Source organism: Janibacter cremeus (genome assembly GCF_029395675.1).
Classification (GTDB): Bacteria; Actinomycetota; Actinomycetes; order Actinomycetales; family Dermatophilaceae; genus Janibacter; species Janibacter cremeus_A.
Genome location: NZ_CP115184.1, coordinates 1,026,852 through 1,140,242 on the forward strand (window position 1 = coordinate 1,026,852; position 113,391 = coordinate 1,140,242).

108 protein-coding genes, 1 tRNA gene and 1 pseudogene (2 of these 110 running past the window's edge) are annotated in these 113,391 nt (G+C 71.3%); 37 read left to right on the forward strand and 73 right to left on the reverse strand.

Annotated features, from left to right (window positions below):
* The 3 genes in view from O9K63_RS04730 to O9K63_RS04740 are tightly spaced (each overlapping or abutting the next) and all read right to left on the reverse strand, a layout consistent with a single transcriptional unit that may run on beyond the window.
* On the reverse strand, window positions 1-56 hold the start of the coding sequence (locus O9K63_RS04730) for a polyprenol monophosphomannose synthase (protein ID WP_277241024.1). Its footprint begins 745 nt before the window's first position; the window shows 56 of its 801 coding nt (coding positions 1-56); the start codon lies at window positions 54-56; its stop codon lies beyond the left edge, outside the window.
* Window positions 37-1,614 carry an apolipoprotein N-acyltransferase gene (gene lnt / locus O9K63_RS04735; RefSeq protein WP_277241026.1) on the reverse strand — a complete coding sequence of 526 codons (1,578 nt, stop codon included), beginning with the start codon at window positions 1,612-1,614 and terminating at the stop codon, window positions 37-39. Before lnt ends, O9K63_RS04730 begins: the two co-directional genes overlap by 20 nt.
* Window positions 1,605-2,027, reverse strand: a complete 423-nt coding sequence (locus O9K63_RS04740; protein ID WP_277241028.1) for an Lrp/AsnC family transcriptional regulator — start codon at window positions 2,025-2,027, stop codon at window positions 1,605-1,607. Before O9K63_RS04740 ends, lnt begins: the two co-directional genes overlap by 10 nt.
* 35 nt (window positions 2,028-2,062) lie before the next feature.
* On the opposite strand from O9K63_RS04740, the gene O9K63_RS04745 reads away from it, so the two are divergent.
* On the forward strand, window positions 2,063-3,001 hold the full coding sequence (locus O9K63_RS04745; protein WP_277241030.1) for a 5'-3' exonuclease: 939 nt from the start codon (window positions 2,063-2,065) through the stop codon (window positions 2,999-3,001).
* Between the two features lie 13 nt (window positions 3,002-3,014).
* Here O9K63_RS04745 and O9K63_RS04750 read toward each other — a convergent pair whose 3' ends face one another.
* The 12 genes from O9K63_RS04750 to dop all read right to left on the reverse strand — a co-directional run bounded on the left by O9K63_RS04750 (window position 3,015) and on the right by dop (window position 15,289).
* Entirely contained in the window at window positions 3,015-5,819 is a 2,805-nt protein-coding gene (locus O9K63_RS04750; protein WP_277241032.1) for a DEAD/DEAH box helicase, read from the reverse strand.
* 9 nt (window positions 5,820-5,828) lie between these two features.
* Window positions 5,829-6,671: a twin-arginine translocase subunit TatC gene (tatC, locus tag O9K63_RS04755; protein ID WP_277241034.1), complete on the reverse strand. Its 843-nt coding sequence runs from the start codon at window positions 6,669-6,671 to the stop codon at window positions 5,829-5,831.
* Between the two features lie 43 nt (window positions 6,672-6,714).
* Complete coding sequence (gene tatA, locus O9K63_RS04760; protein WP_277241036.1) at window positions 6,715-6,987, reverse strand: Sec-independent protein translocase subunit TatA; 273 nt, start codon at window positions 6,985-6,987, stop codon at window positions 6,715-6,717.
* A 71-nt stretch (window positions 6,988-7,058) separates the two neighbouring features.
* Window positions 7,059-8,018, reverse strand: coding sequence for a helix-turn-helix transcriptional regulator (locus tag O9K63_RS04765; RefSeq protein WP_277241038.1), 960 nt, complete (start codon window positions 8,016-8,018; stop codon window positions 7,059-7,061).
* Complete coding sequence (locus tag O9K63_RS04770) at window positions 8,015-9,007, reverse strand: helix-turn-helix transcriptional regulator (RefSeq protein ID WP_277241040.1); 993 nt, start codon at window positions 9,005-9,007, stop codon at window positions 8,015-8,017. Before O9K63_RS04770 ends, O9K63_RS04765 begins: the two co-directional genes overlap by 4 nt.
* Window positions 9,008-9,082: 75 nt before the next feature.
* Entirely contained in the window at window positions 9,083-9,469 is a 387-nt protein-coding gene (locus tag O9K63_RS04775) for an FKBP-type peptidyl-prolyl cis-trans isomerase (RefSeq protein ID WP_277241041.1), read from the reverse strand.
* Between the two features lie 37 nt (window positions 9,470-9,506).
* Complete coding sequence (locus tag O9K63_RS04780) at window positions 9,507-10,556, reverse strand: FKBP-type peptidyl-prolyl cis-trans isomerase (RefSeq protein ID WP_277242259.1); 1,050 nt, start codon at window positions 10,554-10,556, stop codon at window positions 9,507-9,509.
* 92 nt (window positions 10,557-10,648) lie between these two features.
* Entirely contained in the window at window positions 10,649-12,019 is a 1,371-nt protein-coding gene (gene pafA / locus O9K63_RS04785) for a Pup--protein ligase (RefSeq protein WP_277241043.1), read from the reverse strand.
* 9 nt (window positions 12,020-12,028) lie between these two features.
* On the reverse strand, window positions 12,029-12,685 hold the full coding sequence (prcA, locus tag O9K63_RS04790) for a proteasome subunit alpha (RefSeq protein ID WP_431190386.1): 657 nt from the start codon (window positions 12,683-12,685) through the stop codon (window positions 12,029-12,031).
* Between the two features lie 35 nt (window positions 12,686-12,720).
* Window positions 12,721-13,548, reverse strand: a complete 828-nt coding sequence (prcB, locus tag O9K63_RS04795; protein ID WP_431190354.1) for a proteasome subunit beta — start codon at window positions 13,546-13,548, stop codon at window positions 12,721-12,723.
* The gene (locus O9K63_RS04800; protein WP_277241047.1) at window positions 13,545-13,739 is read right to left on the reverse strand and encodes a ubiquitin-like protein Pup; all 195 of its coding nucleotides are present in this window, start codon (window positions 13,737-13,739) and stop codon (window positions 13,545-13,547) included. Before O9K63_RS04800 ends, prcB begins: the two co-directional genes overlap by 4 nt.
* A 53-nt stretch (window positions 13,740-13,792) precedes the next feature.
* Window positions 13,793-15,289 carry a depupylase/deamidase Dop gene (dop, locus tag O9K63_RS04805; protein ID WP_277241049.1) on the reverse strand — a complete coding sequence of 499 codons (1,497 nt, stop codon included), beginning with the start codon at window positions 15,287-15,289 and terminating at the stop codon, window positions 13,793-13,795.
* 58 nt (window positions 15,290-15,347) lie between these two features.
* Here dop and O9K63_RS04810 point away from each other — a divergent pair, with 58 nt between their 5' ends.
* Genes O9K63_RS04810 through O9K63_RS04820 form a run of 3 tightly spaced genes read left to right on the forward strand, consistent with a single transcriptional unit; the run spans window position 15,348 to window position 17,694 of the window.
* Complete coding sequence (locus O9K63_RS04810; protein ID WP_277241051.1) at window positions 15,348-16,319, forward strand: alpha/beta hydrolase; 972 nt, start codon at window positions 15,348-15,350, stop codon at window positions 16,317-16,319.
* Complete coding sequence (locus O9K63_RS04815; RefSeq protein ID WP_277241053.1) at window positions 16,316-17,308, forward strand: alpha/beta hydrolase; 993 nt, start codon at window positions 16,316-16,318, stop codon at window positions 17,306-17,308. The genes O9K63_RS04810 and O9K63_RS04815 overlap by 4 nt, the downstream gene beginning before the upstream one ends.
* Before the next feature lie 2 nt (window positions 17,309-17,310).
* The gene (locus O9K63_RS04820) at window positions 17,311-17,694 is read left to right on the forward strand and encodes a DUF3054 domain-containing protein (RefSeq protein ID WP_277241055.1); all 384 of its coding nucleotides are present in this window, start codon (window positions 17,311-17,313) and stop codon (window positions 17,692-17,694) included.
* Window positions 17,695-17,696: 2 nt separating this feature from the next.
* On the opposite strand, the gene arc is transcribed toward O9K63_RS04820, so the two are convergent.
* From arc to O9K63_RS04835, 3 genes are read right to left on the reverse strand one after another with little or no spacing between them, the layout of a single operon-like run.
* A complete protein-coding gene (gene arc, locus O9K63_RS04825) occupies window positions 17,697-19,367 on the reverse strand; it encodes a proteasome ATPase (protein ID WP_277241057.1) in 1,671 nt (556 codons plus the stop codon).
* A gap of 57 nt (window positions 19,368-19,424) precedes the next feature.
* A complete protein-coding gene (locus tag O9K63_RS04830) occupies window positions 19,425-20,453 on the reverse strand; it encodes a tRNA (adenine-N1)-methyltransferase (protein WP_277241059.1) in 1,029 nt (342 codons plus the stop codon).
* A gap of 11 nt (window positions 20,454-20,464) precedes the next feature.
* Window positions 20,465-21,571 (reverse strand): site-2 protease family protein, encoded by a 1,107-nt coding sequence (locus tag O9K63_RS04835; protein ID WP_277241061.1) that lies wholly within the window; start codon window positions 21,569-21,571, stop codon window positions 20,465-20,467.
* 27 nt (window positions 21,572-21,598) lie between these two features.
* On the opposite strand from O9K63_RS04835, the gene metH reads away from it, so the two are divergent.
* Together metH and O9K63_RS04845 are read left to right on the forward strand one after the other, a co-directional pair.
* Window positions 21,599-25,369, forward strand: a complete 3,771-nt coding sequence (metH, locus tag O9K63_RS04840; protein ID WP_431190355.1) for a methionine synthase — start codon at window positions 21,599-21,601, stop codon at window positions 25,367-25,369.
* A complete protein-coding gene (locus O9K63_RS04845) occupies window positions 25,366-26,166 on the forward strand; it encodes a RecB family exonuclease (protein WP_277241065.1) in 801 nt (266 codons plus the stop codon). Before metH ends, O9K63_RS04845 begins: the two co-directional genes overlap by 4 nt.
* Before the next feature lie 58 nt (window positions 26,167-26,224).
* Here the strand turns inward: O9K63_RS04845 and O9K63_RS04850 are convergent, their stop codons facing one another.
* Window positions 26,225-26,908 carry an HAD family hydrolase gene (locus tag O9K63_RS04850; RefSeq protein ID WP_431190356.1) on the reverse strand — a complete coding sequence of 228 codons (684 nt, stop codon included), beginning with the start codon at window positions 26,906-26,908 and terminating at the stop codon, window positions 26,225-26,227.
* A gap of 34 nt (window positions 26,909-26,942) precedes the next feature.
* On the opposite strand from O9K63_RS04850, the gene O9K63_RS04855 reads away from it, so the two are divergent.
* A complete protein-coding gene (locus O9K63_RS04855) occupies window positions 26,943-27,800 on the forward strand; it encodes a PAC2 family protein (RefSeq protein WP_277241067.1) in 858 nt (285 codons plus the stop codon).
* A 19-nt stretch (window positions 27,801-27,819) separates the two neighbouring features.
* Here the strand turns inward: O9K63_RS04855 and mshC are convergent, their stop codons facing one another.
* From mshC to O9K63_RS04875, 4 genes are read right to left on the reverse strand one after another with little or no spacing between them, the layout of a single operon-like run.
* Window positions 27,820-29,061, reverse strand: a complete 1,242-nt coding sequence (gene mshC / locus O9K63_RS04860; RefSeq protein ID WP_277241069.1) for a cysteine--1-D-myo-inosityl 2-amino-2-deoxy-alpha-D-glucopyranoside ligase — start codon at window positions 29,059-29,061, stop codon at window positions 27,820-27,822.
* A gap of 23 nt (window positions 29,062-29,084) precedes the next feature.
* Window positions 29,085-29,858, reverse strand: coding sequence for an SCO1664 family protein (locus O9K63_RS04865; RefSeq protein WP_277241071.1), 774 nt, complete (start codon window positions 29,856-29,858; stop codon window positions 29,085-29,087).
* 20 nt (window positions 29,859-29,878) lie between these two features.
* Complete coding sequence (locus O9K63_RS04870) at window positions 29,879-30,397, reverse strand: DUF3090 domain-containing protein (RefSeq protein ID WP_277241072.1); 519 nt, start codon at window positions 30,395-30,397, stop codon at window positions 29,879-29,881.
* Entirely contained in the window at window positions 30,394-31,107 is a 714-nt protein-coding gene (locus O9K63_RS04875; RefSeq protein ID WP_277241074.1) for an MSMEG_4193 family putative phosphomutase, read from the reverse strand. Before O9K63_RS04875 ends, O9K63_RS04870 begins: the two co-directional genes overlap by 4 nt.
* Before the next feature lie 39 nt (window positions 31,108-31,146).
* On the opposite strand from O9K63_RS04875, the gene O9K63_RS04880 reads away from it, so the two are divergent.
* The gene (locus O9K63_RS04880) at window positions 31,147-32,148 is read left to right on the forward strand and encodes a magnesium and cobalt transport protein CorA (RefSeq protein WP_277241076.1); all 1,002 of its coding nucleotides are present in this window, start codon (window positions 31,147-31,149) and stop codon (window positions 32,146-32,148) included.
* A 15-nt stretch (window positions 32,149-32,163) separates the two neighbouring features.
* On the opposite strand, the gene O9K63_RS04885 is transcribed toward O9K63_RS04880, so the two are convergent.
* The gene (locus tag O9K63_RS04885) at window positions 32,164-32,475 is read right to left on the reverse strand and encodes a primosomal protein (protein ID WP_277241078.1); all 312 of its coding nucleotides are present in this window, start codon (window positions 32,473-32,475) and stop codon (window positions 32,164-32,166) included.
* Between the two features lie 38 nt (window positions 32,476-32,513).
* On the opposite strand from O9K63_RS04885, the gene O9K63_RS04890 reads away from it, so the two are divergent.
* A complete protein-coding gene (locus O9K63_RS04890; RefSeq protein ID WP_346771041.1) occupies window positions 32,514-32,720 on the forward strand; it encodes a DUF5703 family protein in 207 nt (68 codons plus the stop codon).
* 6 nt (window positions 32,721-32,726) lie between these two features.
* Here O9K63_RS04890 and O9K63_RS04895 read toward each other — a convergent pair whose 3' ends face one another.
* The gene (locus O9K63_RS04895) at window positions 32,727-34,052 is read right to left on the reverse strand and encodes a M20/M25/M40 family metallo-hydrolase (RefSeq protein WP_277241082.1); all 1,326 of its coding nucleotides are present in this window, start codon (window positions 34,050-34,052) and stop codon (window positions 32,727-32,729) included.
* A gap of 43 nt (window positions 34,053-34,095) precedes the next feature.
* Window positions 34,096-34,878 carry an alpha/beta hydrolase family protein gene (locus tag O9K63_RS04900; protein ID WP_277241084.1) on the reverse strand — a complete coding sequence of 261 codons (783 nt, stop codon included), beginning with the start codon at window positions 34,876-34,878 and terminating at the stop codon, window positions 34,096-34,098.
* 90 nt (window positions 34,879-34,968) lie between these two features.
* Here O9K63_RS04900 and O9K63_RS04905 point away from each other — a divergent pair, with 90 nt between their 5' ends.
* From O9K63_RS04905 to O9K63_RS04915, 3 genes are all read left to right on the forward strand, one after another.
* Window positions 34,969-35,454, forward strand: coding sequence for a hypothetical protein (locus O9K63_RS04905; protein WP_277241086.1), 486 nt, complete (start codon window positions 34,969-34,971; stop codon window positions 35,452-35,454).
* Between the two features lie 29 nt (window positions 35,455-35,483).
* Window positions 35,484-35,624, forward strand: a complete 141-nt coding sequence (locus tag O9K63_RS04910) for a hypothetical protein (protein ID WP_277241088.1) — start codon at window positions 35,484-35,486, stop codon at window positions 35,622-35,624.
* A gap of 142 nt (window positions 35,625-35,766) precedes the next feature.
* Window positions 35,767-37,206, forward strand: a complete 1,440-nt coding sequence (locus tag O9K63_RS04915; protein WP_277241090.1) for a right-handed parallel beta-helix repeat-containing protein — start codon at window positions 35,767-35,769, stop codon at window positions 37,204-37,206.
* 966 nt (window positions 37,207-38,172) lie between these two features.
* Here the strand turns inward: O9K63_RS04915 and O9K63_RS04920 are convergent.
* Together O9K63_RS04920 and O9K63_RS04925 are read right to left on the reverse strand one after the other, a co-directional pair.
* A complete protein-coding gene (locus O9K63_RS04920; RefSeq protein ID WP_277241092.1) occupies window positions 38,173-38,541 on the reverse strand; it encodes a hypothetical protein in 369 nt (122 codons plus the stop codon).
* Between the two features lie 815 nt (window positions 38,542-39,356).
* Window positions 39,357-39,442: transfer RNA gene (locus O9K63_RS04925), tRNA-Leu, on the reverse strand.
* 102 nt (window positions 39,443-39,544) lie between these two features.
* Between O9K63_RS04925 and O9K63_RS04930 the strand changes: the two are divergent.
* Window positions 39,545-40,010: pseudogene (locus O9K63_RS04930) on the forward strand (HipA family kinase); the annotation flags it as partial.
* A 23-nt stretch (window positions 40,011-40,033) separates the two neighbouring features.
* On the opposite strand, the gene O9K63_RS04935 reads toward O9K63_RS04930, so the two are convergent.
* The gene (locus O9K63_RS04935; RefSeq protein WP_277241094.1) at window positions 40,034-41,635 is read right to left on the reverse strand and encodes an HNH endonuclease signature motif containing protein; all 1,602 of its coding nucleotides are present in this window, start codon (window positions 41,633-41,635) and stop codon (window positions 40,034-40,036) included.
* A 112-nt stretch (window positions 41,636-41,747) separates the two neighbouring features.
* Here O9K63_RS04935 and O9K63_RS04940 point away from each other — a divergent pair, with 112 nt between their 5' ends.
* Complete coding sequence (locus tag O9K63_RS04940; RefSeq protein ID WP_277241096.1) at window positions 41,748-42,284, forward strand: YbhB/YbcL family Raf kinase inhibitor-like protein; 537 nt, start codon at window positions 41,748-41,750, stop codon at window positions 42,282-42,284.
* Between the two features lie 45 nt (window positions 42,285-42,329).
* On the opposite strand, the gene O9K63_RS04945 is transcribed toward O9K63_RS04940, so the two are convergent.
* Genes O9K63_RS04945 through O9K63_RS04960 form a run of 4 tightly spaced genes read right to left on the reverse strand, consistent with a single transcriptional unit; the run spans window position 42,330 to window position 45,479 of the window.
* Entirely contained in the window at window positions 42,330-43,139 is an 810-nt protein-coding gene (locus tag O9K63_RS04945) for a TrmH family RNA methyltransferase (protein ID WP_277241098.1), read from the reverse strand.
* Between the two features lie 9 nt (window positions 43,140-43,148).
* Window positions 43,149-43,874, reverse strand: coding sequence for a sulfite exporter TauE/SafE family protein (locus O9K63_RS04950; RefSeq protein WP_277241099.1), 726 nt, complete (start codon window positions 43,872-43,874; stop codon window positions 43,149-43,151).
* Window positions 43,871-44,644: a sulfite exporter TauE/SafE family protein gene (locus O9K63_RS04955; protein ID WP_277241101.1), complete on the reverse strand. Its 774-nt coding sequence runs from the start codon at window positions 44,642-44,644 to the stop codon at window positions 43,871-43,873. Before O9K63_RS04955 ends, O9K63_RS04950 begins: the two co-directional genes overlap by 4 nt.
* A gap of 49 nt (window positions 44,645-44,693) precedes the next feature.
* Entirely contained in the window at window positions 44,694-45,479 is a 786-nt protein-coding gene (locus O9K63_RS04960; RefSeq protein WP_277241103.1) for an ABC transporter ATP-binding protein, read from the reverse strand.
* A gap of 37 nt (window positions 45,480-45,516) precedes the next feature.
* Here O9K63_RS04960 and O9K63_RS04965 point away from each other — a divergent pair, with 37 nt between their 5' ends.
* Both O9K63_RS04965 and O9K63_RS04970 read left to right on the forward strand, forming a co-directional pair.
* Window positions 45,517-46,272 (forward strand): hypothetical protein, encoded by a 756-nt coding sequence (locus O9K63_RS04965; RefSeq protein WP_277241105.1) that lies wholly within the window; start codon window positions 45,517-45,519, stop codon window positions 46,270-46,272.
* Window positions 46,269-46,796 carry a GNAT family N-acetyltransferase gene (locus O9K63_RS04970; RefSeq protein ID WP_277241107.1) on the forward strand — a complete coding sequence of 176 codons (528 nt, stop codon included), beginning with the start codon at window positions 46,269-46,271 and terminating at the stop codon, window positions 46,794-46,796. The genes O9K63_RS04965 and O9K63_RS04970 overlap by 4 nt, the downstream gene beginning before the upstream one ends.
* On the opposite strand, the gene glgA is transcribed toward O9K63_RS04970, so the two are convergent.
* Complete coding sequence (gene glgA / locus O9K63_RS04975; RefSeq protein ID WP_277241110.1) at window positions 46,769-47,965, reverse strand: glycogen synthase; 1,197 nt, start codon at window positions 47,963-47,965, stop codon at window positions 46,769-46,771. The genes O9K63_RS04970 and glgA overlap by 28 nt on opposite strands.
* A 58-nt stretch (window positions 47,966-48,023) precedes the next feature.
* Here glgA and glgC point away from each other — a divergent pair, with 58 nt between their 5' ends.
* Entirely contained in the window at window positions 48,024-49,271 is a 1,248-nt protein-coding gene (gene glgC / locus O9K63_RS04980; protein WP_277241112.1) for a glucose-1-phosphate adenylyltransferase, read from the forward strand.
* A 10-nt stretch (window positions 49,272-49,281) separates the two neighbouring features.
* A complete protein-coding gene (gene serB / locus O9K63_RS04985) occupies window positions 49,282-49,977 on the forward strand; it encodes a phosphoserine phosphatase SerB (protein WP_277241114.1) in 696 nt (231 codons plus the stop codon).
* Window positions 49,978-49,987: 10 nt separating this feature from the next.
* Here the strand turns inward: serB and fabI are convergent, their stop codons facing one another.
* Window positions 49,988-50,743, reverse strand: coding sequence for an enoyl-ACP reductase FabI (gene fabI, locus O9K63_RS04990; protein WP_277241116.1), 756 nt, complete (start codon window positions 50,741-50,743; stop codon window positions 49,988-49,990).
* Window positions 50,744-50,784: 41 nt separating this feature from the next.
* Window positions 50,785-51,495 carry a 3-oxoacyl-ACP reductase FabG gene (gene fabG, locus O9K63_RS04995; RefSeq protein ID WP_277241118.1) on the reverse strand — a complete coding sequence of 237 codons (711 nt, stop codon included), beginning with the start codon at window positions 51,493-51,495 and terminating at the stop codon, window positions 50,785-50,787.
* A gap of 132 nt (window positions 51,496-51,627) precedes the next feature.
* On the opposite strand from fabG, the gene O9K63_RS05000 reads away from it, so the two are divergent.
* Genes O9K63_RS05000 through O9K63_RS05010 form a run of 3 tightly spaced genes read left to right on the forward strand, consistent with a single transcriptional unit; the run spans window position 51,628 to window position 52,888 of the window.
* On the forward strand, window positions 51,628-51,909 hold the full coding sequence (locus tag O9K63_RS05000) for a DUF3099 domain-containing protein (RefSeq protein ID WP_277241120.1): 282 nt from the start codon (window positions 51,628-51,630) through the stop codon (window positions 51,907-51,909).
* Window positions 51,906-52,118, forward strand: a complete 213-nt coding sequence (locus O9K63_RS05005; RefSeq protein WP_277241122.1) for a hypothetical protein — start codon at window positions 51,906-51,908, stop codon at window positions 52,116-52,118. Before O9K63_RS05000 ends, O9K63_RS05005 begins: the two co-directional genes overlap by 4 nt.
* Window positions 52,118-52,888 (forward strand): SURF1 family cytochrome oxidase biogenesis protein, encoded by a 771-nt coding sequence (locus O9K63_RS05010; RefSeq protein ID WP_277241124.1) that lies wholly within the window; start codon window positions 52,118-52,120, stop codon window positions 52,886-52,888. The genes O9K63_RS05005 and O9K63_RS05010 overlap by 1 nt, the downstream gene beginning before the upstream one ends.
* 4 nt (window positions 52,889-52,892) lie before the next feature.
* Here the strand turns inward: O9K63_RS05010 and O9K63_RS05015 are convergent, their stop codons facing one another.
* The 5 genes from O9K63_RS05015 to O9K63_RS05035 form a co-directional block, all read right to left on the reverse strand.
* Window positions 52,893-54,794, reverse strand: coding sequence for an ABC transporter ATP-binding protein (locus O9K63_RS05015; protein ID WP_277241126.1), 1,902 nt, complete (start codon window positions 54,792-54,794; stop codon window positions 52,893-52,895).
* An 81-nt stretch (window positions 54,795-54,875) separates the two neighbouring features.
* Window positions 54,876-55,523, reverse strand: a complete 648-nt coding sequence (locus tag O9K63_RS05020; RefSeq protein ID WP_277241128.1) for a sirohydrochlorin chelatase — start codon at window positions 55,521-55,523, stop codon at window positions 54,876-54,878.
* A gap of 10 nt (window positions 55,524-55,533) precedes the next feature.
* Entirely contained in the window at window positions 55,534-56,271 is a 738-nt protein-coding gene (locus O9K63_RS05025) for a phosphoadenylyl-sulfate reductase (protein ID WP_277241130.1), read from the reverse strand.
* Window positions 56,268-57,935 carry a nitrite/sulfite reductase gene (locus O9K63_RS05030; protein ID WP_277241132.1) on the reverse strand — a complete coding sequence of 556 codons (1,668 nt, stop codon included), beginning with the start codon at window positions 57,933-57,935 and terminating at the stop codon, window positions 56,268-56,270. Before O9K63_RS05030 ends, O9K63_RS05025 begins: the two co-directional genes overlap by 4 nt.
* Window positions 57,936-58,006: 71 nt before the next feature.
* On the reverse strand, window positions 58,007-59,605 hold the full coding sequence (locus O9K63_RS05035; RefSeq protein WP_277241134.1) for an ABC-F family ATP-binding cassette domain-containing protein: 1,599 nt from the start codon (window positions 59,603-59,605) through the stop codon (window positions 58,007-58,009).
* 113 nt (window positions 59,606-59,718) lie between these two features.
* On the opposite strand from O9K63_RS05035, the gene O9K63_RS05040 reads away from it, so the two are divergent.
* Window positions 59,719-60,639, forward strand: a complete 921-nt coding sequence (locus O9K63_RS05040) for a neutral zinc metallopeptidase (protein WP_277241136.1) — start codon at window positions 59,719-59,721, stop codon at window positions 60,637-60,639.
* Window positions 60,640-60,653: 14 nt separating this feature from the next.
* On the opposite strand, the gene O9K63_RS05045 is transcribed toward O9K63_RS05040, so the two are convergent.
* The 9 genes from O9K63_RS05045 to O9K63_RS05085 are packed head-to-tail and all read right to left on the reverse strand — an operon-like array spanning window position 60,654 to window position 67,799.
* Window positions 60,654-61,214, reverse strand: coding sequence for an acVLRF1 family peptidyl-tRNA hydrolase (locus O9K63_RS05045; RefSeq protein ID WP_277241138.1), 561 nt, complete (start codon window positions 61,212-61,214; stop codon window positions 60,654-60,656).
* Window positions 61,215-61,217: 3 nt separating this feature from the next.
* Entirely contained in the window at window positions 61,218-61,547 is a 330-nt protein-coding gene (locus O9K63_RS05050; protein WP_068258296.1) for a metal-sulfur cluster assembly factor, read from the reverse strand.
* A complete protein-coding gene (gene sufU, locus O9K63_RS05055) occupies window positions 61,544-62,014 on the reverse strand; it encodes a Fe-S cluster assembly sulfur transfer protein SufU (protein WP_277241139.1) in 471 nt (156 codons plus the stop codon). Before sufU ends, O9K63_RS05050 begins: the two co-directional genes overlap by 4 nt.
* On the reverse strand, window positions 62,014-63,294 hold the full coding sequence (locus tag O9K63_RS05060; protein WP_277242262.1) for a SufS family cysteine desulfurase: 1,281 nt from the start codon (window positions 63,292-63,294) through the stop codon (window positions 62,014-62,016). The genes sufU and O9K63_RS05060 overlap by 1 nt, the downstream gene beginning before the upstream one ends.
* A gap of 2 nt (window positions 63,295-63,296) precedes the next feature.
* Window positions 63,297-64,076, reverse strand: a complete 780-nt coding sequence (gene sufC / locus O9K63_RS05065; protein WP_277241141.1) for a Fe-S cluster assembly ATPase SufC — start codon at window positions 64,074-64,076, stop codon at window positions 63,297-63,299.
* 48 nt (window positions 64,077-64,124) lie between these two features.
* Entirely contained in the window at window positions 64,125-64,475 is a 351-nt protein-coding gene (locus O9K63_RS05070) for a non-heme iron oxygenase ferredoxin subunit (RefSeq protein ID WP_277241142.1), read from the reverse strand.
* A complete protein-coding gene (sufD, locus tag O9K63_RS05075; RefSeq protein WP_277241144.1) occupies window positions 64,472-65,656 on the reverse strand; it encodes a Fe-S cluster assembly protein SufD in 1,185 nt (394 codons plus the stop codon). Before sufD ends, O9K63_RS05070 begins: the two co-directional genes overlap by 4 nt.
* The gene (gene sufB, locus O9K63_RS05080) at window positions 65,656-67,077 is read right to left on the reverse strand and encodes a Fe-S cluster assembly protein SufB (RefSeq protein WP_277241146.1); all 1,422 of its coding nucleotides are present in this window, start codon (window positions 67,075-67,077) and stop codon (window positions 65,656-65,658) included. The genes sufD and sufB overlap by 1 nt, the downstream gene beginning before the upstream one ends.
* Complete coding sequence (locus tag O9K63_RS05085) at window positions 67,074-67,799, reverse strand: helix-turn-helix transcriptional regulator (RefSeq protein ID WP_277241148.1); 726 nt, start codon at window positions 67,797-67,799, stop codon at window positions 67,074-67,076. The genes sufB and O9K63_RS05085 overlap by 4 nt, the downstream gene beginning before the upstream one ends.
* 87 nt (window positions 67,800-67,886) lie before the next feature.
* Here O9K63_RS05085 and O9K63_RS05090 point away from each other — a divergent pair, with 87 nt between their 5' ends.
* Genes O9K63_RS05090 through O9K63_RS05100 form a run of 3 tightly spaced genes read left to right on the forward strand, consistent with a single transcriptional unit; the run spans window position 67,887 to window position 70,307 of the window.
* A complete protein-coding gene (locus O9K63_RS05090; protein WP_277241150.1) occupies window positions 67,887-68,597 on the forward strand; it encodes an ABC transporter ATP-binding protein in 711 nt (236 codons plus the stop codon).
* Window positions 68,587-69,354, forward strand: a complete 768-nt coding sequence (locus O9K63_RS05095) for an ABC transporter permease (protein ID WP_277241152.1) — start codon at window positions 68,587-68,589, stop codon at window positions 69,352-69,354. The genes O9K63_RS05090 and O9K63_RS05095 overlap by 11 nt, the downstream gene beginning before the upstream one ends.
* 47 nt (window positions 69,355-69,401) lie before the next feature.
* Window positions 69,402-70,307: a COX15/CtaA family protein gene (locus O9K63_RS05100; RefSeq protein ID WP_277241154.1), complete on the forward strand. Its 906-nt coding sequence runs from the start codon at window positions 69,402-69,404 to the stop codon at window positions 70,305-70,307.
* 166 nt (window positions 70,308-70,473) lie between these two features.
* Here O9K63_RS05100 and O9K63_RS05105 read toward each other — a convergent pair whose 3' ends face one another.
* Window positions 70,474-71,424, reverse strand: a complete 951-nt coding sequence (locus O9K63_RS05105; protein WP_277241156.1) for a heme o synthase — start codon at window positions 71,422-71,424, stop codon at window positions 70,474-70,476.
* Between the two features lie 172 nt (window positions 71,425-71,596).
* Between O9K63_RS05105 and tkt the strand changes: the two genes are divergently transcribed.
* From tkt to pgl, 6 genes are read left to right on the forward strand one after another with little or no spacing between them, the layout of a single operon-like run.
* Window positions 71,597-73,837 (forward strand): transketolase, encoded by a 2,241-nt coding sequence (tkt, locus tag O9K63_RS05110; RefSeq protein WP_431190357.1) that lies wholly within the window; start codon window positions 71,597-71,599, stop codon window positions 73,835-73,837.
* Window positions 73,838-73,843: 6 nt separating this feature from the next.
* On the forward strand, window positions 73,844-74,977 hold the full coding sequence (tal, locus tag O9K63_RS05115; RefSeq protein ID WP_277241158.1) for a transaldolase: 1,134 nt from the start codon (window positions 73,844-73,846) through the stop codon (window positions 74,975-74,977).
* On the forward strand, window positions 74,974-76,596 hold the full coding sequence (locus tag O9K63_RS05120; protein WP_277241160.1) for a glucose-6-phosphate isomerase: 1,623 nt from the start codon (window positions 74,974-74,976) through the stop codon (window positions 76,594-76,596). Before tal ends, O9K63_RS05120 begins: the two co-directional genes overlap by 4 nt.
* Complete coding sequence (gene zwf, locus O9K63_RS05125; RefSeq protein ID WP_277241162.1) at window positions 76,593-78,134, forward strand: glucose-6-phosphate dehydrogenase; 1,542 nt, start codon at window positions 76,593-76,595, stop codon at window positions 78,132-78,134. Before O9K63_RS05120 ends, zwf begins: the two co-directional genes overlap by 4 nt.
* Window positions 78,131-79,252: a glucose-6-phosphate dehydrogenase assembly protein OpcA gene (gene opcA / locus O9K63_RS05130; RefSeq protein WP_277241164.1), complete on the forward strand. Its 1,122-nt coding sequence runs from the start codon at window positions 78,131-78,133 to the stop codon at window positions 79,250-79,252. The genes zwf and opcA overlap by 4 nt, the downstream gene beginning before the upstream one ends.
* 2 nt (window positions 79,253-79,254) lie before the next feature.
* Window positions 79,255-79,998, forward strand: a complete 744-nt coding sequence (pgl, locus tag O9K63_RS05135) for a 6-phosphogluconolactonase (protein ID WP_277241166.1) — start codon at window positions 79,255-79,257, stop codon at window positions 79,996-79,998.
* Here pgl and O9K63_RS05140 read toward each other — a convergent pair.
* The 11 genes from O9K63_RS05140 to uvrA form a co-directional block, all read right to left on the reverse strand.
* Entirely contained in the window at window positions 79,988-80,338 is a 351-nt protein-coding gene (locus O9K63_RS05140; protein ID WP_277241168.1) for an RNA polymerase-binding protein RbpA, read from the reverse strand. The genes pgl and O9K63_RS05140 overlap by 11 nt on opposite strands.
* A 23-nt stretch (window positions 80,339-80,361) precedes the next feature.
* Window positions 80,362-80,607, reverse strand: coding sequence for a preprotein translocase subunit SecG (gene secG, locus O9K63_RS05145; RefSeq protein WP_277241170.1), 246 nt, complete (start codon window positions 80,605-80,607; stop codon window positions 80,362-80,364).
* 101 nt (window positions 80,608-80,708) lie between these two features.
* Window positions 80,709-81,500: a triose-phosphate isomerase gene (tpiA, locus tag O9K63_RS05150; RefSeq protein WP_277241172.1), complete on the reverse strand. Its 792-nt coding sequence runs from the start codon at window positions 81,498-81,500 to the stop codon at window positions 80,709-80,711.
* A gap of 2 nt (window positions 81,501-81,502) precedes the next feature.
* On the reverse strand, window positions 81,503-82,711 hold the full coding sequence (locus O9K63_RS05155; protein ID WP_277241174.1) for a phosphoglycerate kinase: 1,209 nt from the start codon (window positions 82,709-82,711) through the stop codon (window positions 81,503-81,505).
* Window positions 82,712-82,749: 38 nt separating this feature from the next.
* Complete coding sequence (gene gap, locus O9K63_RS05160; RefSeq protein ID WP_277241176.1) at window positions 82,750-83,757, reverse strand: type I glyceraldehyde-3-phosphate dehydrogenase; 1,008 nt, start codon at window positions 83,755-83,757, stop codon at window positions 82,750-82,752.
* A 114-nt stretch (window positions 83,758-83,871) separates the two neighbouring features.
* Entirely contained in the window at window positions 83,872-84,852 is a 981-nt protein-coding gene (gene whiA, locus O9K63_RS05165; RefSeq protein WP_277241177.1) for a DNA-binding protein WhiA, read from the reverse strand.
* A gap of 34 nt (window positions 84,853-84,886) precedes the next feature.
* On the reverse strand, window positions 84,887-85,837 hold the full coding sequence (locus O9K63_RS05170; protein WP_277241178.1) for a gluconeogenesis factor YvcK family protein: 951 nt from the start codon (window positions 85,835-85,837) through the stop codon (window positions 84,887-84,889).
* Between the two features lie 2 nt (window positions 85,838-85,839).
* Window positions 85,840-86,757 (reverse strand): RNase adapter RapZ, encoded by a 918-nt coding sequence (gene rapZ, locus O9K63_RS05175; RefSeq protein ID WP_277241179.1) that lies wholly within the window; start codon window positions 86,755-86,757, stop codon window positions 85,840-85,842.
* Window positions 86,754-88,697, reverse strand: a complete 1,944-nt coding sequence (uvrC, locus tag O9K63_RS05180) for an excinuclease ABC subunit UvrC (RefSeq protein ID WP_277241180.1) — start codon at window positions 88,695-88,697, stop codon at window positions 86,754-86,756. The genes rapZ and uvrC overlap by 4 nt, the downstream gene beginning before the upstream one ends.
* A gap of 3 nt (window positions 88,698-88,700) precedes the next feature.
* On the reverse strand, window positions 88,701-89,090 hold the full coding sequence (locus O9K63_RS05185) for a Rieske (2Fe-2S) protein (RefSeq protein ID WP_277241182.1): 390 nt from the start codon (window positions 89,088-89,090) through the stop codon (window positions 88,701-88,703).
* 61 nt (window positions 89,091-89,151) lie between these two features.
* Window positions 89,152-92,229 (reverse strand): excinuclease ABC subunit UvrA, encoded by a 3,078-nt coding sequence (gene uvrA / locus O9K63_RS05190; RefSeq protein ID WP_277241184.1) that lies wholly within the window; start codon window positions 92,227-92,229, stop codon window positions 89,152-89,154.
* A gap of 74 nt (window positions 92,230-92,303) precedes the next feature.
* Between uvrA and O9K63_RS05195 the strand changes: the two genes are divergently transcribed.
* The 3 genes from O9K63_RS05195 to O9K63_RS05205 are packed head-to-tail and all read left to right on the forward strand — an operon-like array spanning window position 92,304 to window position 95,705.
* Window positions 92,304-94,154, forward strand: a complete 1,851-nt coding sequence (locus O9K63_RS05195) for a glycoside hydrolase family 15 protein (protein ID WP_277241186.1) — start codon at window positions 92,304-92,306, stop codon at window positions 94,152-94,154.
* 1 nt (window position 94,155) lies between these two features.
* Window positions 94,156-94,824: an MBL fold metallo-hydrolase gene (locus O9K63_RS05200; protein WP_277241188.1), complete on the forward strand. Its 669-nt coding sequence runs from the start codon at window positions 94,156-94,158 to the stop codon at window positions 94,822-94,824.
* Window positions 94,818-95,705 carry an EamA family transporter gene (locus O9K63_RS05205; RefSeq protein WP_277241190.1) on the forward strand — a complete coding sequence of 296 codons (888 nt, stop codon included), beginning with the start codon at window positions 94,818-94,820 and terminating at the stop codon, window positions 95,703-95,705. Before O9K63_RS05200 ends, O9K63_RS05205 begins: the two co-directional genes overlap by 7 nt.
* 58 nt (window positions 95,706-95,763) lie before the next feature.
* Here the strand turns inward: O9K63_RS05205 and O9K63_RS05210 are convergent, their stop codons facing one another.
* The 4 genes from O9K63_RS05210 to coaE form a co-directional block, all read right to left on the reverse strand.
* Window positions 95,764-96,750, reverse strand: a complete 987-nt coding sequence (locus tag O9K63_RS05210; RefSeq protein WP_277242264.1) for a TerC family protein — start codon at window positions 96,748-96,750, stop codon at window positions 95,764-95,766.
* 220 nt (window positions 96,751-96,970) lie between these two features.
* Window positions 96,971-99,058, reverse strand: a complete 2,088-nt coding sequence (gene uvrB, locus O9K63_RS05215; RefSeq protein ID WP_277241192.1) for an excinuclease ABC subunit UvrB — start codon at window positions 99,056-99,058, stop codon at window positions 96,971-96,973.
* Between the two features lie 80 nt (window positions 99,059-99,138).
* Window positions 99,139-99,486 (reverse strand): hypothetical protein, encoded by a 348-nt coding sequence (locus O9K63_RS05220; protein ID WP_277241194.1) that lies wholly within the window; start codon window positions 99,484-99,486, stop codon window positions 99,139-99,141.
* Window positions 99,459-100,658: a dephospho-CoA kinase gene (gene coaE, locus O9K63_RS05225; protein WP_277241196.1), complete on the reverse strand. Its 1,200-nt coding sequence runs from the start codon at window positions 100,656-100,658 to the stop codon at window positions 99,459-99,461. The genes O9K63_RS05220 and coaE overlap by 28 nt, the downstream gene beginning before the upstream one ends.
* A gap of 63 nt (window positions 100,659-100,721) precedes the next feature.
* On the opposite strand from coaE, the gene O9K63_RS05230 reads away from it, so the two are divergent.
* Window positions 100,722-102,011, forward strand: a complete 1,290-nt coding sequence (locus O9K63_RS05230) for a hemolysin family protein (protein ID WP_277241198.1) — start codon at window positions 100,722-100,724, stop codon at window positions 102,009-102,011.
* 72 nt (window positions 102,012-102,083) lie between these two features.
* Here O9K63_RS05230 and rpsA read toward each other — a convergent pair whose 3' ends face one another.
* Entirely contained in the window at window positions 102,084-103,607 is a 1,524-nt protein-coding gene (rpsA, locus tag O9K63_RS05235; protein WP_277241200.1) for a 30S ribosomal protein S1, read from the reverse strand.
* Between the two features lie 122 nt (window positions 103,608-103,729).
* Between rpsA and O9K63_RS05240 the strand changes: the two genes are divergently transcribed.
* Window positions 103,730-104,560 carry a class I SAM-dependent methyltransferase gene (locus O9K63_RS05240; RefSeq protein WP_277241202.1) on the forward strand — a complete coding sequence of 277 codons (831 nt, stop codon included), beginning with the start codon at window positions 103,730-103,732 and terminating at the stop codon, window positions 104,558-104,560.
* A gap of 30 nt (window positions 104,561-104,590) precedes the next feature.
* On the opposite strand, the gene O9K63_RS05245 is transcribed toward O9K63_RS05240, so the two are convergent.
* From O9K63_RS05245 to O9K63_RS05260, 4 genes are all read right to left on the reverse strand, one after another.
* Window positions 104,591-105,613, reverse strand: coding sequence for a DUF3068 domain-containing protein (locus O9K63_RS05245; protein ID WP_277241203.1), 1,023 nt, complete (start codon window positions 105,611-105,613; stop codon window positions 104,591-104,593).
* Window positions 105,614-105,689: 76 nt separating this feature from the next.
* Window positions 105,690-106,259: a D-glycero-alpha-D-manno-heptose-1,7-bisphosphate 7-phosphatase gene (locus O9K63_RS05250; protein WP_277241205.1), complete on the reverse strand. Its 570-nt coding sequence runs from the start codon at window positions 106,257-106,259 to the stop codon at window positions 105,690-105,692.
* 29 nt (window positions 106,260-106,288) lie between these two features.
* Window positions 106,289-106,900, reverse strand: a complete 612-nt coding sequence (locus tag O9K63_RS05255; protein WP_277241207.1) for a D-sedoheptulose-7-phosphate isomerase — start codon at window positions 106,898-106,900, stop codon at window positions 106,289-106,291.
* Window positions 106,897-107,940: a GHMP kinase gene (locus O9K63_RS05260; RefSeq protein WP_277241209.1), complete on the reverse strand. Its 1,044-nt coding sequence runs from the start codon at window positions 107,938-107,940 to the stop codon at window positions 106,897-106,899. The genes O9K63_RS05255 and O9K63_RS05260 overlap by 4 nt, the downstream gene beginning before the upstream one ends.
* Before the next feature lie 132 nt (window positions 107,941-108,072).
* Between O9K63_RS05260 and O9K63_RS05265 the strand changes: the two genes are divergently transcribed.
* Window positions 108,073-109,197, forward strand: coding sequence for an acyltransferase family protein (locus O9K63_RS05265; protein ID WP_277242266.1), 1,125 nt, complete (start codon window positions 108,073-108,075; stop codon window positions 109,195-109,197).
* On the opposite strand, the gene O9K63_RS05270 is transcribed toward O9K63_RS05265, so the two are convergent.
* Entirely contained in the window at window positions 109,088-113,140 is a 4,053-nt protein-coding gene (locus tag O9K63_RS05270) for an alpha-(1->3)-arabinofuranosyltransferase domain-containing protein (RefSeq protein ID WP_277241211.1), read from the reverse strand. The two genes, O9K63_RS05265 and O9K63_RS05270, sit on opposite strands and share 110 nt — an antisense overlap.
* A protein-coding gene (locus O9K63_RS05275) for a class I SAM-dependent methyltransferase (RefSeq protein ID WP_277241213.1) crosses the window boundary here: on the reverse strand, window positions 113,137-113,391 show its 3' end. 1,341 nt of this gene lie beyond the right edge of the window; 255 of the gene's 1,596 nt are visible here — the last part of the coding sequence; the start codon falls outside the window, past its right edge; its stop codon occupies window positions 113,137-113,139. The genes O9K63_RS05270 and O9K63_RS05275 overlap by 4 nt, the downstream gene beginning before the upstream one ends.

Genomic DNA, 113,391 nt, shown 5'->3' on the forward strand with positions numbered 1-113,391 from the left:
ATCCGCTCGATCGGCGGGCGTGGCTCGGGGGGACGATCAGGCACCTGTGGTGACATCCTCGGTCTGCGGGGTGGAGGGGCGACGGTCTCCGAGCCTACCCGCGAGTCGCTTGCGCAGGCGAAGTGCACCGACCCCGACGACCAGGAGGCCGCTCGCCCACTCGACCCACGGTCCCAGGCGGTCGGAGACGGTCAGACCGCTGCGCAGCACGACGTCGTCGACCGGCTGGGCCGCGGTGAACAGCTCGGTCGTCGGCGTGGAGCTCCCGTCGGGGTTGACGAAGCCGGAGACGCCGACCGTGGACACGTGGGCCACGCTGCGGCCGTGCTCGATGGCCCGGATGCGGGAGATGGCGTACTGCTGCGTCGACTCCGCGGTGTGGCCGAAGGTCGCGTTGTTGGTCTGGACGACGAGCAGGCTCGGGTACCCCTGGTCCTCCCCGTGCCGCACGGCGTCCCGCATCAGCCCGTCGTAGGCGACCTCGAAGCAGATCGTGGGGATCGCGGAGAAGGTACCGCCCTCGCCCTCGATGCGGAAGGCGACGTCCTCCTCCCCCTTCGCGAAGCCGGCCCGGACGAGGTCGACCTTGTCGCTGAAGAGACGGTAGAACTCGCGGTGCGGCACGTACTCGGCGAAGGGCACCGGGTGCTGCTTGATGTACCGCTCCGGCTCACCACCGTCCGGCCGGTACAGCAGGGAGGCGTTGGACACCGCCGGCGACGGCTCGTCGAGGATCGCGCCGACGATCACCGGCGTGTCCACGGCGTCGACCGCGCGGTCGATCTGCGCCTTCGCGTCGGGATTGCGAAGGGGGTCGATGTCCGAGGCGTTCTCCGGCCAGATCACCAGGTCGAGGTCCTCGTGGGCCGCTGCCAGCTCCTCGGTCCCGGCCACGTGGTTGTCCAGGACCTGTCGACGCTCGGCGTTGAAGTCGAGGCCGGGGCGCGGGACATTGCCCTGCACGAGTCCCACGCGGGCGGTGCTGTCGCCGCTCGTGGGGACCGGGACGGCCCACGAGCCGAGCCCGACCACCAGGGCGAGGGCCAGGGCCACCACGGGCAGGCGGCGGGTGACGACGAGCAGCACCAGCGGCACCGCCACCAGCGCCACGACGAAGGTGATCAGCGGCGCGCCACCGATCGCGGCCCACCGCGCCAGCGGGGAGTCCGCCTGGCTGAAGGCGAGCCGGGCCCACGGGAAGCCGCCGTAGGGGACGGTCCCCCGCACCAGCTCCTGCAGCACCCACAGCACCGGGATGAGCAGCGCGGCGGGAAGCGCCCGGCCCGATCGGATCAGCGGACGCTGCAGCCACACGAGGACCGCACCCATGAGCGCCACGTACAGCGACTGGAAGGTCGCCAGGGCGAACCACGGGAAGGCCCCGACGTAGATCCCCGACCAGCTGAGGGTGGGGACGAAGCAGGCGAAGCCGGCCACGAAGCCCAGGAGGGCGCCGAGTCGGGCGCGCACGTCCCACATGGCCACGCCGAGGAGGACCACGCCGCCGATGGCCGCCACCGCGATGTCGTGATCCGGGAAGGACAGCCACAGCAGGAGTCCGGCGGCGAGAGCGAGGAGAAGGCGTGCGGGCAGGAGCAGGACGATCACTCCCACGGGGTCGTCAGCACGATGGTCGTGCGCGTGGAGACCCCTCCTGCCGTCCGCACCCTGGCCAGCAGCTCCTCGAGGTCCTGCGGCGTGCCGACCCGCACGCGCAGCATGTAGTTGGCGTCCCCGGCCACGGAGTAGCAGGCGTCGATCTGCTCGATGCCGCGCAAGCGGTCGGGGATGTCGTCGGGGTCGCGGGGGTCGAGCGGCGTCACGGAGACGAAGGCCGTCAGGGGCGTCCCGAGCGCGGTCGGGTCGACCACCGCGGCGTACCCGGAGATCACCCCACGCTCCTCGAGTCGCCGGACGCGCTGGTGCACCGCCGACGTGGACAGGCCGACGGCCTTGCCGAGGTCGGTGAAGCTCATCCGACCGTCCTGGCGCAGGAGATCGACGATGTGGCGGTCAGCGGCTTCCATGAACAAACCATATGCGACCCACGTATCGTCGAGACATGTCCGTCCCGGCGACTGAACGTCTGCTCCTGCTCGACTCAGCATCCCTGTACTTCCGCGCCTTCTACGGCGTCCCGGCCCGCAGCGGTGGTCCCTCGGGGATCCCCACCAATGCGGTCGCGGGCTTCCTCGACATGATCGCCACCCTCGTCACCCGCTACCGGCCCACGCACCTGGTGGCCTGCTGGGACGACGACTGGCGGCCGCAGTGGCGGGTCGACGCGATCCCGACCTACAAGGCCCACCGCGTCGCCGAGGACGCCGCCGACGGGGAGGACGTCCCCGACGAGCTCGAGCCGCAGGTCCCGGTCATCGCCGCGGCACTGGCGGCGATCGGCGTCCCCCGCATCGGGGCGGCGGACTACGAGGCCGACGACGTCATCGGCACCCTGGCGATGCGCTACCGCGGTCGCATGCCCGTCGACGTCGTGACCGGCGACCGGGACCTCTTCCAGCTGGTCGACGACGCGTCGGGCACCCGGGTGCTCTACACCGCGCGTGGTGGGGTCCGGCAGCCCGATGTCATCACCGAGGCCTTCCTCGAGGAGAAGTACGGGGTGTCCACGGGTGACGCCTACCTCGACATGGCGGCCCTGCGCGGGGACACCAGCGACGGGCTCCCCGGGGTCAAGGGCATCGGGGAGAAGACCGCGGCCGCCCTCATCCGCGAGTTCGGCTCGCTCGCCGGCGTGCGCGAGGCGCTCGCGGCCGGCGACCCGCGGATCAAGGGCGCCCGAAGGTCGAACCTCGAGGCGGCCTCCGACTACCTCGATGTCGCACCGCTCGTCGTGCGCGTCGCCCACGACTTCCCGGTCGGTGACCTCGACCTGCACCTGCCCGAGGACATCGCCGACCCCGTGGCGATGAGCCGGCTCGCCCTCGACCACGCCCTCACCGGCCCGTTCGACCGGGTGGGCACCGCCCTTCGCTCCGGCTGACCGGCGAAGGGGGTCAGTCCAGCCGGTCGGCCGCGACCACTCCTCGACGCACCTTGTCGACCGCCGTGCGCGCCACGGTCCTCAGGTGCGGCTCGGGCGCCGCGTCGCCGACCTGCCCGAGGAGGTCGACGACCTGCTTGCACCGGCGCACGAAGTCCCCGGCCGTCAGGTCGGACCCGCTGAGCACCTCGTCGAGCCGGCGACCGCTCGCCCACCGGTGCACGGCCCAGGCGATGCCGCCGTCGGGCTCCCCGGTCGCGGGCAGCGCGTGCTCGCTCTCGAGGTCCTCCAGCTCGCTCCACCGCTGCAGCATGTCCAGCCACGCATCGGACACCCCGTCGGTCGGCAGTCGCGGGAAGGGGTCGTGCTCCTCCCGCCGGGGCTCGTGGACGAGCATCGAGACGACGGCGGCCAGCTCGGCCGGGTCGAGCCGCGACCATGCTCCCCCGCGCAGACACTCCGCGGCGAGGAGGTCCTTCTCGGTGTAGAGACGCCGCAACCGGCCGCCGAGGTCGGTCACGCTCTCGCCGTCCGCGTCGAGGTAACCCAGCCGGGTGAGGACGACGCAGATGCGTTCGAAGGTCTGGGCGACGGAGTTCGTGCGGTGCTCGACCTTGCGCTGCAGCGACGAGGTCTCGCGCTTGAGCTTCCACCACCGTTGCGCCCACCTCGCGTGGACCTCACGCTCCGGGCACTGGTGGCAGGGGTGGTCCTTCAGCTGCCGGCGCAGCTGCTCGAGGTGCTCGTCCTCCCCCTTCGCCGCCTCCGTGGCCCGGGATCGCACGCTCGGAGCCTGCTCGTCGGGCGCCTTGATCCGCAGCGTGGTCGCGAGGTCGGTGCGCTGCTTGGTGGACTTGGGGTTGAAGCCGCGCGGGACCGCCAGCTTCCCGAAGGCACTGACGGGCCCGTCCAGGTCGGCCGGCACGAGGCGACGCACCTGCTTGTGCTCGGTCAGCACCGTAGGGGCCGACTCCTCCCCCTTGTACGAGCGCGGCGGCGCGATGACGAGCGCCAGGCCCGAGCGACGTCCGCCGATGCGGATGATGTCACCGACCCGCAGCGCCTCGAGCGAGACGGCGATCTCGGCCCGTCGGTTGGCTCCGCGGCGACGCTTGCCCTCCTTCTCGACATCGGTGATCCGGCGTCGCAGGGCCGCGTACTCACGGAAGTCACCGAGGTGGCAGTGCATCGCCTCGGCGTAGGCGTCGAGGGACTCCTGCTGCTCGCGCACCTTCGTCGCCAGACCGACGACCGCCCGGTCGGCCTGGAACTGGGCGAAGGAGGTCTCCAGGACCTCCTTGGCCGTCTGCCGCCCCACCTGGGCGACGAGGTTGACCGCCATGTTGTACGTCGGCTTGAAGCTGGAGCGAAGGGGGTAGGTCCGGGTCGAGGCGAGACCGGCCACCGCCATCGGGTCCAGTCCGCGCGACCACACGACGAGGGCGTGACCCTCGACGTCGATCCCCCGCCTGCCGGCGCGGCCGGTGAGCTGGGTGTACTCCGCGGGCGTGATCTCGACGTGCGACTCGCCGTTGAACTTCACGAGCTTCTCGAGGACGACCGTGCGGGCCGGCATGTTGATGCCCAGGGCGAGCGTCTCGGTGGCGAAGACGGCCCGGATGCGGCCGGCGGTGAACAGCTCCTCGACGATCTCGCGGAAGAGCGGCAGCATCCCCGCGTGGTGCGCGGCGAAGCCGGCCGAGATGCCGGCGACGAACTGGTGGTAGCCGAGCACGTCGAGGTCCTCCCCCTCGAGGACGGCCGCGCGCTCCTCGACGATGCGGCGGTTGCGCTCGCCCTCGCGCTCGGAGACGAGGCGCACGTCGCTCGCGAGCAGCTGCCCGACGGCGCCGTCGCAGCCGGCACGGCTGAAGATGAAGGTGATCGCCGGCAGCAGGCCGTCGCGGTCGAGCTCACGGATGACCTCCGTGCGGGAGGCCGCACCACCGAACCGGCCGCCTCCTGCGCGGGGCCGCCCGCCGGGACCCTGGCCGCGGCGTCGGTCGCGACCACCTCGGCGGTCACGTCCGCCGCGACCACCACCCCGGTGCATCCGCGGGTCGTCCTCCGTGCCGCGCACCCTGTCACGGATGGCGTCGAGCAGCTCGGGGTTGACCTTGGCCGGCGACCCGGCCGCGGCGTCCTCCTCGTCGACGAACAGGTCGTACACGTCACGGCCGACCTGCATGTGCTGCCACAGCGGGACGGGCCGCTCCTCCGAGACGACGACCTCGGTACCGCCCCGGACCTCCGCGAGCCAGTCGCCGAACTCCTCGGCATTGCTCACGGTCGCCGACAGGGAGATGACCTGCACCGAGCGGGGCAGGTGGATGATGACCTCCTCCCACACGGCACCCCGGAAGCGGTCGGCCAGGTAGTGGACCTCGTCCATGACGACGAAAGCGAGGGTGTCGAGGGTGGTCGACCCCCCGTAGATCATGTTGCGCAGCACCTCCGTGGTCATGACGACCACCGGGGCCTCGCCGTTGACCGAGACGTCCCCGGTGAGCAGGCCGACGTTGTCCTGGCCGTGCGTGGCGACGAGCTCGTGGTACTTCTGGTTGCTCAGCGCCTTGATCGGGGTGGTGTAGAAGGCCTTCTGGCCCCGCGCGAGGGCAAGGTGGACGGCGAACTCACCGACGACCGTCTTGCCGGCACCGGTCGGGGCGGCGACGAGCACGCCCTTCCCGGCCTCGACGGCCTCGCACCCCTCCAGCTGGAAGGGGTCCAGGTCGAAGTCGTAGGTCGCGGTGAAGGCGGCCAGCTCCCCGCGGCCCCTGCGGCGGGACGCGGCATAGCGTTCGGCGGGCGAGGACATGCCCCCACGCTATGTCAGCGGTGAGGCCTCGTCGTCGGACAGGTGCGACCAGTCGGGTTCCTCGCCCCGCGCGACCCGTCGCCGGTCGATCAGCAGCGCGACCGCGAGGGCGATGAAGTAGAGCACGCACAGCGGACCGGCGAGCAGGAACATCGTGAACGGGTCCGGTGTCGGGGTGATGATCGCCGACGCGATGAAGATCAGCAGGATGGCCACCCGCCACGACTTCAGCAGGGTCCGTCCCGAGAGGACCCCGATCGCGACCAGGCCGACGAGGAAGACCGGGAGCAGCCAGGCGAGGCCGAAGGCGAGGATGAACCGGGTGACGAAGGCGAAGTAGTCGCTCGCCTGCTGGATGTTGCTCGACTTGCCGTCCTCCGGAGTGAAGCCGAAGAGGATGATCAGGGCCTTCGGGAGGGTGATGTAGGCGAAGAAGCACCCGGTGAGGAAGAGGGGGATCGCCGTGAAGAAGACGCCGAGGGACATCCGCTTCTCCCGGCGGGTCAGCCCCGGGAGGATGAACGCCCAGATCTGCCACACCCAGATGGGGCTGGAGATGAGGACACCGGTGAAGATGGAGATCCCCAGCTGCGTCGTGAACGCCGAGGTGGCGTTGCCGTAGTTGAGCAGCGCGGCGGCGCTCTCCGTGTTGGAGGACTTGTACTCGTCGAAGGGCAGCGTCAGTTGCTCGTAGACCCCGGCGTACGTGAAGTCACCGATCGTGACCCCGTCGTAGAGCACCCACCCGACGATCGCCCCGACGATGATCGCGGTGGCCGCGACCATCAAACGGTTGCGGAACTCGAGGAGGTGCTCCTTGAGCGGCATCCGCCCCTCGGGGTCCTTGGGCATGCGTTCGCTTCGGGCCATGCGGTGCGTGGACGAGGGGGGTGAGTCAGGCAACCGGGCCGGACTCGTTGTCCGTGCGCGGCTTGGCGTCGTCGGCGGGCCTGCGCTCGCTCGTGGTCGACTCGACCGTGCCGGACTCGCGGGCGGACTTCTCCGCCTCGCGCTGGCGGTCCTCCTCCTTCATCTCGCTGACCTCGGCCTTGAAGACGCGGGCCGACTTGCCGATGCTGCGCGCGGCGTCGGGCAGCTTCTTGAAACCGAAGAGGAGGAGGATGACCACCAGGATGAGGATGATCTCCATGGGACCCAGGCTGGGCATGACGGCACCTTTCACGTTGGTACGTTCGCTCACCAGTGTACGGCTCGGGGGCTCTCCCACCCCCGAGCGGCTCAGGACCGGTACGCCTCCAGCGCGGACCGGGCGCGCTCGGCCACCGAGGCCCTCAGCGAGTCGGGTTCGACGACCCGGACATCGCCCCCCAGACGCAGCACGAGGCGCTGGATGAATCCCTCGTCGCTCGAGGGCAGGGTGACCAGGAGGTCCGCGCCGTCCGGAGTGCGGTCGGTGACCGGGTAGTACTCGGCCACCCAGTGCGCGCCGGGTGCCAGGCGCAGGCGGACGGGCACGTCCTCGGCGCCCCCCTGGTAGGCGCCGGCGCTGAGGTCACGACCGGTCACCCCCTCGGGCGGCCGGGCGGGCTCGTCGAGCACCCGGACGGCCTCGACGCGGTCGGCCCGGAAGAGCCGCACGTCCTGCGCGCGATGGCACCAACCCTCGAGGTACCAGTGCCCCTCGACCCGGGCCAAGCGCATCGGATCGACGTCGCGCTCGGTGTGCTCGTCCCGGCTGGGCACGTGGTACCCGAGGTGCACCCGACGCCCGGCCGTGAGGGCGTCACGCAGGTCGGCCAGCACGTGACCGGTCTCGGTGTCGTCCTCGACGACGACGACGCGCTCGACGCCCGGGATGGCTCCGGCCGCCCCCTCGAGCTTGGTCAGGGCACGCTCGACCGCGCTGGACTCCCCCGCACCGGACGCGGCCAGCGACCGCAGGCCCACGATGAGGGAGATGGCCTCGTCCACGGTCAGGCGAAGGGGGCGCGAGATCGCGTCCGCGTTGGTGACGAAGACGCGACCGCCCTCGTAGCTGGCCTCGATGAGCTCGTCGGGCATCGGGCCGTACCCACACATGAAGAGCAGGTCGAGGTCGGCGCGCAGCTGCTTCTCGGTGATGCCGAGCCCGGCTGCCGCGCGCTCGATCTCGATCCCCTGGCGGCTGGCGAGCCACGGGACCATCGTCAGCAGGCGCTCGACGCGGCTGGTGGCCGACTCCACGGGCTGGCGGGTCATGCCGGGGCCTCCTCGTGCGCACCGACGACGGCCCGGAGGCGGTCGACGACGTCCTGGCGCAGCTGCGCGGGCTCGTCGACCACGACGTCCGGGCCGTGGCTGGCGATCTCGGCGGCAACGGAGGCCGTGTCGCCGTGGTCGAGGTCGACGCGGTCCCACTGCTCGTCGAGGGAGGTCATGGTCCGGGCGCGCCGGCGCAGCACGTGCCCGGTCCCGACCCGGACCCGCAGGACGGCGGGACCGGCAGCCTGCGGCTCCCCGCCGTCGGTCGCCGCGATCATCGAGACGGGGTCGAGGTCCTCGGGGACCGGCTGCGTGGCGCCCTCCCCCGTGGTGGTCACCGCGGAGACCACGCGGGAGAGGCGGAAGACCCGGGGCGCGGACCGGTCGAGGTCGTGGCCGACGAGGTACCAACGGCCGTGCCACGCGGTGAGGTACCAGGGCTCGACGTGGCGGGGACGCGGCTCCCCCTCCCCCGGCCGCGCGTAGTCGAAGCGGACGGTGGCCGACGTGAGGACGGCGTCCTTGAGTGGTTCGAAGGCGGGCTCGCCGCCCCCGACGTGGGGCTCGAGACCGACGAAGGGGTCCTCGCTCACCTCGTCCCCGGCGGCGACCTTGCGCCACGCGGTCGCCGCGGTCCCCGCCATCGCCGCGTGCGCCCAGGCCCGGCTGGCGAGTCCGACGACGGCCAGCTCCTGTGCCGTGAGCTCGATCGGGGGCAGGTCGTAGTCCCGGCGATCGATCCGGTAACCCTGCTCGTCCTCGAAGACACCGATGTCCTCGGTGACCAGTGGCACGCCCATGGCCCGCAGGTCGTCCTTGTCGCGCTCGAACATCCGGTCGAAGGCCTCGTCCGACTCGACGCTCCGGTACGCCTCGACCAGGTGCCGGATCCGCTGCTTGGGCAGCGGGATCCGCGACGACAGCAGACTCATCGTCAGGTTCAGCAGGCGCTCGGCCTTGGCCTTGGGTGTGTTGGGTGCCGCCACATCCGCTCCCTTCGTCACCGCGAGGCTAACCTGCCCGCGCGACCCGCCGGTGCAGCGGCAACGGTCGGCGTGGTGTCAGCCGACCTGCACCAGGTCGACGACGAAGATCAGGGTCTCGCCGCCCTTGATGACATTGCCGGCGCCCTGGTCGCCGTAGCCGAGGTGGGGCGGGATGGTGATCTTGCGCCGGCCCCCCTCCTTCATGCCGATCAGCCCCTGGTCCCAGCCCTGGATGACCTGGCCGACACCGGCGGTGAAGGCCAGCGGTGCGCCGCGGTTCCACGAGGCGTCGAACTCCTCACCGGTCGAGTGGGCGACCCCGACGTAGTGCGCCTGAATCGGCGAACCGGGGGTCACCTCGGCGCCGTCACCGACGGTGACGTCCTCGACGACGAGCTCGCTGGGCGGGGTGTCACCGGGGAAGTCGATCTCCGGCTTGGTGGTGTTCGGGTCGAACGGCATGTGCTGCTCCTTGGTGTCGTGGTGGTCGTGGTTGTCCTCAGGGGGCGCCGAGGACGTCGACGGTGAAGACGAGCGTCGACCCGCCCTTGATCGACCCGTCCGGGGTCCCCTCCTTGCCGTAGCCCTCCTCCGGCGGGACCACGACGAGCAGACGGTCGCCGACCTTCGCGCCCTCCACGGCCTTGTCCCAGCCGGGGATGACGGCGTTCTGGCCGACGGGGAAGGCGAAGGGGCCGCGCCCGTCCTTCATGGACGAGTCGAAGACCTTGCCGTCCTTCCAGTTCACGCCGGTGTAGGAGACGTAGACGTAGTCGTCCTTCGTGATCGTCTCGCCGTCACCCTTGATGAGCTTCTCGACGACGAGGTCCTCGGGCGGCTCCTCACCCTCGGGGATGGTGATGTCGGCGGGGGCGTCGGCCTTCCAGTCGACCTTGGGCAGGCCGTCCTTCGGCTCGACCTTCTTGCCCTGCGCCTTGGGCGGCAGCTCGCCGCGCACGTCGTAGACGAGCACGAGGTTGTCCTTGCCGCTGATGCCCAGCTGCGGCGCGCCCTGCTCGCCGAAGAGGTCCTCGGGCGGGAGCACGGCCACTCCGCTGGTCCCGACGGGCTGGCCCTTGATGGCCTTGACGAGCCCGGGCAGGGACTGCTTGTTGCCCAGGTCGAGGACGATGGGCGAGCTGGTGTACGTCTCCGAGCCCTCGACGGGCTTGCCGTCCTTGGCGGAGAACATCGCCAGATCGACCGTGGCATAGGCGTCGTCGGCCAGGTCCTTGCCGTCGCCCTCCTCGAGGGTCGTCCGGGTGGTCTGGGAGACCTCGAGCGGCTTCTCGGGCAGCTCCACGGAGGGGCCCTTCTTGCCCTCGGCCGCCGTGACCTCGATGGCCTCGACCTTCTCGAGGTCCTCCTCCTTCGGCTCCGCGAGCGTCGGGGTCGACTCGTTCGCATCGTCGGCGGCCGACGCCGCCGACTCGCTGGACCCCTCGCCCGACGAGTCGCTCTCGGAGTCACTGCCGCAGGCGGTCAGCAGCATCAGCGATGCGAGCGACGCCGCAACGGCAGTGGTCAGGCGGGGACGGGCCTTCGGCACGATCAACCTCATCGATGGTGTGGGGTAACGGGTCCGGGACACCCTAACCACGAATGCTGGATGTCCGCTGACCTGCAGGTGGGTATCACCCGTCAGGGGCCGCTCATCATGTCGATGAGGCGCTCGACCCGCTCGTCGACGGACCGGAAGGGGTCCTTGCACAGCACCGTCCGCTGCGCCTCGTCGTTGACCTTCAGGTGCACCCAGTCGACCGTCACGTCGCGCGAGTGCTCCCGCGCGGTGCGCACGAAGTCGCCGCGCAGCTTGGCACGCGTCGTCTGCGGCGGGGTGTCGACCGCCGTGGCGATCTCCTCGTCGGTGACGACCCGCGCGATGCGGCCGGCCCGCTGGAGCACGTGGTGCACCCCCCGGGAGGGGTCGATGTCGTGGTAGGCGAGGTCGAGCTGCGCCAGCCGCGGGTCGTCCGGGTCGAGACCGTGTCGCGCGGCGTACGCGTCCAGGAGGCGGTACTTGATCACCCAGTCGATCTCGGTGTCGACGAGCGACAGGTCGTCGGTCTCCACGGCCCGCAGGGTCCGCTCCCACAGGTCGAGGACCTGGGTGGTGAGCACGTCGTTGATGCCTTCCCGGGCGGCGTACTCGCGGGCCCGGGTGAGGTACTCGCCCTGGATCTCCAGAGCGCTCATGCGGCGGCCGTCGGCGAGGGCCACCGGGGTGCGTCCGGTCCGGTCGAGGCTGATGTCGCGGATCGCCCGGATCGGGTTGTCCAGCGTCATGTCCGGCATGGCGACGCCGTCCTCGAGCATGCGCAGCACGAGGTGTGCCGACCCCACCTTGAGCAGCGTCGTGGTCTCGGTCATCGTCGAGTCGCCCACGATGACGTGCATGCGGCGGTAGTGCTCGGCGTCCGCGTGCGGCTCGTCCCGGGTGTTGATGATCGGCCGCGAGCGGGTGGTCGCGGACGAGACGCCCTCCCAGATGTGGTCGGCCCGCTGGCTCACCGAGAAGGTGGTCCCCCGGCTGCTCGTCATCAGCTTGCCGGTGCCGGCGATCAGCTGGCGGGTGATGAGGAAGGGCAGCAGCCCCTCGGTCACCGCGGGAAAGTTGTCGGTGCGGGCGACGAGGAAGTTCTCGTGGCAGCCGTAGGAGTTGCCGGCGGAGTCGACGTTGTTCTTGAAGACGTAGATGTCTCCGGCGACGCCGTCCTCCGCCAGACGCGCCTGCGCATCCTCGACCAGGTCCTGGACGATCCGCTCCCCCGCCCGGTCGTGGGCGACGAGGGTGCGCAGGTCGTCGCACTCGGCCGTGGCGTACTCGGGGTGGCTGCCGACGTCGAGGTAGAGCCGGGAGCCGTTGGGCAGGAAGACATTGCTCGACCGCCCCCAGGTGACCACCTTGCGGAAGAGGTACCGGGCGACCTCGTCCGGCGTCAGTCGTCGTTGCCCGTCGGTGACGGCCGTGATCCCGAACTCGGTCTCGATGCCGAAGATGCGTCGCTCCACCTCTGCAGGCTAACCCTCGCGGATCGCGTCACCGGTGAGCCGCCGGAAGCACCGGCGCGGCCGGTCCCGCTCGAGAACGGCGATCTCGAGCGCGTCGAGCGGTACCCGCGGACCCGACATTTCCCCTTCGCCGACGAGCGAGAGGACATCCACCGCCAGGTCGAAGGCCTCGCCCAGTGCCATCCCGCGGCGCCACCGCGAGCGCAGGGTCTCCCCCCGCTGCTCGCTGGCCCCGCCGATGACGACGCAGCCGGCCTCGTCCGAGACGGACCCGTCGTAGGTGAGCCGGTAGATCCGGTCGCTCTCGCTGGTACGACCGACCTCGGCGACCACGATCTCGACCTCGTAGGGCTTCTGGTCCTCCGTGAAGACGGTGCCCAGAGTCTGGGCGTAGGCGTTGGCCAGCCCGCGTGCGGTCACGTCCGAGCGGTCGTAGGAGTAGCCGCGCAGGTCGGCGTAGCGGATGCCGGCCACGCGCAGGTTCTCGAACTCGTTGTACTTGCCGACCGCGGCGAAGCCGATGCGGTCGTAGATCTCGCTCACCTTGTTCAGCGACCGGCTGCTCGGGTTGTCGGCGACGAAGAGGATGCCGCCGTCGTAGGCGAGGACGACCACCGAACGGCCGCGGGCGATCCCGGCCCGGGCGAAGTCCGCCCGGTCCTTCATCACCTGCTCGGGTGAGACGTAGAAGGGGGGTTGGGTCACCGTGCACCTCCCGGGTTGTCGCGGCGGGTCTCCAGCACGGTCGCGACCGTCTCCTCGAGCACCGACTCGTCGAGGAAGGTCACGCCGTCGGCACCGACGACACCCACCGTCGGCCAGATCCGCCGGTGCACGTCGGGACCGCCCGTCGCGGAGTCGTCGTCGGCGGCGTCGTAGAGCGCCTCGACGGCCACCCGGACCGCTTCCTCGTGGCCCATGTCGGGGCGCCACAGCTTCTTCAGCGCCCCCCGGGCGAAGGCCGCCCCCGAGCCGACGCTGTGGTGGCGGTGCTCCTCGTAGCACCCGCCGGTCACGTCGTAGGAGAAGATCCGCCCCGTGCCGGCGTCGGGGTCGTACCCACCGAACGCGGGGACGACGGCCAGGCCCTGCATCGCCAGGCCGAGGTTGCTGCGCAGCATCGCCGCCAGCCGGTTGGCCTTGCCCTCGAGCGACATGTGCGTGCCCTCGATCTTCTCGTAGTGCTCGAGCTCCACCTGGAACAGGCGCACCATCTCGATCGCCACGCCGGCCGTGCCGGCGATGCCGACGAGCGAGAGGTCGTCCGCGGCGAAGACCTTGTCCATGTCCCGGTTGGCGATGACGTGGCCCGTCGTCGCCCGCCGGTCACCGGCCATGAGGACCCCGCCCGGCCAGGCCAGGCTGACGATCGTCGTCCCGTGGGGCGCCTCGAGCGCGGGTGTGCTCGGCAGGGCCCGGCGGCCCGGCAGCAGCTGGGGCTCGTGCCGACCGACGAACTCCGTGAAGGATGCCCCGCCGGCGGTCATGAAGGCCTGCGGCAACCGCCCGTGGGTCCGCTCGGGACTCACTGCCCGCCCTTCTGGACGAAGCCCTTGACGAACTCCTCGGCGTTGGACTCCAGGACGCCGTCGATCTCGTCGAGCACCGAGTCGACGTCCTCGTCGCGGGCGGCGTTCTGCGCCGCCACCTGGGTCCCCTCGTCGGCGGGACCCTCGTCGCCACCACCGGAACGCTCGGGACGGGTCTGCTCCTGCGCCATTGCTGCTCCTTCTCGTCGCGGCCGGCAGCTGCCGGCACCCGGTACCTGCGAGCCTATGCCCCGAGCCCGGCCACGAGGTCGTCGACGTCACCGGCGGACAGCAACGTCTCGGTCTCGTCACGGCCGTGGGCCAGGGGGTCGAGCATCGACACGCGCGCGATCCGTCCCGCCCGCGGCAGTCGGAGCACGAGGCTGTCCCACGAGGCGGACACGACGTGCTCCCCGAGACGCTCGACCGTACCGCCACGCAGCCACGCCCTGGTGTCGGCGGGCGGGGTGGAGACGGCCGCGCGGACCTCGTCGTCGGTGGTCAGGCGGGTGATCCGACCGGCCCGCTCGAGCGTGTGGAAGATGCCCTTGTCCGCGCGCACGTCGGAGAACTGGATGTCGATCGCCGCCAGGCGGGGATCACCCCACTGCATGCCGTCCCGCTGGCGGTAGCGCTCGAGCAGGTTGAGCTTGGCGACCCAGTCGATGTCGGCCGCCGCGTCCATCGGGTCGTGCGCGAGGAGCCCGAGGAGCCGCTCCCAGTGGGTGAGGACCTCGTCGGTGGCCGGGTCGCTCCCTTCGCGCTCGACGAGGGCGGTGGCCATCTCCAGGTACTCGGTGAGGATCTGCACCGCCGTGAGGTCACGGCCGTCACGCATCCGCACCGTCGCCGTGCAGGTGGGGTCGTGCGAGATGACCTTGAGCGCCTCGACCGGATGCAGCACCTCGAGACGGCGGTCGATCGCGTCCGCCTCGATGAGGGACAGCACGAGCGAGGTCGAGCCGGTCTTGACGAGGTTGGCCACGTCGGCCTGGTTGGCGTCACCGATGATCACGTGCAGCCGACGCCAGATGTCGGGGTCGGCGTGCGGCTCGTCGCGCGTGTTGATGATGGGGCGCTTGAAGGTCGTCTCCAGACCGACGGGCGCCTCGAAGAAGTCGCTGCGGGAGGAGATCTGGTAGCCGGTGTGCTCGCTCTCCTGGCCGATGCCGACCCGGCCCGCGCCGCACATGACCTGGCGGGCGACGAAGAAGGGGGTCAGCCCGGCGATGATCCGCTCGAAGGGGGTCCGGCGCGACACGAGGAAGTTCTCGTGGGTGCCGTAGGACGAGCCCTTGCCGTCGGTGTTGTTCTTGTACAGGTTGATGCCGGGCGGACGCTCCGCCAGCCGCTCCACGACCTCGCGCATCACCAGCTCCCCCGCGCGGTCCCACACGACGGCGTCCCGCGGGGAGGTGACCTCCGGGCTGGAGTACTCGGGATGCGCGTGGTCGACGTACAGGCGCGCCCCGTTGGCCAGCACGACGTTGGCGAGCGTGGGGTCCTCGACGTCGGTCAGCTGGGACAGGTCGGCGCGCGAGCGCGGCACCTCGAAGCCGCGCGCGTCGATGAGCGGGTGCTCGTCGCTGTAGTCCCAGGCGCCGTGGGCGGCGCGCAGGCCGTGCGCACGCGCGTAGGTGGTGACCACGTCGCCGGAGGCGGCCATCGGGTTGGCCTGCGGCTGTCCCGGGACGGCGATCCCGTACTCGGTCTCGATACCCATCACCCGTCGCACGCTCATGGCCACAGGGTAGGCGCCCCCCACCCTGCGGCCGAGGGGCAGCGTGTTGAATGGGCGCGTGGACGATCAGACGTGGATGCCCATGGGTACGAGGATCCTCGACTTCCTCACGCGCTTCTCGGTCACCGCCGACGAGATGACCCCCGATCGGCTCTCGAGGATGCGCAGCACGGTGCCGATGCGACCGCCCTACACCTGGGTCGTGGGGACACCCCACCGCGGCGTGCGCAGCGAGGACCACCACATCACCGTGCGCGACGGCCACGAGGTGAAGGTGCGCGTCCACCGGCCCGCGTCGGCGGAGCGGCTGCCGCTGCTCCTGCACTTCCACGGCGGCGGCTTCGTCATCGGCCACATCGGCGTCTACGACCCGTACCTCACCCGGATCGCCGCGGCGGCCCGGGCCGTCGTCGTCACGGTGGCCTACCGCATGGCACCCGAGTACCGCGCGCCGATCGCCGCGCACGACTGCCGGGACGCCACCGCCTGGGCCCTGGAGCACGCCGACGCCCTCGGGGTCCGCACCGACTCCGTGGGGGTCACGGGCGACTCGGCCGGCGGCAACCTCGCCGCGGGGATCGCCCAGCACCTGCGTGACGAGGCCTTTGTGGGGCTGCGCCACCAGGCCCTGGTCTACCCCGCTCCCGACCTGACGGTGCGCGAGCTGGACGACCTGCAGGCGCTCGACCAGCGGTACCCGATCCTCACGCCAGCCATGCTGCGCAGCTTCCGGGGTCTCTACCTCGGCGACGACGCGGACGACCGCGACCCGCTCGTCTCCCCCGCCCACGGCGACCTGGCGGGCCTGCCGCCGGCGCTGGTGCAGACGGCCGAGCTCGACCCCCTTCGTCCCGACGGCGAGGCGTACGTCGACGCCCTGCGCGCAGCCGGGGTCGAGGTGCGGCACACGAGATACCGCGGCGCACCGCACGGCTTCCTCAACTTCCCCGGGCTCGCCCCCGCGGCGCAGCCCGCACTCCAGGAGCTCGTGGGCGAGCTCCGCCACCACCTGCACCCGGAGGACCGATGAAGAAGCCCTACCCCGGCATGGCCCCGCTGATCACCCTGCTGACGAGCTACCTCGACAACGTGGGCCGGACGCCCATCTCCGAGGCGACCGCGGAGGACATCGCGCGCAGCCGGGCGACGGTCTACCCGACCTCCCCTCCCTTCTCCTGGATCACCGGCGGGGTCGTGCCCTCGGTGACGATCGACGAGGGCAGCGCCCCCGCCCGCGACGGGGCGGCGATCCCGCTGCGCTGGTACACGCCCGACGGGAGCCGGCCGGGGCGCCCGCTGGTCGTCTTCCTCCACGGCGGCGGATGGGTCCAGGGATCCACCCGGATGTACGACCCGCTGTGCAGCCACCTGGCCGCCGAGCTCGACGCGCTCGTCGTGAGCGTCGACTACCGTCTGGCCCCCGAGCACCGGGCCCCCACGGCCGCGCACGACGCCATCGACGCCACCCGCTGGCTCGTCGAGGTGGGTGGACGCGACCACGACCGCTCGCGCGTCGCCCTGTGCGGCGACTCGGCCGGTGGCAACCTCGCCGCCGTCGTCGCGCAGGAGCTGCGCGACCTGACGGTCGACGGGACCACCGCGATCCGGCACCAGGCGCTGATCTACCCGGCGACGGACATGACGCTCGCCTCGCCCTCGATCCGCGAGCACGCCCACGCCCCGATCCTCACCGAGGCGAACATCCACGCCTTCCGGGCCCACTACCTCGGCAGCGGGCCCGAGGCCCTCGGCGACACCGACCCGCTGGTCTCACCGCTCTTCGGCGACGTCGGCGGTGTCGCGCCGGCCCTCGTCCAGACCGGTGACCTCGACCCGATCCGTGACGACGGCACGCGCTATGCGGACGCGCTGCGGGCAGCCGGGGTACCGGTGCGACTGACCAACTACGTGGGGATGCCGCACGGCTTCATCAGCTTCCCCGGTGTCGCCCGCACGGGGCCGCAGCAGCGCGCAGAGCTCGTCTCCGAGCTGCGCCGCCACCTCGTCGACGGGGCGTGAGGGTGGCCGGCGGCCTCCCTCGCCCCGGCAGGTCGACCGCGGTCGCGGCGGTCCTGGACGTCCTCCTCGTCATCGTCTTCACGGGGGTCGGTCGCCGCACCCACGAGGAGGGGCTGGACCTGCTCGGGTGGGCGCACACCGCATGGCCCTTCCTCGTGGGGCTGGGCATCGGCTGGGCCCTCGTCGTGACCACCCGGCGCACGTGGCCGATCCGGTGGGTCGAGGGCGTCCCCGTGTGGTTGGTCACCCTCGTCGCGGGCATGGCGCTGCGTGCCCTGAGCGGCCAGGGCACGGCACTGCCCTTCGTCGTCGTCGCGACGCTCTTCCTGGCCGCGACCCTCATCGGCTGGCGCGTGCTGGCCGGCCTCGCCGCCGCGCGCCGCTGACGTCAGAGGTACTGGCCGGTGCGGTGGCCCGTGTCGATCGAGCGACCCGGTTCAGCGGCGCCGGACTTGCCGCCGATGAGGGTGCGCACGTAGACGATGCGCTCGCCCTTCTTGCCCGAGATCTTCGCCCAGTCGTCCGGGTTGGTCGTGTTGGGGAGGTCCTCGTTCTCCTTGAACTCCGCGACGCAGGCATCCAGGAGGTGCCCGACGCGCAGGCCCTCGGTCCCCGTGGTGAGGAGGTCCTTGATCGCGGCCTTCTTCGCCCGGTCGACGATGTTCTGGATCATCGCACCGGAGTTGAAGTCCTTGAAGTAGAGGATCTCCTTGTCCCCACCGGCGTAGGTGACCTCGAGGAACTGGTTCTCGTCGGACTCGGCGTACATCCGCTCGACGACCGCATCGATCATCTCGGAGACCGTCGCCTCGGCGTTGCCGTCGTGCTCGCCCAGGTCCTCGGGGTGCAGCGGCAGGTCGGCGGTGAGGTACTTGCTGAAGATGTCGCGGGCGCCCTCGATGTCGGGGCGGTCGATCTTGATCTTCACGTCCAGGCGCCCCGGGCGCAGGATGGCCGGGTCGATCATGTCCTCGCGGTTCGTCGCGCCGATGACGATGACGTTGTCCAGGCCCTCCACGCCGTCGATCTCGGCGAGCAGCTGCGGCACGATCGTCGTCTCCACGTCGGAGGAGACGCCCGACCCGCGGGTGCGGAAGAGGCTGTCCATCTCGTCGAAGAAGACGACGACCGGGGTGCCGTCGCTCGACTTCTCGCGGGCACGGTGGAAGATCAGCCGGATGTGGCGCTCGGTCTCGCCGACGTACTTGTTGAGCAGCTCGGGGCCCTTGATGTTGAGGAAGTAGGCCGTGGCACTCTCCTGGCCCGTGCGCTCGGCGACCTTTCGGGCGAGCGAGGACGCGACGGCCTTGGCGATCATCGTCTTGCCGTTGCCCGGCGGCCCGTAGAGCAGCACGCCCTTGGGCGCCTTGAGCTGGTGGCGCTCGTAGAGGTCGGCGTGCAGGTAGGGCAGCTCGACGCTGTCGCGGATCGCCTCGATCTGGGCCGAGAGACCGCCGATGTCGTCGTAGCCCAGGTCCGGGACCTCCTCGAGGACGAGGTCGGCGACCTCCGCCCGCGGGATGCGCTCGACGGCGATGTTGCTGCGCTGGTCGACGAGCACGGCGTCCCCGACGCGTACCTGCTTCTCCCTGACCCTGGTGCCGCGCCGGACCACCCGCTCCTCGTCCTGGCGCATGATCACCAGCAGCCGGTCCTCGTCCAGGACCTCCTTGACGACGACGACCTCGCCGGCGACGTCCTCGCCGTGGACCGAGACGACGTTCATCGCCTCGTTGAGCCGCACCTCGCGGCCGACGCCCAGCTCCTCCGGAGCGACGGCCGGGCTGACGGCCACGTGCATCTTGCGACCACCGCTGAGCACGTCGACGGCCTGGTCCTGCGCGTGCACCTCGACGATGACCGCGTACGACGCGGGCGGCTGCGCCAGGCGCTCGAGCTCCTCGCGGAGGGTCACGATCTGCTGGCGCGCGTCCTTGAGGGTGCGCACGAGGCGCTCGTTCTGCGAGGCGACGGTCGCTGACTGCGACTTCTGGCGTGCGAGGTCCTCACGCAGGTCGCGCAGCTCGCGGTCGCGCTGGGGGGTCGGTTCGGTGGTCATCGACGTCTGCTCCCTTCCCGCCGGGTGGGCGGTCTCCTCCCAGTCTCCCCCGAGTCCTCATCTCGGCGAAGGGGGGACCACTCCTCGGGCGAGCTTGCGCATCCTCTTCGCGGAGGCGACCCGCTCGCCGAGCGCCTCCGGGGTCCACTCCGCGTCATCCGCGCCGGGGGGCGCGTCAGCGGGAGCCGGGGCGCTCGCCTCGCCCGCTGCCTCCTCCTGGGCGGCGTAACCACGACCGGGCCGGCGCTTGCGCACCGGCGGGGTGGCGCCCGGCGCGAGGCGGCGCGTCGAGATGAGGAAGCCGGTGTGGCCGTGCATGCGGTGCTGCGGCCGCACGGCGAGCCCCTCGAGGTGCCAGCCACGCACGAGCGACTCCCAGGCCTCCGGCTCGGTGAAGCCGCCGTGGTCCCGCATCGCCTCGGCGACCTTGCTCAGCTGCGTCGCGGTCGCGACGTAGCAGATGAGCACGCCCCCGGGGACCAGGGCGTCGGCGACGACCTCGAGGCACTCCCACGGGGCGAGCATGTCGAGCACGACCCGGTCGACGCTGCCCGGCTCGACCGCGTCCGGGAGGGACTCGACGAGGTCCCCGACGGTCACGGTCCACGCGGGGTGGTCCTCTCCGAAGAAGGCCTGGGCGTTCGCCCGGGCGATCGTCGCGAAGTCCTCCCGCCGCTCGAAGGAGTGCACCCGCCCGGTGTCACCGACGGCGCGCAGCAGCGACATCGACAGCGCACCGGAGCCGACGCCCGCCTCGACGACGGTCGCACCGGGGAAGACGTCCGCCATCTGGACGACCTGCCCGGCGTCCTTCGGGTAGACGACGGCCGCGCCGCGGGGCATCGACATGACGTAGTCGGACAGCAGCGGGCGCAGGGCCAGGTACTCGGTCCCGGACGTGTGGGTCACCGTGGAGCCGTCCGGCTCCCCGATGAGGTCGTCGTGCTTGACGTGGCCGCGGTGGGTGTGGAACTGCTTCCCCGGGGTGAGGGTGATGGTGTGCATCCGCCCCTTCGGGTCGGTCAGCTGCACCCGGTCCCCCTCACGGAAGGGTCCACGGCGATAGGCGGATCCGGTGGCACTCATGGGGGCTGAGTCTAGTTGCGGGAGAGGGCCGCATTGACCCGTGCCGCCCGCGCGACCCCCTGGAGCCGGCCATCCGTGGTGACCGCGACGATCGAGGAGCCGGAGGACTGGAAGGCGCGCACCAGGTCCAGCGCCTCGTGCCCCGGCCGCAGCTCGGTGGTCCACGCCTCCGGCGCGGGCGTGGTCACCGCGGAGACCGGGGTGCTCGCCACGGCGCCCGGCGGCACCGAGCGGAGGGCGTCGTGGTCGATCAGCCCGACCGGCCGGCCTGCCTCGTCGACGACGACCGGCAGGGCGCGAAGGGAGGTCAGCTCCGTCAGCGGCCGATCGCCACCGATGGCGGCGGCCGGCTCGAGGACGGAGCGGACGTCGAGGCCCCGCAGGGTGCCCAGCGCCTCGCCCTGGGCGATGGCGCTCGTGGCCCCCGACCACAGGAAGGCCCCGATGAGTGCGGTCCACAGGGCGATCGACAGGTCCGGCGACGTGCCGCGCGCGAGGGGGACGCCGATGATCGCGACGAGGAGCAGCACGACCAGCACGCGGCCCGACCAGCCGGCGATGACCCGCGCACGGGACTGGTCACCCGTGGCCGCCCAGATCAGCGACTCCACGACCTGGCCCCCGTCGAGGGGCAGGCCCGGGAGGAGGTTGAAGACGGCCAGCGCACCGTTGACGAAGGCCACGCCCGTGAGCAACGTCACGGTGATCTCCGACCCGGAGGTGATGACCCCGGCGAAGGCGAGGACCGCGATGAGGCCGTTGGTGAGTGGGCCGACGATCGCGATCGTCGCCGCGCTCCGTGCGGTGCCGTGCGAGGCGTCGAAGGCCGTGTGGCCGCCCCACAGGTCGGCCACGACCCGGTGCACCGTGTGCCCGTGGGCCCGGGCCGCGACCGCGTGCGCCGCCTCGTGCGCCAGGACGCTCAGCAGGAGTGCGAGCGCGTAGACGGCCGCTATGGCGTACCCGGTGACCGTCCCGAACTGGGCGGCGGTGCCGGGCCCGATGATCACCACGATGATGACGCCGAGCAGCAGCCACGACCACCCGAGGTAGACGGGGACCGAGCCGATCGTGGCCAGACGGATCCCGCGCGGGGGCGGTTGGATGGGCTCGGCCATGGACCTGACCCTAGGCGAGGGAGGGTGATGCCTGATAATGGGAGGTCTCCCACCCTCGATGATCAGGAGTCCCCGGTGTCCCACGCCGCCCTTCGTCCCGATGCCACCGCCGTCCTGCAGGAGGCCCTGCGCGAGCGGGTCCTCCTCATGGACGGCGGGATGGGGACGATGCTCCAGCAGCAGGGACTGTCGGAGGCCGACTTCCGTGGGGAGCGCTTCGCCGACCGGGAGGGCGACGTCCGCGGCAACAACGACCTGCTCTCGCTCACCCAGCCGGCCATCGTCAAGGACCTGCACCGCCAGTACCTCGACGCCGGCGCCGACCTCATCGAGACCAACACCTTCAACGCGCAGCGGATCTCCCTTGCCGACTACGGCATGGAGGAGCTCGCCCACGAGATGAACGTCGCCGCGGCCCGGCTGGCGCGGGAGGCCGCGGACGAGGCGATGGCCGCCGACCCCTCGCGGCCGCGCTACGTGCTCGGGGCGATGGGCCCCACCGTGCGCACGGCCTCGATCTCCCCCGACGTCAACGACCCGGGCAAGCGCAACATCACCTTCAACCAGCTGGTGGAGGCCTACCACGAGCAGGCATCCGGCCTCGTCGAGGGCGGCGCCGACGTGCTGCTCCTCGAGACGATCTTCGACACGCTCAACGCCAAGGCCGCGATCTTCGCCCTCGAGACCCTCTTCGAGGAGCAGGACCGCCGGTGGCCGGTCATCGTCTCGGGCACGATCACCGACGCATCGGGGCGCACCCTCACCGGCCAGACGACCGAGGCCTTCTGGAACTCCATCCGGCACGCGCAGCCGGTGGCCGTCGGCCTCAACTGCGCCCTCGGCGCCGAGGAGATGCGCCAGTACCTCGTCGAGCTGGGCCGGGTCGCCGACACCTTCGTGTCGGCCTACCCCAACGCGGGCCTGCCCAATGCCTTCGGTGAGTACGACCAGGACCCGCAGTACATGGCCGAGCTCGTCTCGGAGTTCGCCACGTCGGGCCTGGTCAACATCCTCGGTGGCTGCTGCGGCACCACGCCCGAGCACGTCGCCGCCATCGCCGCGGGGATCGAGGGAGCCCCGCCGCGCGTGCCGATCGAGGTCGAGCCGGCCCTGCGCCTGTCCGGGCTCGAGGCCTTCAACGTCACCAGCGAGTCGCTCTTCGTCAACGTCGGTGAGCGCACCAACGTCACCGGGTCGGCACGCTTCCGCAAGCTCATCGAGGCCGACGACTACCCGGCGGCCCTGTCCGTGGCGCGCCAGCAGGTCGAGAACGGCGCCCAGGCCATCGACATCAACATGGACGAGGGGATGCTCGACGGCGTGGCCGCGATGGGAACCTTCGTCAACCTCGTCTCCTCCGAGCCGGACATCTCCAAGGTGCCGCTGATGATCGACTCCTCCAAGTGGGAGGTCATCGAGACAGGGCTGCAGCGCACCCAGGGCAAGGCCATCGTCAACTCGATCTCGATGAAGGAGGGCGTCGAGCCCTTCGTCGAGCAGGCCCGGCTGTGCCGCAAGTACGGCGCCGCCGTCGTCGTCATGGGCTTCGACGAGGCGGGGCAGGCCGACAACCTGCAGCGCCGCACGGAGATCGCCCAGCGGGCGTACACGATCCTCACGCAGGAGGTCGGGTTCCCCGCCGAGGACATCGTCTTCGACCCCAACATCTTCGCCCTGGCCACCGGCATCGAGGAGCACGCCGCCTACGGGACCGACTTCATCGAGGGAACCCGCTGGATCAAGGAGAACCTGCCGGGCGTCCTCGTCTCGGGCGGAGTGTCCAACGTCTCCTTCAGCTTCCGCGGCAACAACGCCGTGCGCGAGGCCATCCACGCGGTCTTCCTGTACCACGCGATACGCGCCGGCATGGACATGGGGATCGTCAACGCCGGCGCCCTCGTCCCCTACGACACGATCGACCCCGAGCTGCGCGAGCGGATCGAGGACGTCGTGCTCAACCGTCGTGAGGACTCCACAGAGCGCCTGCTGGAGATCGCCGAGGAGTTCCGCGGTGACGGCCACAAGGCCGAGGAGGCCAACGAGCAGTGGCGCGAGCTCCCCCTTCGCGAACGCATCACGCACTCCCTCGTCAAGGGGATCGACGACCACGTGGTCGAGGACACCGAGGACCTGCGCCGGGAGATCGACGAGGAGGGTGGCCAGCCGATCGAGGTGATCGAGGGACCGCTCATGGACGGCATGGGCGTCGTCGGCGACCTCTTCGGCGCCGGCAAGATGTTCCTGCCCCAGGTGGTCAAGTCCGCCCGGGTGATGAAGAAGGCGGTGGCCCACCTCATCCCCTTCATCGAGGCGTCGAAGCAGCCCGGTGACGCGGAGCGGTCGAACGGCACGGTCATCATGGCCACCGTCAAGGGGGACGTGCACGACATCGGCAAGAACATCGTCGGCGTCGTCCTGCAGTGCAACAACTACGACGTCATCGACCTCGGCGTGATGGTCCCGACGCAGAAGATCCTCGAGACGGCCCGCGAGCACGACGCCGACGTCATCGGCCTCTCCGGCCTGATCACGCCCTCGCTCGACGAGATGGTGGGGGTGGCCTCCGAGATGCAACGGCAGGGCTTCGACATCCCGCTGCTCATCGGCGGCGCGACCACCTCCCGCGCGCACACTGCCGTCAAGGTCGACCAGCAGTACGACGGGCCGGTCGTGTGGGTCAAGGACGCCTCCCGGTCCGTCCCGGTGGTCAGCCAGCTGCTCTCGCGGACCGGCAAGGAGCCGTTGCTCGCGGAGGTGGGCGCCGACTACGACGCCCTGCGCAAGCGGCACGCGGCCAAGAACAACGACCGCCCGATGCTCAGCCACGAGGAGGCGCAGGAGGCGCGCACCCCGATCGACTGGGGCCAGGAGCAGCCCCACGTGTCGGGCGTCTCCCCCACCCGCATGGTCTTCGAGGACTACGACCTCGCCGAGCTGCGGGAGTACTTCGACTGGCAGCCCTTCTTCAACGCCTGGGAGCTCAAGGGGTCCTTCCCCGACATCCTCAACAACCCGCAGACGGGAGAGGTGGCCCGCAAGCTCTACGACGAGGCGCAGGTGATGCTCGACCGGATCATCGAGGAGAAGTGGCTGACCGCCAAGGGGGTCATCGGCCTCTTCCCCGCCAACGCGGTCGGCGACGACATCGAGATCTACACCGACGAGTCGCGCTCCGAGGTCGCGCACACGCTGCACATGCTGCGCCAGCAGGGCAAGCACCGGCCGGGGGTGCCCAACCGCAGCCTGGCCGACTTCGTCGCGCCCAAGGACACCGGCATCAAGGACTGGATCGGGGCCTTCGCCGTCACCGGCGGCATCGGCGCCGCGGAGAAGATCGCCGAGTTCAAGGCCGAGCACGACGACTACAACGCGATCCTGCTCGAGGCGCTGGCCGACCGCTTCGCCGAGGCCTTCGCCGAGCGCCTGCACGAGCGGGTGCGCACGGAGTTCTGGGGCTACGCGGCGGACGAGGACCTGGACAACGAGGCGCTGATCAAGGAGCGGTACGCCGGCATCCGACCGGCCCCGGGCTACCCCGCCTGTCCCGACCACACCGAGAAGAGGACGCTGTGGCAGCTCCTCGACGTCGACGAGATCGGCATCGAGCTGACCGAGGGCATGGCCATGTGGCCGGGGGCAGCGGTCTCCGGCTGGTACTTCGCCCACCCCGACAGCCAGTACTTCGTCGTCGGGCGCGTAGCCAGGGACCAAGTGGAGGACTACGCCGAGCGCAAGGGCTGGACGATGCGTGAGGCCGAGCGCTGGCTGGGCCCCAACCTCGGTTACGCGCCGGAGTGACTCCCGCCATCTCCCCGTCGCGTGCGGCGGACTTCAAGCAGTGCCCGCTGAAGTACCGCTTCCGCACCATCGACCGACTCGAGGAGGCGCCGTCACCTGCGGCCGTGCGCGGCACGCTCGTGCACGCCGTGCTCGAGGACATCTTCGACCTGCCTGCGTCCGAGCGCACGCCCGCGGCCGCTCGGTCGCTCGTGCCCGACCGGTGGCACGCGCTCGTGCAGGAGCGCCCGGAGCTGGCGGCGATGCTCGCCGACGACCAGTCGTCGACCCTCGAGTCGTGGTTCGCCCAGGCAGGGAAGCTCACCGACCGGTGGTTCACCCTCGAGGACCCCTCGCGGCTCGAGCCTGCTGACCGTGAGCTCAAGGTCGAGGTCGAGGTGGACGGGCTGCTCCTGCGCGGCATCATCGACCGCGTCGACGTGGCCCCGCAGGGGCAGGTGCGGGTCGTCGACTACAAGACCGGCCGGACACCGGGGCCCGGCTTCGAGGGCAAGGCCCTGTTCCAGATGAAGTTCTACGGTCTGGTCATGTGGCACCGCACCGGGCGGGTGCCCGACCTGCTGCAGCTGGTCTACCTCGGCGACGGCACCGTCATCCGCTACGAGCCGGACGAAGGGGAGCTGCTCGCCCTCGAGCGCAACGTCAAGGCGGTCTGGGCGGCCATCGAGAAGGCGGTCGCGGACCGGGACTTCCGTCCGCGACCCTCTCGGCTGTGCAGCTGGTGCGACTTCAAGCCGCTGTGCCCCTCCTTCGGCGGGACTCCCCCACCCATGCCGGACACCTCCGCGTCCATCTAGACCCCTGCACTCCCCCTTCGCAACTGCCTAGGCTCCTGCACTCCCCCTTCGCAACTGCCTAGGCTCTTGCGCCCGCCTCGCCGAGCGCGGTGGCCAGCAGGTCGGTCGGCGTGAGTGAGGACAGGCTCGGTACCTGCACGGCTCCGGCGATCTGCGGGATGTCGACGACGTGCGGGATCGCGAGGGTGGGGACGCCGGCGGCGACGGCGGACCGGACGCCGGTCGGCGAGTCCTCGAGCGCGACGCAGTCCCCCGCCCTCACGCCGAGCCCACGCACGGCCGTGTCGTAGGGCTCGGGGTGCGGCTTGCCGTGGGTGACGCGGTCACCGGTGACCGAGAGGGCAAAGGACCCCGGCTCCGTCGCATCGACGACGGCGCCCGCGAGGTCGGTCCACGACATCGTCACCAGCGCGCACGGCACACCCTGCGCGCGACAGGCCGCGAGCAGCTCGCGGGCCCCGGGCCGCCACGGCACGGCGTCACCGACCTGCTCGACCACCCGGCTCTGCAGGCGGTGCACGACCTCCTCCGCCGGCAGGTCGACCGGCGAGTTGTCGAGGATGAACTGCGCCGAGACCAGCAGGGGGTTCCCGACGAGGCCGAGGGCGAGCTCGTGGCTCCACGTCCCGCCGAAGGACTCGACGAGCTCGTGCTCGGCACGGATCCAGTAGGGCTCGGTGTCGACGAGGGTGCCGTCCATGTCCCACAGGACGGCGGCGGGCAGGGAGTTCACGATGTCCACGGGGTCCGAGGCTACGCGTCGTAGGCTGGGGAGCGTGATCGAGATCGAGGACCTGCCCGAGCTGCACGACCCGGTGATGATCCTCGCCTTCGAGGGATGGAACGACGCCGGTGAGGCGGCCTCCCGCGTCATCGAGCACCTCATCGAGCTGTGGGACGCCGAGACCGTCGCCGCGATCGACCCCGAGGACTACTACGACTTCCAGGTCAACCGCCCGCAGGTGACCAACCAGGGTCAGGGTCGCGGGATCCACTGGAACACCACCCGCATCCTCCTCGCCTCCCCCGACAGCCTCGGCCGCGACGTCCTGCTCGTCACGGGGACGGAGCCCTCCTTCCGCTGGCGGGCCTTCACCACCGAGCTGCTCGACCTGGGGGTCGCCCACGGCGTCGAGACCGTCATCTGCCTGGGGGCGCTGCTGGCGGACGTCGCCCACACGCGACCGATCCCGGTGTCCTCGTCCAGCCCCGACGAGATGACCTCGTACCGCTTCGAGCTCGAGCCCTCCCAGTACGAGGGGCCGACGGGCATCACCGGGGTCGTCGCCGACGGCGCGCACCAGGCCGAGATGGTCTCGATCTCCTCGTGGGCCGCCGTGCCGCACTATGCCGCGCAGGTCCCCTGCCCCAAGGCGAGCCTGGCCCTGCTCGGTCAGCTCGAGGACCTCCTCGACACGGTCATCGAGCACGGCGAGCTCGAGGAGGAGGCGCGCGCGTGGGAGCGGGGCGTCGACGAGCTGGCCACCAGCGACGAGGACATCGCCGAGTACGTCTCCGCCCTCGAGAGCGCCCAGGACACCTCAGAGCTGCCGGAGGCCAGTGGTGACGCCATCGCCAAGGAGTTCGAGCGCTACCTGCGCCGGCGCGGCGAGGACACCAACGGGCCGGGCTGAGCGTCGCAGGCCGTCGGGCTCAGAGGCGCACGCCCAGCAGGGCATCCACGGCGCGGGCGAGGTCGCCCGGGGCGCTGGCGACGTCTCCGCCCGTACCGAGGGACGCCTCGCACCAACCGTCGACCGCCACCAGTGCGCTCGGGGAGTCGAGGTCGTCGGCGAGGGCGGCCCGCACCGCGGCGATCGTCGCGGTCGAGTCGGGGCCCCCGTCCGTCGACATCGCCGAACGCCACCGGTCCAGACGTGCCTCCGCCGTCGCGAGCACCTTGTCGGTCCACTCCCACTCGGTGCGGTAGTGGTTGTCGAGCAGCGCCAGGCGGATCGCCCGCGGGTCCACACCCTCCTCGCGCAGCGTCGAGACGCGCACGAGGTTGCCCTTGGACTTGCTCATCTTCTCGCCCTCGTAGCCCACCATCGCCTGGTGGGCGGTGTGCGAGGCGAAGGGACGGTGGCCGGTGATCGCCTCGGCCTGGATCATCGACATCTCGTGGTGCGGGAAGACGAGGTCGGTCCCGCCGCCCTGGACGTCGATCCGCTCCCCGAGGTGCTCCATCGCGATGGCCGTGCACTCGATGTGCCAGCCGGGCCGTCCGGGACCGAGCGACCCGCCGTCCCAGGACGGCTCGCCGGCACGCTCACCACGCCAGAGCATCGGGTCTAGCGGGTCGCGCTTGCCGGGGCGCTCCGGGTCACCGCCGCGCTCGGCGGAGAAGGCGAGCATCGTGTCGCGGTCGAGGTGGCTCAGCTCCCCGAGGCCGCCGGCCGTGGCGAGGTCGAGGTAGGTGTCGCGGATGCCGTCCTCGACGACCTCGTAGGTCATCCCGCGGTCCACGAGCGCGCGGACCGACTCGATGATCGTCGGCATCGACTCGATGACGCCCATGAAGTGGTCCGGGGCGAGGACGCCGAGTGCGGTCATGTCCTCGAGGAAGAGGTCGATCTGCTCCTGCCCCAGGTGCTGCCAGTCGACCCCGTCGCGCGCGGCGCGCTCGAAGAGCGGGTCGTCGACGTCGGTGACGTTCTGCACGTAGGTCACCTCCCGGCCGCCGTCGCGCAGGGCGCGGCCCACCAGGTCGAAGGTCACGTACGTGGCCGCGTGTCCCATGTGGGTCGTGTCGTAGGGGGTGACACCGCACACGTAGAGGGTGGCCCTGCCGTCGTACTCCACCGGCTCGACGCGCTGGCGCGCGACGTCGTGGAGGCAAAGGGTGACGGGGTCACCGGGGACGAGGGGAAGGTGGGGGGACGGCCAGGCTCTCACGCGGACAGCCTACGAGGTGGCACTCACAGCGGTGGCCACGGGATCGACGGCCAGCCGGGCGACGGCTGCGGGTGGATCCCTGAGGCCACCAGCTCGCTCGTCCGCTGGCGCAGCGCGGCCAGCTCCTCGGGGGTGATCAGGGCGAGCAGGTCGGACTCGACGGTCTCCTCCTCCAGGGCTGCGGCCAGCCGCTCCAGCCGACGCGCGTCCGCCTCGGTCAGCGCCTCCCCGGCCCAGCCCCACAGCACCGTGCGCAGCTTCGGCTCGGCGTGCAGGCTCACCCCGTGGTCGATCCCCCACAGCCGGTCTCCCTGCACGAGGATGTGCCCGCCCTTGCGGTCGGAGTTGTTCAGCACCGCGTCGAGCACGGCCATCGAGCGCAGTCTCGGCAGGTCGGGGTGGGAGAGGACGAGGGGGGCGCCCCCTTCGTCCTCACCGGCGAGCACGACGAGGTTGCCCTCGGGCACCTCGTCCGGCGGGGTCACCACGACCGGGCTGGGCGCCTGCACCGTCGCCCGGCCGATCCACCGCTGCACCGATCCGGGCCCCAACGGCCCGTCGCGCAGCAGGGTCTCGGGGATCAGGTCGAAGCCACCCAGCGCGTCCACCCGCGCCGCGGCGACCTCACGCGCGGCGAGCGAGCCGTCCGGGAAGTCCCACAGGGGCCGCTCCCCCGCGATCGGCTTGTACGCGACGGTCACCGGCTCGAGGTCCGCGCGACGGATCTCCGCCACGGTCACGATGTTGCTCGCGGAGGGGTGGCGTCCGAGGACGACGAGGTCACCGTCGTCGAGCATCGCGTCCCACCCCACCCCGGTCAGCGCTTGTAGCCGTTGGCGCGGGGACAGATGTGGCCGTCGGCGTCGACCGGGCCGCCGCAGAAGGGGCAGGCCGGTCGACCGGCGTGCACGACGGTCTCGCACCGCCGGGCGAAGGCCCGCGCCTGCGCCGGCGGGAGCGAGGCCCGCAGGGTGTTGACGACGGAGCCGTCCTCGACCTCGTCGGGGTCCTGGTCGTGCGCCTCGATGATGACGACGTGCCGGTCCTCGTCCCACGACAGGGCGAGGGCACTGACCCGGAAGTCCTCCTCGATGGGCGTGTCGAGGGGCGCGTTGTCCGCGGCCGCGGCAGCTGCGGCGATGGTCGCCTCGACCCCGGCGACCTGGTCGAGCAGCTCGCCCACGCGCTCCGCGAGCACCTGGGCGTGCAGCTTCTCCAGCGCTACCTGCATCCGGCGCTCGCCATCGCTGGCCTGGAGGAAGAAGGTCCGCTGCCCGGGCGGACCGACCGTGCCCACGATGAAGCGCTCGGGTGGGTTGAACTCGACGAGGCTCATGACTGCGACCCTAGCCCGGTGCCGCCACCGACTGTGGCGTCGCCCGCGGTGGACGCGTCCTTCGGTCTCGGTGGCTGCAGCGTGGAGGTGCCGGTGTCGTTGGTGCGCAGCAGCATGGGGCGCGTGTCGGTGAAGTGGATGGCCGAGATCGATCCGGGGTCGACGTGCAGGCGCTGGAAGTCGTCGAGGGAGGTGCCCACCGCGTGCGCGAGGACGGACTTGATGATGTCGCCGTGGCTGAAGGCGGCCCACACCGCGTGCGGCCCGTGCTCGGCGGTGACCGCCGCGTCGATCTCGGCGACGGCGGCGACGGCCCGCGCCGACATCTGCGCGATCGACTCGCCGGGGTACTCGTCGCTGCTGGGGAAGGTCGCCTCCGTCGGTCGGTCCTGCACCACCCGCCAGAGGGGCTCCTCGGCGAGCTCCTTGATCGGGCGGCCGGTCCAGGCGCCGTACCGGCACTCCCCGATCCCCTCGTGCTCCTGGACGGTCAGCCCGTGGGCGGCGGCGAGCGGCTCGGCCGTCTCCAGGCACCGCTGCAGCGGGCTCGACGCGAGGTGGACGAAGGGGGTGCCCGCCAGTCGGTCCACGAGGGCGTCCGCCTGGTCGCGACCGATCTCGTCGAGACCGATGCCCGGTGCGCAGCCGGCCAGGACGCCCTGGGTGTTGGCCGTGGACCGGCCGTGTCGGATGAGGATGCAGTAGGCCACGGCTCCACCCTAGGCGCCCTCACCTGCGAGGATGCCCGCGTGATCGTCGACCAGGCCCATTATCGCGACGGACGCCGTCTGCCCTTCTCCGAGATCGGCGAGGCGCTCGAGGAGATCCGCGCGCACGAGTCCTCGGACTTCCTCTGGATCGGGATGAAGGATCCCTCGACCGAGACCTTCGCCCGCGTCTCCGACGCACTGCACCTGCACCCCCTGGCCATCGAGGACTCGGTCACCGGGGACCAGCGACCCAAGATCGAGCGGTACGACGACGGGTACTTCGTCGTCCTGCGTCCGTTGCGCTACGTCGAGGCGACCTCCGACGTCGAGTCCGGGGAGATCATGATCTTCCTCGCCGAGGACTACCTCGTGACGATCCGCCGGGGTGAGGCCGCGCCGCTGGCCGGCCTGCGCACCCGTCTCGAGGAGGACCCGGAGGCCCTGACGCGTGGCCCCTGGGGAGTCCTCCACGCCATCCTCGACCTCGTCGTGGACCAGTACCTGGCGATCGAGGACGAGCTGCAGGTCGACCTCGAGGAGATCGAGACCAAGGTGTTCTCGACCGATGACGACGTGGAGACCGCGACGATCTACGCGCTCAAGCGCGAGGTGCTCGAGTTCAAGCGCGCGGCGACGCCGCTCGTGCGTCCGCTCGCCCACCTGGTCAGTGAGCGGTCACCGGTGCCCACCGACGACCTGCGATTCCTCTTCCGCGACGTGCAGGACCACCTGTCCCTCGTCATCGACAACACGGAGTCCCAGGACGGGCTGCTCTCCGACGTCCTCAACGCCCATCTCGCCCAAGTCGGCCTGCAACAGAACCAGGACATGCGGAAGATCTCGGCGTGGGCGGCGATGGCGGTCCTCCCGACGATGATCGCGGGGATCTACGGGATGAACTTCGAGTACATGCCGGAGCTGACCGCGAGCATCGACGTCGGAGGTCGTGAGATCTACTACGGCTACCCGTCGGTCATGCTGCTGACCCTCGCCGCCTGCACCCTGCTCTACCGCTCGTTCAAGCGGTCCGGCTGGCTGTGACGGCGGGCAGACCTCTCAGCGGTCGTCGTCCTCGTCGTAGTCCTCGTCGTCGAGGCCGCCGTAGGACTGGTCGTCCTCGTCGTCGTCGTAGTCCTCGTCGTCGGAGTCCGCGTCATCGACCATGAACTGCTCGTCGACGACGACGAGCGGGGTCATCTCCCCCGTCGCGTCGTGGAGGGCGTCGTCGTAGGCCTCGAAGGCATCGGCAAGGTCCTCGTAGGCCGCGACGACTGTGGGGTCGTCCTCGCCACGGCGCTGCGACGAGGCCTCGAGGTGTCGCTCGAGGGCGGCGATCAGCTGGTTCAGGGCGGGGCGCGGGTCGCTCATGGGGACGACGCTACCGCCATTGGGCCACAATGGTGCCGATGCCCGAGTACGAGTTCCGCACAGTCGTCTTCCCACGGGGTGCCGCGCGCGCCGCCATCCGTCAGGAACTGGCCGACCATGCCGAGTACGGCCACTGGGAGCTGCACCGCAAGGTCGTCTACCTCGGTGGGGTCCAGAAGGCGTGGCTGCGCCGCAAGATCATTCGCGTCCCGCGGCCCAGCCACCTGCCGGAGAGGGCGCGCTGACGCTCCTCAGCAGTCCTCGACGAGGCGCCAGAGCACCTTCGCGCCGAACTCGAGCGAGTCCAGCGGCACCCGCTCGTCGATGCCGTGGAACATCGGCGCGAAGTCCAGGTCCGCCGGCAGGCGCAGCGGTGCGAAGCCATAGCCGGTGACCCCGATCGTGGACAGCGCCTTGTTGTCCGTGCCGCCGGAGAGGCAGTACGGCAGGATCGCCGCCCCGGGGTCCTCGGCGAGCAGAGCCGCCTTCATCCGCTCGACGAGCGCGCCCTCGAAGGGCGACTCGAGCGAGGTGTCCGCGTGGCCGACCTCGACGTCCACGTGCTCACCGGCCAGCTCCCGGATGGTGGCCATGAGGTCGTCCTCGTGGCCGGGCAGGAAGCGGCAGTCCAGGGCGGCCGTGGCGTCCTGCGGGATGACGTTGTGCTTGTAGCCGGCGTCGAGCATCGTGATGTTGGCGGTGTCCTGCAGGGCGCCGCGCACGAAGCCGGCAGCCGGACCGATCCGCTCCAGCAGCGCCTCGGCGTCCTCGTCGCTGTAGCCGACCCCGGTGACCTCGGACAGCCCGTCGAGCAGCCCGCGCACCGAGGCGATGAACTCACGCGGCCACTTGTGCGCATCGATGCGGGCAATGGCCTCGGCGAGGTGGACGATCGGGTTGTCGTCCGTGGGGACGGAGCCGTGCCCGGCCCTCCCCCTGGCCCGCAGGTGGAGCCAGGCGATGCCCTTCTCCGCGGTCTGGAGGAGATAGGCCCGGCGAGGGTCCCCCTTCGCGTCCTCGACGGTGACGCTGTACCCACCGACCTCGCTGATCGCCTCGGTGACGCCACCGAAGACCTCGGGGTGCTTCCTGACCATGAACTGGCTGCCGAGCATTCCCCCGGCCTCCTCGTCGGCGAAGAAGACGAAGAGCAGGTCCCGCGGCGGGACGGTGGCGGTGCGGGCGAGGTGGCGGACCGTCGCGAGCATCATCGCGACCATGTCCTTCATGTCGACCGCGCCGCGGCCCCAGAGGCAGCCGTCAGCCTCCACCGCGTCGAAGGGGGGATGCGTCCAGTCCTCGGCGTGGGCCGGGACGACGTCGAGGTGCCCGTGGATGCACAGCGCGCCGCGATCGCGGTCGGCGCCGGGTATGCGCACGGAGACGGTGGTGCGGCGCTCCTCCGACTCGAAGACCTGTGGCTCGAGGCCGACCTCGCGCAGCTGGGCGACGACGTAGTCGGCGGCCTCCCGCTCGCCCGGGCCGTCCTGGCCCGGGCCGTAGTTGCTCGTGTCGATCCGCAGCAGGTCGCGGCAGATGCGCACAACCTCCTGCTCGGGCGCCGTGATCTCGCTCATGTCGGCAGGGTAGTTGGTGGACGGGTCGCCGTCCCGCTCGGCGTCAGTCGGCCTCGGGGGTGAAGGTCTCCGGCAGGTACGGGTCGGCCCAGGCGGCGACCAGCTGGGCCACCCTGCGGGAGTCGGCGGCCCGACGCAGCAGGTGGTCGGCCCCGTCGAGGGCGATGAAGGACTTCGGGTGCCGGGCCGCGCGGAAGATGGTGCTGGCGTTCTCCAGCTCCACGACCTCGTCCTGCGGTGAGTGCATCACCAGCAACGGCCGCTCGAGGGCGGCCGTCGCCCCCATGGGGTTGAAGGTCTGCAGATCGTCGACGAAGGCTCGGGAGACCTTCAGCCGCTGGCCACCGAGGACGACCTCGGCGCGCCCCTCGCGCTCGACCTCCTCGAGCACCCCCTCGAAGAGGTGGGTCACGTGGGCCGGGTCCGCCGGCGCCCCGATCGTGGCCACCGCCGCGACCTCCGGGATCTCCGGGGCCGCCGGGATCACCGCTGCACCGCCGAGGGAGTGCCCCACGAGCAGCTGCGGCGCGCCGTGCACCGAGCGCATCCAGTCCGCGGCCCGGACGATGTCCGAGACGCGCGAGGAGAAGGTCGCCTCCGCGAACCGCCCACCGGAATCCCCCAGGCCGGTGAAGTCGAAGCGCAGCACCGCCAGACCCCGCTCGCACAGCTGCCGCGCGATCCGGCGGGTGGCGTGGTGGTTGCGTCCGCCGGTGAAGCAGTGCGCCATCAGCGCGTACCCCTCGGGCTCCTTGCCGGGCAGGTCCAGGGTGCCGGCGAGGGTCTCGCCGCCGGATCCGGTGAAGCTGATCTCTTCGGCGTCCATGCCCCGAGCATGTCAAAGACGGGTCACAGGTCCGCACCGAAGCACCGCGGTGCCTTGGCGGCCCCGCGGCGAGAAGGCACCATCTGCACCATGTGGTCACGCCCCCTTCGCCGACGACGCCGACGCGCCAGTCCGGCCCCGACCCACACCCGCACCCCGCTGCGGCTGACCGCCGAGTCGCGGGTGACGGCCTCGATCTCCGACTCCCGGGCCTGGTACATCATCGACGTGACGACCGGGGGCAGCCTCGACAGCGCTGAGCACGGGCACGAGCTGGTCCTGCCCACCGGGCGGGAGATCGTCGTCACGGGCCACGAACGTCCGTCGACGCTCCGGTGGCGCGACGCCCATCCGGACACCGGCACGACGGGCAGCGGTGGACTCCTGACCCTCAAGAGCTGGATCGACAACTCGACCACGATCACCCTCACGCACCACATCGACCTGCCGGCCGGTACCTCATGGAGGGTGGTGACGGCCCGCCAGGATCTCCTTGACGCGGACGTGAAGTCACACGCCCGTGCGTGGGTGGAGCGCCTGGCCAGGCACGGCGCGGCCACCACCGGCAACACCTGATCCGGGGCATTCGCTTGCGTTGGCGCTGCGTGCCGGCCCGTCCGGAGCTGCCGCAGGAGCGCCGCGACGCGATCACGGCGGCCGCCGAGCTGGTCTTCGGCGCCACCTCGTGGACCTACGGCGCCACCCTGGACGAGCTCGACAGCGCTGCCATCGCCGCGCTCCGCTGACCCACCCGCGCTCGCGCTGCGCCGACGCCCGCACCCATCTAAGGTCACCACCACAGACGGTTGCCGCCGCACCTGCCGCCGCGAACCGTCCCCATCCAAAGGCGCCACCTTGCGCGTCACCCGCAGATCCGAAGGGCCCACCATGACCAGCGCCCCCTCCACCCGCGTGCGCACCCGCCACCTGGCCGCAGCCCTCGTGGCCGCCGCCCTGACGATCGCCCCGGCCATCGCCACTCCCTCCTCTCCCCCGGCCGCCGCAGCCACCCACAGCGGGACCGCCGAGACCACCGTCTCCGCGTCGCTGTCGGCGACCAAGACCAAGGACGGCGCGCGCGCCACCATCTCCGGGCGCGTCACCACCACCGGCCGCGCACGCCCACTCAAGCTCCAGCGCCGCGCCACCAACACCGGCACCTGGCGCTCCGTCAAGCGCGCCACCAGCCGCGACGACGGCCGCTACACCCTCACCTTGCCCATCCGCTACGGCTGGCACACCTACCGCGTGCGCGCCACCGCGACCACGACCCACCGCGCCGGCACCTCCCGGCAACGCACCCACCGCCGCTACGGCTCGACCGCCATCACCCTGCACGCCCACGCAACCAGCCTCTCCGGCAAGGTCACCTCCCGTGACTACAGCGGTCGCACCGTCCACCTCTACCAGCGCGATGACACCCGCTGGGTCAAGATCAGCTCCACCAGCACCACCAGCTCCGGCACGTACACCTTCCCCCTGCCCGTCACCACCGACCCGCGCACGTACCGGACCGTGGCCGCCACCACCCGCACCGCCCACGCACGCAGCAGCCCCTGGGTACAGGCCCACCACCAGGCACCCGCTACCTCCCTCGTGCCCACCGCAGCCACCACGGGAGTCCCCACCTCCCACACCCTCAGCCCCTCAGACGGGATGACGGTCACCAAGGACGGGACCGTCATCGACGGCCTGGACGTCAGCGGCCGAATCGTCATCGACGCCGACAACGTGACCGTCCGCAACACCCGGGTGCGCACCGGCACCAGCCTCTACCCCATCCACATCACCTCTGGCACGCGCGGTACCCGCATCGAGCACGTGGAGGTCGACAACAAGGGCGGCACCGGGATCGGCATCTTCGCCCAGGGCTCCGCGACCATCCGCAACGCCAACATCCACTCCGCTGAGGACGGCCTCCGCATCCAAGCCGACAACGTGCTCATCGCCCACTCCTACATCCACCACCTCCAGCGCCAGCCCGGCGGCCACCACGACACGATCCAGATCCGCAAGGGTGATCACGTCACCATCACCGGCAACAACCTCCAGCCGTACAACGCAGCCACCGGCGACCGGATGAACGCAGCACTCCAGGTCGGCTCCCTCGTCGGCACCGACCCGATCACCGAGCTGCTCGTCACCGACAACCTGATGAACGGCGGCAACTTCACCGTCAACGGCGGCGGCCGCGGCGAAATCGACAGCGCCCGCTACGCCGGGAACCGCTTCGGCCGCGACTTCCGATACGGCGCCGTCGGCAACCTCCAGAACAGCGTGTGGGAAAAGACCAACGTCTGGCACGACACCGGCCAGCCCGTGCGCTGACCCGACACCGCCCCACCCACGTCTTGGATCCATCCCATCGCACGCCCAGTCCCTGAAAACCACGAAACCTCGGTCAGATTCGACATCTGACCGAGGTTTCGTGAACCGAAGTCCACCAGTTTCGTGAACTCCTTGTGTGTGTGAGGCGTTCACGAAACGCTCGTAGAGCGGGCTGTAGGGCATGTCCTTGGAGGAGCCTGCCCCCACCCTCCAGGCACTGGATATTGCCCCGCCCGAGAGCCCGGCCTACTGGCCCGCGGCTAGGTCGGCAACAAGCTTCTGGGCAAGGGCGCGCTCTCGCGGACCGTCGTGTTCGGCGAGGTCAGCGGCGATGACCTGCTCGCTGGTGACCCCATCGTGGATCCCAGTCACCGTTGATGACGTGGACGACCACATTCGCACGCGCATCAGCGACCGGGGCCAAGAGGTCGGCCTCGACGAGAGCATTGAGGTCGTCGGTTCGCAGATAGCCCTCGACTGCGTCTCCGGCCGAGATCTGCGACGCCGGTAGAGACACGCCGGAAGGGTGGAATCGTGGGTCCTCACACACGGCCGACAGGTCAGACGTGATGCGTTGATGCACCCGCGCGCTTGTCACCCCGAGGCGCCCGACCGCAGAACCTCCACCAAGGGAGCTGAGCGTCCAGGCCACCTTCCACAGCGCGGTCCCAAGACCACCGCGAGCACCTCCCCGCGAAGGGAGCCCTCCCCAACATCTTCGGCACCGCCCGCGCCGGCAAGACCGCACGCAAGGGCACCTGGACCCCCACCCCCAGCACATACCGCTACCGGCGGTGCGAGCTGGGGGTCTCGTCATCAATGGCAAGACCGGCACCCGGTACAAGGTCACGCACCGACTGCGGCCGCCCTCACCTCTCACCCATCCCCAAAACGCCGGAAGCACCCCCTGGAAGTACCCCACCGGGCCAGGCATGCGGGCGTGAACCCTTCGAGGACGACCGCGGGTCAGACCGTCACGAGACGAGTCACGTCGGGCCGGACCGGCTGCAGGATCGTCAACCACGACTCGTCGATGACGGTGACCGAGAGCTGGTACCCCCACAGCTGCCAGGTGCTCGCGTAGTACGTCACCCCGTCGATGACCAGCAGATCGGTACGGGCACGGTTCGTGACGTGTTCGCCTGGCTCGTCGCGGTAGGCAAAGTCGACGACCCGCTTCGGCAAGCGAATCCCGGACTCAACCAGCTGGTCGACCAAGCCGGACGCCTGAACACCGGGGATGCTGCGCGCGTCCTCGGCCTCCTCGCCGACCGCGAACGAGAACGTCGACAGTTCCACCGCCCGCACACCCTTGACGCCACTCTCCGGCGCCACCACCGCACGATTGACACCGGACCCCGTCGGCTCGTGCCGGGTCTCCCAGAACTCGGGAACCGACTCCTCGTCGGCGAACCAGAACTTACGCACCACACGCTCCTCTCGCTACGCTCCGCACGGTGACTTGGCCAGTCTGGTGGTTGCGATGTAGTTCAACACGTCGCAGCCTCCGGAGTCGGTACGCCGGGTCGTCAGCCGGGCAGACACCGACGCCAGCCGCGACGAAGGTGAGCAGACAGTGATGGGGCAGCGCAGAGACCGCATATGCGGCCTCGACCAGCACAGTCAGATCGACCAGGGGCGCCAGAGCACCGGGGCTGCGGGCCTCCGGCCACGTGCACCGTGGGCCACTCCCGCCTTCAGTGCAGCATCCGCCAAGACCGCACTCAGGTGCGCCCAACTTCGAGCTCCACCCACGGCTCTTGCGTTGGAGTGCATCAATGCGTGCAGTGACCAAGCTGCATCAGTGGAGATGCGCCGCATGACGCCAACTGGAGGGCCTGCCCGGACTCTCCAACCGGGGACCTACTCCGCGAGCGGCTCGCCCACTTGTGTCAGGAAGGAACGGGCAATGTTCATCCACTCCTGTGGAGTTGCGCCCTCCACCCAGATCTCGAGGTACTCCTCCGGGGCGAGCCCCATCGGCGCAGGGTTCAAGAGAGCACGGTCATAGTCGGCGAACGGTGATGTGCCCTTCACGGACCCAGCCGTCGCGTGCCTGACGGCCTCAGAACCACGAAACCTCGGGCAGATTCACCATCTGACCGAGGTTTCGTGAACCAGATCCACACGTTTCGTGAACCCCTCTTGGGTGTCCGAGGGGGGACTTGAACCCCCATGCCCTAATACGGGCACTAGCACCTCAAGCTAGCGCGTCTGCCAATTCCGCCACCCGGACGAGTGGTGCTGACCGGCGGTTGGGGCCACCGGGGCAACGACGAGAAACTTTACACGGGGATGCGCCCGGGATGAAATCCGGGACGGGACACAGGCTGCACCCGTGCTCGAGACCGTCACCGCGACCCGATTCGCGGTCCCCCTGCGCGAAGGGGGGCTCCCTCCCCGGACTCGTCGAGGCCGACGACCTGGGGATGTACGTCGTGAAGTTCCGCGGCGCCGGCCAGGGCCTGAAGGTGCTCGTCGCCGAGATCCTCGTCGGGGAGATCGCGCGGCGCCTGGGCATCCCGGTCCCCCGGCTGGCCGTCGTCGACCTGGCCAAGGACATCGCCCGCTACGAGGCCGACGAGGAGGTCCAGGACCTGCTCACGGCCTCGGTCGGCACCAACCTCGGTCTGGACTACCTGCCCGGCTCCTTCGGCTACGACGGGTCGCGACCGGCGACACGGGAGGAGGCGGAGCCGATCGTCTGGCTCGATGCCTTCACGGCCAATGTCGACAGGACGTGGGCCAACCCCAACCTGCTCGTGTGGGGCGGGCGACCGTGGGCCATCGACCACGGTGCGGCCCGACTCCTCGACCGGCTCGTGCGCTAGGCCGCATGGAGCCCCTCGAGGTGGACCTCGAGGCGGGAACGGGTCAGCGTCGGCGGCACTGGCTCGCGCGGGTGGGGGATGTCGCGTCCCACCCCGAGCAGGGGTGGTGCGGGACAGCGATGGTCCTGCCCGTGGGTGGTGGTCAGTCGTACCTGGTGGGGCCGGTCGCCGGGATCGAGCCCGGTGGCCGTCACAGTGGCTCGCCAACCGGGGGTCTCCTTGTCGAGGTTGTGCCGTTCGCACAGGCCCCACCCGTTGATCGCGTTGGTCCGACCGCCATCCGCTGCGGGGTGGGCATGATCGACCTGTCTCGTCGGGGCATCGCACCAGGGCACGCGGCAGGTGGCATCACGCAGGGTGATCAAAGCGCGCAGAGCGCCGGTGTGGAACCGTTGCCGTGACTCCATCGCGACCAGGTTCCGCCCGTCCGGTGGCGTGAACAGCCGCCGCAACCAGATCCCCGGGCTGTGGTCACCCTCGGACCCGGCGGACTCGAGCTGGTCCAGGAGACGAGTCAGGTGCTCACGGGCGCTGTGCGCCGGCAGGGCACCCCATCCGGGCACCTCGACCGCCCCGCCATCCCCGCTCGTGCCATCACCCGCGGTCCCGTGGCCCGCGGCTCCGTGGCCCGCATCGGCGGACACCGGGTCGTCGTCGTCCGGCTCGTCACGGGTGGGCAGGAGCGTCGTGTCGCTCATGACCAGACCGACCTCGACGGGCTGCGCCTGACCCTCATCCCGCCCGGACAGACGCTCCAGTGCGGTGTCGGCCATCCACGCGCCCCGGCTGCGCTCGTCCGCCGTACGCTCGGCGTCGACCTGCGGGTCACCCGTCGCAACGAATCGCGCCGCCTCCGCCGCAGTCAGCGACGCGTGGGCACCGACCACGTCCGTCAATGGACCCAGGACCGAGAGCCACGCCATCCCGTCCGGCGCCGGGCGCGTGCTCACCCTGCGGGAGGCGACGGCCTTCTCGTTGCGCCTGACCACACTGGCCGGGTCGATAACGGTGCACGCCCGGTGGGCGGCGCCCCTCAGCGCGCGGTCGCCCAACAGGGCCAGGTCCCCGGCCAGGCGGCGATCGGCCTCCCTGCGGTCCTGCGGCGACAAGCAGGTCGTCTCCTGGGCGACGACGCCCGCCCTGGACTCGCTCACCCGTCCGGCAGTCAACGCGGACATCGTCTGCGGCAGGACGGAGCACCAGGCCCGTGCGGTGGCCACGTGCCGATCGGCCTGCGCCGGCGAGCACCGCCGCGCCAGAGCGACCTCGCTGCGCGCCGCGCTGGTCCGCCGACGGGCCTCGCCGCGCGTGATCTCCTCACGCGCCCGAGCGGCTGATGCGTCCTGCTCCACCTGCTCCACGAAGTGCACCGTCGCCCGCGCCTGCACCGCCGAGACCGCGGACTTGATCTCCTCCGCCACCGTGATCACCTGCAGGCACTCCGCCCGGGTCAGTCCATCCACGGCCGTCAGCCCCGAGAGCCACTCACGGGTGTCGCCCAACAACTCCGTTACCCCGGGAAGACCCGTGACCACGTCAGCCGTGTCGCCCTCGGCCGCGCGTCCCCTCGGCGCGTCGGTGTCGACTGTCACGATCACGGTCTTCCCCTCCTCATGGAGTGCCCGGCTCATGTTCCATTCGAACATGTGTTCGACAAAGTGTCAACAGGGCACCCTCGGAATCGGCGGGCGAGCATCTAGGGTCGGAAGCATGGACTTCACACGACCGACCGCACCAGACCCCTACGAGATGCTCCCGGCCACGGCGTCCTTCGACGTCTCCAGCGAGGACTTCGTCGACGGCGCAACCCTGCCCGACGCGCAGGTCGCCTCCGGGGGCAACCGCAGTCCGCAGCTGTCCTGGTCCGGCGCGCCCGAGGGGACGAAGAGCTTCGCCGTCTCCTGCTTCGACCCGGACGCACCCACCCCGGCCGGCTTCTGGCACTGGACCGTGGTCGACCTGCCCGCTGACACGACCTCGCTGCCGGCGGACGCCGGAGCCGAGGGTGGCGCGAACCTCCCCGAGGGCGCCTTCATGACCACGACGGACAACGGCACCAGGGACTTCGGTGGGGCCGCCCCACCGGAGGGTGACATGGCGCACCGCTACGTCTTCGCGGTGCACGCCCTGGACGTCGAGCCGGGTGGCCTGGGCATCGACGGTGACGTCAGCTGCACGGTCGCGGCCTTCACCTACCTGCCCCACACGCTCGGCCGGGCCGTCATCACGGGCACCTACCAGGCCTGAGTCCGGCTGCGGGCCTGCGGTGCCGTGGGCCGGCGGGTCTGCGGGTCAGCGCACCCGCAGCTCCCACGCAGCCACGGCACCCGCGGCCGCGACGTTGAGCGAGTCGACCACACCGGTCATCGGGATCGTCACGGTGAGGTCGACCTGCCCGAGGGTCCGGCGCGCCAATCCGTCGCCCTCGGTGCCCAGGACCAGCGCGAGACGCTCGGGCGGGTCGGCCGACAGCTCGTCGAGCCCGACCGCGTCCGGCGCCAACGCCAGCGCCGCCACCGTGAACCCGGCCTCGCGCAACGCCTCGATGCCGCCGGGCCACGGGTCGATACGCGTCCACGGCACCTGGAAGACCGTGCCCATCGAGACCCGGATGGCCCGCCGGTAGAGCGGGTCGGCGCACCGGGGTGTCACGAGGACGGCGTCCGTCCCCAGCGCCGCCGCCGAGCGGAAGACGGCACCGACGTTGGTGTGGTCGACGACGTCCTCGATCACCAGCACCCGCCGGGCTCCGGCGAGCACCTCGGCCAGCGAGGGCAGCTGCGGGCGGTGCATCGAGGCCAGCGCACCGCGGTGGAGGTTGTACCCGGTGATCCCCTCGATGACCTCCGCCGTCCCGGTGTAGACCGGGACCCCCTTCGCCTCCGCCTCCTCGACGATGTCGGCGAGGTCGGTCAACCACCGCTCCCCCATGAGGAAGGCGCGCGGCTCGTGGCCGGTGGACAGGGCGCGGCGGATGACCTTCTCGCTCTCGGCGAGGTAGAGGCCGCCGGCCGGCTCGAGGAGGCGGCGCATCTTCACGTCGGTGAGCCCGACGAAGTCGCGCAGGCGCTCGTCGCCGGGGTCGGTGATGGTGATGGGCACGGGACGAGGCTAGAGCAGCGTGCGGATGATGACGCCGAGACTGGCCACGACGCAGAAGGCCAGGACGACCCGACGCAGGGCCCGCGCATCCAGTCGGGAGCGCACCGGCCCCGCCATCAGGTGCCCCGCGACGACGAAGGGCCACCACGTGATCCCGGCCCGCAGCTGCTCGGGGGTGACCTGACCGGCCAGGGCCAGTCCCGCGAGACTCGCGCCGGTCCCGACGATGAAGAAGACGGCCAGGGTGGCGCGCAGGCGGTGCGGCGGCTCGTGCTGCATCGCTAGGGCCATGAAGGGACCCCCGATCGAGGCGGCAGTACCGGACACACCGCTGATGGCTCCCGCGGTCAGCATGCTGCCCCGGGTGGGCCGGATGTCCACGGCCCTGACGGAGACGGCCACGGTGACCAGGATGAGCACCCCGACGAGCAGGGCGATCGCGTCGGCGGAGGTCACGGCCACGATGACGATGCCCAGGGGGGTGGCCAGCAGGCGGGCCACGAGGGACCAGCCGAGCGGCTGCCAGGAGATCTCCCGCGGTCCGCTCGCTAGCTGGACGAAGGGCAGGAAGATCGCGCACACCATCAACGACACCGGCATCAGCTGCGGCTCGACCACGACGACCAGCGGCGCGGAGACGACCGCGATGCCGAAGCCGATCGAGGACTGGACGAACGCCCCGATACCCACGGCCAGCCCGAGAGCGAGGATCGTCGGGTCGAGCCAGGCCGTCACGGGAAGAAGACGAACTTGACCAGGCCGACGAGACCGACGACGACGATGACGGCGCGCAGGACGTTCGGCGCCAGCCGCCGGCCGTAGCGGGCCCCGAGGACACCCCCGATGATCGCGCCGACGGCGACGAGACCCGCGATCCGCCAGTCGACGAGATCGGGCTCGACGATGATGAAGACGAGGGACGCCACGGCGTTGACGATGGTGCCCAGGACGTTCTTCAGACCGTTCAGCGCCTGCAGTCGCTCGGTCGACAGCGCCGAGAGCAGGCCGATGAGGATGACCCCCTGCGCCGCGCCGAAGTAGCCGCCGTACACGCCGGCCAGGAGCACCCCGGCCATCAGGGCCGCGACCTGCGAGACGGGCACCCTGCCGCCCTCGTGGTGGTGTCGCTTGGCCCAGGCGGACAGCCGCGGGCCGAGGACGACGAGCACGATGCCGATGGCGATGAGCACGGGGACGACCGTGGCGAAGGCCTCCGGCGGAAGCACGAGCAGGAGCAGGGCGCCGATGATCGCGCCGAGGACCGACATGGGGATCAGCTGGGCGACCTTGCGTCCCAGGCCCTTCATCTCGGGCAGGTAGCCGATCGTCCCGCTGATGCCGCCGGCGACGAGGCCGACGGAGTTGGAGATGTTCGCCGTCAGGGGCGGCACGCCGAGCACGAGCAGCGTCGGGAAGGTCACGAGCGTGCCCGAGCCCACGAGCGTGTTGATGCCGCCCGCCCACACGGCGGCAAGGATCACCGCACCGATCTCGAGCCAGGACACCCGGTCACCCTAGACCGCGCCGACCACGGACGCGGCGCCGGTCCGCCTGTCAGCCCCGCGCGCGGGAGGACCAGCGCTGCCCGTGCTGCTCCAGCACGAGGTCGAGGCCGAAGGTCTCGGAGAGGTTGGCCTCGGTCAGCGTCAGCTCGATCGGCCCCTGGGCGACGACCCGCCCCTCGCGCAGCAGGAGCACGTCGGTGAAGTTCGGCGGGATCTCCTCGACGTGGTGCGTCACCATGACCACGGCGGGCGCCTCGAGGTCGGCGGCGATCTCGCCGAGTCGGGCGACGAGGTCCTCCCGGCCGCCCAGGTCGAGCCCGGCCGTCGGCTCGTCGAGGAGCATCAGCTCCGGGTCGGTCATCAGGGCCCGCGCGATCTGCACCCTCTTGCGCTCCCCCTCCGACAACGTCCCGAAGGGTCGCTCGGCCAGGTGGGCCACCCCGAGCGCGTCGAGCAGCTCGCGGGCGCGCCCGTGGTCGAGGTCCTCGTAGGACTCCCGCCAGCGGCCGACGACTCCCCAGGAGGCGGTGACGACGACGTCCTGGACCCTCTCCCCCTTCGGTATCCGCTCGGCGAGCGCCGCCGAGGACAGGCCGATCCGCGGACGCAGGTCGAAGACGTCGACGGTGCCGAGCACCTCGCCGAGGATGCCCACGACACCGCTCGTCGGGTGCATGCGCGCGGCGGCGAGCTGGAGGAGCGTGGTCTTGCCGGCACCGTTGGGGCCGAGGATGACCCAGCGTTGGCCCTCCTCGACCTCCCAGTCGACGTCGGCGAGCAGCGTGGTGGCGCCACGCACCACGGTGGCACCGGCGAGGGCGAGGACATCACTCATGCCCCGACCCTAACCGCCGGTCCCTATCATCGGTGAGATGCACGAACTGCCCGCTTCCGTCCGTGTCGCCCTGTGGGTCACCCACGCCTGGGCCGGCGGCACGAGCATGCCCGACGCCCTCCGGCGGGCGCTGCCGGACGTCGACCACACCGAGGGCCTGCGCGAGCAGCTCGACCTGTGGCGCGACCTCGGTGAGGCGGCCGTGCTCGTCGCCCTCCCCGGTCCCGGACACACCGCCGGCCTGCCCCGGTGCGGCCCCGTCGCCACCGAGGCCGCGGTGGAGGCGGGCGAGGCCCTCTTCGTGCCCGGCCTGGGCGGCATGCTCGTCCCGGAGCACTCCTCGTACGGCTCGGAGGGCGCCACGGCGCACCGGATCGACTGGGTGGCCCACGACTCCGACCCGGTGCCGGTCCACCGGATCGAGGCGCTCGACCACTCCCAGCTCGAGCGCCACCTGCGCCAGCGGGTGCTCGCCGCCGTCGACGACCTCGAGGACATCGACGGTCGGCCGTGGTCGAGCGACATCGCCCACGACCTCGTCGACGACCGCCTCGGCGCCGACTGGGCCCTGCCGCCACGGCTCCCCGACCGGGCGCGCAGCGTCATCGGGATGGCGGCCACCCTCTCCGTCGCCGCCACGGTCGGCCTGGAGCACTCCGGGGCGCTCTCCGCCTCCCACGAGCACACACGGGCAAGCGCCCTGCGGGCCCTGCACCGCGATGCCGAGCGTGCCCTCGCGGACGCGACCAACGCCGCCTGCGCCGCCTTCGCCGGCTGGGTGCCCACGCGGTGACGGGCGTCCGGGAGCTGCGGACCGCGCGGTTGCGGTTGCTCCCGGTACGCCCGCACGACCTGCCCTTCCTCGTCGAGCTCGACGGTGACCCGGAGGTCATGCGTCATCTCACCGGGCGCGCCCGCACACCGCAGGAGGCGCGTGACTTCTGGACGCCACGCATCCCGGGGCCGCAGTGGATCGGTCACCTCGACTCCGGCCCGGTGGGCTGGTGGGCCCTGTGGCCGTGCGAAGGGGGCCGGGCCGAGCTCGGGTACCGGCTGCGGCGCAGTGCATGGGGCCGTGGTCTGGCCGTGGAAGGGGCCAGGGCCGTCGTCGACGAGGCCTTCCGGGACCCGGCCGTGCGCGTGGTGCGCGCCGAGACGATGGTCGTCAACGAGGCCTCCCGGGCCGTGATGCGTCGCCTCGGCATGCACCACGTGCGCACCGAGGTGCGCGAGTGGGAGGACCCCCTGCCGGGGGCCGAGCTCGGCGAGGTCATCGCCGAGGTCACCCGTCAGGAGTGGTCGAGCACCGAGGCGTAGACCTGCATCGTGCGATCCCCGATGCTCGCCCAGGAGAACTGCTCCACGGCGCGCTGCCGGCCCGCGGCACCCCGCGCGGCGGCGTGCTGCGGGTCGGCGAGGGCCTCGGTGAGCGCAGCCGCGAGGTCGCGCTCGAAGACCGCGGTGTCCACGGGCGTCCCGGTCCCGTCCTGCACCTGCTCGATGGGCACCAGCCACCCGGTCCCGCCGTCGACGACGACCTCGGGGATCCCGCCGGTGGCGGTCGCGACGACGGGCAGCCCGCACGCCATCGCCTCGAGGTTGACGATGCCCAGCGGCTCGTAGACCGAGGGGCAGGCGAAGACCGTCGCCGAGGTGAGCAGGGCGATCACCTCGTGCCGCGGCAGCATCTCCGGGATCCAGACCACCCCGTCGCGCTCCCGGCGCAGGTCGGCGATGAGCCCCTCGACCTCGGCGAGCAGCTCCGGGGTGTCCGGTGCCCCGGCGCACAGAACGAGCTGGACGTCCGCGGGCAGGTCCTTCGCCGCGCGGAGGAGGTGCGGCAGACCCTTCTGCCGGGTGATCCGCCCGACGAAGACCACCGACGCACGATCGGGGTCGACCCCGTGCCGACGCACGACGTCGAGGTCCTCCCCCGGCTGCCACAGCTGCGAGTCGATGCCGTTGTGCACGACGTGCACCCGCGCGGGATCGATGTCCGGGTAGCTGCGCAGGATGTCCGCACGCATCCCTGCACTGACCGCGATGACCGCGGCCGCCGCCTCGTAGGCGCTGCGCTCCACCCACGAGGAGAGGCGGTAGCCACCGCCGAGCTGCTCGGCCTTCCACGGCCGCAGCGGCTCGAGACTGTGCGCGGAGACGATGTGTGGGACGCCGTGCAGGAGGGAGGCGGTGTGACCGGCGAAGTTGGCGTACCAGGTGTGGCTGTGCACCAGGTCCGCGCCCCCGCAGTCCGCGGCCATGGCCAGGTCGACACCCATCGTCGTCAACGCCGCGTTCGCCCCCGACAGGGTGTCCGGCTCCCGGTAGGCGGTCGTCCCCCCTTCGTCCCGGGGCTCGCCGAAGCAGCGCACGCGCACGTCCGTGTCGCCGCGCTCGCGCAGGGCTCGGCTGAGCTCCGCCACGTGGACCCCCGCCCCGCCGTAGATCGCTGGAGGGTATTCCTTGGTCAGGATGTCGACGCGCACCTGCACAGCGTAGGCCGGAACCGAGTAGGTTCGGCGGTGAGCGAAGGGAGTGTGTCCGATGCCTGGTGGAAAGCACCCGAAGGTCCTGGCGATCGTCCTGGCCGGTGGTGAGGGCAAGCGCCTGATGCCGCTCACGGCGGATCGGGCCAAGCCGGCGGTGCCCTTCGGGGGCATCTACCGCCTCGTCGACTTCGCCCTGAGCAATGTCGTCAACTCCGGCTACGCCAAGATCATCGTGCTCACCCAGTACAAGTCGCACAGCCTCGACCGGCACGTCAGCCAGGCCTGGCGGCTGGCCTCGCCGCTGGGGCACTACGTCGCGCCCGTGCCGGCCCAGCAGCGCCGGGGCAAGAGCTGGTACACGGGAAGTGCGGACGCGATCTACCAGTCCTTCAACGCGATCGTCGACGAGCGACCCGAGATCGTGGTCGTCGTCGGGGCCGACCACGTCTACCGGATGGACTTCTCCGACATGGTCGCCCAGCACCGCGAGACAGGCGCGGACTGCACGGTGGCCGCGATCCGGCAGCCGATCGAGCAGGCGGGCCAGTTCGGGGTCATGGAGGTCGGTGGGGACGGGCGGCGCATCACCGCCTTCCGGGAGAAGCCGAGCGACCCGCACGGACTGCCCGATGCACCGCACGAGGTGTTCGCATCGATGGGCAACTACGTCTTCAGCACCGAGGCGCTCATGGACGCGATCCGCACCGACGCCGAAGCCGAGTCCAGCCACGACATGGGTGGCGACATCGTCCCCGCCTTCGTCGACCGGGGCAGCGCGTACGCCTACGACTTCGCGGACAACACCGTCCCCGGGTCCACCGACCGCGACCGGGGCTACTGGCGGGACGTCGGGACCATGGACAGCTACTTCGACGCGCACATGGACCTGACCTCGGTTCTGCCGGTCTTCAACCTCTACAACTACGACTGGCCGATCAACACCCACCAGGGGGCCTTCCCCCCGGCGAAGTTCGTCCACGCGGACGGCGAACGAGCCGGCGGTGCGACGAACTCGATCGTCTCCCCGGGCGTCGTCGTCTCCGGCGGCCACGTGGACAACTCGGTCCTCTCCCCCGGCGTCTTCGTCCACTCCTACAGCTCGATCTCCGACAGCGTCCTCCTCGACGGGGTCGACATCGGTCGGCACGCCCGGCTGGAGCGGGTCATCGTCGACAAGGGCGTGCACGTCCCCCCGGGGATGCACCTCGGTGTCGACGCGGAGGAGGACCGGGCCCGGGGACTGCACGTGACCGCGTCCGGGATCACAGTCGTCGGGAAGGGACACGTCTTCGACGAGACCTAGACTGCGGCGCATGACTCCACTGCCCGGCGAGGGTCCGATCGCCGTCGTCCTCGACGTCGACTCCACCCTCATCCAGGACGAGGTCATCGAGCTGATCGCCGACCACGCGGGCACCCGTGAGGAGGTCACGGCCGTCACCGAGGCCGCCATGCGGGGCGAGCTGGACTTCACCGAGAGCCTGCACGCGCGGGTCGCGACCCTCGAGGGCCTGCCGGTGACGGTCTTCGACCAGGTGCGTGCGGCCGTGCGGCTCACCCCCGGCGCCCGCACCCTCGTCTCGACCCTCACCGAGGGCGGCCACGTCGTGGGGATCGTCAGCGGCGGCTTCATGGAGGTCGTCGCCCCACTCGCCGAGCAGCTGGGCATCGAGACCCTCAAGGCCAACACCCTCGAGGTGGTCGACGGGCACCTCACCGGCGCCGTGCTCGGGGACGTCGTGGGGCCGACCACGAAGGCGGACTTCCTCACCCGCCTGGCGGCCGGCGCGGGCATCGACCCGGACCGCACGGTCGCGATCGGCGACGGCGCCAACGACCTGCAGATGATGGCAGCCGCGCAGCTGGGCATCGCCTTCTGCGCCAAGCCCACCGTCCGCGAGCACGCCGACGTCGCCGTCGACGAGCGGGACCTGCGGCGAGTCCTCGAGCTGCTCGGCATCGACCCCCTGCCCCAGGAGGACGACGAGGGCGGCCACCCGCTCGCGTGAGAGCGGCGGGCTAGAGACCCATCGCGTGCACGCCGCCGTCGACGTGCAGGATCTCTCCCGTCGTGGCCGGGAACCAGTCGGACAGGAGCATCGTGCACGCCTTGGCGGTGGGCACCGGGTCGCCGACGTCCCATCCGAGCGGTGCGCGGTCGTCCCAGTTCTCCTCGAACTGCTCGAAGCCGGGGATCGACTTCGCGGCCGTGGTCTTGATCGGGCCGGCGGCGACGAGGTTGCAGCGCACGCCCTTCGGTCCGAGGTCGCGCGCGAGGTAGCGGTTGGTCGACTCGAAGGCGGCCTTGGCCACGCCCATCCAGTCGTAGACCGGCCAGGCGTAGGAGGCGTCGAAGGTCAGGCCCACGACCGAACCACCCTCGGCCATCCGCGGCAGGGCGGCGACGGCCAGCGCCTTGAGCGAGAAGGCGGAGACGTGGACCGCGGTCGCGACGTCCTCCCAGGCGGCCTCGAGGAAGTTGAAGGCACCCTCGGGCGCGAACCCGATCGAGTGCAGCACCCCGTCCAGGGTCTCGGCGTGCTCGCCGACACGGTCGGCGAGGGCAGCGAGGTCCTCGTCGCTCGTGACGTCGAGCTCGATGACCGGCGCCTCCTGTGGCAGCCGCTTGGCGATCGAGCGGGTGATCTTCATGGTCCGGCCGAAGCTGGTCAGGATCACCTGCGCCCCCTGCTCCTGCGCGAGCTTCGCGACGTGGAAGGCGATCGAGGACTCCATGAGGACGCCCGTGATGAGGAAGGTCTTGCCGGTGAGCATCTGCTGCCTTTCGTCAGGTGGTGTGTCGAACGGTAGCCCGATCAGTGGCCCATGCCGAGGCCGCCGTCGACGGGGATGACCGCCCCGGAGATGTAGCCGGCGTCGTCGGAGGCGAGGAAGGAGACCGCCCCGGCGACCTCCTCGGCGTGCCCGTAGCGCTTGGCCGGGATGGCGGCCTGGTACTCGGCACGGGTCTTCTCGGGGAGCTCGGCCGTCATGTCGGTCTCGATGAAGCCTGGCGCGACGACGTTGGCGGTGATGCCCCGCGCACCGAGCTCCCGCGTCATCGACCGCGCCATCCCGACCAGCCCCGACTTCGACGCGGCATAGTTGGCCTGCCCCGGCGAGCCGTACAGCCCGACGACGCTCGAGAGCAGGATGACCCGCCCGAAGCGCGCCTTGACCATCGCGGTCGCCGCCCGGCGCACGCAGCGGAAGGTGCCGTGCAGGTTGGTGTCGACGACGGAGGAGAAGTCGTCGTCGGACATGCGCATGAGCAGGGTGTCCTTGGTGATCCCGGCGTTGGCGACGAGCACCTCCACGTCCCCCTCGAGCCGCTCCTTGGCCTGCGCGAAGGCGGCATCGACGGAGTCGCTGTCGGTGATCTCGCAGGCCACGACGTCCAGGCCCTCGACGGGGTCGCCGGAGCGGGAGGTCACGACGACCCGGTGGCCGTCGGACTGCATCCGTCGGGCGATCGCCTCACCGATCCCCCGGTTGCCCCCGGTCACGAGCACGCGGCGCGCTGTCATCGCTCTCCTTCGTCGTCAGTCGTCTGTGGGTCACATCACGTCGGGATCGACGCTAGAGCACTACCGCCCGGTAGCCGGCAACGGGTCCGGCCCACGGACGTCCACGCACCGTGCGGGCGTACCCTTGGAGACGTGCCACGACCCGCCGTCCCGTCGATCACGACAGCCCCGGTCACGCTCCAGGAGGAGCAGTCCGGGCGGATGCGCCAGTACCTGTGGACCATGGCCCTGCGCACCGCCTGCTTCATCGGCGCCTACTTCTTCGAGGGTTGGCTGCGCTGGACCTGCGTCGCCCTCGCCGTGGTCCTGCCCTACATCGCCGTCGTCCTCGTCAACGCGGTCCGACCGCGGGGCGTCTCCGAGATCGACACCCCCGCCGGGCAGCACCGGCAGCGCCAGCTGGAGGCACCATGAGCGAGGAGCTGGTGTGCAGCCGCAAGGCCTGCCGGCGGCAGGCCACCCGCGCGGTGCTCTGGCGCAACCCGCGCATCCACGACGAGACCCGCCAGAAGGTGTGGCTCGCCTGCGACGAGCACGAGTCCGTCCTGCGTGACCACCTGTCGGTCCGCGGCTTCCCGGTCCGCACCTGCGGGATCGACGAGATCCCGGCCGACGCCGGCTGATGCTGCGCGTCCTCCTGACCCCGAGATGGCTCGGGTGGCTCGCCCTCGCCGCCGTGGTGGCGATCGTGTGCACCCTGCTGGGCCAGTGGCAGTGGTCCCGGTACGAGGACAAGGCGGCCCGCGCCGACCGCATCGAGGCCCACTACGAGGCCGACCCCGTGCCCGCCGACGAGGTCCTCACGCAGGAGCCCCTCCCGACCGAGCGGCAGTGGACGAGGGTCACCGCCTCCGGCGAGTACCTCCCCGACGAGCAGCTGCTCGTGCGCAACCGACCGCTCGAGGGGACGTACGGGTACGAGGTGCTCGTCCCCCTTCGCCTCGAGGGCGGGGGGCTGCTGGTCGTCGACCGGGGCTGGGTGCGCAACAGCCCGAAGGGGGCCGACGTCACCCCCGACGTCCCCCCGCCGCCGCGGGGCCCGGTGACGATCACCGGCTGGGCACTGCAGGGCGAGCCCGACCTCGGCCGCGACCTGCCCGCCGGGCAGGTCGCCAGCATCCACCTGCCGGAGGTCGCCGACCGTGTCGGCGAGCCCGTCCTCGGCGGCTACGTCTCCCTCCAGTCCGAGGACCCCTCCGTGGAGCGCCCGGCCCCGCTCGAGGTCCCCGACACCGGGACCGGGCCGCACCTGGCCTACGCGATCCAGTGGTGGCTCGTCGGGCCGGCCGTCCTCGTCCTCTACGTCGTGGCGCTGCGCCGCGAGGCGGGTGTGGGCGGGACCCGGGCACCCCGGGAGAAGAAGGTGCGCATCTGGGACGAGGAGGACGGCTGACCCGTCAGCGGGCGACCTCGACGCTGTCCGGCTCCTCGACGGCCGGTCCGTCGTACTGCGTCGCGTAGAGCGTGGCGTAGAGCCCGCCCTGGCCGAGCAGCTGCTCGTGGGTGCCGCGCTCGACGATGCGGCCCTGGTCGACGACGAGGATCTGGTCCGCCGCACGGATCGTCGACAGCCGGTGGGCGATGACGATGGCGGTGCGCCCCTCGAGCGCGGTGTCGAGGGCACGCTGCACGGCCACCTCGGACTCGCTGTCGAGGTGGGCGGTGGCCTCGTCGAGGATGATCACGCCGGGTGACTTCAGCAGCAGCCGCGCGATGGCGAAGCGCTGCTTCTCGCCGCCGGACAGGCGGTGGCCACGATCGCCGACGATGGTGTCCAGACCGGCCGGCAGCGTCGCGACGAGCGGGAGGACCTGGGCCGCGTCGAGCGCCGCGAACATCTCCTCGTCCGTCGCCTCCGGTCGGGCGTAGGCGAGGTTGCCCCGGATCGTGTCGTGGAAGAGGTGCGCCTCCTGGGTGACCATGCCGACGGTGTCGCCGACCGACTCCAGCGTCGCCTCCCGCAGGTCCGCTCCCCCGATGCGCACGGCGCCGCTGGTGGGGTCGTAGAAGCGTGTGACGAGCGAGGTGATCGTGCTCTTGCCGGCGCCGCTCGGACCGACGAGCGCGATGAGCTGCCCCGGCTCCGCGCGCAGGTCCACGCCCCGCAGGACCGGTCCCCCGCCCTCGCGGTCGCCCGTGCGACCCCCGTCGAGGGACAGCAGGGAGATCTCGTCGGCCCCCGGGTAGGTGAAGTGGACGTCGTCCAGCTCCACGGACAGCGCCTCCCCCCGCGGGAGGGGGCGGGCGTCACGCGCCTCGGTGATGCTCGAGGGCATGTCGAGCAGTTCGAAGAGACGGGCGAAGGAGACCAGCGCCGTGAGGATGTCGATGTGCACGTTGGAGATCGCCGTCAGCGGCCCGTACAGACGGGCCAGCAGCGCAGCGAGGGCCAGCAGGGTACCGACGGTCATCGTGCCCTCGACGGCCATGATGCCGCCGAAGCCGTAGACCATCGCCGTCGCCAGCGAGGCCAGCGCGGTGATGGTGACGAAGAAGAAGGCACGGTTGACGGCGATCCGCACGCCGATGTCGCGCACCCGCGCCGCGCGCACGTCGTACTCGGCCACCTCGCGGGCGGGACGGCCGAAGATCTTCACCAGCAGGGCACCGGCGACGTTGAACCGCTCGGTCATCTGGGTGCCGAGCTCGGCGTTGAGGTTCATCTGCTCGCCGGAGAGCGCGGCCAGGCGCCGGCCCATCCACTTCGCGGGGAGGATGAAGAAGGGCACGAGCACGAGGGCCGCGACCGTCAGCCGCCAGGACAGGGAGAACATCGCGGCGAGGATGAGCACGAGCGAGATGACGTTGCTGACCACGGAGGAGAGCACCGTGGTGAAGGCCTGCTGTGCCCCGATGACGTCGTTGTTGAGGCGGCTGACGAGCGCGCCGGTCTGGGCCCGGGTGAAGAAGGCGATCGGCTGGTGCAGCACGTGCTCGAAGACCTGGGTGCGCATGTGGTGGATCAGGCCCTCGCCGATGCGGGCCGACAGCCACCGTTGCACGAGGGTCGTCACCGCCTCGACGAGCGCGATGGCGGCGACGAGCAGCGAGAGGGTGATGACGACCTGGCGGTTCTGCGGGGTCACCCCGTCGTCGATGAGGCGCTGCAGCAGGAGCGGCACCGCGACGACGGTCACGGAGCCGAGGGCGACGAGGACGAGGAAGGCGATGATCGTGCGCGTGAAGGGCTTGGCGTAGCCGAGCACCCGACGGGCCGTGCCGGGCGGCAACGGGGTCGAGACGACGTCGTCGCCGCGGCTCATGGACCGCATGAGCCCCCACGCGTTGTTCATCGACATCCGTCGGTCTCCTCCCGCGTCGCCTGCTCCCGGGAGCGTCAACCACCGCATCGTCCCGGGGATTCCCCCGGGGCCATGGTCTCAGGCCAGGACGCGGTGCAGGACGAGGTCGGCGACGGCGCGGGTGTCGGTCAGCCCACCCCGGACGAAGGGGGCTCCCCCTTCGTCGGCGAAGGCCGCCGCCTTGTCGTGGAGGACGCCCTCGGCGAGGACGACCGGCACCACCGTGCGGCCGGTCGCCGCGCCCGTGCGGGGTGCTGCCAAGGTGGTCGTGGTCCACGTGGGCCGGTTGCCGGAGGCGACGAGGCGGGCCAGGCCGGCTGCCGCCTCACCGGAGCTCGACCCCCCGGCGACGAGGAGGGTCGGCGCCGACGGGTCGTGGCCGGCGCCGGACAGACGCTCCTCGACCGCCTCGAGCAGGAGGGGGTGCCCACCCAGCGCCGGGACGGTGCGGACCCGGGCGCCGTGGGCGGCGAGCTCCCGCGCGGCTGCCGGGACGTCGACCCGTGAGTGGAAGGCGGGGGTCAGGAGCAGGGGCAGCAGGGTCACCTCGCCCGAGAGGCCACGCGCCAGCTCGTGGGGACGGGTGCCGTACTCCTCGATGTAGGCCAGGTGGGTCGGTCCGCGACCGGCCTCCGCCAGGGGGACAGCGACCCGCTCCCGCAGGCGCTCGAGGGCGAGGGCGTGCCGCGGGTCCGGGGAGCCGTGGGCCAGCAGGACGGTCGTCATGCCCGCCGGCTCACGTGTGCAGCCCGCACTCCACCTTGTCCTGCCCGGACCAGCGACCGGCGCGGGGGTCCTCGCCCTCGGCGACCGGCCGGGTGCACGGGGCGCACCCGATCGAGGCGTAGCCACTCTGGCGAAGGGGGTTGAGGAACACCTCCTCGTCGGCGACGAAACGATCGACGTCCTCCTGCGTCCAGCCGGCGAGCGGGTTGATCTTGACCATGCCTCGCGCCTCGTCCCAGCCCACGACGGCGATGTCGGTGCGGGTGGGTGCGTCCTCGCGGCGCATCCCGGTCACCCAGGCGTCGCGGTCGGCCAGCGCCCGGTTGAGCGGCTCGACCTTGCGCATCGCGCAGCAGGCATTGGGGTCCCGGTCGTGCAGTCGCGGACCGTGCTCGGCGTCCTGCTGCGCGACGGTCAGCAGCGGCAGGATGGTGCGGATGCGCACCGGGAGCATCTCCTGGAAGGCGTCCCGGGTGCCCAGGGTCTCGGCGAAGTGGTACCCGGTGTCGAGGAAGAACACGTCCGTGCCGCTCAGCGTCGTGCCGACGAGGTGCACCAGGACCTCGTCCCCCATCGAGCTGGCGACGGTCAGGCCGGCGCCGAAGGTCTCGTCGGCCCAGGTGAGCGCCCGGCGGGCGAGCTCCACCCTGCCTTCGTGGGTCCCGGACAGCTCGGCCTCGAGCGCGGCGAATCGGTCGCGACCCGCATCGGCCTGGTCGCGGAGGTGACCGGTGGCCGTGGTCGTCATCGCAGGTCGTCCTCGTCGGCGCGACGTGCCCAGGAGTGGAAGGACTCGTCCGGCTCGCGCTGGTCGAGGTAGGTGCGGGCGAGCCGCTCGATGTAGTCGGGCAGGTCCTCGGCCGCGACCTTCAGGGCCCGGGTCTTGCGCGCCAGCGCGGTGTCCTCGGCCAACGAGCCCCCGAGCAGGACCTGGAAGACCTCCTGGTAGGAGCCGTCGGCCTTCTGGTCGATCATGCCCTTCAGACCGACGTCGCCGACCTGGCTGCGGGCGCAGGCGTTGGGGCAGCCGTTGATGTGGATGCTGAAGGGGATGTCGATGTGCGGCAGGCGCTTCTCCAGCTCCTCGACCGTCCAGCGTGCGCGCTCCTTGGTGTCGGTCAGGGCGAGCTTGCAGTACTCCAGCCCCGTGCACGCCAGGACGTTGCGGCGCCACTCGCTCGGGTGGACGACGAGGTCGATCCCACGCAGGTCCTGCGCGAGCTGGTCCGCCTCCTGCGGCGGGACGTCGAGGACGAGGACCTTCTGGTGGGGGGTGAAGCGGATGCGCCGGCTCCCGACGCCCTCGGCGAGCTCGACCAGCCGGACCAGCTTGTCGCCACTCATCCGGCCGGCGATCGGCGCCGCCCCGACCCACACGCGACCGTCCTGCTGCTCGTGGATCCCGACGTGGTCGCGGCGCGTACCCGGAGCGACCGTCGCCGCCGGTCCGTCGAGGAGACGGCGACCGAGGTAGTCGTTCTCCAGCACCTCGCGGAACTTCTGCGCCCCCCAGTCCTTGACGAGGAACTTCAACCTCGCCTTGTTGCGCAGCCGGCGGTAGCCGTGGTCGCGGAAGATCGAGGTGACGCCCTCCCAGACGGCGGGCACCTCCTCCGACGGGACCCACACGCCCAGACGCTGGGCGAAGATCGGCTGGACCGACAGCCCGCCGCCGACCCAGACGTCGAAGCCCGGTCCGTGCTCGGGGTGGTGGACGCCGACGAAGGAGATGTCGTTGATCTCGTGGGCGATGTCATGGACCGGGGAGCCGGAGATGGCGGTCTTGTACTTGCGCGGCAGGTTGGAGAACTCGGGGTTCCCGATCCACCGACGCTTGATCTCCTGCATCGCGCTCGTGCCGTCGACGATCTCGTCCTTCTCCACCCCGGCCACGGGCGAGGCGATGATGGTGCGGGGGCAGTCGCCGCAGGCCTCCGTCGAGCCCAGGTCGACCGCCTCGAGTCGCCGCCAGATCTCGGGGACGTCCTCGATCCGCACGTTGTGCAGCTGGATGTTCTGCCGGTCGCTGATGTCGGCGCTGCCCTCGGCGAAGTCATTGCTGATGTCGGCGATGGTGCGCACCTGCTGCGTGGTCAGCTGGCCGCCGTCGCTGCGCACCCGCATCATGAAGCGACTGTCGGAGATGTCCTCCTCGCCGGTGTGCGTGCCGTCGAGGCCGGGCTTGCGCTGCGTGTACAGGCCCATCCACCGGAAGCGACCGGTGAGGTCGTCGTGCGCGATCGAGTCGAAGCCCTGCTTCGAGTACACGTCGATGATCCGCTGGCGGACGTTGAGCGCGTCGTCCTCCTGCTTGAACGCCTCGTTGTGGTTCAGCGGGGTCCGGTCGCCGTCGGCCCAGGCGCCGGTGGCCTTGGTTCGGGTGGGGCGGGTCGTCACAGTCACGACGCCCATCCTACGGTGTCACTTATGCAATCCATAACCCATGGTTATGGTTGTCTCACCGACTGGGCGAAGGGCTGGCCTCAGGCCAGGGTCACCAGATCGCGGTAGTCGGCGTTCCAGAAGTCCTCGATGCCGTCGGGCAGCAGCAGGATCCGCTCCGGCTGCAGCGCGTCGACGGCACCCTCGTCGTGCGTGACGAGGACGACGGCACCCTTGAACGACGCCAGCGCGCCGAGGATCTCCTCGCGACTGGCCGGGTCGAGGTTGTTCGTCGGCTCGTCGAGGAGCAGGACGTTGGCACTGGAGACGACCAGCAGGGCGAGCGACAGCCGCGTCTTCTCCCCGCCGGAGAGGACCCCCGCCGGCTTGTCGACGTCGTCGCCGGAGAAGAGGAAGGACCCCAGGACCTTGCGCACGTCGGTCTCGCCGAGGTCGGGTGCGGCGGACTTCATGTTGGCCAGCACGGTCCGGTCGACGTCGAGGTTCTCGTGCTCCTGCGCGTAGTAGCCGAGCTTGAGCCCGTGCCCCGGCTCGACCTGCCCCGTGTCCGGGGTGTCCACGCCGGCGAGCATCCGCAGCAGCGTCGTCTTGCCCGCACCGTTGAGCCCGAGCACCACGACCTTGCTCCCCCGGTCGATCGCCAGGTCGACGTCGGTGAAGATCTCCTGGCTGCCGTAGGAGCGGGACAGGCTCGAGGCGCGAAGGGGGGTCCGCCCGCACGGCGCCGGGTCCGGGAAGCGCAGCTTGGCCACCTTGTCGTTGACCCGCTCCCCCTCGACACCCGCGAGCATCTTCTCGGCACGCTTGATCATCTGCTGGGCCGCGGTGGCCTTCGTGGCCTTGGCGCGCATCTTGTCCGCCTGCTGCAGCAGGGCGTCGGCCTTCTTCTGCGCGTTCTGCAGCTCACGCCTGCGACGGCGCTCGTCGGTCTCGCGCTGCTGGAGGTAGTTGCGCCACCCCATGTTGTAGATGTCGAGCTCGCACCGGTTGGCGTCGAGGTGGAAGACGCGGTTGACGACGACCTCGAGCAGCTCGACGTCGTGGCTGATGATGATCAGCCCGCCCTTGTAGTTCTTCAGGTGCTCGCGCAGCCACGCGATGGAGTCGGCGTCGAGGTGGTTGGTCGGCTCGTCGAGCAGCAGGGTCTCGTTGCCGGAGAAGAGGATCCGAGCCAGCTCCACTCGTCGCCGCTGACCACCGGAGAGGGTCTCGAGCGTCTGGTCGAGACGGTCCTCGTCGATCCCGAGGGCCGACGCCATGCTCGCCGCCTCCGACTCGGCCGCGTAGCCACCGACGGCCTCGAACTCCTCCTGCAGCCGCGCGAAGCGGGACATCGCCCGCTCCTGGGTCTCCGTGTCGGCGCTGGCCATCCGCTGCTCCGCGGTGCGGCGGTCGGTGACGATGCGGTCGAGGCCGCGCGCGGAGAGGATGCGCTCGCGGGCCGTGAGGCTCAGGTCGCCCGTGCGCGGGTCCTGCGGCAGGTAGCCGATCCCCCCACCGGAGGTGACCTCGCCCGAGGCCGCCTGCCCCTGACCGGCGAGCACCTTCGTCAGGGTCGTCTTGCCGGCACCGTTGCGCCCGACGAGGCCCACCCGGTCACCCGGCGCGACCCGGAAGGTCGCGCCCTCGAGAAGGATCCGGGAGCCAGCGCGCAGCTCGATCCCGGTTGCTGTGATCACGGGTGGTTCTCCTGCAGATGTCGAAGGGGGGTCGGCGGCTAGTGTAGGTCGCGGACCAGCGGGTTCCCGCATCCGTTCGTCGACCCCGGACCATGCCGCGTGGAGGCCTGCTGATGAGCATCAACGACAACGCCTCGCTCGACACCTCGCGGATGGGCGGGGGCGGCGGTCGCACGGGAGGCCGCGGTCCGATGCTCGCCGGCGGTGGTGGTGCCCTCGGCCTGGTCGTCGCGGTCATCCTCGTCCTCACCGGCAACGGCGACGTGCTCACCTCGGGTGGTGACGGCCAGCCCACCGCCGGCGGTGACGACCGCCTCACGCACAAGTGCCGGACCGGCGCGGACGCCGCCCAGGACCGGGAGTGCCTCATGGTGCTCGGGGAGAACAGCCTGCACGACTTCTGGAGCAGCCAGCCCGACCTCGCCCGCGACCTGTCCGAGGCCGGCGCGGACTTCCGCGGTCCGCGCCAGGTCGTGGTCTACCGGGGCCGGACGCAGTCGCAGTGCGGGACCGCGAGCAACCAGATCGGGCCCTTCTACTGCCCGCTCGACGAGTCCGTCTTCATCGACACCTACTTCTTCGACCTGATGGAGCGCCGGCTCGGCGCCGAGGACGGCACGCTCGCGGAGCTGTACGTCCTCGCCCACGAGTACGGGCACCACGTCGAGAACGTCTACGGGGTGCTCGAGGAGGCGCAGAAGGACCCGCAGGGACCCTCCTCGGGGGCGGTGCGGGTGGAGCTCATGGCCGACTGCTTCGCCGGGATGTGGATCCGGGGCGCGACCCGGACCACCGACGCCGGGGGGCGACCGCTGCTGACCGACGTCACCGAGGCCGATGTGCGCAACGCGATGGGGGCGGCCAAGGCGGTCGGCGACGACGAGATCCAGAAGAAGTCCGGGGGCGGGGTCGACCCGGAGGCCTGGACGCACGGCTCCGCGCGGGCGCGTCAGGCGTGGTTGTTGCGCGGCATGGGGGCCGAGTCGATCACCGCCTGCGACACCTTCGCCGTGGCGGAGCCCAACACCGTCTGAGGCCCCGGGGTCGCTCAGTCGTCGAGGACGAAGCGCACGGCCCTGGCCCGCCGGGCCGCCTCCCGCAGGACGGTCAACCGCGGGTCGGGCAGGTCCCACAGGGTGCGTCGCTCGAGGTCACCCAGGTGGGCCAACCGGGGGTCGGTGAGCACCTGCTCGGCCAACGACCGGTCCCCGCCCAGCACGAGCGCGTCCACGCGCCCGGGTGGCAGGTGCCTGAGCGCGAGCTCGGCCACGGTGGTGACGACGGCGTCGGCCTGGTTCCCCCGCCGGCGGCTGTAGCGCTGCTGGCTCCACCCGCCCGCCTTCGTGCGCGACTGCACGTACCGGGTGCCGCACGTGTGGGAGGTGAGCTCACCCCCTTCGTCCACACCGACGGCGTGACCACCGCGGCGCACGAGGACGAGCCCGATCCTCGCGTGGTCGAAGGTCTCCCCCACCGCGCGGACGCCATCACCCCCGGTGAGCAGCACTCGGCCCGGCTCGACGGCGGTGGTGACGCCGTCGTGCCGGGCCGCGAAACCGTCGACCCACCGGTCGAGGCGATGGGCACCGACCTCGACGCGGCGGGTCATCGATCAGATGTTGAAGCCGAGGGCGCGCAGCTGCTCTCGCCCGTCGTCGGTGATCTTGTCCGGGCCCCACGGCGGCATCCAGACCCAGTTGATCCGCGAGTCCGTGACGAGGTCCGTCAGGGCCTGGGTCACCTGGTCCTCGATGACATCGGTCAACGGGCAGGCCGCGGACGTGAGCGTCATGTCGATGACGGCGTGGTTCTGCGGGTCGACGGTGATGCCGTAGACGAGGCCGAGGTCGACGACGTTGATGCCGAGCTCGGGGTCGACGACGTCGCGCAGCGCCTCCTCGACGTCCGCGACATTGCTGGGGGTCGGTGCCTGGGCGGTCATGCGCTCTCTCCTTCGGGTTCGTTCGCGACATCGACGCCTGCCTGGGCCAGGGCGTCGGTGAGGGCCATCCATCCGAGCAACGCGCACTTCACGCGCGCCGGGTACTGCGCGACGCCGGCCAGGGCGACACCGTCGCCGATGACCTCCTCGTCACCGCTCTCCTGGCCGCGGCTGGTGAGCATCTGCCGCATCGCGGCGTGGATCTCCATCGCGTCGGTGATCGACTCACCGGTCAGCTCGTCGGCGAGGATCGAGGTGCTCGCCATCGAGATCGAGCACCCCATCGCCTCGTACGAGATGTCGGTGATCGTGGCGTCCGGACCGGTGCCGTCGAGGTGCACCCGCAGGGTGACCTCGTCACCGCAGGTCGGGTTGACGTGGCTGACCTCGGCCTGGTGCCCCTCGCGCAGGCCGTGCCCGACCTGGCGCTTCGAGTGGTCCAGGATCAGCTCCTGGTAGAGGTCCATCAGGCAGCCCCCTTGTCCACGCCGAAGATGCCGGGCACGGTGTCGAGCGCCCTCATGAGCGCGTCGATCTCGTCCGGGGTGTTGTAGACGGCCAGCGAGGCGCGCGTGGTGGCTGCGACCTTGAAGGCGCGGTGCAGCGGCCACGCGCAGTGGTGCCCGACGCGCACGGCCACGCCGTGGTCGTCGAGGACCTGGCCGACGTCGTGCGCGTGCACACCGTCGACGACGAAGCTGACCGCAGCGCCCCGGTGCACCGTGTCCGGCGGACCGATGAGGCGGACCCAGTCACGGGCCGCGACCTGCTCGAGCAGCTGCGCCGTGAGCGCCCGCTCGTGGGCGGCGATGCGCTCGATGCCGATCTCGCGGATCCAGCGCACGGCGGCACCCAGACCGATGGCCTGGCTGGTCATCGGCACGCCGGCCTCGAAGCGGGTCGGGGGCGGCATGTAGGTGCTGCCCTCCATCCGCACGACCTCGATCATCGAGCCCCCGGTGAGGAAGGCCGGCATCTGCTCGAGCAGGTCGTAGCGGCCCCACAGGACCCCGATGCCGCTCGGGCCGTACATCTTGTGGCCGGAGAAGGCGAGCAGGTCCACGCCGAGGTCGGTGACGTCCACCGGCAGGTGGGGCACCGACTGGCAGGCGTCGAGGACCGTGATCGCGCCCACGGACTTCGCCGCGGCGACGAACCGCGGGACGTCGCTGACGGCACCGAGCACGTTGGAGGCATGGGTGAAGGCCATGACCTTCGTGCGCTCGGTGACCATCTCCTCGAGCTGGTCCATGTCGAGGCGGCCGGTCTCGGTGACCCCGATCCAGCGCAGGGTCGCGCCGGTGCGGCGGCACAACTCCTGCCACGGCACGAGGTTGGCGTGGTGCTCGGCCTCGGTGATGAGGATCTCGTCCCCCTCACCGACGCGAAGGGGGGAACCCACCTCCGCGTTGGAGAAGGCGTAGGCCGCCAGGTTCAGCGCCTCGGTGGCGTTCTTGGTGAAGACCACCTCGCGCTCGGCGGCGCCGATTAAGGCGGCGATGTCCGCACGGGCCTGCTCGTAGGCCTCGGTGGCCTCCTCGGACAGCGCGTGCGCGCCGCGGTGCGGTGCGGAGTTCGCCGTGAGGAGGAACTCCCGCTCGGCGTCCAGCACCGCCAGCGGCTTGTGCGAGGTGGCCCCGGAGTCCAGGTAGACCAGCGGCTTGCCCCCGCGCACGCTGCGCCCGAGGATCGGGAACTGCTCGCGCAGGGCGGCCAGCTCCGTGTCGGGGATCAGCTGCTCCGTCATCATCACGCCCCGGTGACCGCGGCGGGCTCCCCCGTCGGGACGAAGCGGTCGTAGCCCTCGGCCTCGAGCTGGTCGGCCAGCTCCGGGCCGCCCTGCTCGGCGATACGGCCGTCGACGAAGACGTGCACCTGGTCGGGCTTGATGTAGCGCAGGATCCGCGTGTAGTGGGTGATGAGCAGGACGCCGGAGTCGGTCTTGTCCTGCACGCGGTTGACACCCTCGGAGACGACGCGGAGCGCGTCGACGTCCAGGCCCGAGTCCGTCTCGTCGAGGACGGCGAACTTCGGCTTGAGCAGCTCCATCTGGAGGATCTCGTGGCGCTTCTTCTCGCCGCCGGAGAAGCCCTCGTTGACGTTGCGGTCGGCGAAGGCCGGGTCCATGCGCAGCTCACCCATGGTCGTGCGCACGTCCTTGACCCAGTGGCGCAGCTTCGGGGCCTCGCCGTCGATGGCGGTCTTGGCGGTGCGCAGGAAGTTGCTCACCGTGACGCCGGGGACCTCGACCGGGTACTGCATGGCGAGGAAGAGTCCCGCGCGGGCGCGCTCGTCGACGCTCATCGACAGCACGTCCTCGCCGTCGAGGGTGATCGACCCGGAGGTGACCGTGTACTTGGGGTGACCGGCGATGGAGTACGCGAGGGTCGACTTGCCGGAGCCGTTGGGCCCCATGATCGCGTGCGTCTCACCGGACTTGAGGGTCAGCGTGACGCCCTTGAGGATCTCCTTGGAGCCCTCCTCGGTGTCGACGCTGACGTGCAGGTCCTTGATCTCGAGCGTTGCCATTCTGTTCGTCCTTCGTATGTCGAAATAAGTGTGGTGGGCCGGCGACCGTCAGACCGTGCGGGGCGCCTCGTCGGAGAGCGCGACGAACACCTCGCCGTCGGTGACTCGCGTGGTGTGCACGACCACGGGGACCGTGGCCGGCAGGCTGGTCGGCTTGCCGGACAGGAGGTTGAACCGCGAGCCGTGCAGCCAGCACTCGATCTCGCAGCCCTCGACGTCGCCCTCGGACAGCGACACCCGTCCGTGGGTGCACTCGTCGTCGATGCAGTGCACGTCGCCGTCCTCGGTGTGGATGATCGAGACGATCCGTCCCTGGATCTCCGCCTTGGCGGCGCCCACGCCCGGCAGCTCGTCGAGCCGGCAGACGCGGACGAAGTCGGCCTCGGTCGCGGTGCTCATGCGCTCGCCCCCGAGCTCTCCTCGAGCTCCTCGTCGATGGCGGCCATGACCTTCTCGCTGATCTCGGCGTCACCGATGCGCTGGACGATGCTGTGGAAGAAGCCGCGCACGACGAGGCGACGCGCCAGCTCCTGCGGGATGCCGCGGGACTGCAGGTAGAACAGCTGCTGGTCGTCGAAGCGTCCGGTCGTCGAGGCGTGGCCGGCACCGACGATCTCGCCGGTCTCGATCTCGAGGTTGGGCACCGAGTCAGCCCGCGCCCCGTCGGTGAGGACGAGGTTGCGGTTGAGCTCGTAGGTGTCCGTCCCCTCCGCGGCAGCCCGGATGAGCACGTCGCCCACCCAGACCGTCTGCGCCGTCTCGCCCTGCAGCGCGCCCTTGTACTCGACGTTGCTGCGGCAGTGCGGGGCCTCGTGGTCGACGAAGAGCCGGTGCTCCAGGTGCTGGCCGGCGTCGGCGAAGTACACGCCCAGGCCCTCGAAGGACCCACCGGGGCCGGCGTAGGTCGCGTTGGTGTTCAGGCGCACGATGCCGCCGCCGATGGAGACCGCGATGTGCCGCACCGACGCGTCCCGGCCGACGACGACGTCGTGCTGGCCGAGGTGGTGGGTGTCGTCCTCCCAGTCCTGCAGGCTCACGACCGTGACCGTGGAGCCGTCACCGGCCAGCACCGTCACCAGCTCGGTGAAGTCGGTCGAGCCGGTGTGGTTGAGCACGATCGTCGCCGAGGCGAAGGCACCGACCCGCACGACCATGTGGCCGTGGACGGTCTCGCGCCGGACGCCGTCGAGGTGGATGCGCACCGGCTCGGTGAGCTCGGCCTCCTTCGGCACGTCGACGAGGGCGATGCCCTCACCGTGAGCCGCCGCCAGCGCCGCCGGCCGGTCGACCGGCTTGGGCAGCGAGTCGCGACCCAGCTCCTCCACGGAGGTCGTCGTGAGCGTGACGCCCTCCGGCAGGTGCGTGGTCCACTCGAGCGTGGCGCTGCTCGGCTCGTCCGCCAGGAGGGTCGTCAGGCGGCTGATCGGGGTGAACCGCCAGTCCTCCTCGCGGCCCTCGGGCATCGGGAAGTCGGCGACCTCCCAGGAGCGGGTGCGCTCCGCCCGGGACTGGTCCGGGACCATCGTCTCGCCGGAGTGGGTGTGAGCCTGTCGGCTCGGGGTGTCAGCCAGCAGGCTCATCAGCCAACGGCTCCTTCCATCTGGAGTTCAATGAGGCGGTTCAGCTCGAGGGCGTACTCCATCGGGAGCTCCTTCGCGATCGGCTCGACGAAGCCGCGCACGATCATCGCCATCGCCTCCTCCTCGTTCATCCCGCGGGACATGAGGTAGAAGAGCTGGTCGGCGGAGACCTTCGAGACGGTCGCCTCGTGACCCATCTGCACGTCGTCCTCGCGGACGTCGACGTACGGGTAGGTGTCCGAGCGGCTGATGGTGTCGACGAGCAGCGCGTCGCAGACCACGTTCGACTTCGAGTTCGTCGCTCCCTCGAGGACCTGGACCAGTCCGCGGTAGGAGGTGCGTCCACCACCGCGGGCCACGGACTTGGAGATGATCGAGCTGGAGGTGTTGGGCGCGGCGTGGACCATCTTGGCCCCGGCGTCCTGGTGCTGACCCTCGCCGGCGAGGGCGACGGACAGGGTCTCGCCCTTGGCGTACTCACCCATGAGGAAGCAGGCGGGGTACTTCATCGTCACCTTGGAGCCGATGTTGCCGTCGACCCACTCCATCGTGCCGCCCTCCTCGACCGTGGTGCGCTTGGTCACGAGGTTGTACACGTTGTTCGACCAGTTCTGGATGGTCGTGTACCGCACGCGGGCGTTCTTCTTCACGACGATCTCGACGACGGCACTGTGCAACGACGCGGTCGTGTAGATCGGGGCCGTGCAGCCCTCGACGTAGTGCACGGAGGAGCCCTCGTCCGCGATGATCAGCGTCCGCTCGAACTGGCCCATGTTCTCGGTGTTGATCCGGAAGTAGGCCTGCAGCGGGATGTCGACGTGGACGCCCGGGGGCACGTAGATGAAGGAGCCACCCGACCAGACGGCGGTGTTCAGCGCCGAGAACTTGTTGTCCCCGGCCGGGATGACGGTGCCGAAGTACTCCCGGAAGAGGTCCTCGTGCTCACGCAGGCCGGAGTCGGTGTCGACGAAGATGACGCCCTTCTCCTCCAGGTCCTCACGGATCTGGTGGTAGACGACCTCCGACTCGTACTGGGCCGCGACGCCCGCGACGAGGCGCTGCTTCTCCGCCTCGGGGATGCCGAGCTTGTCGTAGGTGTTCCTGATGTCCTCCGGCAGGTCCTCCCAGGAGCTGGCCTGGTTCTCGGTGGACTTCACGAAGTACTTGATGTTCTGGAAGTCGATCCCGGTGAGGTCGCTCCCCCAGCTGGGCATCGGCTTCTTGCCGAAGAGGCGCAGCGACTTCAGGCGCAGGTCACGCATCCACTGCGGCTCGTTCTTGCGGTCGCTGATGTCACGCACGACCTCCTCGTTGAGACCCCGCTTGGCCGACTCACCGGCCGCGTCGCTGTCGGACCAGCCGTACTCGTAGCGGCCGATGTCCTTGAGCCCTGGGTTCAGCTCTTCGATGTTGGTGCTCATCGGGTGGACCTCTCTGTGTTGGGTCGCGCCCCCGGCGTGGGGACGAAGGTGGTGCAGACGTGGTTGCCCTGGGCCAGGGTGGCCAGGCGTTGGACGTGGACGCCGAGCAGGCGGCTGAAGGCGTCGGTCTCCGCCTCGCACAGCTCGGGGAACTCCGTGGCGACGTGCTGGACCGGGCAGTGCCCCTGGCACAGCTGGACACCGACGCTGCTGTCCTCGCCGACCGGACGGGCGCTGGCAGCGTAGCCCTCGAGGCGCAGGGCCTCGACGAGGGCCTGCGTGCGGGCGTGGGGGTCCTCCCCTGCGGCATCGAGCCGCTCCCGGACACGCTCCTCCAGACCGGCGACCCGCTCGTCGGCGAAGGCACGCACCGCGTCCACGCCGCCCTGCGCGCGCAGGAAGCGCATCACCTCGGAGGCCAGCTCGTCGTACTCGGACACGAGGTGGTCGTGGCCGGAGTCGGCCACGACCCACTCCCGAGCCGGACGACCGCGGCCCCGCTTGCCCTGGTGAGGGGCCCGGCTGGTGACCGACGAGTCCTCGGCCAGCTGGTCGAGGTGCCGCCGCACACCGGTGGCCGTGAGGCCCAGCCGGTGGGCGATGTCCGCCGCGGTGATCGGCCCGTGCTCGCTGATCACCGCGAGCACGCGCTCGCGGGTGCTCGCGTCACGGGTCTCGGCGTCGCTGTGCGACGTCGAGGTCTCCCGCGCTGAATTAAACACACACCCATGTTACGTAATTGTGGGCGGGAGACAACAAAGGCACCCCTAACCGTGGGCCGCGCCCGCGGTTGCCTAGACTTGCCCACCGTGACTCGAGCCGTTGTCGTGGAGGACCTGCGCCGCGTCTTCGGCGACGTGGTCGCCGTCGACGGGGCCACGTGGGGCGCCGACACGGGTGAGATCACCTGCGTGCTCGGTCCGAACGGCGCCGGCAAGACCACCACGATCGAGTGCCTCGAGGGGCTCCTGCGTCCCGACTCCGGCACCTGCCGCGTCCTCGGCACGGACCCGTGGCAGGCGGACGCAGCCCACCGCGCCAAGGTCGGCGTCATGCTCCAGGACGGCGGGCTCCCCCAGAGCGTGAACGCCCGGCGCCTGCTCGCCCACCTCGCACGACTGCACGTGGGCGACCACGCGGCCGAGCTGGTCGAACGCCTGGACATCGCCCCCTTCGCCACGACCCCCATCCGGCGGCTCAGCGGCGGCCAGCGACAGCGGGTCGCCCTGGCCGCCGCGCTCGTCGGCGGACCGCGGGTCGCCTTCCTCGACGAACCCACCGCCGGGCTCGACCCGCACGCCCGGATGGACGTGTGGGACCTGCTGCGCGAGCAGGCGCACGCCGGCGTCGGCCTCGTCGTGACGACCCACAGCTTCGAGGAGGCCGAGCGCCTGGCCGCGCGCGTCGTCATCCTCGACCACGGTCGCGTCGTCGCCGACGGGACGCCGGAGCAGATCGCCGCCGGCGGCCGTCTCGAGGACGCCTACTTCTCGCTCACCGGAGGCACGCGTGATCGCTGAGACCACGACGCACGTCCCCACACCGGCCCCTCGGGGGCAGCGGGTGGTGGCCCAGGCGCGCTTCGAGGCAGGCATCCTCGTGCGCAACGGCGAGCAGCTGCTCGTCTCCCTCGTCCTGCCGGTCCTGGCCCTGGTGGCGCTCGCCACGGTCTCCTACCCGGACCTGGCGACGCCGCGCATCGCCGTGGTCGCACCCGGCGTCCTCGCCCTGGCCCTCGTCTCGACCGCGTTCACGGGGCAGGCGATCCAGACCGCCTTCGACCGGCGCTACGGCGTGCTGCGCATGCTCGCGACCACCCCGGTCGGCACTGACGGTCTCCTCGCGGGCAAGGCCCTGGCCATCGGCGCGGTCGCGGCCGCGCAGCTGGCGGTCCTCGGGCTGCTCGCCGCCCTCATGGGCTGGCGCCCGGACCCCCTGGGGCTGCTCCTCGCGCCGGTGACGGGAGCACTCGGCGTGTGGGTCTTCGTCGCCCTCGCCCTGCTCGTGGCCGGCGCCATGCGCGCCGAGGCCGTCCTCGCGGTCGCCAACCTCGCGTGGGTCCTCATCGCCGGCGTGGGCGGCCTCCTGCTTCCCGGCGGGACCCTCGGCGGCACCGTCGCCGCCATCGTCCGGTGGCTTCCCTCCGGCGCCCTCGGCGACGCCTTCCGCGACCAGCTCGCGCACGGGAGCGTGCCGCTCCTGCCCTGGCTGGTCCTGCTCGTGTGGGGCGCCGCTCTGAGCCTGGCCGTCCTGCGCACCTTCCGTTGGCGCGACTGACTCGGCCCGGCGCCGGGGGCCGCCGGACCGCGACATACCGTAGTGGCGTGTCCGAGTACCCCGCTGCCGCGCGCACGTGGCTGCCTCGCCTCCTCCTGCTCAACCTGGTCGTCGAGGTCGGCATCGTCCTCACCGGCGGCCTCGTGCGCCTCACGGGATCCGGGCTCGGGTGCCCCACGTGGCCGCGGTGCACTCCCGGGTCCTACATCCCCACGGTCGAGCAGGCCGAGGGGTTCCACAAGTTCATCGAGTTCGGCAACCGGACCCTCACCGGGGTCGTCGGCATCGCTGCCCTCCTCCTGCTCATCGCCCTCCTCCGCTGGGCACGTGACCGCCCCGAGCTGGTCCGCGGCACCTGGATCGTGCTCGGTGGCGTCGCGGCCCAGGCGATCGTCGGGGGCATCACGGTGCTCACCGGGCTCAACCCGTGGATCGTCGGCTTCCACTTCCTCTGCTCGATGGCGATCATCGCGGTCTCGGCGTGGTTGCTGTGGCGCTTCCCCCAGGGCGCCGGGCCCACTCGCTCACTGGTCCACCCGCTGGTCGACCGCACGACGTGGGCGCTCGGTGTCGTGGCCGTGGTCGTGCTCGTCCTCGGCACCATCGTGACCGGCTCCGGCCCGCACTCCGGCGACGCGGACGTCCCGGCCCGCACCGGCTTCGACCCCCGCACGATCTCCTGGCTGCACGCCGACGCCGTCATGCTCTTCATCGGCATCGTCGTCGCCGTCTGGCTCGGGGCGAGGCTCACCGAGCGCGCGGACGGCCCCTCCCGCGCGTGGGGCGTCGTCCTCCTCGTCACCCTCGCCCAGGGCCTCGTCGGCTACGTCCAGTACCTGACGAAGCTGCCCGAGGTCCTCGTCCTGGCCCACATGTTCGGTGCGGCCGCGCTCGTCGTCGTCATCGCCCGCGCCCTCGTCCTCTCCCGCGAGCCGGTGCAGTCCCCGGCCTGACGCCACGTCGGGCACCAGAGAGCGGACGAAGGGAGGGTGCGGGCCGACTCAGGCCGGCGTCCGGACCGACCGACACGGGTGCAGGCGAAGAACGAGGCGTCCGGACGACGCGCCAAGGCCCGTGCGCTCCCTTCGTCCGCGGACCACTACGCAGGCCGAGCCGAACTCAGGCCAGGCCGGGCAGCGGCAGGTGCAGCAGCGGGTCGACGGCGACGCCGAGGAAGAGCAGCGTCACGTAGGTGATGGAGAAGTGGAACAGCCGCATCGGCTTGAGCACCTGGGGGCTCGCGCCCTTGCGGGCCGCCGACATCAGCCGGTGGGCCTCGGCGACGAAGAGCCCGCCCGAGAGCACCGCGGCACCGAGGTAGATCCAGCCCATGTCGGCCACGGGGACGAGCGCCAGCGAGGTGAGGACCATCAGCCAGGAGTAGGCGACGATCTGCTTGGCCACCGTCGTCTGCTCCTGGACGACCGGGGCCATGGGCACTCCGGCGGCGGAGTAGTCGTCGGTGAAGCGCATGGACAGCGGCCAGTAGTGCGGCGGCGTCCAGAAGAAGATCACGAGGAAGAGGATGATCGCGGGCCACTCGACCGAGTTGGTCACGGCGGACCACCCGATGAGCGTCGGCATGCACCCGGCGACGCCGCCCCAGACGATGTTCTGCGCCGTGCGGCGCTTGAGGATCATCGTGTAGCCGACGGCGTAGAGCAGGATCGCGGCGAACGACAGCGCCGCGGACAGCCAGTTGACGAGCAGCCCCAACCAGAGGGTGGACAGGAGCGTCAGGACGAGGCCGAAGACCATCGCACCCGTGGGCGTGGCCTCCCCGGTCACGAGGGGCCGGTTGATCGTGCGGCCCATCTTCGCGTCGATGTCACGGTCGTAGACCATGTTGAAGGTGTTGGCCGCCCCGGCGCTGAGGGAGCCGCCGACGAGGGTGAGGACGATCAGGCCCAGGGAGGGGACGCCGCGCTGGGCGAGGAACATCACCGGCACCGTCGTCACGAGGAGCAGCTCGATGATCCGAGGCTTCGTCAGCGCGACGTACGCACGCACGGTGCGCCGCCACGGGCGGGTCGCCGGCGACAGCTCGCGCGTCGACTCGAGAGTGGTCACGGACTGCCTTTGCCGAAGGGGGTGGGACATGGCGGCGCGGGGCGCCGACCGTGCCCGCAGTCTACCCGTGCCGGCAGGGCCCCCGGGGTCGCCCCCGCGCGGCGTGGCACACACCCGCGATCCCACTAGTGTGGAGGCGAGCACCCACCGCGTCTGCAGAGAAAGGTCTTCCGTGAGCACGGACACCGACACCTCCCCCACCGCACCCGCCAAGAAGTCGGCGGGCGCCGCGGCTCCCAAGGGGACCACCCGCACCGTCGCCTCGGCGAACCCGGACGGCCCGGCGGGCACCTCCTCGCGCTCCAGCGAGCTCCCTCGCCCGATCGCGACCAAGGCGGGGTGGAGTGACCTGGACGTGCGCGCGGTCGACACGGTCCGGGTCCTGGCAGCGGATGCGGTGCAGACGTGCGGCAGCGGTCACCCCGGGACCGCGATGAGCCTCTCCCCCGCCGCCTACCTGCTCTACCAGCAGGTGATGACGCACGACCCGAGCGACCCGACGTGGCTGGGCCGTGACCGCTTCGTGCTCTCGGTGGGCCACTCCTCGCTGACCCAGTACATCCAGCTCTTCCTCTCCGGCTACGGCATGGAGTTGAGCGACCTCGAGGCGCTGCGCACCTGGGGCTCCCTCACCCCCGGTCACCCCGAGGTGCACCACACCCCCGGCGTGGAGATCACGACCGGCCCGCTCGGCTCCGGCTTCGCCTCCGCGGTGGGCATGGCCATGGCCCAGCGCCGCCAGCGCGGGATGTTCGACCCGGACGCTGCGCCGGGCACCTCTCCCTTCGACCACACCATCTGGTGCCTCGCCTCCGACGGTGACCTCCAGGAGGGGGTCTCCTCCGAGGGCAGCTCGCTCGCCGGGCACCAGGAGCTGGGCAACCTCAACGTCATCTACGACGCCAACCAGATCTCCATCGAGGACGACACCGACATCTCCTTCAGCGAGGACGTCGGCGCCCGCTACCGCGCCTACGGCTGGCACGTCATCGACGTCGACTGGCGCAGGAGCGGAGACGGCTCCTCCTACGTCGAGGACGTCGACGCGCTCCTCGAGGCCTGCACCGCCGCGAAGGAGAACACGTCCGCGCCCACGATGATCGTGCTGCACACGATCATCGGCTGGCCGGCCCCGACCAAGCAGGACACCGGGGCCGCCCACGGCGCGGCCCTCGGCGGGGACGAAGTCGCGGCGACCAAGGAGCTGCTGGGCTTCGACACGACGGTGGACTTCCCCGTCGAGGAGGCCGTTCTCGAGCACACCCGCGCGGTCGTCGCCCGCGGCAAGAGCGCCCACGCCGAGTGGGACGAGCGCATGGTCGCCTGGCGGTCGAGCAACCCCGAGCGTGCAGCGCTGCTCGACCGCGTCGTCGACGCCCGGGTCCCCGAGGGCCTCGACGAGGCCCTGCCGACCTTCGAGGCCTCCGAGAAGGGCATGGCCACCCGCAAGGCCTCCGGCGAGGTCCTCACCGCCCTCGCCGACGTCATGCCGGAGCTGTGGGGCGGCTCCGCCGACCTCGCCGGCTCCAACAACACGACGATGGAGGGACAGCCCTCCTTCGTCCCCAGGAGCAAGCAGACCGACTCCTGGTCCGGCAACGAGTACGGCCGCACCCTGCACTTCGGGATCCGTGAGCACGGGATGGGTATGGCGATGAACGGCATCGCCCTCGAGGGACTGACGCGCGTCTACGGCGGCACCTTCCTCGTCTTCTCCGACTACATGCGCCCGGCCGTGCGTCTGGCCGCCCTCCAGCAGCTGCCGGTGACGTACGTGTGGACGCACGACTCCATCGGTCTCGGCGAGGACGGTCCGACGCACCAGCCGATCGAGCACCTCGCCGCCCTGCGCGCCATCCCGGGCCTCGACGTCGTCCGGCCGGGCGACGCGAACGAGGTGAGCGTCTGCTGGGGCCAGGTCCTGAAGAACACCTCCACCGCGGCCCTGGCCCTCTCCCGCCAGGGGACGCCGGTCATCGACCGCGACGAGTTCGCTCCGGCGGCCGGGGCGACGAAGGGCGCCTACGTCCTGGCGGAGTCCAGCACCGACGTGCCCGAGGTCGTCCTCGTCGCCACCGGCACCGAGGTCGCCGTGGCCCTGGCCGCCCGCGCCACGCTCGAGGAGGCGGGCACCGGGACCCGGGTGGTCTCCATGCCCTGCCGTGAGTGGTTCGACCAGCAGCCGAGGGAGTACCGCGACGAGGTCCTGCCGCCCGCCGTCCGGGCCCGCGTCTCCGTCGAGGCCGCGACCCCCTTCGGCTGGCGCGAGGTCGTCGGCGACGCGGGTGAGAGCGTGGGGATCGACCACTTCGGTGCCTCCGCGGACCACGCGACCCTCTACGAGAAGTTCGGCATCACGCCCGACGCCGTCGTCGCGGCGGCCCGGACGTCCATCGACAACGCAAAGGGATGAGTGAACATGGCTGGAGATCTCCCGACCAAGCCCGCCCCGGTCGAGGCCCTCTACCGCGCAGGGGTGTCGGTCTGGCTCGATGACCTCAGCCGCGAGCGGCTCCGCTCGGGCAACCTGCAGGAGCTCATCGACACCAAGGGCATCGTCGGTGTCACGACCAACCCCTCGATCTTCCAGGCCGCCCTCGCCGAGGGTGACGCCTACGACGAGCAGCTCAACGCCCTCGCCGCCGAGGGCAAGAGCGTCGACGAAGTCGTCTTCGCCCTGACGACCGACGACGTCAGAGACGCCTGTGACGCCTTCCGGACGATCCACGAGGCCACCGACGGCGTCGACGGTCGCGTCTCGATCGAGGTCGACCCGCGCCTGGCGCACGACGCCGACGAGACCGTGACGGTGGCGAGCCAGCTGGCCGAGACCGTCGACCGGCCGCAGGTCTTCATCAAGATCCCGGCGACCGAGGCCGGTCTGCCGGCGATCACCAAGACGCTCGCGGCCGGCATCAGCGTGAACGTCACCCTGATCTTCAGCCTCGAGCGCTACCGCGCGGTGATGAACGCCTTCATCGAGGGCCTCGAGCAGGCGCTCGAGGCGGGCAGGGACCTGTCGACGATCCACTCGGTCGCCTCCTTCTTCGTCTCCCGGGTGGACGCGAAGGTCGACGCCCAGCTGAAGGAGATCGGCACCGACGAGGCCCTCGCCCTGCGGGGCCGGGCCGGTCTGGCCAACGCCCGCCTGGCGTACCAGGCCTACGAGGAGGTCTTCTCCACGCCCCGGTGGCAGCGCCTCGAGGACGAAGGGGGGCGCCCCCAGCGTCCGCTGTGGGCCTCCACCGGTGTGAAGGACCCGGAGTACCCCGACACGCTGTACGTGACCGAGCTGGTCGCGGACAACACCGTCAACACGATGCCGGAGAAGACGCTCGACGCGACGATCGACCACGGCACGATCTCCGGCGACACCGTCACCGGGTCCTACGCGGAGGCCCAGGAGGTCCTCGACGCGCTCGCGGGCCTGGGCATCAGCTACACGGATGTCACCGCCGCCCTCGAGACCGAGGGCGTCGAGAAGTTCGAGAAGGCCTGGGAGGAGCTGCTCGACGGCGTGCGCGCCGAGCTCGGCAAGGCGGCCGCACGGTGACCAGCCTGGCCGTCCTCGCCTCCGGTGCCGCCGCCGAGGCCGTGGGCACCCACGTCCCCGAGCTGGTGTCGGACCGGGTGGCCAGTCGCCTCTTCGACGGTGACGCCACGCTCTGGGGCGAGGCTGCGCAGGAGGAGGCGGCGAAGCGCCTGTCCTGGGTCGGCCTCGGCCGCACCTCGCGGCACCTCGTCGGCGAGATCGGTGCCGTGCGCGAGGAGCTGCGTGAGCAGGGTGTCGACCGGATCGTGCTGTGCGGCATGGGCGGCAGCTCCTTGGCGCCGGAGGTCATCTGCGCGACGGCCGGGGTCCCGCTGACCGTCCTGGACTCCAGCCACCCCGACGTCGTGCGCGCCGCCGCGACCGACCTGGCCCGCACGGCCGTCGTCGTCTCGAGCAAGTCCGGGTCGACGGTGGAGACCGACAGCCAGCGACGGGTCTTCGAGGAGGCCTTCACCGACGCCGGGATCGACGCCGCCGCCCGGATCGTCGTCGTGACCGACCCGGGCAGCCCGCTCGAGGAGGACGCCCGCAGCAAGGGCCAGCGGGTCGTGACCGCCGACCCCGAGGTCGGTGGCCGGTACTCCGCACTGACCGCCTTCGGTCTCGTCCCCTCCGGCCTGGCCGGTGTGGACATCGAGGAGCTGCTCGACGACGCCGAGGCCGTCACCGACCTGCTCGCCGAGGACGACGAGGCCAACCCCGGGCTGCGGCTGGGTGCGGCCATCGCCGGCACCCACCCCTTGCGCGACAAGCTCTACCTCGTCGACCACGGCACCCCGGCCCGTGGCCTGGGTGACTGGATCGAGCAGCTGGTCGCCGAGTCCACCGGCAAGCAGGAGCGCGGTCTCCTCCCGGTCGTCCTCGACGCACCCGGGCGGACCGAGCTGCCGCACGACGCCACCCTGTGCCGACTCGTCGAGGTCGGCGAGGACGACCGGCCCGCCCCGACGGCCGCCGCCTCGACGCTCGATGTCGGTGGTTCCCTCGGCGCGCAGTTCCTGCTGTGGGAGGTGGCCACGGCCGTGGCCGGTCGACTGCTCGGGATCAACCCCTTCGACCAGCCGGACGTCGAGAGCGCCAAGCAGGCCGCGCGTGACCTCATGTCGCAGTCCGCGGCGACCGGCACCGAGGCCGACGCCGTGGACGGCACGGTCGAGATCCGCCACCTCGGTGGCGACTGGCTCGGCGGGGCGGACACGATCGAGTCCGCCCTCGAGGCACTGCTCGCGCAGCTCGACCCCGAGCACGGGTACGTCGCCGTCATGGCCTACCTCGACCGGGAGGCCGATGCCCCCTTCGCCGAGGCGGTCGATGCCCTGGCCGCGCGCGTGCAGCGGCCGACCACCCTCGGGTGGGGCCCCCGCTTCCTGCACTCGACCGGGCAGTACCACAAGGGAGGTCCCCGCACCGGCGTCTATCTGCAGATCACCGGCGCACCCGAGGAGGACCTGCCCGTCCCCGGTCGCGACTTCACGCTCGGTGAGTTCATCGCCGCCCAGGCCGGCGGCGACGCCGCCGTGCTCGCCGACCACGGGCGTCCGGTCCTCCGGCTGCACCTGACCGACCACGATCGCGGGCTCGCCGCGGTCGGCGATGCCCTGCGAGGGGGCCGCGCATGAGTCCCGTCCCCGTCACGGCCGAGAGCAATCCGCTGCGGGATCCGCGGGACAAGCGTCTGCCGCGCATCGCCGGTCCGTGCAGCCTCGTCCTCTTCGGCGTGACCGGGGACCTCGCTCGCAAGAAGCTGCTGCCGGCGATCTACGACCTGGCCAACCGCGGTCTGCTGCCGCCGGGCTTCTCGCTCGTCGGCTTCGCCCGCCGCGACTGGGCCGACCAGGACTTCGGCAAGGTCGTCTACGACGCGGTGCGCGAGCACGCCCGCACCCCCTTCCGCGAGGAGGTCTGGCGCTCGCTCTCGCAGGGTTTCCGCTTCGTCCCCGGGGACTTCGACGACGACGCCGCCTTCGACCTGCTCGCCCGGACCGTGCGCGATCTCGACGAGGAGCGCGGCACGGGCGGCAACCACGCCTTCTACCTGTCCATCCCACCGGACTTCTTCTCCGTGGTCTGCGAGCAGCTCCAGCGCAGCGGGCTGGCCACCCCGCAGGACGACTCCTGGCGACGCGTCGTCATCGAGAAGCCCTTCGGCCACGACCTCGAGAGCGCCCAGGAGCTCAACGGCATCGTCGAGGCGGTCTTCCCACCGGACTCGATCTTCCGCATCGACCACTACCTCGGCAAGGAGACCGTCCAGAACCTGCTCGCGCTGCGCTTCGCGAACCAGATGTTCGAACCGGTCTGGAACAGCCACTACGTCGACCACGTGCAGATCACCATGGCCGAGGACATCGGCATCGGTGGGCGCGCCGGGTACTACGACGACGTGGGCGCCGCCCGCGATGTCATCCAGAACCACCTGCTCCAGCTCCTGGCCCTCACCGCCATGGAGGAGCCGACGAGCTTCGCCGCCGGTGCCCTGCGGATGGAGAAGGAGAAGATCCTGGCGGCCGTGCGCGTGCCCGACGACCTCGGCGCCGCCACCGTCCGCGGCCAGTACACCGCCGGCTGGCAGGGCGGGGAGAAGGTCCGCGGCTACCGCCAGGAGAAGGGGGTCGCCGACGGGTCGACCACCGAGACCTACGCGGCCATGCGGCTGGACATCGAGACCCGGCGATGGGCCGGCGTCCCCTTCTACCTGCGGACCGGCAAGCGCCTCGGCCGACGGGTCACGGAGATCGCCGTCGTCTTCGCGCGTGCCCCCCACCTGCCCTTCACGGACACTGAGACCGAGGAGCTCGGCCAGAACGCCGTGGTCATCCGCGTGCAGCCGGACGAGGGTGTGACCATGCGCTTCGGCGCGAAGGTCCCGGGCAACCAGATGGAGGTGCGCGACGTGACCATGGACTTCGGTTACGGCCGCGCCTTCACCGAGTCCAGCCCGGAGGCCTACGAGCGGTTGATCCTCGACGTGCTCCTCGGGGACCCGCCGCTCTTCCCCCGGCACGAGGAGGTCGAGCTCTCCTGGAAGATCCTCGACCCGATCGAGGAGTTCTGGGCCGAGCAGGGCACCGTCGAGGAGTACCCCGCGGGGACCTGGGGACCGCCCGCCGCTGACACGATGATGCGCCGGGACGGACGCACCTGGAGGATGCCGTGATCGTCGACCTACCCGCCGCGAGCACGGCACAGGTGGCCCAGCGGCTGATCGAGATCCGCGAGGACGTCGGCGCGATGGCCCTCAGCCGGGTGCTCACGCTCGTTCTCGTCGTGCCGGAGGAGGATGCCGAGGCGGCGCTCGCCGTGGCCAACACCGCCAGCCACCAGCACCCCGCCCGGATCGTGTGCGTGATCCTGTCCAATGCACGCGGCAAGGCACGCCTGGACGCGCAGCTGCGGGTCGGCGGCGATGCGGGCGCCTCGGAGGTCGTCGTCCTGCGCCTGTACGGGGAGCTCGTCAAGCACGCCCGCAGCGTCGTGACACCCCTCGTCCTGCCCGACTCCCCCGTCGTCGCCTGGTGGCCGACCGAGGCCCCCAAGGACCCCGGGGCCGACCCCGTCGGCGCGATGGCGCACCGTCGCATCACCGACAGTGCCGCCTCCGCGGGGTCCATCACCACCACGCTCAGGCGTCTGGCCCGCACCTACACCTCCGGCGACACCGACCTGGCATGGAGCCGGATCACGCTCTGGCGGGGGCTGCTCGCCACGACCCTGGACCGGCCCCCCTTCGAGCCGGTCACCGCTGCCACCGTCGTCGGTGCGCAGGACTCCCCGTCGGCCGACCTGCTGGCCGGCTGGCTGCGGGCCCGCCTGCGCTGCCCGGTCTCCCTCGTGCGTTCCCGGACCGGCAGCGGTGTCGTCAGCGTCCGGCTCCAGCGCGACTCCGGCCCCATCGACCTGGTCCGGCCGCTGCAGGGCGACACCGCCACCCTCGACCAGCCGGGCCAGCCACGCCGTGCCATCGCCATGGCTCCCCGGTCGGACGCCGAGTGCCTCGCCGACGAGCTACGACGACTCGACGCCGACGAGGTCTACGAGGACGCCCTGATCACGGGCCTGCCCGCGGTGACCCGGCGCCGGATGACGATGACCGAGGCCGTCGAGGAGGACCTCGTCCCCTCCCCGAGCGACGCCCGACGCACCGCCGAGCGGCTCGCCGAGGAGTCCAAGGACGCCATCCGCAGTGCGATGGTCGACGCCGAGCCCGGGTCCGCGAGCACCAGCACCGACGCGGTCAGGACCGCCGTCCGCGATCGCCTCGACGACGAGGAGTGACCATGACCGACCCGTTGCTCGTCATCCATCCCAGCCCCAGCCGTCTGGTCACGATCACCGGCGGTCGCCTGCTCACCGCTGTCCAGGACGCCCTGGCCGCCCGCGGCGAGGCGCACGTCGCCCTCACCGGTGGGTCCATGGGTTCGGCCGTCGTCGCCGCGCTGGCGGACCACGCGGCCCATGACGCCGTGGACTGGTCGCGAGTGCACTTCTGGTGGGGCGACGAGAGGTACCTCCCGGCGGGTGACGCCGAGCGCAACGACGCCCAGAACGACGAGGCGGGTCTGCGTTCACTCACCCCCGACCCGCAGAACGTCCACCGGGTCCTCGGGCCGGACGAGGTCGACTCCGCCGAGGAGGCCGCGCGCAGGTACGAGGAGGAGCTGCGCACCCACGGGAGCGGCACCTTCGACATCGTCCTGCTCGGCGTCGGTCCGGACGGGCACGTCGCCTCGCTCTTCCCGGGCCATCCGATGCAGCAGGAGACCTCGGGCATCGCCGTGGCGGTCCACGACTCCCCCAAGCCACCGCCGACCCGGGTGACGCTCACGGCGGAGTGCCTCTCCCGGTCGCGCCAGGTCTGGTTCGTCGTCTCGGGCGAGGACAAGGCCGGGGCCGTGGCGAAGGGGGTGGCGGGCGCCCCTGCCGCGCAGGACAGCACGGGGCTCGTCCGCGGTCAGGAACGCACGCTGTGGCTCGTCGACGAGGCGGCCGCCTCGGACGTGGAGCCCGCCGTCAGCGGATGAGGCCGCGGTCGCGCAGCTCGCCGAGCCGCTCCTCGAGGAGGGCCTCGCCCTCGGAGTCGGAGCGGCGCTCCTTCACGTAGGCCAGGTGGGTCTTGTAGACCTCCGCCGTCGGGGCGGCCGGAGGGTTGTCCTTGTCGCGACCGGCGGGCAGGCCACAGCGCTTGCACACCCACTCGGCCGGGATCTCCACCCCCTCGTCGACGGAGAAGGACGGAGTCATCTCGTGGCCGTTGGCGCACCAGTAGGAGACGAAGCCACGTGCTGCGGCCTCGCCGCGCTCGGCCTCACCCATCGGGCCGGCGCCGATGCGGCTCCCGCGGATTGCGTTGCCACCTGCCATGAGGAACTCCTACGTGGTCGGGATCAGGCGTCGAAACGGTCGACGAGGCCGAGACCGACGATCGAGGTGAACCACACCAGCCCCACGACGATCGTGAACCGGGTGAGGTTGCGCTCCGCGACCGACGAGCTGCCCAGCGACGCCGACATGCCCCCGCCGAACATGTCGGAGAGGCCACCACCCTTGCCCTTGTGCATGAGGATGAGCAGGATCTGGACCAGGCTCGTGATCACGAGGATCACCTGGAGTCCGATGCGGACGGCATTCACTCGATCAGGTCCTTGTCGGTCGGGACGGTCGGTTGGTTCGGGCGGGCACCTTCGTGAGAGGGGTCCCGCGACAGGATACCTCTCCGACCCGGTGACCCGGGTCAGGCGGTGAGGTGCTGCTGGTACCGGCAGATCGAGGCGAAGTCGTCGGCGGCGAGGGAGGCGCCTCCGACGAGCGCTCCGTCGACATCGGCGCCGGCCATGATCGAGGCGACATTGCCCGGCTTGACCGATCCGCCGTAGAGCACGCGGACCGCCTCCGCCGTCTCGGTGGAGTACATCCGCGCCAGCGTGCTCCGGATGGCCGCGCACACCTCCTGGGCGTCCTCCGGGGTCGCGACCTCACCGGTCCCGATCGCCCAGACCGGCTCGTAGGCGACGACGAGGGTCGCCGCCTGCTCCGCGGTGACGCCCTCCAGGCTGCCCCTGAGCTGGTCGACGACGTGCGCGACGTGTCCCCCGGTGCGGCGGACCTCGAGGCCCTCGCCGACACAGACGATCGGCACCATGCCGTGCCGGTAGGCGGCGACCGCCTTGCTCGCGACGACCTCGTCGGTCTCACCGTGCCCCTCGCGGCGCTCGCTGTGGCCCACCACGACGTAGCCGCAACCCAGCTTGGCCAGGAAGGCTCCCGAGATGTCGCCGGTGTGAGCACCGGAGTCGTGGGGGCTGAGGTCCTGGGCGCCGTAGCCCATGAGCAACCGGTCGCCCTCGACCAACGTCTGCACCGACCGCAGGTCGGTGAAGGGCGGCAGCACGACGACCTCGACGGCGGCGTAGTCGTGCTTGCCGTCGCGCAGGGTCCAGTCCAGCTTCTGCACGAGGTGGGTGCCCTGCAGGTGGTCGAGGTTCATCTTCCAGTTGCCCGCCATGAGCGGCTTGCGGCTGGTCATGTTCAGTTCTCCTGCTGCTCGAAGACGGACAGCCCCGGGAGGGTCTTGCCCTCGAGGTACTCGAGGCTGGCACCACCACCGGTGCTGATGTGGCTGAAGTCGTCGTCGGCGAAGCCGAGCCGGCGCACGGCCGCGGCGGAGTCGCCACCGCCGACGACGGTCAGGGCGCCCGCCCTGGTCAGGTCGGCCAGGGCCCGGGCGACGGACGCGGTCCCGGCGGCGAAGGGCTCCATCTCGAAGGCACCCATGGGGCCGTTCCAGAAGACGGTGCGGCAGTCCAGGAGCTTCTCGGCGAAGAGGCGACCGGACTCGGGGCCGATGTCCAGCCCCATCCGGTCGGCGGGGATCGCGTCGGCCGCCACGACCTCGTGCTCGGCCTCGGCCGCGAAGTCGGTGGCGGCGACGACGTCGGTCGGCAGGACGATCTCGACGCCGTCACGCTCGGCGCGCTCGAGGTACTCGCGCACGACCTCGAGCTGGTCCTCCTCGAGGAGGCTCCTGCCCACCTCGTGCCCCTGGGCGCGCAGGAAGGTGAAGACCATGCCGCCGCCGATGAGCAGGCGGTCGGCCGTCCCGAGGAGGTTGTCGATGACCCCGAGCTTGTCACTGACCTTGGCGCCGCCGAGGACGACCGCGTAGGGCCGCGTCGGGTCGCTCGTCAGGCGACGCAGCACCTCGAGCTCGGTCTCCACGAGGCCACCGACGGCAGCCGGCAGCCGGGTCACGATGTCGTGGACGGAGGCCTGCGTCCGGTGCACGACACCGAAGCCGTCCGAGACGTAGGCGTCGGCGAGCGAGGCGAGGGCGTCGGCGAAGGCTCCCCGCTCGCCCTCGTCCTTGCTCGTCTCCCCTGCGTTGAAGCGCAGGTTCTCCAGGACCGCGACCTGGCCGTCGCCGAGGCCGGCGACGGTCTCGCGCGCGGAGTGGCCGACGGTGTCGGTGGCGAAGGCGACCTCGGCACCGAGCAGCTCACCCAGTCGCGCAGCGACCGGGGCGAGCGAGTAGCGCGGGTCCGGTTCCCCCTTCGGCCGACCGAGGTGGGCGCACACGACGACGCGTGCTCCCTCCTCGACCAAACGGCTGATCGTCGGCAGCGAGGCCCTGATGCGTCCGTCGTCGGTGATGGTCTGCCCGTCCAGCGGGACGTTGAGATCGGACCGGACGAGGACGCGCCGGCCGCGCAGGTCGCCGAGGTCAGCGAGGGTCTTCACGGATGCCTTTCGTGTGGCGTCGATGGAGGAGGTGGGGCTCAGAGCGAGGAGCCGACGAGGGCCGTGAGGTCGACGAGGCGGTTGGCGTAGCCCCACTCGTTGTCGTACCAACCGACGACCTTGACCTGGTTGCCGATGACCCGGGTCAGGCCCGCGTCGAAGATGCAGCTGGCGGGGTCGGTCTCGATGTCCGTGGAGACGATCGGCTCCTCGGTGTAGGTGAGCAGCCCCTTCATCGGTCCCTCGGCCGCAGCCTTGCGCATGATCTCGTTGACCTCCTCCACGGAGGTGTCCCGAGCGGCCTCGATGGTCAGGTCGGTGGCCGACCCGGTGGGGACCGGGACGCGGAGGGCGAAGCCGTCCAGCTTGCCCTCCAGCTCCGGTAGGACCAGGGAGACGGCCTTGGCGGCGCCGGTCGTGGTCGGCACGATGTTCAGGGCCGCGGCACGGGCCCGTCGCAGGTCCTTGTGCGGGCCGTCCTGGAGGTTCTGGTCGGCGGTGTAGGCGTGGATCGTGGTCATCAGGCCCTTGGTGATCCCCAGGGTGTCGTTGAGGGCCTTCGCCATCGGGGCCAGGCAGTTCGTCGTGCAGGACGCGTTCGAGATGATGGTGTGCTTGCCCGCGTCGTACAGGTCGTCGTTGACACCCATGACGACCGTGAGGTCCTCGTTCTTGGCCGGGGCCGAGATGATGACCTTCTTCGCGCCGGCGTCGACGTGCGCCCTGGCCTTGCCCGCGTCGGTGAAGCGGCCCGTCGACTCGATCACGACGTCCACGCCGAGGTCACCCCACGGCAGCTGGGCGGGGTCCGTCTCGGCGAGGGACCTGATGAGCCGTCCACCGACCTCGATGCCGCCCTCGACGACCTTCACGTCGCCGTCGAAGCGACCGAGAACCGAGTCGTACTTGAGCAGGTGGGCCTGGGTCGCGTCGTCACCGAGGTCGTTGAAGGCCACGACCTCGACGTCGGCCCCGGATGAATGGATGGCGCGGAAGAAATTGCGGCCGATGCGGCCGAAGCCGTTGATGCCAACTCGAACAGTCACTGTGGTGCCTCCCGGGAGTGGTTGCGCACTGACGGCCGCGGATCGCGGCCCCCGACCACCCTATTGCCTGTCGAAGTCCTGCGCGGGCCCGGGACCGTGCTGCGGCGAGGTGTCTCAGCCGTCGAGCATGTCCGAGGTCAGGAAGGCCTCGGTGCCGGGGACACCCTGGTCCTCGGCCCGCTTGTCCGCCATGGCCAGCAGCCGGCGGATCCGACCGGCGACGGCGTCCTTGGTCATCGGCGGCTCGGCCCGCTGACCGAGCTCCTCCAGCGAGGCCTCCTTGTGCTGCAGGCGCAGCTGGCCGGCCTCGCGCAGGTGGTCGGGGATCTCGTCCCCGAGGATCTCCAACGCCCGCTGGACACGGGCTCCCGCGGCGACCGCGGCGCGGGCCGAACGCCGGAGGTTGGCGTCGTCGAAGTTGGCCAGACGGTTGGCCGTCGCCCGCACCTCCCGGCGCATGCGCCGCTCCTCCCAGGCGAGCACCGCCTCGTGCGCGCCGAGCCGGGTCAGCATGGCGCTGATGGCGTCTCCGTCGCGGATGACGACGCGATCGACGCCACGGACCTCCCGGGCCTTCGAGGGGATGCCCAGGCGACGGGCCGCACCGACGAGGGCGAGCCCGGCCTCGGGGCCGGGACAGGTGATCTCGAGCGAGGAGCTGCGCCCGGGCTCCGTCAGCGACCCGTGCGCGAGGAAGGCCCCCCGCCAGGCTGCCTCGGCGTCGCAGACCGCTCCTCCGACGACGCGGGGAGGCAGGCCACGCACGGGCCGACCCTCGGCGTCGACGAGCCCGGTCTGCCGGGCCAGCGCCTGGCCGTCCGTGCTCACGCGCACGATGTAGCGGCTGCCACGGCGCAGGCCGCCGGCGGCCAGCTGCATGAGCTCGGTCTGGTAGCCGTACAGCTCGATGATGTCCTTGCGCACCCGCCGCGCCGCACTGGCGGTGTCGAGCTCGGCCTCGACCACGATCTGCCGGCCGACCTTGTGCAGTCCGCCGGCGAACCGGAGCACGCTGGCGACCTCGGCCTTGCGGCAGCAGGTCCGGGTGACCTGGAACCTGCTCAGCTCGTCCTTGACCTTGTCGGTCATCGCCATGGGGTCCGTCCTTCCGGGGTGGTCGCCAGCACGTTCACGCGAGGATGTCACGATAGGCCGCCGCGAGCCGCAGCGCGTCATGGCGGTCCGCGTGCTGGGGCTGTGCGAGCGGGGTCACCACGAGCTGCGCCCCGAGCTTCTCGCACGCCGCGGTGAGCCGACGCGTGTTCTCGATCGTGCTCGGGTCGGCGAGGACGACGTCCACCGTCAGCTCCGGAGCCGTCTCGTGCAGCGTCTCGATGTGCCGGGTGGCGGAGAAGCCACGCGTCTCCGCGGTGTTCATGTCGAGGTTGAGCGTGAGGACCTTGCGGGCCGTCGCCTCGGCCAGTGCCGTGCGCAGCTCGGGCACGAGCAGGTGCGTGAGCACCGAGGTGTACCAGGAGCCGGGGCCGAGGATGATGTGGTCCGCCTCGCGCACGGCCGCCACCGACTCGGGTCGTGCCGGCGGGGCGTGCGGCTCGAGCGAGATCGACTCGACCAGGCCGTGGGTGCTGGCGATGGCCACCTGGCCGAGCACGGTCTCGGTGGCCGAGGGGTCACTCGGGTCGAGGCCGCTCACCCGCGCCCGCAGCTCGAGGGGCACTGCCGCCATCGGCAGGACACGACCGCGGGCGCTGAGCAGCCGACCCACGAGGTCGAGACCGGTCACCGGGTCGTCGTGCAGCTGCCACAGGGCGACGATGAGCAGGTTGCCCAGGGCGTGGCCGGCGAGGTCCCCGTCCCCGGTGAAGCGGTGCTGGAGGACGTCGCCCCACGTCTGCCCCCACTCGTTGTCGTCGCACAGCGCCGCCAGCGCCATCCTCAGGTCCCCGGGCGGGAGCACACCGAAGTCGTCGCGGAGGCGACCGGAGGAGCCGCCGTTGTCGGCGACGGTGACGATCGCGGTCACCTGCTCGCAGACGAGACGCAGTGCGGAGAGCGAGGCCGCGAGGCCGTGGCCACCCCCGAGGGCGACCACCTTGGACGAGCGCAGGCGATCGACCACGCTCACTCCTGACCGAGGTCGCGGTGGACGACGAAGGTCGCGATCTCCTTCGACCCCAGCCGCGAGGCGAGCGCCTCGGCGAGGGCAACGGACCGGTGCTTGCCACCGGTGCATCCCACGGCGAGGGTGACGTAGCGGCGGTTCTCCCGGAGGTAACCCGCGATGACCGGGGTGAGCATGGTCTCCACCCCGTCGATGAACTCCTGGGCGCCTGGCTGGGACAGGACGTACTCGGCGACCTGGGTCTCGCGCCCCGTGTACGGGCGCAGCTCCGGCACCCAGAACGGGTTGGGCAGGAACCTCATGTCGAAGACGAAGTCCGCGTCGAGTGGCACGCCGTACTTGAACCCGAAGGAGAGGACGGCCAGCCGCAGCCGCTCGACGGTGTCGGCGCGGAAGATCGGGCTGATCTTGCGCCCGAGCTGGTGCACGTTGAGCCCGGAGGTGTCGATGACCATCTCGGCATTCGCCCGGATGTCGGAGAGGACCTCGCGCTCCCTCTGGATGGCGTCCAGCAGGCGCCCGTCACCCTGCAGGGGGTGTGGGCGCCGCACGCTCTCGAAGCGGCGCACGAGGGCCTCGTTGGTCGCGTCGAGGAAGACGAGGTGGGTGCGCCACCCGTGCTCCCGCAGCCGCTGGAGCGAGGTGGTCAGGGCCGTGAAGCCCTGCGCCCGGACATCGAGGGCGATCCCGATGCGGACGGGACCGTCCGCCCTGGTCAGGTCGTCCTCACGGGACTCGGACAGGCGCAGCAGGTCGTCGAGGAGCATCACGGGCAGGTTGTCGATGACGTACCAGCCGTGGTCCTCCATGACCTTGCCGACCGTCGAGCGGCCCGCTCCGCTCATGCCGGTGACCACGACGACCTCGCGGCTCACGTCCTCGGGATCCAGCTCGAGGACGGCATCGGGCTCGCTCATCGTGACTCTCCTTCGTCGAGGACCTCACCGGTGGTGAGGTTCACGGCGGGTGCGGACTCCGTCGGACCCAACTCTGCCGCAATCCGCTCGGCAAGTGCGGGTCCGATCCCCGGGGTCTCCCCCAGCTCCTGTGCGCTGGCGGCACGGATCCGCTTCACGGAGCCGAAGCGGGCGAGCAGGGCCTTGCGCCGGGACTCCCCCAGGCCGGGGATCCCGTCGAGGGCGCTGCGCGTCATCGACTTGCTTCGACGCTCCCGGTGGAAGGTGTTGGCGAAACGGTGTGCCTCGTCGCGCAGACGTTGCAGCAGGAAGAGCGCGTCGCTGGTGCGGGGCAGGATCACCGGGTACTCGTCACCCGGGAGCCAGACCTCCTCGAGACGCTTGGCCAGCCCGACGAGGGCGACGTCGACGATCCCCAGCTCGTCCAGCACGCGCTGCGCGGCCGCGACCTGCGGGGCACCGCCGTCGACGACGACGAGGTTGGGCGGGTAGGCAAAGCGGCTGGCCTCGGTCGGTTGCTGCGCGTCCGGGGCCGCTGCTTCGGCCTCGCGGTCCTTGACGTGCCGGGCGAAGCGCCGCGAGAGCACCTCGTGCATGGACGCGGTGTCGTCGGTGCGCCCCTCGACGTCCCCACGGACGATGAACCGTCGGTACTCGCTCTTGCGGGCGACGCCGTCCTCGAAGACGACCATGGACCCCACGACGTCGCTGCCCTGGACGTGCGCGATGTCGTAGCCCTCGATGCGCAACGGCGCGTCGTCGAGGCCGAGCGCCTCCTGCAGCTCCTGCAGGGCCTGGCTGCGCGCCGTCAGGTCCCCGGCACGGGCGACCTTGTGGCGGGCCAGGGACTGGGTCGCGTTGCGCTCGACCGTGGCCATCAGGGCCCGCTTGTCACCCCGCTGCGGCACGCGCAGGGTGACGCGGCTCCCCCTTCGCTCCCCCAGCCAGGCCGCCATGTCCTCCTCCTGCGGTGGGAGGACGGGCACGAGGACCTCGCGGGGCACCTCCTCGCCGCCGTAGACCTGCTGCAGCAGGTGCTCCACGAGCTCCGGGAGGTCCTCCGCGTCCTTCTCGGCGACCCATCCCCGCTGACCCCGGATCCGTCCACCCCGGACGTGGAAGACCTGGATGGCGACCTCGAGCTCGTCGTCGGCCAGGGCGAAGACGTCCGCGTCCGTGCCGTCGGGCAGGACGACCGCGGACTTCTCGAGGGCCTTGGTCAGTGCCGTCACGTCATCGCGCAGCCGGGCCGCCTGCTCGAAGTCGAGCGCGGCGGCAGCGGCCTTCATCTCGCGCTCGAGGCGGCGCACGAAGCGGTCGGTGCGTCCGGCGAGGAAGTCGCACAGCTCCTCGGCCAGGGCCCGGTGCTCCTCGGGGCTGACCCACCCGACGCACGGCGCGGAGCACTTGTCGATGTACCCCAGCAGGCAGGGCCGACCCGACTGCTCCGCCCGCTTGAAGACCCCCTTGCTGCACGTCCGCACCGGGAAGACCCGCAGGAGCAGGTCGAGGGTCTCCCGGATGGCCCAGGCATGGGTGTACGGGCCGAAGTAACGCGTGCCCTTGCGCTTGGCGCCCCGCCTCACCTGCGCCCGGGGGAACTCCTCCCCCATCGTCACCGCGAGGTACGGGTAGGACTTGTCGTCGCGGTACTTGACGTTGAACCGCGGGTCGTACTCCTTGATCCAGGAGTACTCGAGCTGGAGGGCCTCGACCTCGTTGGCCACGACCGTCCACTCGACGCTCGCCCCCGCGCGCACCATGCGCTGGGTGCGGGGGTGCAGAGCGGCGATGTCCTGGAAGTAGGAGGACAGCCGCGACCGCAACGACTTGGCCTTGCCGACGTAGATGACCCTGCCGTGCTCGTCACGGAAACGGTAGACGCCCGGGTCGGTCGGGATCGACCCGGCCGCGGGTCGGTAGGTAGCGGGATCCGCCACTGCCTACGCCCCGGAGACGACGACGTCGTCACCCTCGACGGTCACCGAACGCTCCTCGAGGCCCTCGGTGGCCGGACCCCTCGTCATGTCCCCGGACCGCGGGTCGAACTCGCTGCCGTGGCAGGGGCAGATGATCGCGCGCGTCGTGACCTCGTCGACCGCGCAGCCCTGGTGGGGGCAGCGGGCGTCGAAGGCCTTGTACTCACCGGCACTGGGCTGGGTGACGACGACGCCGTCCCTGACGACCCCGCCGCCCTCGGGTACCTCGGCGGTGGGGATGTGGACCGGCTCCGACGGGTCGGCCGGCTCCTGGCTCCCGCCACAGGCGGAGAGCGGGACCGCCGCGCCCGCGGTCGCGACCACGGCGATGAGCTCACGTCGTGTCGTCGTCACATCGACCTCCATGTCCGGCACAGGGTTGTGCCACGATCCTGTCACTGTCGGCTGAACGTCCTCAGCCGGCCTTCTTGGCCCGCCTGGCCGCTGCACCGGCAGCACTGGAGACCTCGGCCTTCTTCGTGGCCTGGGCGGCGCTGCGAGGGGCCTTCTTGGTGGGCTTCCTCGCGGCCTTCTTCCGCGCTCCCTTCCCGGGGAGGGCGGGGGTCTCCTCCTCGACGAGCTCGCCGATGACCGGGGTGGTGTCCGACTTCGCCAGCACGGGGGCGAGGAACTGCCCGGTGTAGGAGTCCGGGGAGGCGGCCACCTCCTCCGGGGTGCCGGTGGCCACCACTCGGCCGCCCCCGTCACCGCCCTCGGGGCCCATGTCGACGATCCAGTCGGCGCTCTTGACGACGTCGAGGTTGTGCTCGATGACCAGGACGCTGTTGCCCTTGTCGACGAGTCCCTGCAGGACGAGCAGGAGCTTGCGGATGTCCTCGAAGTGCAGACCGGTGGTCGGCTCGTCGAGCACGTAGATGGTGCGGCCGTTGGAGCGCTTCTGCAGCTCGGACGCCAGCTTCACCCGCTGCGCCTCGCCGCCGGAGAGGGTCGTGGCGGGCTGCCCGAGGCGCACGTACCCCAGACCCACCGCGTTGAGCGTCTTCATGTGTCGCGCGATCGCCGGGACCGCGGCGAAGAAGTCCTCCGCCTCCTCGATCGGCATGTCGAGCACCTCGGCGATGTTCTTGCCCTTGAAGTGCACCTCCAGCGTCTCGCGGTTGTAGCGGGCGCCGTGGCACACCTCGCACGGGACGTAGACGTCGGGCAGGAAGTTCATCTCGATCTTCAGCGTCCCGTCGCCGGAGCACGCATCGCACCGCCCGCCCTTGACGTTGAAGGAGAAACGGCCGGGCTGGTACCCACGCACCTTGGCCTCGCTCGTCTCGGCGAAGAGGCGGCGCACGTGGTCGAACACGCCCGTGTACGTCGCCGGGTTCGACCGCGGCGTCCGACCGATCGGGCTCTGGTCGACGTGGACCACCTTGTCGAGGTGGTCCAGCCCCGTCACCGTCTTGTGCCGACCGGGCACCTGCCGCGCGCCGTTGAGCTTGTTGGCCAGCACGCGGTAGAGGATGTCGTTGACGAGCGTGGACTTGCCCGAGCCGGACACACCGGTGATCGCGATGAAGTTACCGAGCGGGAAGGCGACCTCGATGTCGTGCAGGTTGTGCTCGCGCGCTCCCTTGACGGTCAGCTCCCGACCGGGCCGCTGCGGCCGGCGGGTCGCCGGCAGCGGGATCTCCAGCTCACCGGCCAGGTAGCGCCCGGTCGCCGAGCGCTCGTTGGTCAGCAGCTCCGAGAGCGGCCCCGAGTGCACGACGTCGCCGCCGTGCTCGCCGGCACCGGGGCCGATGTCGACGACCCAGTCGGACGAGGCGATCGTGTCCTCGTCGTGCTCGACGACGATGAGGGTGTTGCCCAGGTCGCGCAGTCGGGTCAGGGTCTCGATGAGGCGGTGGTTGTCCCGCTGGTGCAGTCCGATGCTCGGCTCGTCGAGGACGTAGAGGACCCCGACGAGGCCGGACCCGATCTGGGTGGCCAGCCGGATGCGCTGGGCCTCACCGCCGGACAGCGTCCCGGCGGCACGGGAGAGCGAGAGGTACTCCAGGCCCACGTCGAGGAGGAAACCGAGCCGGGCGTTGATCTCCTTGATCACCTGCTCGGCGATCTGCAGCTCCCGGTCGGTGAAGTCGACGGTCCCCAGGAAGCCCGCGGCCCGCGCGATGGACATGGACGAGACGTCGGCGATGCTGTGGCCCCCGACGAGGACGGCCAGGGACTCCGGCTTCAGCCGGGTCCCCTTGCACGTGGGGCACGGGATCTCGCGCATGTAACCCTCGTAGCGCTCCCGGCTCCAGTCCGAGTCCGTCTCCAGGTGCCGACGCTTCACGAAGGGGATGACCCCCTCGAAGCCCGTGCTGTAGGCGCGCTCGCGACCGAAACGGTTGCGGTAGCGCACGTGCACCTTGTGCTTGTGGCCGTGGAGCAGGGCCCCGCGGGCACGCTCCGGCAGCGCCCGCCACGGGGTGTCCATGTCGAAGCCGAGGTCGTCGCCGAGGGCGGCCATCGTGCGCTGGAAGTACTGGGCCGACTGGGTCCCCTTCGCCCACGGGGCGATCGCCCCCTCGCCGAGGCTGAGGTCGTCGTCCGGGACCACGAGCTCGGGGTCGACCTCCAGCTCGGTGCCCAGACCGGTGCACACCGGGCAGGCGCCGAAGGGGGAGTTGAAGGAGAACGAGCGCGGCTCGATCTCGTCGATGTCGAGGGGGTGGTCGTTCGGGCAGGCCATCGTCTCCGAGTAGCGACGCTGGCGCTGCGGGTCGTCCTCCGCCAGGTCGACGTAGTCGATGACGACGACGCCCCCGGCCAGACCCAGCGCGGTCTCGACCGAGTCGGTCAGGCGCTGCTTGTTCGCCCGGTCCTCCGCCCCCTTCGCCACGAGCCGGTCGACGACCACGTCGATGGTGTGCTTGACCTGCTTCTCCAGCGTCGGCGGCTCCGAGAGGGAGATCACCTCGCCGTCGACGAGGGCGCGGCTGTACCCCTTGGTCCGCAGCTCGTCGAAGAGGTCGACGAACTCACCCTTGCGGGCGCGCACCACCGGGGCGAGCACCTGGAAACGGGTGCGCTCCGGCAGCTCGAGCAGCCGGTCGACGATCTGCTGCGGGCTCTGCCGGGTGATGGGCTCGCCGCAAACGGGGCAGTGCGGGCGACCCACGCGGGCGAAGAGCAGGCGGAGGTAGTCGTGGACCTCGGTGATCGTGCCGACGGTCGAGCGCGGGTTGCGGTTCGTCGACTTCTGGTCGATGGAGACGGCCGGCGAGAGTCCCTCGATGAAGTCGACGTCGGGCTTGTCCATCTGCCCGAGGAACTGCCGGGCGTAGGCGGACAGCGACTCGACGTAGCGACGCTGGCCCTCGGCGAAGATGGTGTCGAAGGCGAGCGACGACTTGCCCGACCCGGAGAGGCCGGTGAAGACCACGAGCGCGTCCCGTGGGATGTCGATGTGGATGTTCTTGAGGTTGTGCTCGCGGGCCCCCTGGACGACGATCCGGTCGTGCAGTCGGGAACCAGCGGCCTTGGCAGCAGTCACCCACCACACCTTAGGTGCCGCCCCTGACAACCCACGCCCGCCTCCCGGCGACCGGACCGCCTAGCCTGTGGTGGATGAGCACCCCCATCGAGGAGTACGCCGCCGTCGGCGACACCGAGACCGTTGCCCTCATCTCGCGGCGCGGATCGGTGGACTGGTTGTGCCTGCCGCGCTTCGACTCCCCCTCGAGCTTCACCGCCCTGCTCGGCACCCCCGACCACGGACGGTGGCTCATCGGCCCCGTCGACGAGGCGACGTCCACCCGCTCCTACCGGGACGACACGTTCATCCTCGAGACGACCCACCGCACCGCCACCGGGGCGGTCAAGGTGACCGATCTCATGCCGCTCGGTGACGGACGAGCGGACCTGATCCGGGTTGTCGAGGGGCTCGAGGGCGAGGTGGAGATGGAGCACGAGTGGATCGTGCGTCCGAACTACGGCCGGACCCGCCCGTGGGTCGCCCACTCCCCCGGCCACGTGCGCGACCACGACGTCATCACGGCGATCGCCGGCAACGACATGCTCGTGCTGCGTGGATCGCGCCTGCCGCACGCGGACGAAGGACACCACTACGACCGCTGGACCGTACGGGCCGGGGAGCGCTACAACTTCTCCACCACGTGGTTCGCCTCGCACAAGCCGATCCCACCGCCCCTGGACATCGACGCACGGATCCGGGTGACGTACGAGCGCTCCATGGAGTGGGCCTCCCAGTGCACCTACGAGGGACCGTACAGGGACGAGGTCGTCCGCTCCCTGCTCACCCTCCGGCTGCTCACCGACACCCGCCGTGGCGGCATCGTCGCGGCACCGACGACGAGCCTTCCCGAGGACTTCGGCGGGGTGCGCAACTGGGACTACCGGTACTGCTGGCTGCGGGACGCCTCCCTCACGCTCGAGTCGCTGCTGAAGTCGGGGTACATCGGGGCCACCAGGCTCTGGCGGGACTGGCTGGTGCGGGCGATCGCGGGTGACCCCGAGGACATGCAGATCATGTACGCCGTCGACGGAGGTCGGTACCTGCCCGAGCGCGAGCTCGACCACCTGCCCGGGTACGCGAACTCCCGCCCGGTGCGCGTGGGCAACGGCGCGGTCGACCAGAAGCAGACGGACGTGCTCGGCGAGGTGATGATCGCCCTCGAGGACGCCCGGGCACAGGGGTTGGAGGAGTCCGACCAGTCCTGGGCCATCCAGCGCGCCCTCGTCAACAACCTCGCCGAGCACTGGGACCAGGCCGACCACGGGCTGTGGGAGATCCGCGGGCCCCGGCGCCACTTCACCCACTCCAGGGTGATGGTCTGGGCCGCATTCGACCGGGCGATCCGCGCTGTGGAGGTCCACGGGTACGAGGGCGACCTCGAGCTGTGGCGCGACCTGCGCGAGCGGGTGCGCGCCGACATCCTCGACCGCGGCTGGAACGAGGAGAAGCAGACCTTCACCCAGCACTACGACACCGACGAGGTGGACGCGTCCCTGCTGCTGATCCCCATGGTCGGGTTCCTCCCGCCGGAGGACCCCCGGGTGCTCGGGACGATCGCGGCCATCGAACGCGACCTCATGCGCGACGGCTTCCTGCTGCGGTACCGCACGGAGAGCGGGATCGACGGCCTCGCCGGCGACGAGCACCCCTTCCTCGCCTGCTCCTGGTGGCTCGTCAGCGCCTACGCCCTCACCGGTCAGACGGAGAAGGGCCATGCACTGATGCGGCGCCTGGTGTCCCTGCTCAACGACGTCGGCCTCATCGCCGAGGAGTACGACGTGCACGCCGACCACCAGGTCGGCAACTTCCCGCAGGCGTTCAGCCACCTCACCCTCATCGGCGCCGCCTACGCCCTGCGGGACGCCGACGCCGCCGTCGAGCGCGGCACCGAACCCGATACCGAGACGATCGCCACCCCCATCCATCCCGTGGAGGACGACTGACATGACCACCACCTACGACCCCGACGTCCAGCCCGGAGGCCCGGTCGCGGTACGCACGCTTCCGGGGCTGACGATCCGCAAGATGTCCGTGTCGCAGATGCACAACAACGTCTACCTGCTCACCTGCGCCGGTACGGGCGAGCAGCTGCTCATCGACGCCGCCGACGAGGCCGACCGGATCAACGAGCTCATCGCCTCCGGAGGCAGCGGGCTCGACCACCTCGTGACGACGCACCAGCACTGGGACCACGTCCGCGCGCTCGCCGAGATCAGCCGCGACCACACCCCGGAGATGTACGCCGGGGAGGACGACGCGCCGGCCCTGCCCGTGCGCCCCGACCACCGCCTGCGGCACGGTGACACCATCCGCTTCGGCGACGTCTCGCTCGACGTGATCCACCTGCGGGGACACACCCCCGGCTCGGTGGCCCTGGCCTACGACGACCCGGAGGGGCACGTCCACCTCTTCACCGGCGACAGCCTCTTCCCGGGAGGCGTCGGGGCCACGCACCGCCCCGGACAGAGCTTCGAGTCGCTCTACGCGGACGTGACCGAGCGCGTCTTCGACGTCTACGACGACGACACCTGGGTCTACCCCGGGCACGGCTCGGACACGACGCTCGGGGCGGAGCGGCCCCACCTGGAGGAGTGGCGAGAGCGGGGGTGGTGACCGCCCCGGGGCTCGTCCCCGCCCCCCTCCTCGTGCTGGGGGCCGTCGTCTCCGTCCAGTTCGGCGGCGCACTCGCGGCCACCCTCGTGCCGCAGATCGGCGCGGCCGGCTCGGTCGTGCTGCGTCTCGCCTTCGCCACCGCGATCCTGCTGGCCTTCGCCCGTCCGCGCTGGCGCGGGCACAGCCGCCGTGCATGGCTGACCGTCGTGGCCTTCGGCGTGGCCATGGGACTGATGAACTTCGCCTTCTACGGGTCGCTGGCCCACCTGCCCATCGGCGTGGCCGTCACCATCGAGTTCACCGGACCGCTCACCCTCGCGGCCGTGCTCTCCCGCCGCCCACGGGACCTGTTCGCGGTCGCCGCGGCCGCCGTCGGTGTCCTGCTCATCTCGCAGGCGCTCAGCGTTCCCCTGGCGCAGCTCGAGGGCACCGGCATCGTCCTCGCGTTCCTCGCGGGTGTCTGCTGGGCCGGCTACATCATCTTCTCCGGTCGCGCGGGTGCCGAGTTCCCTGCGCTCGAGGGACTGGCCCTGGCCATGGTGGTGGCCACCCTCGTCGTCCTGCCCTTCGGGCTCTGGGACGTCACGGTCCACGGCACGAGCGCCTGGAGCGGCGCGGTCGTCCTCACCGGCCTCGGTGTCGCCGTGCTGTCCTCGGTCCTGCCCTACTCGCTCGAGCTGCACGCCCTGCGGCGGCTGCCGGCGAAGGTCTTCGGCATCCTGCTCAGCCTCGAGCCGGCGGTTGCCGCACTCGCCGGGCTGGTCGTGCTCGGGCAACGCCTCGACCCGGTCCAGCTCGGCGGCATGGCCCTCGTCGTGCTCGCCAGCGCCATGGTGCTCGGCCTCGGCGCCCGCAGCGAGCGGGAGGCGGCCACCACCTGAGCACGGACGAAGGGGGGCCGGTCACCGCGCGGTGACCGGCCCCCCAACGTGTGCGGGCTCAGCTGCCGGAGTGGGTCCGGGCCTGCTCGTCCTTCTTCGTCTTCCACAGGCTGGCGACCGTCGTGACGCCGAGGATGACGACGATGGCGCCGAGGGAGACGCCGATCGGGATCTCCGGGACCGAGACGTGCTCGCCACCGTTGATGAAGGGCACCTCGTTCTCGTGGAGGGCGTGCAGGACCAGCTTGACGCCGATGAAGGCGAGCAGCACCGACAGGCCGATCGTGAGGTAGACCAGCCTCTTCAGCAGACCACCGATGAGGAAGTACAGCTGTCGCAGCCCCATCAGGGCGAAGAGGTTGGCCGTGAGGACGATGTACGGCTCGCGGGTCAGGCCGTAGATCGCCGGGATGGAGTCGAGCGCGAAGAGCAGGTCGGTCATGCCCAGGGCGAAGACCGCGATGAACATCGGGGTGGCGACCAGCTTCGCGTTCTTCCGCGTGACCAGCTTCGAGGACCACTCGCTCGTGCTGGGCAGGGTCTTCTGCATCCAGATGACGACGCGGTTCTGCTCGTACTCCTCCTCCGCCTCCCCCTCGGTGGCCAGCTTGATGGCGGTGTAGATGAGGAAGGCACCGAAGATGTAGAAGACCCAGGAGAACTGGTTGATCGCGGCGGCGCCGAGGAAGATGAAGATCGTGCGCAGGACGATCGCGATGATGATGCCCCACAGCAGCGCCGTCTGCTGGAACTTCTGCGGCACCCCGAACTTCGCCATGATCAGCAGGAAGATGAACAGGTTGTCGATCGAGAGCGAGTACTCGGTCAGCCATCCTGCGAAGAACTCGGTCCCGCGCTCGGAACCCGCCATGATCCACATGCCGATGCCGAAGAGGATCGCCGCGGAGATGTAGATCCCCAGGACGACGGAGACCTCACGGGTGGAGGGGACGTGCGGGTTGCGGGCCACCCAGATGATGTCGAAGAGCAGGATGAGCGCGGCCACGCCGAGCGTGAGGAGCCACACCCAGGTGGGCACGACCATCGTGCCGCCGCTGATGATCGCCGGCTGCAGTGCGGAGAACGTTGACAATGGTTACCTTCCGGACAGGGACATCACGTCCGGAGGTCTCTCCCGCCCATGGGACCGCTGCCCCGGGGCGGTGAGGACCGACCGTGATGACGAGGCGAGCGCGCGGGGATACTCCCCTCCGACGTCAGCCATGTTCCCACACGAGGGCGGACGCGGCGCACTTCCCGTGGGCTCAGCGAGTGGCCGCCGTCATCTGGCGCAGCTCCTTCTTCAGGTCGCTGATCTCGTCACGCAGCCGGGCGGCGAGCTCGAAGTGCAGGTCCGTCGCCGCCTGGTGCATCTGGTCGGTCAGCTCCTGGATGAGCCGCGCCAGATCCGTCGCCGGCAGGTCGCGCTCGCGGCCCCCTGCAGGTGCGCTCGAGGACGCGCGCGTCGACTTGCCCCGCGACTGGGCGCGGGCCGACCCGAGCAGCTCGTCGGTGTCGGCGTCCTCGCGCTGCAGCATGTCGGTGATGTCGGCGATCTTCTTGCGCAGCGGCTGCGGGTCCAGTCCGCGCTCCGTGTTGTAGGCGATCTGCTTCTCCCGACGACGGTTGGTCTCGTCGAGGGCCTCCTGCATCGACGGCGTGACCTTGTCGGCGTACATGTGCACCTGGCCGGAGACGTTGCGGGCGGCGCGGCCGATCGTCTGGATCAGCGACCGCGCGCTGCGCAGGAACCCCTCCTTGTCCGCGTCCAGAATGCTCACGAGCGACACCTCGGGCAGGTCGAGGCCCTCGCGCAGCAGGTTGATGCCGACGAGCACGTCGAACTCGCCCAGCCGCAGCTCCCGCAGCAGCTCCACCCGGCGCAGGGTGTCGATGTCGGAGTGGAGGTAACGCACCCGGACCCCCTTGTCGAGGAGGTAGTCGGTGAGGTCCTCGGCCATCTTCTTCGTCAGGGTCGTCACGAGCACCCGCTCGTTGCGGTCCGCCCGCTCCCGGATCTCGTGCAGGAGGTCGTCGATCTGCCCCTTGGTGGGCTTGAGGACCACCTCCGGGTCGACGAGACCGGTCGGCCGGATGACCTGCTCGACGTGGCCGTCGGCCTTGGCCAGCTCGTAGTCGCCCGGCGTCGCGGAGAGGTAGACGGTCTGGCCGATGCGCTCGAGGAACTCCTCCCACGTCAGGGGCCGGTTGTCCATGGCGCTCGGCAGGCGGAAGCCGTGCTCGACGAGCGTGCGCTTGCGGGAGGCGTCGCCCTCGTACATGGCCCCGATCTGCGGCACCGTCTGGTGCGACTCGTCGATGACGAGGAGGAAGTCCTCCGGGAAGTAGTCGAGGAGGCAGTTGGGCGCGCTGCCGGGCGAGCGTCCGTCGATGTGCATCGAGTAGTTCTCGATCCCGGCGCACGAGCCGATCTGCCGCATCATCTCGATGTCGTAGGTGGTGCGCATGCGCAGCCGCTGGGCCTCGAGCATCTTGCCCTGCCGCTCGAGGTCCTCCAGCCGCTCGCCGAGCTCCTTCTCGATCCCGGCGACCGCTCGCTCCATCCGCTCCGGGCCGGCGACGTAGTGGGTGGCGGGGAAGATGTAGATCTCGCTCTCCTCGCGCACGACCTCGCCGGTGAGCGGGTGCAGGGTGTGGATCCGCTCGATCTCGTCGCCGAAGAACTCGATGCGCACCGCGAGCTCCTCGTACATGGGGATGATCTCGACGGTGTCGCCCCGCACGCGGAAGGTCCCGCGGGTGAAGGCCAGGTCGTTGCGGGTGTACTGCATCGTCACGAACTGGCGCAGCAGGTCGTCGCGCTCGATCTCGTCCCCGAGGCGCAACGGCACCATCCGGTCGACGTACTCCTGCGGGGTGCCCAGGCCGTAGATGCAGGACACGGAGGCCACGACGACGACGTCCCGCCGGGTGAGCAGGCTGTTGGTCGCCGAGTGGCGCAGGCGCTCGACCTCCTCGTTGACCGAGGAGTCCTTCTCGATGTAGGTGTCGCTCTGCGGGACGTACGCCTCGGGCTGGAAGTAGTCGTAGTAGCTGACGAAGTACTCGACCGCGTTGTTGGGCAGCAGGTCACGGAACTCGTTGGCCAGCTGGGCCGCGAGCGTCTTGTTGGGCGCCATGACGAGGGTCGGTCGCTGGACCTCCTCGATCAGCCAGGCCGTCGTCGCCGACTTGCCGGTACCGGTGGCGCCGAGCAGGACGATGTCCTGCTCGCCCGCCCGCACGCGCGCGGCGAGGTCGGCGATCGCGGTGGGCTGGTCGCCGGCGGGCTCGAACTCCGAGACGACCTCGAAGGGAGCCACCGTGCGTTGCAGGTCGGTTACCGGGCGCATGGTCCTCACGGTATGTCAGGGGGGTGACAGGGCAGTCCCTCCCACCAACGCCGACCGGGTTCCCCGGATTCCCCCCGCCGTCAGGCCCGGCCGGAGCGGACCGTGCGCCAGTGCCGACCCGGCCCCCGGCGCAGCGTCCACCGGCCGAGGTGGGCGATCGCGCCCAGGTCACGGGCCATGGTCCGCACGGCATCCTCGGCGACATCGTCCTCCCGGGCACCGTGGCTCGCCGGGACGAGGAAACGCAGGTGCAGCTGCGCCTGGCCCCGGACGACCTCCACGGAGCGGTCCTCCACCAGGTGCGTGCGCGCCAGCAGCTCCTCGGCCCGCGGCAGGACGGTCGGCGGCTCCACCCCGGCAGGCACACCGAGGACGTCGAGGGCGACCCGGTAGGAGGGCATCAGGAGTCGCCGCGCGGTGGTGTCCACCCGGTCTCGCGCGCCCAGGCCTCCAGACGCGCGTGGATGCCGTCGAACCACGGCTCCTTGGCCGCGGCGTACTCTCCGCGGGAGCGACCCGACGTCGCGAGCCGCTCCTTCTCCGCGCGGTACTCGGCTCGCGCACCGGGCTCGGCGCGCAGCCAGTCCCGGACGAGCAGCGCCCACCGCCACCCCGGGGACCCGACCTCCCGCACGTGCACGTGGACCGGGACGGCCGGGTCACACCCCCGGTGGTACCGCTTGGGCCAGGGCGCGCCCCCCTTCGGGTTGTCCTGCCGGACGTCCTCCCGGCGCGGCCATCCGCCCTCGGCCGTGGCCCGCAGGAAGTCCGCCCCGTCGGCCACCTCGAGGGACTCGACGCCGACCTGCAGGTCGATGATCGGCTTGGCGTACATCGGCACCGAGGTCGAGCCGATGTGGTCGACGGTGACGGCGAGGTCACCGAGTCGGTGTCGCAGGCGGGCGATCTCCCGCGCGGCCTGCGCCGCCCACGCGGGATCCGGCTCGGTCAGGACGAGCTCGTCGGGAGCGGTCACCGGACGCATCGCGGCGAGGTTGTCGGCGAAGGGGGCCAGCCGCTCCTCCCAGAGCCGGTCCACCGCCGTCAGGAGGGCCCCGGGCGTGCCGTTGTTGTCGAGCAGGACGTCGGCGACCGCCCGTCGCTCCTCGTCGTCCGCCTGCGCCGCCACCCGTGAGCGGGCCTCGTGCTCCGGTGTGCCGCGCAGCTCGACGAGACGCCGCACCCGCTCCTCCTCCGCGGTGTCGACGACGACGACGAGGTGGTACTCCCCCGCCATCCGCTTCTCGACGAGCAGCGGCATGTCGTGCACCGCGACCCGGCTGCCCCCCGACTCCGCTGCCTCGAGCCGCTGAGCCGTGCGCTCCCAGATGGCCGGGTGGGTGATGCCCTCCAGTGCCGCCAGCGCCTCCGGGTCACCGAAGACCACCCGGCCCAGCGCCGGACGGTCCAGTGCCCCCTTCGCGTCGAAGACCTGGTCCCCGAAACGCGCCCGGATCAGCTCCAGCGCCGGCTCCCCCGGCTCGACCACCTCCCGCGCGATGAGGTCGGCGTCCACGACGACCGCCCCGAGCTCGGCCAGACGCCTCGAGACGGTCGACTTGCCGGAACCGATCCCACCGGTGAGGCCCACGCGCAGCATGCCGGCGATCCTAACCACGCTCGGTGGAGCACACCGGCGGGTGTCGTGGGTAGCGTCGACGTCGTGGACTCCCAGACACTCGTCAACCTGCTGCTCGTCATGGTCTTCGTCCTCGTCGGGGGTGTCTTCGCCGCCACCGAGATGGCGATCGTGACCCTGCGCGAGGGACAGGTCCGTGCCCTCGAGGAGGGCAGTGGGCGGGAGCAGCGACTGGCCGGCCTGGTGCGCAACCCGAACCAGTTCCTGTCCGCGGTGCAGATCGGCGTGACCGTGGCCGGTTTCTTCTCCTCCGCCTACGGTGGTTCCACCATCGCCCCGGACCTCGTGCCCGGACTCGTCGCCGTCGGCATCCCCGAGCCCGCCGCCGCCACCCTCGCGCTCGTCGCGATGACCCTGCTCATCGCCTACCTGTCCCTCGTCTTCGGCGAGCTGGCGCCCAAGCGCCTGGCGATGCAGAACAACCTGGCCTTCACCCGGGTCCTGGGGACCCCCCTGCGGCTCTTCGCCACGGTGGTCCGGCCCGTGATCTGGCTGCTGTCGGTCTCCACCAATGCCGTCGTCCGGCTCGCCGGAGGCAACCCCTCGGCCTCGGAGGACGAGATGACTCCCGAGGAGATCCGTGACCTCATCGAGGGGCACCAGGGGCTGCGCCCCTACCCGCGGCGGATCCTCACCGACGTCTTCCGGGCCGGCGAGCGGTCGCTGACGCGGGTGATGCGCCCACGCACGGACGTGGAGTTCCTCGCCGCGGACCTCACGCTCGAGGAGGCCAGGGAGCGGGTGCTCGACCTCCCGCACTCGCGCTTCCCCGTCACCGGGAGGGATCTCGACGACATCATCGGCTTCGTCCACATCCGTGACCTGCTCATGTCGCCGTCGCCGGAGAGCGGGGCCACCCGCGTGCGCGACCTCGCCCGCACGATCCTCGCCGTGCCCGACAGTCTCGAGGTCCTGGCCGCGCTGTCCCGGCTGCGGTCGGAGAAGCAGCCCCTGGCCATCGTCGTCGACGAGTACGGGGGGACCGACGGACTGATCACGATGGAGGACCTCGTCGAGGAGTTCGTCGGCGAGATCTACGACGAGCACGACCGGGGCGCCGAGCCCGAGGACACCGCCCGGCGCCGTGGGGAGACCCTCGTCGTCGACGGGTCGCTCAACGTCGAGGAGCTGTCCGAGCTCATCGGGACCGACGTCTCCGACGAGGACGTGGACTCGGCCGGCGGACTCGTCATGTCCCGGCTGGGGCGGTTGGCCGCGGTCGGCGACGTCGTCGAGGTGGCCGGGCAGCGACTGGAGGTGCTCTCCGTCGACGGCCGTCGCGTGGCGCGACTGCGGATCACCCCGCTCGAGTGACCGGCCCGACCCATGACGAAGGGGGCGCCGCACCGGTTCGGTGCGACGCCCCCTTCGAGGGTGCTGCTCGGGTCAGTTGCCCGTGAGCTTCTCGCGAAGCGCGGCCAGCGCCTCGTCCGAGGCCAGCGTGCCCTCGTTGGTCGGCGCGGCGGGGGCCGCTGCGCCGGAGCTGCCGGAGCTGGCGGAGCTGCTGCTCGGGGCCGGGGTGCTGCTGTCGGAGCTGTACGAGGTGGTCGCGACGTCGTCGCCACCCTCGGCGGCGGCCGCGTCGTCCGCAGCAGCCTTCTCCATCTGGGCGCGGTGCGCCTCCCAGCGGGCGTGCGCGTCCGCGTACTGCTTCTCCCAGGCCTCGCGCTGGGCCTCGTAGCCCTCGAGCCACTCGTTGGTCTCGGGGTCGAAGCCCTCGGGGTACTTGTAGTTCCCCTGCTCGTCGTACTCCGCGGCCATGCCGTAGAGCGTCGGGTCGAACTCGGTGAGGTTGGCACCGTCCTCGTTGGCCTGCTTGAGGCTCAGCGAGATGCGGCGACGCTCGAGGTCGATGTCGATGACCTTGACGAAGATCTCCTGGCCGACGTTGACGACCTGCTCAGGCAGCTCGACGTGGCGCTCGGCCAGCTCGGAGATGTGCACCAGGCCCTCGATGCCGTCCTCGACGCGCACGAACGCACCGAACGGGACGAGCTTGGTGACCTTGCCCGGGACGACCTGGCCGATCGCGTGGGTCCGGGCGAAGTGCTGCCACGGGTCCTCCTGCGTCGCCTTGAGCGAGAGGGAGACGCGCTCGCGGTCCATGTCGACGTCCAGGACCTCGACCGTGACCTCGTCGCCGACCTCGACGACCTCGGACGGGTGGTCGATGTGCTTCCAGGACAGCTCGGAGACGTGGACGAGACCGTCGACGCCACCGAGGTCCACGAAGGCACCGAAGTTGACGATCGAGGAGACGACGCCCGTGCGGACCTGGCCCTTCTGCAGCTCCTTGAGGAAGGTGGTGCGCACCTCGGACTGCGTCTGCTCGAGCCACGCACGACGCGAGAGCACGACGTTGTTGCGGTTCTTGTCGAGCTCGATGATCTTGGCCTCGATCTCCTTGCCGACGTACGGCTGGAGGTCGCGGACGCGACGCATCTCCACGAGGGAGGCGGGGAGGAAGCCGCGCAGGCCGATGTCGAGGATGAGACCACCCTTGACGACCTCGATGACGGTGCCGGTGACGACGCCGTCCTCTTCCTTGATCTTCTCGATGGTGCCCCAGGCACGCTCGTACTGAGCGCGCTTCTTGGACAGGATCAGGCGGCCTTCCTTGTCCTCCTTCTGGAGGACGAGGGCCTCGACCTCGTCGCCGACGGCGACGATCTCGGAGGGGTCGACGTCGTGCTTGATGGACAGCTCGCGCGAGGGGATGACGCCCTCGGTCTTGTAGCCGATGTCGAGGAGCACCTCGTCGCGGTCGACCTTGACGATGTGGCCCTCGACGATGTCGCCATCGTTGAAGTCCTTGATCGTGGCGTCGATGGCGGCGAGAAGATCTTCCTCAGAGCCGATGTCGTTGACGGCGATCTGAGGGGCGGTCGTGTCGACCGTGCTGGCAGTCATGTAGTAGGAACTCCGATTGTGGACAGTTGATCGTACGGACAGGTGGATACACAAAGAGTGCCCACCCATGCTAGTCGCCGGGGGCCATGCGGACAAAACCCCCTCCGGGTTACGGTCCGTCCATGGGTGATGGCTGGTCCGACGGGACGAACTCGGTGGCACGCCGGGAGAGCGGGCAGGCCGAGACGGTCACCGCGAACCGGTCCTGGTGGGACCGTGAGGCCGAGGACTACCTCGACGAGCACGGCGACTTCCTCGGCGACGCCGAGCTGGTGTGGGGGCCCGAGGGGTGGACGGAGTCGCAGCTGCGCGTGCTCGGTCCGCCCGAGGTCCTGCGTGGCGCCGACGTGCTGGAGTTCGGGGGCGGTGCGGCCCAGGGTGGGCGGTGGTGCGCCGCGCAGGGCGCACGCGTGGTCTCCAGCGACCTGTCGGGCGGGATGCTGCGCACCGCACGGCGGATCGATGCCCGCTCCCCCGGTCCCGCGCCGGCGCTGCTGCAGGCCGACGCCACACGCCTGGGTCTGGCCGACTCGAGCTTCGACATCGTCTTCTCCGCCTACGGCGCGACCCCCTTCGTCGCGGACAGCGCCGGGCTCATGGTCGAGCTGGCTCGGGTCCTGCGGCCCGGTGGCACGCTCGCCTTCTCCACCTCGCACCCGATCCGCTGGGCCTTCCCCGACGTGCCCGGGCCGGAGGGCCTGACGGCCACGGCCTCGTACTTCGACGAGACCCCCTACGTCGAGGACGAAGGGGGTCGGGCCGGTTACGTCGAGCACCACCGCACGATGGGCCACCGGATCGCCGAGATCCTCGACGCCGGGCTGGTGCTGCGCGCGGTGCTCGAGCCGGAGTGGCCGGCCGACAACACCGCGGTGTGGGGAGGCTGGTCGCCGTTGCGCGGGCAGCACTTCCCGGGGACGGTCATCTTCGTGGCCACGCGCCCGCTCGGATGAGGCCGCCCGGCGGCCACCGCTGGTCGTGCGTCAGCCGCGGCGCAGACGGGTGGTGTCGTCGTCGCCGAAGACCGGGTCGCCGCGGTCGTCCGCATAGGCCGGCGTCGTGTCACGGCGCTTGCCACGGCCGATGATGACCGACAGGACCAGGCCGAGGAGCAGCAGGACCAGTCCGATGGCGGTGAAGGCGATCGGCAGGGTGGTGTGGACCAGCGCCAGCAGCTTGGAGCTGGACTTGTAGTCCTCGACGTTGGTGTCGACGGTCTCCTGCGTGAAGCTCGAGGTGGTCGTCAGGGCGTTGACGCTCTCACCACCGTGGCGGAACTCCTGGTGCTGGTCCTCGACACGGTCGATGATGACGCCCGTCACCGGGTCCACCCAGAAGGTGCGCTCGTTGGAGTAGAAGCGGTCGGCCTCGACGGCCGGGGAGGAGGGGGCCAGGCCGAAGAGCGATCCCGGCAGCTCCATAGTCGTGTACTTGGTGAGCGGGACCTCGCTGGTGAACTTGTACAGGTCCATCCCCTGGATCGTGTCCTCGCCCACGTACGTGACGGGGTAGGCCTTGCCCACGGTCGCGTCCCACCACTGGTAGGTGTCGACGGGCTTGGTGTCGAACGGGAACTTCACGACCTGTCCCTCGCGCTCGACCTCCTCGCCGTTCTCGGACTCGCCGCAGCAGTTGATCGCCTCGCCGGTGTGGCGGTCGAAGACGGCGACGGATGTGCTGCCGGCCATCGGCATGTTGTCACCGTTGTTGTCGCTGACCTGGCCCATGTTCCACACCGCGACGTCGCGGCCGGTCTCCTCGGATGCGGCCTCGGAGGCCTCCGGGTCACCGATGATGCGCACGGTGGTGGTCAGCTCGCCCGAGCCCGGCTCGACGTTGTCGGCGTCGAAGTAGGTCGCGTCGGGGTCCTGGACGACCGACGTCGAGTTCTGGTTGGTCGGGACCACCGCGAGGTTCGGGTAGGCATAGAACCGGAAGAGCAGTCCCATGGTGAGGATGAACGCGCCGACGCCCATGATGATCGCCGGCAGCAGATACTTGCGCACGAGAGTAACCCTCCTTGGCCTGAACAACTTACCGGACGGTAGCACCTCTCCGGCCTCGCTTCACGCGGGACGCACCCTAGAGGACGTGTCCTTCGCCACCGTTGACATCGGGGCGCTCGTCACCGGGCGTCGTCGAGCCCAGAAGTCGGTCGACCACGACAGCGATCCCCGCGTCCTCGCCGACCCGGGTCGTCCGCATCCCGAGACCTGCGGCGGGCGCGAGGTCGGTCGGCATGTCACCGATCATCAGGCAGCGGCCCGCCCGCGCCCAGGGCGCTCGGGCGAGCGCTGCGCGGAAGAGGCCGTCCCGCGGCTTGCGGCAGGCGCACTCCCCCTCCTCGTGCGGGCACACCGCGATCGCGTCGAGACGGCCACCCCCACGGGCCAGCTCCTCGGTGAGGTACCCGTGCACGGACTCGAGGTCGTCGCCGCTCATCCGGCCGCGCGCGACGCCCCGCTGGTTGGTCACGAGGACGGTGCGGCACCCGGCCGCCGTGATCCGGCCGACGGCACGGGCGGCTCCCGGCAGCAGGACCAGCTCCTCCGGACGGGTGACGTACCCGTCCTCGACGCGCACGTTGAGCGTCCCGTCCCGGTCGAGCAGGACGAGGTCGAAGGGCGCCCCCGGCGCGGCGGGGTCGATCACCGCGGGACCGAACCACCACGGCTGCGGGATCAGCCCTGCTCCTGCATCGCGTGGTCGACCGCCTCGCACCAGGTGTGCGCCCACAGGAGGTGGACCTCCTGGATCCGCGGTGTCTCCTGCGACGGCACGACGAGGAGGTGGTCGGCGTGGTCGCCCAGGCCGGCCCCCTTCGCCCCGGTCATGAGGATCGTGACGAGACCGCGTGAGCGCGCCTCCGCGAGCGCGGCGACGATGTTGGGACTGCTGCCCGAGGTGGACATCGCGAGGAGGACGTCCCCGGGTCGGCCGAAGGCCTGCACCCCCCGCAGGAACACCTGGTCGAAGCCGTAGTCGTTGCCGATCGCGGTCAGCGAGGAGTGCGACTCGGCCAGGCTGATGGCCGGCAGCGGGTGACGGTCGGCGACGCACTTGCCGAGGAACTCCGCGGCGACGTGGCTGGAGATCGCGGCGCTGCCGCCGTTGCCGGCGACGAGGAGGGTCCGCCCCGAGCCCAGGGCCGTCAGCACCGCCCGGCCGGCCGCGTGGGCGCGGTCGCGCAGGTCGGGGGCCGCGACCCGGGCCGCCAGCTCGCCCCACGCCGCGATCCCGGCGTCGAGCCGTGCCGCGACGTCGTCGCTCGCCGTGGTGTCGTCGGTGGTCATTGCCTGCCCTTCCACGTGGTGACGCCCTGCTTGGTGAAGGTGAACTCCGAGACCGACAGGCCCAGGTCGATCAGGGCGTCGGCGACGACGTGGCGCCGCTCGAACTCGCAGATGAAGATCAGGTGGCCGCCACCCCCGGCTCCCGTGACCTTGCCCCCGAGCGCGCCGCTGTGCATGGCACGGTCGACGGCCCGGGTGATGAGCGGGGTGGTGATGCGCGAGGACATCCGCTGCTTCTCGCGCCACGCCTCGCCGAGCAGGTGGCCGACCTCGTCGACCCGCCCCCTCAGGAGCGCGACGCGCATCGCGTCGGCGAGGTCGCGCTGCGCCCGCAGCCCGGCGACGGCGTCGACGTTGCCGGTCTCGTAGCGGGCGACCTGGTCCTCGATGATGTGGTCGCTGACGCGGGTGCGCCCGGTGTACGCGAGGAGCATGTTGTGCTCGAGCTCGTGCACGGTGTCGGGGCGGACGCGCAGGGGGTTGACGACGACCTGGCCGTCGGTGCGGAACTCCATGAAGTTGAAGCCGCCGAAGGCGGCGGCGTACTGGTCCTGGGAGCCACCGGGGATCGCGAGGTCCTCGCGCTCGAGTCGGTAGGCGAGCTCCGCGATCTCGTACGGACCCAGGTCGAGGCCGCAGTGGCGGCCGACGAGGTCGATGACGGCCACCATCACGGCACTCGAGCTGCCCAGGCCCGAGCCGGGCGGGGCGTTGGTGTGCAGGAAGAGGTCGAAGCCGTCGGAGGCCATCGCCCCCTCGAGCGTCATGATCCTCGCGATCGCCGCCTTGGGCAGGTCCAGCTCGCCGTCGAGCTCGAGCGGTGCGCCGACGTCGTAGCCGATCGATGTGCCGTAGTCGTGCGACTCGACGGTGATGTGCCCGTCATCGCGCGGACGCAGGGTCGCGTAGGCGTAGCTGCCGATCGTCGCGCTGAGGACCGCGCCCCCTTCGCGCTCCGGGAAGGGGGCCACGTCGGAGCCGCCGCCGGCGAAGCTGACCCGTAGGGGCGCACGGGCACGCAGAACCGGGCGCACGGTCATGGATCTCCCTCTCATGGAGCACAATCGACTTGATACCGAATAGTAGGTGACGACATCGACACGCCCCCGCACGCCCGGCCACGCATCCTCGGCCTCGACCTGCTCCGCGCGGTCGCGGCCTGGCTCGTCCTGCTGTCCCACGTCGCCTTCTGGACGGGGAAGAGCAGCGAGGGCGTCGTCGGCGGGCTCGCCGCCCGGGGTGAGCTCGGGGTCGCGGTCTTCTTCGCCCTGTCGGCCTTCCTGCTGTCCGCCCCCTTCGTCCGGCGGGCGCTGGGACGACCCGCCCGGTGGTCGCCCGGCACCTACCTCGTCCGCCGAGCGGCCCGGATCATGCCGGCCTACCTGCTCGCCCTGGCCGGTGTCGTCACCGCGGCCGCGCTGCTCGGTGGGGCCGCGGCGGACGTGCTCGACGTCCCGACCGTGCTCGTCCACCTCGTCATCGGCCAGGGGTGGACGGGCCGCACCTTCCCGTCGTTCACCCAGACGTGGAGCCTGACGACCGAGGTCACCTTCTACCTGCTCCTCCCCCTCGTCGCCCTCCTGCTGGCCCGTCCGACGAAGGGAGCCGCGCCCACCGCGACGGCCCGGCGCCTGCTCGTGGCCTGCGGTGTCGTCGCCGTCGTGGGGCTGCTCGGCCAGGGCTTCACCGGTGTGCTGCCCGACCCCGACCCCGCAGGGGTCCTGGGCACCTCGGTGGCCGGGCACGCCGCGTGGTTCGCCCTCGGGACCGCCGTCACGGTCGTCATCGAGGCCGAGCAGGCGGGCCACCCCCTCACCCGGCACCCCGCCGTGGAGTTCCTGCGCACGAGTCCCGGGACCCTGCTCGTCCTCGCCGGTGTGCTCTGGCTGGTCGCGTCCACGGACGTGGCCGGGCCCCGGGGGCTGGAGCCGGCGAGCGGTGCCGAGTCGGTCGCGGCCGAGGCCCTCTACGGGCTCGTCGCCGGGTGCCTGCTGCTCGCGGCGACGACCCGCGGCCTGACGGAGCTGCTCACCGACTCACCGCTCGCCGGGCCGGCCCGGTGGCTCGGCGACACCTCCTACGCCGTCTTCCTCTGGCACGTCCTCGTGCTCCAGGTCAGCTTCGCGCTGCTGGACCTGCAGCTCTTCGCCGCCCCCTTCGTCCTCACCCTGGTGCTGACCACGGTCCTCAGTCTGGGTCTGGCGCACCTGTCGTGGAGCCTCGTGGAGCGCCCGGTGCTGGCCCTGGCCCATCGACGCCGGCACGCACCAGTGCCGCAGCCAGCACCCCGAGCGTGAGGGCCCCCAGGGCCTGCGCCACCCAGGCCCCGGTCGACTGACGCTCCGCGACACCGAGGACGGACAGTCCCACCCCGGCGCCGGCGAGCACCAGCGCCACCGCGATCGCCCGGAACCGCACGGGCACGAGCGCCCCCACCACGGCCGTGAGCACGCCGAGGGGACCGGCCACGATGACCCCGACGGCCGCCGCGGTCAGGACACCGAGCACGATCGGACCCCGTCCGGGCCCCGCCGGCCCGACCGGCCGCGCGGTCGGGGTCGTCGGGGTCGCCCGCGGGAGGGCGGGGACGGACCGCCCGCGCCGGTGCAGGACCAGCTCCACGGCCCCCCACAGCAGGAGGAGCACGGTCGCGAGGGCGCCGACGGCCAGGGCAGATCGGTGGGTGCCGTTCGGCGTGAACTCGACGCTGACCGTCGTCGCCGGCCCCTCGGGCAGGACGAACGCCTGCCGCCACCCGTCGACGGTGGTCGCCCGCAGGCGCTCGCCGTCGGCGGTGGCCCGCCAGCCCTCGTTGGCGCCCTGGGTGAGCACGAGCAGCGAACGCTCCCCCGGCCCGACGTCGAGGGTCCAGCTGCCGGCGTGCTCGCGGTCGCTGTCCACGGTCCGCGCCCCGGTGACCTCGGGGGTGGTCCAGTCCCGGGGGACCAGGGCGACCCGCTCGGCCACGAGTCCGGGGACGGCGACGGCCGTGACCGTCCCGTCGCCGGCAGGCAGGTCACCGCAGGCCGTGGCAGGGACGGCCTCGCCGGCGATGAGGGACTGCCGTGGTGCGCTGAGGGAGAGGCCGATGCGACCGTCCTCCCGTCCGACGGCGCCCGCCTGCGAGCAGTCCAACCGGACCTGCTCCTGCGGTCCGTCGGTCCCCGGCACGCTCACCTCCGGTGCCGACCACGCGGCCAACCCGGGAGGCCGGGAGAAGGTCAGGGCGAGGTGCCGCGTCCGCTGCCTCGGGATCGTCAGCGTGGTCCCGCCGGGCAGCACGTGGCGCTCGGAGTCCGTCGCCACGGTGACCCGCCCGACGGCCCGGTCGAGGCGGATGGTCCCGACCTCCTGCTCGGATCCCAGGTCGATGGCCAGGACGGGGTCGGCCACCCCGGACGCGGGGGTCCACCGGGTGTCCGGGTCGCCGTCGAGAGCGGCCACGGGCCAGTGCTCGAGGTCCGAGGACGAGGCGAAGGCGTCCGGAAGGGTGCTGCCGTGCAACCGCCACGGTGCAGCGACCAGGTCCTGCCCGGCCGCACCGGGCCGGATGCGCACGGTGGCCGAGATCTGCGTCCTCGGGAGCTGCCCGACACGCCGCACGAGGCTGCTCGGGTCCTCCCCCGCGGTGAGGTCGGCGCCGGCCCGCGGGTCCCGGGTGAGCAGGACCGGGCCGCTGCCCCCGGGCAGCTCGAGACCCGTGCCGAGCTCCGGCCCGCCGCCGAGCTCGATCTCACGCACGCCCACCGGGCGGGCGTCGCCATCGTCATCCTCCGGCTGCGTGCTCAGCTCGATCGTGACCTCGTCGCGCTCGGTGCCGTCGAGGGGGACGCGCCAGGTCATCGAGTCCTCCGGGCGGGTCCCCTCCTCACCGTCGACGGTGACCGAGACGAGGCGTCCGAGGTCGCCGCCCCACGCCTCGTGGACGAGCACCTCGTGCGGGGAGGCGGATTCGTCGAGGTGGAGGGTGACCCGCTGCGTCGCGGCGCCGTCACCACTGACCCAGGCGGTCTCCGGGTCACCGTCGACGAGCGCCGGGGCGCCCTCCCCCGCACTCCCCGGGGCGGGGGCGAAGGGGGATGCGGCACTCGAGCTGGTGGCGATCCCGGACAGGCCGGTCCAGAAGCGGGTCGTCCACCCCCGGGTCGCGTCCTCTCCGTGCGTCGCGGGACCGGTGAGCGCCCGGCTGCCCACGAGCGCGGGCCGGGCGTCCGCGGCGGTCAGGGTCGGACCGCTGCCACCGGCCGGTGGGCGGCCGGAGTTGAGCGCCTGCCAGCGAAGGGTGTCGGTGCGCACCTCGGCCGGCCGGTCCGCGGTGGGTTGCCGCATCACCGACTCGGGGTCGAGGAGGCCCGCCGCGACGAGGGAGAACCACCCATCGGGCGATGCCGCCGCCGTGACCACGGTGTCGATCGGGACCGCGGTCGCCGGTGACACCGGCTCCTCGAGCCGCCAGATGCTGATCTCCTCGCTGCCCTCCCCGTGGGACCACGTGCGCGTGAGCCCCGGGGACGCCTCGAGGGTGGCGGCCACCTGTCGCGGGTCCACGGTCGCGAGGTCCGCCCTCAGCCCTCCGCGCACGACGACGCGCGAGATCCCCATCCGGCGCAGGCCCGCGGCCAGCTGCGGCTGGCTGCGCCCGGTGGCCGCGAGCGCGTCCACGTGGTCGAGCACGCGGGTGGCCCCCGGGTGCCCCAGCGGTGCGGCGGCCCGGACGAGGACCGGCGAGGACGCCAGGGCGCGCAGCGGCTCGTCGGTGACGCGGCCCCAGGTGAAGTCGGCCGTGCGCGCTCCGGGCAGGACCAGGGTCGTCCCTCCGTCCTCCTCGGCCAGGGCATCCACCCGCGCGGCGGTCTGCGACCAGGTCGCGGGGATGCCACCCGGCGCCCAGGCGTCACCGACCCGCCCCTGCCACACCGGCGACAGCGCCCCGACGAGGGCCAGGACGGTGGTGACCACGACGGCCTGCCGGACGACGGGCCCGGCCCCCCGGTCGACCCGGGTCGCCCAGTGGCTCAGCAGACCGACGCCGACGGCGACCGGCAGCCGCACGAGCAGGTCGGCCTTGTGGACGTTGCGGAAGGGGGCGAGCGGCCCGTCCAGAAGGTTCTGGACCGGCTCGGCGAGGATCCCCGAGGCGGCGCCCGTCCGGCCCATCGTCATGGTGACCGCGCCCAGGAGGACCAGCACGAGGGCCCACCGCGTGAGGTGGACCGAGCCCCCTTCGTCCTCGGTCGTGACCGGCTCGGACCGCCGCCGCACGAGTCCGGCGAGCCCGAGCCCCGCGAGCACCGTCGTCGCGATGATCGCGGTCACCGACTGCGCGAGCACCCACCCGCTCTGCCACGTCGGGTGGTCCCCCGCGGTGAGGATGAAGGCGATCCAGTGCTCGGTCCCCCGCAGCACGTTGGTCACCGACGCCACGGCCGTGGTCGTGGCGGCCACCTCGATGTGGTCGAGGAAGGGGTAGGAGTAGCGCCCGAGGACGACCAGCGGCCCGAGCCACCACAGGGCACCCAGGCCGCTCCCGAGCAGCCACCACGGCAGGGCCCGCCCCCTCTGCCTGCCGGCCGGCGCGAGCACGACCCACGCCGCCGCCGGCACGAGGGCGACGAGGGAGACCGTGGCGTTGACCCCACCGAGGCAGGCCGTGAGGAGGCCGGTGGCCGCGGCGCCGCCACGGCGGCCCACCACCCCGCTCCCGAGGCCGACCATCCGGTCGGCGGCGAGCACCAGCCAGGGCGCCAGCGCGTACGGCCACACCTCGACGGAGATCTCGGCCAGGACCGTGAGGACCCGCGGTGACAGGGCGAAGACGGCGCCGGTGACCAGTGCGGGCACCGTCGGCAGGCCGGCCACGCGACGGGCGAGCCTCTCCGCGCCCACGAAGGCGACGACGAGGAGGAGGGTCCACCAGAGCCTCTGGGTGACCCAGCCCGACAGCCCGACCGCGTCGCCGGCGAGGAAGAGGGTGCCCATCGGCCAGAGGTAGCCGTAGGCCTGGTTCTGCAGCTCGCCGATGCCGGTGTGGTCGTTCCACGCCCACAGGGCACGCTGCAGGTACCTGGAGGGCGCGACCACGAGGTCGGTCTTGGTGTCCGGCTGGAGGCGGCCGGGGGCGATGAGCCACGGCAGGACGCCCACGAGCACCGTCGCCGCGAGCCGCTGCACCCGCCGCCGGACCTCCTCGACGGCTCCCCCGGCGTCCGTCGGCGACCCGGGGTCCTGCGGCGCGGTCATCGCCGCCGGAGGATGAGCAGGAGGTTCCACGTGACGACCTCCCGGACGCCGGGCAGCCGCAGGACCGGCGCGCACCAGTCGGGCAGGTAGCGCGGACGGGCCGCGAGGACGTCGGCGTCCGCCGACCGGGCCCACTCCAGCCCCTGGCGCACCGAGACGCGGTGGAGGGTCTCACCGACCCGGTTCTTCGGCGGGTGCCCGTGCCTGCGCTCGTAGCGGCGGATGGCCCGCTGGCCCCCGAGCCAGTGCCA

What these genes read in the sequence shown, in the direction of transcription:
- O9K63_RS05045 (WP_277241138.1), bottom strand. Translation starts at nt 61,214, where the DNA reads ATGACCCGCCGCGTCGAGGTCGGTGCCCATCGCCTCGACCGGTGGGTC.
- prcA (WP_431190386.1), bottom strand. Translation starts at nt 12,685, where the DNA reads ATGAAGGACCGGGCGGACTTCGCCCGGGCCGGGATCGCCCGCGGCCGT.
- O9K63_RS04740 (WP_277241028.1), bottom strand. Translation starts at nt 2,027, where the DNA reads ATGGAAGCCGCTGACCGCCACATCGTCGATCTCCTGCGCCAGGACGGT.
- O9K63_RS04965 (WP_277241105.1), top strand. Translation starts at nt 45,517, where the DNA reads ATGCACGAACTGCCCGCTTCCGTCCGTGTCGCCCTGTGGGTCACCCAC.
- O9K63_RS05060 (WP_277242262.1), bottom strand. Translation starts at nt 63,294, where the DNA reads ATGACGGAGCAGCTGATCCCCGACACGGAGCTGGCCGCCCTGCGCGAG.
- O9K63_RS05070 (WP_277241142.1), bottom strand. Translation starts at nt 64,475, where the DNA reads ATGAGCACCGCGACCGAGGCCGACTTCGTCCGCGTCTGCCGGCTCGAC.
- uvrB (WP_277241192.1), bottom strand. Translation starts at nt 99,058, where the DNA reads ATGCGCCCGGTAACCGACCTGCAACGCACGGTGGCTCCCTTCGAGGTC.
- O9K63_RS05255 (WP_277241207.1), bottom strand. Translation starts at nt 106,900, where the DNA reads ATGACCACCGACGACACCACGGCGAGCGACGACGTCGCGGCACGGCTC.
- O9K63_RS05030 (WP_277241132.1), bottom strand. Translation starts at nt 57,935, where the DNA reads ATGGGCGTCGTGACTGTGACGACCCGCCCCACCCGAACCAAGGCCACC.
- fabG (WP_277241118.1), bottom strand. Translation starts at nt 51,495, where the DNA reads ATGACAGCGCGCCGCGTGCTCGTGACCGGGGGCAACCGGGGGATCGGT.
- O9K63_RS04750 (WP_277241032.1), bottom strand. Translation starts at nt 5,819, where the DNA reads ATGTCCTCGCCCGCCGAACGCTATGCCGCGTCCCGCCGCAGGGGCCGC.
- sufU (WP_277241139.1), bottom strand. Translation starts at nt 62,014, where the DNA reads ATGGACCTCTACCAGGAGCTGATCCTGGACCACTCGAAGCGCCAGGTC.
- O9K63_RS04745 (WP_277241030.1), top strand. Translation starts at nt 2,063, where the DNA reads ATGTCCGTCCCGGCGACTGAACGTCTGCTCCTGCTCGACTCAGCATCC.
- O9K63_RS05005 (WP_277241122.1), top strand. Translation starts at nt 51,906, where the DNA reads ATGAGCGAGGAGCTGGTGTGCAGCCGCAAGGCCTGCCGGCGGCAGGCC.
- O9K63_RS05195 (WP_277241186.1), top strand. Translation starts at nt 92,304, where the DNA reads ATGAGCACCCCCATCGAGGAGTACGCCGCCGTCGGCGACACCGAGACC.
- tatC (WP_277241034.1), bottom strand. Translation starts at nt 6,671, where the DNA reads ATGCCCAAGGACCCCGAGGGGCGGATGCCGCTCAAGGAGCACCTCCTC.
- O9K63_RS05140 (WP_277241168.1), bottom strand. Translation starts at nt 80,338, where the DNA reads ATGGCAGGTGGCAACGCAATCCGCGGGAGCCGCATCGGCGCCGGCCCG.
- O9K63_RS05050 (WP_068258296.1), bottom strand. Translation starts at nt 61,547, where the DNA reads ATGACCGCCCAGGCACCGACCCCCAGCAATGTCGCGGACGTCGAGGAG.
- O9K63_RS05200 (WP_277241188.1), top strand. Translation starts at nt 94,156, where the DNA reads ATGACCACCACCTACGACCCCGACGTCCAGCCCGGAGGCCCGGTCGCG.
- glgC (WP_277241112.1), top strand. Translation starts at nt 48,024, where the DNA reads ATGCCTGGTGGAAAGCACCCGAAGGTCCTGGCGATCGTCCTGGCCGGT.
- O9K63_RS04865 (WP_277241071.1), bottom strand. Translation starts at nt 29,858, where the DNA reads ATGCTCGACGACGGTGACCTCGTCGTCCTCGGACGCCACCCCTCCGCG.
- O9K63_RS04900 (WP_277241084.1), bottom strand. Translation starts at nt 34,878, where the DNA reads ATGGACGCCGAAGAGATCAGCTTCACCGGATCCGGCGGCGAGACCCTC.
- O9K63_RS04800 (WP_277241047.1), bottom strand. Translation starts at nt 13,739, where the DNA reads ATGGCGCAGGAGCAGACCCGTCCCGAGCGTTCCGGTGGTGGCGACGAG.
- O9K63_RS04890 (WP_346771041.1), top strand. Translation starts at nt 32,514, where the DNA reads ATGCCCGAGTACGAGTTCCGCACAGTCGTCTTCCCACGGGGTGCCGCG.
- serB (WP_277241114.1), top strand. Translation starts at nt 49,282, where the DNA reads ATGACTCCACTGCCCGGCGAGGGTCCGATCGCCGTCGTCCTCGACGTC.
- tpiA (WP_277241172.1), bottom strand. Translation starts at nt 81,500, where the DNA reads ATGACCAGCCGCAAGCCGCTCATGGCGGGCAACTGGAAGATGAACCTC.
- O9K63_RS05025 (WP_277241130.1), bottom strand. Translation starts at nt 56,271, where the DNA reads ATGACGACCACGGCCACCGGTCACCTCCGCGACCAGGCCGATGCGGGT.
- O9K63_RS04815 (WP_277241053.1), top strand. Translation starts at nt 16,316, where the DNA reads ATGAAGAAGCCCTACCCCGGCATGGCCCCGCTGATCACCCTGCTGACG.
- O9K63_RS05040 (WP_277241136.1), top strand. Translation starts at nt 59,719, where the DNA reads ATGAGCATCAACGACAACGCCTCGCTCGACACCTCGCGGATGGGCGGG.
- O9K63_RS05010 (WP_277241124.1), top strand. Translation starts at nt 52,118, where the DNA reads ATGCTGCGCGTCCTCCTGACCCCGAGATGGCTCGGGTGGCTCGCCCTC.
- zwf (WP_277241162.1), top strand. Translation starts at nt 76,593, where the DNA reads ATGAGTCCCGTCCCCGTCACGGCCGAGAGCAATCCGCTGCGGGATCCG.
- O9K63_RS05020 (WP_277241128.1), bottom strand. Translation starts at nt 55,523, where the DNA reads ATGACGACCGTCCTGCTGGCCCACGGCTCCCCGGACCCGCGGCACGCC.
- O9K63_RS04765 (WP_277241038.1), bottom strand. Translation starts at nt 8,018, where the DNA reads ATGACCCGCCAGCCCGTGGAGTCGGCCACCAGCCGCGTCGAGCGCCTG.
- pgl (WP_277241166.1), top strand. Translation starts at nt 79,255, where the DNA reads ATGACCGACCCGTTGCTCGTCATCCATCCCAGCCCCAGCCGTCTGGTC.
- sufB (WP_277241146.1), bottom strand. Translation starts at nt 67,077, where the DNA reads ATGAGCACCAACATCGAAGAGCTGAACCCAGGGCTCAAGGACATCGGC.
- O9K63_RS04885 (WP_277241078.1), bottom strand. Translation starts at nt 32,475, where the DNA reads ATGAGCGACCCGCGCCCCGCCCTGAACCAGCTGATCGCCGCCCTCGAG.
- O9K63_RS05240 (WP_277241202.1), top strand. Translation starts at nt 103,730, where the DNA reads ATGGGTGATGGCTGGTCCGACGGGACGAACTCGGTGGCACGCCGGGAG.
- whiA (WP_277241177.1), bottom strand. Translation starts at nt 84,852, where the DNA reads ATGGCGATGACCGACAAGGTCAAGGACGAGCTGAGCAGGTTCCAGGTC.
- tatA (WP_277241036.1), bottom strand. Translation starts at nt 6,987, where the DNA reads ATGCCCAGCCTGGGTCCCATGGAGATCATCCTCATCCTGGTGGTCATC.
- O9K63_RS04915 (WP_277241090.1), top strand. Translation starts at nt 35,767, where the DNA reads ATGACCAGCGCCCCCTCCACCCGCGTGCGCACCCGCCACCTGGCCGCA.
- dop (WP_277241049.1), bottom strand. Translation starts at nt 15,289, where the DNA reads ATGAGCGTGCGACGGGTGATGGGTATCGAGACCGAGTACGGGATCGCC.
- arc (WP_277241057.1), bottom strand. Translation starts at nt 19,367, where the DNA reads ATGACCACCGAACCGACCCCCCAGCGCGACCGCGAGCTGCGCGACCTG.
- coaE (WP_277241196.1), bottom strand. Translation starts at nt 100,658, where the DNA reads ATGCTGCGCGTGGGCCTCACCGGTGGGATCGGTTCCGGCAAGTCGACC.
- fabI (WP_277241116.1), bottom strand. Translation starts at nt 50,743, where the DNA reads ATGCTCACCGGCAAGACCTTCCTCATCACGGGCGTCCTCATGGAGTCC.
- O9K63_RS05015 (WP_277241126.1), bottom strand. Translation starts at nt 54,794, where the DNA reads ATGTCGATGAACAACGCGTGGGGGCTCATGCGGTCCATGAGCCGCGGC.
- O9K63_RS04940 (WP_277241096.1), top strand. Translation starts at nt 41,748, where the DNA reads ATGGACTTCACACGACCGACCGCACCAGACCCCTACGAGATGCTCCCG.
- O9K63_RS04870 (WP_277241072.1), bottom strand. Translation starts at nt 30,397, where the DNA reads ATGAGCCTCGTCGAGTTCAACCCACCCGAGCGCTTCATCGTGGGCACG.
- O9K63_RS05260 (WP_277241209.1), bottom strand. Translation starts at nt 107,940, where the DNA reads ATGACCGTGCGCCCGGTTCTGCGTGCCCGTGCGCCCCTACGGGTCAGC.
- O9K63_RS04835 (WP_277241061.1), bottom strand. Translation starts at nt 21,571, where the DNA reads ATGGCCGAGCCCATCCAACCGCCCCCGCGCGGGATCCGTCTGGCCACG.
- tal (WP_277241158.1), top strand. Translation starts at nt 73,844, where the DNA reads ATGGCTGGAGATCTCCCGACCAAGCCCGCCCCGGTCGAGGCCCTCTAC.
- sufC (WP_277241141.1), bottom strand. Translation starts at nt 64,076, where the DNA reads ATGGCAACGCTCGAGATCAAGGACCTGCACGTCAGCGTCGACACCGAG.
- O9K63_RS05210 (WP_277242264.1), bottom strand. Translation starts at nt 96,750, where the DNA reads ATGGTCGTGCCCACCTGGGTGTGGCTCCTCACGCTCGGCGTGGCCGCG.
- O9K63_RS04895 (WP_277241082.1), bottom strand. Translation starts at nt 34,052, where the DNA reads ATGAGCGAGATCACGGCGCCCGAGCAGGAGGTTGTGCGCATCTGCCGC.
- O9K63_RS04830 (WP_277241059.1), bottom strand. Translation starts at nt 20,453, where the DNA reads ATGAGTGCCACCGGATCCGCCTATCGCCGTGGACCCTTCCGTGAGGGG.
- O9K63_RS04905 (WP_277241086.1), top strand. Translation starts at nt 34,969, where the DNA reads ATGTGGTCACGCCCCCTTCGCCGACGACGCCGACGCGCCAGTCCGGCC.
- O9K63_RS05270 (WP_277241211.1), bottom strand. Translation starts at nt 113,140, where the DNA reads ATGACCGCGCCGCAGGACCCCGGGTCGCCGACGGACGCCGGGGGAGCC.
- O9K63_RS04960 (WP_277241103.1), bottom strand. Translation starts at nt 45,479, where the DNA reads ATGAGTGATGTCCTCGCCCTCGCCGGTGCCACCGTGGTGCGTGGCGCC.
- sufD (WP_277241144.1), bottom strand. Translation starts at nt 65,656, where the DNA reads ATGAGCCTGCTGGCTGACACCCCGAGCCGACAGGCTCACACCCACTCC.
- metH (WP_431190355.1), top strand. Translation starts at nt 21,599, where the DNA reads ATGCCTGATAATGGGAGGTCTCCCACCCTCGATGATCAGGAGTCCCCG.
- O9K63_RS04775 (WP_277241041.1), bottom strand. Translation starts at nt 9,469, where the DNA reads ATGCCGTTCGACCCGAACACCACCAAGCCGGAGATCGACTTCCCCGGT.
- rpsA (WP_277241200.1), bottom strand. Translation starts at nt 103,607, where the DNA reads ATGACTGCCAGCACGGTCGACACGACCGCCCCTCAGATCGCCGTCAAC.
- rapZ (WP_277241179.1), bottom strand. Translation starts at nt 86,757, where the DNA reads ATGAGCGAGCCCGATGCCGTCCTCGAGCTGGATCCCGAGGACGTGAGC.